Origin of the sequence: Isoptericola sp. NPDC019482 (genome assembly GCF_040632295.1) — a bacterium.
Lineage (GTDB): Bacteria > Actinomycetota > Actinomycetes > Actinomycetales > Cellulomonadaceae > Isoptericola.
Map to the genome: position 1 here is coordinate 56397 of NZ_JBEYBQ010000003.1, position 111385 is coordinate 167781.

111 protein-coding genes, 2 tRNA genes, 1 other RNA gene, 1 pseudogene and 1 riboswitch (2 of these 116 only partly in view) are annotated in these 111385 nt (G+C 74.0%); of the genes and pseudogenes, 41 read left to right on the top strand and 74 right to left on the bottom strand.

Features of this window, described 5'->3' with window-relative positions:
* Positions 1–2281, top strand: the 3' portion of a protein-coding gene (locus tag ABZ493_RS03390; protein WP_430580771.1) for an immune inhibitor A domain-containing protein. The gene continues 38 nt to the left of window position 1, outside the view; only the last 2281 of its 2319 coding nucleotides appear in the window; its start codon lies off the left edge, out of view; it ends in the stop codon at positions 2279–2281.
* Positions 2282–2360: 79 nt separating this feature from the next.
* On the opposite strand, the gene ABZ493_RS03395 is transcribed toward ABZ493_RS03390, so the two are convergent.
* From ABZ493_RS03395 to ABZ493_RS03440, 10 genes are all read right to left on the bottom strand, one after another.
* Positions 2361–3101 carry a glutamine amidotransferase gene (locus ABZ493_RS03395; RefSeq protein ID WP_430580772.1) on the bottom strand — a complete coding sequence of 247 codons (741 nt, stop codon included), beginning with the start codon at positions 3099–3101 and terminating at the stop codon, positions 2361–2363.
* 9 nt (positions 3102–3110) lie between these two features.
* On the bottom strand, positions 3111–4067 hold the full coding sequence (locus tag ABZ493_RS03400; RefSeq protein WP_430580773.1) for a bile acid:sodium symporter family protein: 957 nt from the start codon (positions 4065–4067) through the stop codon (positions 3111–3113).
* Positions 4068–4132: 65 nt separating this feature from the next.
* The gene (locus tag ABZ493_RS03405) at positions 4133–4945 is read right to left on the bottom strand and encodes an ABC transporter permease (RefSeq protein WP_430580774.1); all 813 of its coding nucleotides are present in this window, start codon (positions 4943–4945) and stop codon (positions 4133–4135) included.
* Positions 4942–5925 carry an ABC transporter ATP-binding protein gene (locus ABZ493_RS03410; RefSeq protein ID WP_430580775.1) on the bottom strand — a complete coding sequence of 328 codons (984 nt, stop codon included), beginning with the start codon at positions 5923–5925 and terminating at the stop codon, positions 4942–4944. The genes ABZ493_RS03405 and ABZ493_RS03410 overlap by 4 nt, the downstream gene beginning before the upstream one ends.
* A gap of 34 nt (positions 5926–5959) precedes the next feature.
* The gene (locus tag ABZ493_RS03415) at positions 5960–6715 is read right to left on the bottom strand and encodes a hypothetical protein (protein WP_430580776.1); all 756 of its coding nucleotides are present in this window, start codon (positions 6713–6715) and stop codon (positions 5960–5962) included.
* A 5-nt stretch (positions 6716–6720) separates the two neighbouring features.
* Positions 6721–7494, bottom strand: coding sequence for a hypothetical protein (locus ABZ493_RS03420; protein ID WP_430580777.1), 774 nt, complete (start codon positions 7492–7494; stop codon positions 6721–6723).
* Positions 7491–8447, bottom strand: coding sequence for an ABC transporter ATP-binding protein (locus ABZ493_RS03425; RefSeq protein WP_430580778.1), 957 nt, complete (start codon positions 8445–8447; stop codon positions 7491–7493). Before ABZ493_RS03425 ends, ABZ493_RS03420 begins: the two co-directional genes overlap by 4 nt.
* Positions 8444–8839: a GntR family transcriptional regulator gene (locus tag ABZ493_RS03430; protein ID WP_430580779.1), complete on the bottom strand. Its 396-nt coding sequence runs from the start codon at positions 8837–8839 to the stop codon at positions 8444–8446. Before ABZ493_RS03430 ends, ABZ493_RS03425 begins: the two co-directional genes overlap by 4 nt.
* A gap of 144 nt (positions 8840–8983) precedes the next feature.
* Positions 8984–9541 carry a hypothetical protein gene (locus ABZ493_RS03435; protein WP_430580780.1) on the bottom strand — a complete coding sequence of 186 codons (558 nt, stop codon included), beginning with the start codon at positions 9539–9541 and terminating at the stop codon, positions 8984–8986.
* Positions 9542–9599: 58 nt separating this feature from the next.
* A complete protein-coding gene (locus ABZ493_RS03440) occupies positions 9600–10061 on the bottom strand; it encodes a DUF6194 family protein (RefSeq protein ID WP_430580781.1) in 462 nt (153 codons plus the stop codon).
* Positions 10062–10100: 39 nt separating this feature from the next.
* On the opposite strand from ABZ493_RS03440, the gene ABZ493_RS03445 reads away from it, so the two are divergent.
* Positions 10101–10859, top strand: a complete 759-nt coding sequence (locus ABZ493_RS03445; protein WP_430580782.1) for a MerR family transcriptional regulator — start codon at positions 10101–10103, stop codon at positions 10857–10859.
* Here ABZ493_RS03445 and ABZ493_RS03450 read toward each other — a convergent pair.
* The 3 genes from ABZ493_RS03450 to ABZ493_RS03460 all read right to left on the bottom strand — a co-directional run bounded on the left by ABZ493_RS03450 (position 10825) and on the right by ABZ493_RS03460 (position 14484).
* Positions 10825–11898, bottom strand: coding sequence for a Fic/DOC family N-terminal domain-containing protein (locus tag ABZ493_RS03450; RefSeq protein WP_430580783.1), 1074 nt, complete (start codon positions 11896–11898; stop codon positions 10825–10827). The two genes, ABZ493_RS03445 and ABZ493_RS03450, sit on opposite strands and share 35 nt — an antisense overlap.
* A gap of 161 nt (positions 11899–12059) precedes the next feature.
* On the bottom strand, positions 12060–13175 hold the full coding sequence (locus ABZ493_RS03455) for an aspartate-semialdehyde dehydrogenase (RefSeq protein ID WP_430580784.1): 1116 nt from the start codon (positions 13173–13175) through the stop codon (positions 12060–12062).
* 7 nt (positions 13176–13182) lie between these two features.
* Complete coding sequence (locus ABZ493_RS03460; protein ID WP_430580785.1) at positions 13183–14484, bottom strand: aspartate kinase; 1302 nt, start codon at positions 14482–14484, stop codon at positions 13183–13185.
* A 204-nt stretch (positions 14485–14688) separates the two neighbouring features.
* Between ABZ493_RS03460 and ABZ493_RS03465 the strand changes: the two genes are divergently transcribed.
* The gene (locus ABZ493_RS03465) at positions 14689–16425 is read left to right on the top strand and encodes an N-acetylmuramoyl-L-alanine amidase (protein ID WP_430580786.1); all 1737 of its coding nucleotides are present in this window, start codon (positions 14689–14691) and stop codon (positions 16423–16425) included.
* 46 nt (positions 16426–16471) lie between these two features.
* On the opposite strand, the gene ABZ493_RS03470 is transcribed toward ABZ493_RS03465, so the two are convergent.
* Positions 16472–16852: a VOC family protein gene (locus ABZ493_RS03470; protein ID WP_430580787.1), complete on the bottom strand. Its 381-nt coding sequence runs from the start codon at positions 16850–16852 to the stop codon at positions 16472–16474.
* Between the two features lie 72 nt (positions 16853–16924).
* On the opposite strand from ABZ493_RS03470, the gene ABZ493_RS03475 reads away from it, so the two are divergent.
* On the top strand, positions 16925–17383 hold the full coding sequence (locus tag ABZ493_RS03475; RefSeq protein WP_430580788.1) for a MarR family transcriptional regulator: 459 nt from the start codon (positions 16925–16927) through the stop codon (positions 17381–17383).
* A gap of 36 nt (positions 17384–17419) precedes the next feature.
* On the opposite strand, the gene ABZ493_RS03480 is transcribed toward ABZ493_RS03475, so the two are convergent.
* From ABZ493_RS03480 to ABZ493_RS03510, 7 genes are all read right to left on the bottom strand, one after another.
* Entirely contained in the window at positions 17420–18202 is a 783-nt protein-coding gene (locus ABZ493_RS03480) for a TSUP family transporter (RefSeq protein ID WP_430580789.1), read from the bottom strand.
* A 39-nt stretch (positions 18203–18241) separates the two neighbouring features.
* Positions 18242–18811: a DUF5063 domain-containing protein gene (locus ABZ493_RS03485; protein ID WP_430580790.1), complete on the bottom strand. Its 570-nt coding sequence runs from the start codon at positions 18809–18811 to the stop codon at positions 18242–18244.
* A 75-nt stretch (positions 18812–18886) separates the two neighbouring features.
* Positions 18887–19486, bottom strand: coding sequence for a recombination mediator RecR (gene recR, locus ABZ493_RS03490; protein ID WP_430580791.1), 600 nt, complete (start codon positions 19484–19486; stop codon positions 18887–18889).
* A 52-nt stretch (positions 19487–19538) separates the two neighbouring features.
* Positions 19539–20144 carry a response regulator transcription factor gene (locus ABZ493_RS03495; protein WP_430580792.1) on the bottom strand — a complete coding sequence of 202 codons (606 nt, stop codon included), beginning with the start codon at positions 20142–20144 and terminating at the stop codon, positions 19539–19541.
* Positions 20141–21397: a histidine kinase gene (locus tag ABZ493_RS03500; protein ID WP_430580793.1), complete on the bottom strand. Its 1257-nt coding sequence runs from the start codon at positions 21395–21397 to the stop codon at positions 20141–20143. The genes ABZ493_RS03495 and ABZ493_RS03500 overlap by 4 nt, the downstream gene beginning before the upstream one ends.
* Before the next feature lie 37 nt (positions 21398–21434).
* A complete protein-coding gene (locus ABZ493_RS03505; RefSeq protein WP_430580794.1) occupies positions 21435–22298 on the bottom strand; it encodes an ABC transporter permease in 864 nt (287 codons plus the stop codon).
* Complete coding sequence (locus tag ABZ493_RS03510) at positions 22295–23260, bottom strand: ABC transporter ATP-binding protein (RefSeq protein ID WP_430580795.1); 966 nt, start codon at positions 23258–23260, stop codon at positions 22295–22297. Before ABZ493_RS03510 ends, ABZ493_RS03505 begins: the two co-directional genes overlap by 4 nt.
* 124 nt (positions 23261–23384) lie before the next feature.
* On the opposite strand from ABZ493_RS03510, the gene ABZ493_RS03515 reads away from it, so the two are divergent.
* Positions 23385–23906 carry an NUDIX domain-containing protein gene (locus ABZ493_RS03515; RefSeq protein ID WP_430580796.1) on the top strand — a complete coding sequence of 174 codons (522 nt, stop codon included), beginning with the start codon at positions 23385–23387 and terminating at the stop codon, positions 23904–23906.
* A gap of 18 nt (positions 23907–23924) precedes the next feature.
* Here the strand turns inward: ABZ493_RS03515 and ABZ493_RS03520 are convergent, their stop codons facing one another.
* Together ABZ493_RS03520 and ABZ493_RS03525 are read right to left on the bottom strand one after the other, a co-directional pair.
* Positions 23925–24353 carry an NUDIX domain-containing protein gene (locus tag ABZ493_RS03520; protein ID WP_430580797.1) on the bottom strand — a complete coding sequence of 143 codons (429 nt, stop codon included), beginning with the start codon at positions 24351–24353 and terminating at the stop codon, positions 23925–23927.
* Between the two features lies 1 nt (position 24354).
* Positions 24355–27189 carry a DNA polymerase III subunit gamma and tau gene (locus ABZ493_RS03525; RefSeq protein ID WP_430580798.1) on the bottom strand — a complete coding sequence of 945 codons (2835 nt, stop codon included), beginning with the start codon at positions 27187–27189 and terminating at the stop codon, positions 24355–24357.
* Between the two features lie 86 nt (positions 27190–27275).
* On the opposite strand from ABZ493_RS03525, the gene ABZ493_RS03530 reads away from it, so the two are divergent.
* The 4 genes from ABZ493_RS03530 (at position 27276) to ABZ493_RS03545 (ending at position 29761) form a co-directional block, all read left to right on the top strand.
* The gene (locus ABZ493_RS03530; RefSeq protein WP_430580799.1) at positions 27276–27452 is read left to right on the top strand and encodes a hypothetical protein; all 177 of its coding nucleotides are present in this window, start codon (positions 27276–27278) and stop codon (positions 27450–27452) included.
* Positions 27453–27673: 221 nt separating this feature from the next.
* Positions 27674–28225 (top strand): TetR/AcrR family transcriptional regulator, encoded by a 552-nt coding sequence (locus tag ABZ493_RS03535; RefSeq protein WP_430580800.1) that lies wholly within the window; start codon positions 27674–27676, stop codon positions 28223–28225.
* The gene (locus ABZ493_RS03540) at positions 28218–28976 is read left to right on the top strand and encodes an ABC transporter ATP-binding protein (protein WP_430580801.1); all 759 of its coding nucleotides are present in this window, start codon (positions 28218–28220) and stop codon (positions 28974–28976) included. Before ABZ493_RS03535 ends, ABZ493_RS03540 begins: the two co-directional genes overlap by 8 nt.
* Entirely contained in the window at positions 28973–29761 is a 789-nt protein-coding gene (locus ABZ493_RS03545; RefSeq protein WP_430580802.1) for an ABC transporter permease, read from the top strand. The genes ABZ493_RS03540 and ABZ493_RS03545 overlap by 4 nt, the downstream gene beginning before the upstream one ends.
* A 34-nt stretch (positions 29762–29795) precedes the next feature.
* Here the strand turns inward: ABZ493_RS03545 and ABZ493_RS03550 are convergent, their stop codons facing one another.
* The 6 genes from ABZ493_RS03550 to ffs form a co-directional block, all read right to left on the bottom strand.
* Positions 29796–30665 (bottom strand): hypothetical protein, encoded by an 870-nt coding sequence (locus ABZ493_RS03550; RefSeq protein WP_430580803.1) that lies wholly within the window; start codon positions 30663–30665, stop codon positions 29796–29798.
* A gap of 53 nt (positions 30666–30718) precedes the next feature.
* The gene (locus ABZ493_RS03555) at positions 30719–31477 is read right to left on the bottom strand and encodes a hypothetical protein (RefSeq protein ID WP_430580804.1); all 759 of its coding nucleotides are present in this window, start codon (positions 31475–31477) and stop codon (positions 30719–30721) included.
* Positions 31478–31528: 51 nt separating this feature from the next.
* Positions 31529–32191 (bottom strand): methionine ABC transporter permease, encoded by a 663-nt coding sequence (locus ABZ493_RS03560; protein ID WP_430557304.1) that lies wholly within the window; start codon positions 32189–32191, stop codon positions 31529–31531.
* A complete protein-coding gene (locus ABZ493_RS03565; RefSeq protein ID WP_430580805.1) occupies positions 32191–33399 on the bottom strand; it encodes a methionine ABC transporter ATP-binding protein in 1209 nt (402 codons plus the stop codon). The genes ABZ493_RS03560 and ABZ493_RS03565 overlap by 1 nt, the downstream gene beginning before the upstream one ends.
* Before the next feature lie 127 nt (positions 33400–33526).
* A complete protein-coding gene (locus tag ABZ493_RS03570; RefSeq protein WP_430580806.1) occupies positions 33527–34420 on the bottom strand; it encodes a MetQ/NlpA family ABC transporter substrate-binding protein in 894 nt (297 codons plus the stop codon).
* A gap of 411 nt (positions 34421–34831) precedes the next feature.
* Positions 34832–34928: signal recognition particle sRNA small type (ffs, locus tag ABZ493_RS03575), an RNA gene on the bottom strand.
* A 158-nt stretch (positions 34929–35086) separates the two neighbouring features.
* Between ffs and ABZ493_RS03580 the strand changes: the two genes are divergently transcribed.
* Positions 35087–35171, top strand: a tRNA-Ser gene (locus ABZ493_RS03580).
* 147 nt (positions 35172–35318) lie between these two features.
* Positions 35319–36098 (top strand): class I SAM-dependent methyltransferase, encoded by a 780-nt coding sequence (locus tag ABZ493_RS03585; protein ID WP_430580807.1) that lies wholly within the window; start codon positions 35319–35321, stop codon positions 36096–36098.
* Positions 36099–36104: 6 nt separating this feature from the next.
* Here the strand turns inward: ABZ493_RS03585 and ABZ493_RS03590 are convergent, their stop codons facing one another.
* Complete coding sequence (locus ABZ493_RS03590; protein ID WP_430580808.1) at positions 36105–37409, bottom strand: glycoside hydrolase family 6 protein; 1305 nt, start codon at positions 37407–37409, stop codon at positions 36105–36107.
* Between the two features lie 211 nt (positions 37410–37620).
* Between ABZ493_RS03590 and ABZ493_RS03595 the strand changes: the two genes are divergently transcribed.
* Both ABZ493_RS03595 and ABZ493_RS03600 read left to right on the top strand, forming a co-directional pair.
* Positions 37621–37917 carry a type II toxin-antitoxin system VapB family antitoxin gene (locus tag ABZ493_RS03595; RefSeq protein ID WP_380320948.1) on the top strand — a complete coding sequence of 99 codons (297 nt, stop codon included), beginning with the start codon at positions 37621–37623 and terminating at the stop codon, positions 37915–37917.
* Between the two features lie 61 nt (positions 37918–37978).
* Entirely contained in the window at positions 37979–38617 is a 639-nt protein-coding gene (locus tag ABZ493_RS03600; protein WP_430580809.1) for a LytR C-terminal domain-containing protein, read from the top strand.
* Between the two features lie 22 nt (positions 38618–38639).
* Here the strand turns inward: ABZ493_RS03600 and ABZ493_RS03605 are convergent, their stop codons facing one another.
* The 13 genes from ABZ493_RS03605 to ABZ493_RS03665 all read right to left on the bottom strand — a co-directional run bounded on the left by ABZ493_RS03605 (position 38640) and on the right by ABZ493_RS03665 (position 55396).
* On the bottom strand, positions 38640–39998 hold the full coding sequence (locus ABZ493_RS03605) for a solute carrier family 23 protein (protein ID WP_430580810.1): 1359 nt from the start codon (positions 39996–39998) through the stop codon (positions 38640–38642).
* 116 nt (positions 39999–40114) lie between these two features.
* On the bottom strand, positions 40115–42820 hold the full coding sequence (locus ABZ493_RS03610) for a Tat pathway signal sequence domain protein (protein WP_430580811.1): 2706 nt from the start codon (positions 42818–42820) through the stop codon (positions 40115–40117).
* The gene (locus ABZ493_RS03615; protein WP_430580812.1) at positions 42817–43494 is read right to left on the bottom strand and encodes a DUF1961 family protein; all 678 of its coding nucleotides are present in this window, start codon (positions 43492–43494) and stop codon (positions 42817–42819) included. The genes ABZ493_RS03610 and ABZ493_RS03615 overlap by 4 nt, the downstream gene beginning before the upstream one ends.
* Positions 43491–44204, bottom strand: coding sequence for a rhamnogalacturonan acetylesterase (locus ABZ493_RS03620; RefSeq protein WP_430580813.1), 714 nt, complete (start codon positions 44202–44204; stop codon positions 43491–43493). Before ABZ493_RS03620 ends, ABZ493_RS03615 begins: the two co-directional genes overlap by 4 nt.
* A 1-nt stretch (position 44205) precedes the next feature.
* Positions 44206–45162: a carbohydrate ABC transporter permease gene (locus ABZ493_RS03625; protein ID WP_430580814.1), complete on the bottom strand. Its 957-nt coding sequence runs from the start codon at positions 45160–45162 to the stop codon at positions 44206–44208.
* On the bottom strand, positions 45162–46136 hold the full coding sequence (locus tag ABZ493_RS03630; protein ID WP_429766572.1) for an ABC transporter permease: 975 nt from the start codon (positions 46134–46136) through the stop codon (positions 45162–45164). The genes ABZ493_RS03625 and ABZ493_RS03630 overlap by 1 nt, the downstream gene beginning before the upstream one ends.
* A gap of 65 nt (positions 46137–46201) precedes the next feature.
* Entirely contained in the window at positions 46202–47749 is a 1548-nt protein-coding gene (locus ABZ493_RS03635; protein WP_430580815.1) for an extracellular solute-binding protein, read from the bottom strand.
* A gap of 32 nt (positions 47750–47781) precedes the next feature.
* Complete coding sequence (locus ABZ493_RS03640) at positions 47782–48471, bottom strand: DUF624 domain-containing protein (RefSeq protein WP_430580816.1); 690 nt, start codon at positions 48469–48471, stop codon at positions 47782–47784.
* A gap of 436 nt (positions 48472–48907) precedes the next feature.
* On the bottom strand, positions 48908–50977 hold the full coding sequence (locus tag ABZ493_RS03645) for a glycosyl hydrolase (protein WP_430580817.1): 2070 nt from the start codon (positions 50975–50977) through the stop codon (positions 48908–48910).
* An 89-nt stretch (positions 50978–51066) separates the two neighbouring features.
* On the bottom strand, positions 51067–51798 hold the full coding sequence (locus ABZ493_RS03650) for an HlyD family secretion protein (protein ID WP_430580818.1): 732 nt from the start codon (positions 51796–51798) through the stop codon (positions 51067–51069).
* Complete coding sequence (locus ABZ493_RS03655; protein WP_430580819.1) at positions 51795–53492, bottom strand: glycosyltransferase; 1698 nt, start codon at positions 53490–53492, stop codon at positions 51795–51797. The genes ABZ493_RS03650 and ABZ493_RS03655 overlap by 4 nt, the downstream gene beginning before the upstream one ends.
* A gap of 279 nt (positions 53493–53771) precedes the next feature.
* Positions 53772–54695 carry an LLM class F420-dependent oxidoreductase gene (locus ABZ493_RS03660; RefSeq protein ID WP_430580820.1) on the bottom strand — a complete coding sequence of 308 codons (924 nt, stop codon included), beginning with the start codon at positions 54693–54695 and terminating at the stop codon, positions 53772–53774.
* Between the two features lie 44 nt (positions 54696–54739).
* Positions 54740–55396, bottom strand: coding sequence for a disulfide bond formation protein DsbA (locus ABZ493_RS03665; RefSeq protein ID WP_430580821.1), 657 nt, complete (start codon positions 55394–55396; stop codon positions 54740–54742).
* A 65-nt stretch (positions 55397–55461) separates the two neighbouring features.
* Here ABZ493_RS03665 and ABZ493_RS03670 point away from each other — a divergent pair, with 65 nt between their 5' ends.
* The 5 genes from ABZ493_RS03670 to ABZ493_RS03690 all read left to right on the top strand — a co-directional run bounded on the left by ABZ493_RS03670 (position 55462) and on the right by ABZ493_RS03690 (position 59722).
* The gene (locus ABZ493_RS03670; protein WP_430580822.1) at positions 55462–55701 is read left to right on the top strand and encodes a hypothetical protein; all 240 of its coding nucleotides are present in this window, start codon (positions 55462–55464) and stop codon (positions 55699–55701) included.
* 122 nt (positions 55702–55823) lie between these two features.
* Positions 55824–57002, top strand: coding sequence for a class I SAM-dependent methyltransferase (locus ABZ493_RS03675; protein WP_430580823.1), 1179 nt, complete (start codon positions 55824–55826; stop codon positions 57000–57002).
* A 10-nt stretch (positions 57003–57012) separates the two neighbouring features.
* Entirely contained in the window at positions 57013–57840 is an 828-nt protein-coding gene (locus ABZ493_RS03680) for a TetR family transcriptional regulator (RefSeq protein WP_430580824.1), read from the top strand.
* Positions 57841–57917: 77 nt separating this feature from the next.
* Positions 57918–58061: riboswitch (FMN riboswitch) on the top strand.
* 124 nt (positions 58062–58185) lie between these two features.
* Complete coding sequence (pnuC, locus tag ABZ493_RS03685) at positions 58186–58899, top strand: nicotinamide riboside transporter PnuC (protein ID WP_430580825.1); 714 nt, start codon at positions 58186–58188, stop codon at positions 58897–58899.
* A gap of 127 nt (positions 58900–59026) precedes the next feature.
* Positions 59027–59722, top strand: coding sequence for a GPP34 family phosphoprotein (locus ABZ493_RS03690; protein WP_430580826.1), 696 nt, complete (start codon positions 59027–59029; stop codon positions 59720–59722).
* 268 nt (positions 59723–59990) lie between these two features.
* Here ABZ493_RS03690 and ABZ493_RS03695 read toward each other — a convergent pair whose 3' ends face one another.
* Positions 59991–61247, bottom strand: coding sequence for an acyl-CoA dehydrogenase family protein (locus ABZ493_RS03695; RefSeq protein ID WP_430580827.1), 1257 nt, complete (start codon positions 61245–61247; stop codon positions 59991–59993).
* Positions 61248–61491: 244 nt separating this feature from the next.
* On the opposite strand from ABZ493_RS03695, the gene ABZ493_RS03700 reads away from it, so the two are divergent.
* The gene (locus ABZ493_RS03700; protein WP_430580828.1) at positions 61492–61974 is read left to right on the top strand and encodes an NUDIX domain-containing protein; all 483 of its coding nucleotides are present in this window, start codon (positions 61492–61494) and stop codon (positions 61972–61974) included.
* A gap of 137 nt (positions 61975–62111) precedes the next feature.
* Here ABZ493_RS03700 and ABZ493_RS03705 read toward each other — a convergent pair whose 3' ends face one another.
* On the bottom strand, positions 62112–63458 hold the full coding sequence (locus ABZ493_RS03705) for an Nramp family divalent metal transporter (protein ID WP_430580829.1): 1347 nt from the start codon (positions 63456–63458) through the stop codon (positions 62112–62114).
* 128 nt (positions 63459–63586) lie between these two features.
* Here ABZ493_RS03705 and ABZ493_RS03710 point away from each other — a divergent pair, with 128 nt between their 5' ends.
* From ABZ493_RS03710 to ABZ493_RS03725, 4 genes are all read left to right on the top strand, one after another.
* The gene (locus ABZ493_RS03710) at positions 63587–64888 is read left to right on the top strand and encodes a glycosyltransferase 87 family protein (protein ID WP_430580830.1); all 1302 of its coding nucleotides are present in this window, start codon (positions 63587–63589) and stop codon (positions 64886–64888) included.
* A gap of 130 nt (positions 64889–65018) precedes the next feature.
* Positions 65019–66866, top strand: a complete 1848-nt coding sequence (locus tag ABZ493_RS03715; protein WP_430580831.1) for a choice-of-anchor I family protein — start codon at positions 65019–65021, stop codon at positions 66864–66866.
* Positions 66867–66923: 57 nt separating this feature from the next.
* Positions 66924–67595, top strand: a complete 672-nt coding sequence (locus tag ABZ493_RS03720; RefSeq protein WP_430580832.1) for an ANTAR domain-containing protein — start codon at positions 66924–66926, stop codon at positions 67593–67595.
* Positions 67596–67678: 83 nt separating this feature from the next.
* On the top strand, positions 67679–68383 hold the full coding sequence (locus ABZ493_RS03725; protein ID WP_430580833.1) for a GAF and ANTAR domain-containing protein: 705 nt from the start codon (positions 67679–67681) through the stop codon (positions 68381–68383).
* 9 nt (positions 68384–68392) lie between these two features.
* On the opposite strand, the gene ABZ493_RS03730 is transcribed toward ABZ493_RS03725, so the two are convergent.
* Both ABZ493_RS03730 and ABZ493_RS03735 read right to left on the bottom strand, forming a co-directional pair.
* Complete coding sequence (locus ABZ493_RS03730; protein ID WP_430580834.1) at positions 68393–69016, bottom strand: PAS and ANTAR domain-containing protein; 624 nt, start codon at positions 69014–69016, stop codon at positions 68393–68395.
* Positions 69017–69094: 78 nt separating this feature from the next.
* Positions 69095–69634, bottom strand: a complete 540-nt coding sequence (locus ABZ493_RS03735; protein WP_430580835.1) for a PadR family transcriptional regulator — start codon at positions 69632–69634, stop codon at positions 69095–69097.
* 78 nt (positions 69635–69712) lie between these two features.
* On the opposite strand from ABZ493_RS03735, the gene ABZ493_RS03740 reads away from it, so the two are divergent.
* On the top strand, positions 69713–70777 hold the full coding sequence (locus ABZ493_RS03740; protein ID WP_430580836.1) for a serine hydrolase domain-containing protein: 1065 nt from the start codon (positions 69713–69715) through the stop codon (positions 70775–70777).
* A gap of 6 nt (positions 70778–70783) precedes the next feature.
* Here ABZ493_RS03740 and ABZ493_RS03745 read toward each other — a convergent pair whose 3' ends face one another.
* Positions 70784–71329: a hypothetical protein gene (locus tag ABZ493_RS03745; protein WP_430580837.1), complete on the bottom strand. Its 546-nt coding sequence runs from the start codon at positions 71327–71329 to the stop codon at positions 70784–70786.
* 76 nt (positions 71330–71405) lie between these two features.
* On the opposite strand from ABZ493_RS03745, the gene ABZ493_RS03750 reads away from it, so the two are divergent.
* Positions 71406–72005 (top strand): dihydrofolate reductase family protein, encoded by a 600-nt coding sequence (locus tag ABZ493_RS03750; protein WP_430580838.1) that lies wholly within the window; start codon positions 71406–71408, stop codon positions 72003–72005.
* Positions 72006–72026: 21 nt separating this feature from the next.
* Here ABZ493_RS03750 and ABZ493_RS03755 read toward each other — a convergent pair whose 3' ends face one another.
* Together ABZ493_RS03755 and ABZ493_RS03760 are read right to left on the bottom strand one after the other, a co-directional pair.
* A complete protein-coding gene (locus tag ABZ493_RS03755; RefSeq protein WP_430580839.1) occupies positions 72027–72350 on the bottom strand; it encodes a hypothetical protein in 324 nt (107 codons plus the stop codon).
* Between the two features lie 75 nt (positions 72351–72425).
* Entirely contained in the window at positions 72426–73097 is a 672-nt protein-coding gene (locus ABZ493_RS03760; RefSeq protein ID WP_430580840.1) for a Type 1 glutamine amidotransferase-like domain-containing protein, read from the bottom strand.
* Between the two features lie 125 nt (positions 73098–73222).
* Between ABZ493_RS03760 and ABZ493_RS03765 the strand changes: the two genes are divergently transcribed.
* From ABZ493_RS03765 to ABZ493_RS03780, 4 genes are all read left to right on the top strand, one after another.
* Positions 73223–73783 (top strand): GNAT family protein, encoded by a 561-nt coding sequence (locus ABZ493_RS03765; RefSeq protein WP_430580841.1) that lies wholly within the window; start codon positions 73223–73225, stop codon positions 73781–73783.
* An 86-nt stretch (positions 73784–73869) separates the two neighbouring features.
* Entirely contained in the window at positions 73870–74307 is a 438-nt protein-coding gene (locus tag ABZ493_RS03770) for a hypothetical protein (protein ID WP_430580842.1), read from the top strand.
* Between the two features lie 643 nt (positions 74308–74950).
* On the top strand, positions 74951–75415 hold the full coding sequence (locus ABZ493_RS03775; protein ID WP_430580843.1) for a hypothetical protein: 465 nt from the start codon (positions 74951–74953) through the stop codon (positions 75413–75415).
* 314 nt (positions 75416–75729) lie between these two features.
* A complete protein-coding gene (locus ABZ493_RS03780; RefSeq protein ID WP_430580956.1) occupies positions 75730–76215 on the top strand; it encodes an Imm8 family immunity protein in 486 nt (161 codons plus the stop codon).
* Between the two features lie 255 nt (positions 76216–76470).
* Here ABZ493_RS03780 and ABZ493_RS03785 read toward each other — a convergent pair.
* A pseudogene (locus ABZ493_RS03785) lies at positions 76471–76944 on the bottom strand (transposase); the annotation flags it as partial.
* A gap of 262 nt (positions 76945–77206) precedes the next feature.
* On the opposite strand from ABZ493_RS03785, the gene ABZ493_RS03790 reads away from it, so the two are divergent.
* On the top strand, positions 77207–77434 hold the full coding sequence (locus tag ABZ493_RS03790) for a helix-turn-helix domain-containing protein (protein ID WP_430580844.1): 228 nt from the start codon (positions 77207–77209) through the stop codon (positions 77432–77434).
* Positions 77435–77695: 261 nt separating this feature from the next.
* Complete coding sequence (locus tag ABZ493_RS03795) at positions 77696–78664, top strand: site-specific integrase (RefSeq protein ID WP_430580845.1); 969 nt, start codon at positions 77696–77698, stop codon at positions 78662–78664.
* A gap of 4 nt (positions 78665–78668) precedes the next feature.
* On the opposite strand, the gene ABZ493_RS03800 is transcribed toward ABZ493_RS03795, so the two are convergent.
* From ABZ493_RS03800 to ABZ493_RS03830, 7 genes are all read right to left on the bottom strand, one after another.
* A complete protein-coding gene (locus ABZ493_RS03800; RefSeq protein WP_430580846.1) occupies positions 78669–78980 on the bottom strand; it encodes a hypothetical protein in 312 nt (103 codons plus the stop codon).
* 106 nt (positions 78981–79086) lie between these two features.
* A tRNA-Ser gene (locus tag ABZ493_RS03805) sits at positions 79087–79176 on the bottom strand.
* Between the two features lie 103 nt (positions 79177–79279).
* Complete coding sequence (locus ABZ493_RS03810; RefSeq protein WP_430580847.1) at positions 79280–81088, bottom strand: glycosyl hydrolase family 18 protein; 1809 nt, start codon at positions 81086–81088, stop codon at positions 79280–79282.
* Positions 81089–81211: 123 nt separating this feature from the next.
* Positions 81212–81658 carry a DUF6098 family protein gene (locus ABZ493_RS03815; RefSeq protein ID WP_430580848.1) on the bottom strand — a complete coding sequence of 149 codons (447 nt, stop codon included), beginning with the start codon at positions 81656–81658 and terminating at the stop codon, positions 81212–81214.
* A gap of 14 nt (positions 81659–81672) precedes the next feature.
* Positions 81673–82536: an SDR family oxidoreductase gene (locus ABZ493_RS03820; protein WP_430580849.1), complete on the bottom strand. Its 864-nt coding sequence runs from the start codon at positions 82534–82536 to the stop codon at positions 81673–81675.
* 71 nt (positions 82537–82607) lie between these two features.
* Positions 82608–83318: a PAS and ANTAR domain-containing protein gene (locus ABZ493_RS03825; RefSeq protein ID WP_430580850.1), complete on the bottom strand. Its 711-nt coding sequence runs from the start codon at positions 83316–83318 to the stop codon at positions 82608–82610.
* A gap of 84 nt (positions 83319–83402) precedes the next feature.
* The gene (locus ABZ493_RS03830; RefSeq protein WP_430580851.1) at positions 83403–83582 is read right to left on the bottom strand and encodes a hypothetical protein; all 180 of its coding nucleotides are present in this window, start codon (positions 83580–83582) and stop codon (positions 83403–83405) included.
* Positions 83583–83771: 189 nt separating this feature from the next.
* On the opposite strand from ABZ493_RS03830, the gene ABZ493_RS03835 reads away from it, so the two are divergent.
* Positions 83772–84341 (top strand): DUF2231 domain-containing protein, encoded by a 570-nt coding sequence (locus ABZ493_RS03835; RefSeq protein ID WP_430580852.1) that lies wholly within the window; start codon positions 83772–83774, stop codon positions 84339–84341.
* Between the two features lie 22 nt (positions 84342–84363).
* On the opposite strand, the gene ABZ493_RS03840 is transcribed toward ABZ493_RS03835, so the two are convergent.
* Positions 84364–85026 carry a PAS and ANTAR domain-containing protein gene (locus tag ABZ493_RS03840; RefSeq protein ID WP_430580853.1) on the bottom strand — a complete coding sequence of 221 codons (663 nt, stop codon included), beginning with the start codon at positions 85024–85026 and terminating at the stop codon, positions 84364–84366.
* 452 nt (positions 85027–85478) lie between these two features.
* On the opposite strand from ABZ493_RS03840, the gene ABZ493_RS03845 reads away from it, so the two are divergent.
* The 3 genes from ABZ493_RS03845 (at position 85479) to ABZ493_RS03855 (ending at position 88015) form a co-directional block, all read left to right on the top strand.
* Positions 85479–86678, top strand: a complete 1200-nt coding sequence (locus tag ABZ493_RS03845; RefSeq protein ID WP_430580854.1) for an alcohol dehydrogenase catalytic domain-containing protein — start codon at positions 85479–85481, stop codon at positions 86676–86678.
* A gap of 69 nt (positions 86679–86747) precedes the next feature.
* Complete coding sequence (locus ABZ493_RS03850) at positions 86748–87332, top strand: TetR/AcrR family transcriptional regulator (RefSeq protein WP_430580855.1); 585 nt, start codon at positions 86748–86750, stop codon at positions 87330–87332.
* Complete coding sequence (locus ABZ493_RS03855) at positions 87329–88015, top strand: hypothetical protein (RefSeq protein ID WP_430580856.1); 687 nt, start codon at positions 87329–87331, stop codon at positions 88013–88015. Before ABZ493_RS03850 ends, ABZ493_RS03855 begins: the two co-directional genes overlap by 4 nt.
* Here the strand turns inward: ABZ493_RS03855 and ABZ493_RS03860 are convergent.
* The 6 genes from ABZ493_RS03860 to ABZ493_RS03885 form a co-directional block, all read right to left on the bottom strand.
* The gene (locus tag ABZ493_RS03860) at positions 88000–89586 is read right to left on the bottom strand and encodes an NAD-dependent epimerase/dehydratase family protein (RefSeq protein ID WP_430580857.1); all 1587 of its coding nucleotides are present in this window, start codon (positions 89584–89586) and stop codon (positions 88000–88002) included. The genes ABZ493_RS03855 and ABZ493_RS03860 overlap by 16 nt on opposite strands.
* A 63-nt stretch (positions 89587–89649) precedes the next feature.
* Positions 89650–90753, bottom strand: a complete 1104-nt coding sequence (locus ABZ493_RS03865) for an FUSC family protein (protein WP_430580858.1) — start codon at positions 90751–90753, stop codon at positions 89650–89652.
* A complete protein-coding gene (locus ABZ493_RS03870; protein ID WP_430580859.1) occupies positions 90750–91193 on the bottom strand; it encodes a hypothetical protein in 444 nt (147 codons plus the stop codon). The genes ABZ493_RS03865 and ABZ493_RS03870 overlap by 4 nt, the downstream gene beginning before the upstream one ends.
* The gene (locus ABZ493_RS03875; RefSeq protein ID WP_430580860.1) at positions 91190–91579 is read right to left on the bottom strand and encodes a hypothetical protein; all 390 of its coding nucleotides are present in this window, start codon (positions 91577–91579) and stop codon (positions 91190–91192) included. Before ABZ493_RS03875 ends, ABZ493_RS03870 begins: the two co-directional genes overlap by 4 nt.
* Complete coding sequence (locus ABZ493_RS03880; protein WP_430580861.1) at positions 91576–92805, bottom strand: divalent metal cation transporter; 1230 nt, start codon at positions 92803–92805, stop codon at positions 91576–91578. Before ABZ493_RS03880 ends, ABZ493_RS03875 begins: the two co-directional genes overlap by 4 nt.
* Positions 92802–93326, bottom strand: coding sequence for a hypothetical protein (locus ABZ493_RS03885; protein WP_430580862.1), 525 nt, complete (start codon positions 93324–93326; stop codon positions 92802–92804). Before ABZ493_RS03885 ends, ABZ493_RS03880 begins: the two co-directional genes overlap by 4 nt.
* Before the next feature lie 185 nt (positions 93327–93511).
* Here ABZ493_RS03885 and ABZ493_RS03890 point away from each other — a divergent pair, with 185 nt between their 5' ends.
* Genes ABZ493_RS03890 through ABZ493_RS03900 form a run of 3 tightly spaced genes read left to right on the top strand, consistent with a single transcriptional unit; the run spans position 93512 to position 96764 of the window.
* A complete protein-coding gene (locus tag ABZ493_RS03890) occupies positions 93512–94123 on the top strand; it encodes a DUF4956 domain-containing protein (RefSeq protein ID WP_430580863.1) in 612 nt (203 codons plus the stop codon).
* Positions 94120–94959, top strand: coding sequence for a polyphosphate polymerase domain-containing protein (locus ABZ493_RS03895; RefSeq protein WP_430580864.1), 840 nt, complete (start codon positions 94120–94122; stop codon positions 94957–94959). Before ABZ493_RS03890 ends, ABZ493_RS03895 begins: the two co-directional genes overlap by 4 nt.
* A 26-nt stretch (positions 94960–94985) precedes the next feature.
* Positions 94986–96764: a carbohydrate-binding domain-containing protein gene (locus tag ABZ493_RS03900; RefSeq protein ID WP_430580865.1), complete on the top strand. Its 1779-nt coding sequence runs from the start codon at positions 94986–94988 to the stop codon at positions 96762–96764.
* Between the two features lie 86 nt (positions 96765–96850).
* Here ABZ493_RS03900 and ABZ493_RS03905 read toward each other — a convergent pair whose 3' ends face one another.
* Positions 96851–100612: a hypothetical protein gene (locus ABZ493_RS03905; RefSeq protein WP_430580866.1), complete on the bottom strand. Its 3762-nt coding sequence runs from the start codon at positions 100610–100612 to the stop codon at positions 96851–96853.
* A gap of 135 nt (positions 100613–100747) precedes the next feature.
* Here ABZ493_RS03905 and ABZ493_RS03910 point away from each other — a divergent pair, with 135 nt between their 5' ends.
* Complete coding sequence (locus ABZ493_RS03910; RefSeq protein WP_430580867.1) at positions 100748–101656, top strand: NAD-dependent protein deacetylase; 909 nt, start codon at positions 100748–100750, stop codon at positions 101654–101656.
* Positions 101657–101672: 16 nt separating this feature from the next.
* Here the strand turns inward: ABZ493_RS03910 and ABZ493_RS03915 are convergent, their stop codons facing one another.
* From ABZ493_RS03915 to ABZ493_RS03935, 5 genes are all read right to left on the bottom strand, one after another.
* On the bottom strand, positions 101673–102530 hold the full coding sequence (locus tag ABZ493_RS03915) for a hypothetical protein (RefSeq protein WP_430580868.1): 858 nt from the start codon (positions 102528–102530) through the stop codon (positions 101673–101675).
* Entirely contained in the window at positions 102527–103189 is a 663-nt protein-coding gene (locus ABZ493_RS03920; protein WP_430580869.1) for a response regulator transcription factor, read from the bottom strand. Before ABZ493_RS03920 ends, ABZ493_RS03915 begins: the two co-directional genes overlap by 4 nt.
* Complete coding sequence (locus tag ABZ493_RS03925) at positions 103177–104547, bottom strand: histidine kinase (protein WP_430580870.1); 1371 nt, start codon at positions 104545–104547, stop codon at positions 103177–103179. Before ABZ493_RS03925 ends, ABZ493_RS03920 begins: the two co-directional genes overlap by 13 nt.
* Positions 104548–104637: 90 nt before the next feature.
* On the bottom strand, positions 104638–105612 hold the full coding sequence (locus tag ABZ493_RS03930; protein WP_430580871.1) for a hypothetical protein: 975 nt from the start codon (positions 105610–105612) through the stop codon (positions 104638–104640).
* Positions 105609–106064, bottom strand: coding sequence for a hypothetical protein (locus tag ABZ493_RS03935; protein WP_430580872.1), 456 nt, complete (start codon positions 106062–106064; stop codon positions 105609–105611). Before ABZ493_RS03935 ends, ABZ493_RS03930 begins: the two co-directional genes overlap by 4 nt.
* Before the next feature lie 153 nt (positions 106065–106217).
* Here ABZ493_RS03935 and ABZ493_RS03940 point away from each other — a divergent pair, with 153 nt between their 5' ends.
* The gene (locus ABZ493_RS03940; RefSeq protein ID WP_430580873.1) at positions 106218–107744 is read left to right on the top strand and encodes an NAD(P)/FAD-dependent oxidoreductase; all 1527 of its coding nucleotides are present in this window, start codon (positions 106218–106220) and stop codon (positions 107742–107744) included.
* A 28-nt stretch (positions 107745–107772) separates the two neighbouring features.
* Here the strand turns inward: ABZ493_RS03940 and ABZ493_RS03945 are convergent, their stop codons facing one another.
* The gene (locus ABZ493_RS03945) at positions 107773–108789 is read right to left on the bottom strand and encodes a transglutaminase domain-containing protein (RefSeq protein WP_430580874.1); all 1017 of its coding nucleotides are present in this window, start codon (positions 108787–108789) and stop codon (positions 107773–107775) included.
* Positions 108790–108842: 53 nt separating this feature from the next.
* Positions 108843–109274: a nucleoside deaminase gene (locus ABZ493_RS03950; protein WP_430580957.1), complete on the bottom strand. Its 432-nt coding sequence runs from the start codon at positions 109272–109274 to the stop codon at positions 108843–108845.
* A 261-nt stretch (positions 109275–109535) separates the two neighbouring features.
* Here ABZ493_RS03950 and upp point away from each other — a divergent pair, with 261 nt between their 5' ends.
* Complete coding sequence (gene upp / locus ABZ493_RS03955; protein WP_430580875.1) at positions 109536–110171, top strand: uracil phosphoribosyltransferase; 636 nt, start codon at positions 109536–109538, stop codon at positions 110169–110171.
* A 26-nt stretch (positions 110172–110197) separates the two neighbouring features.
* On the opposite strand, the gene ABZ493_RS03960 is transcribed toward upp, so the two are convergent.
* Positions 110198–111385, bottom strand: partial view of a sigma-70 family RNA polymerase sigma factor gene (locus ABZ493_RS03960; RefSeq protein ID WP_430580876.1) — the 3' end only. Its footprint extends 2784 nt past the window's final position; the window shows 1188 of its 3972 coding nt (coding positions 2785–3972); the start codon falls outside the window, past its right edge — the gene reads right to left on this strand; the stop codon is at positions 110198–110200.

The window sequence follows — 111385 nt, forward strand, 5'->3', positions numbered from 1 at the left end:
AGCTCTGCTGACCGCCGCCGTCCTCGCCCCGGGCCTCGCCGCGTCGGCGTCGTCGACGCCCGCGGCGGACGCCCCACCGTCCGACCCCGCCGCGCACGTCAAGGAGGACCTGCGCCCGGACCCGCTGGCCGAGAAGCGCACCGCGCTCAAGCAGGAGGCCGTCGACCGCGTCGCCACCGGCGACGCCACCGTCCGGACGATGGGGTCCGGCGACAACACGTCGCGGTCGGTGAAGGTCGGCAAGAACCAGTGGGTCGAGTACGAGACGGAGCAGACGGCGCAGCTGCTGACGTTCCTGGTCGACTTCGGCGATCAGGCCGACCCGCGCTTCCCCGAGGCCCCGAAGAGCGGGCCGAAGCACAACGAGATCCCCGAGCCCACCCGCAGCGACAACTCCACCTACTGGGAGCCCGACTTCTCCCAGGAGCACTACGAGGAGATGTTCTTCACCGGCCTGGAGGACCAGGGCGGCGAGTCCTTCGCCGGCGTCTACGACGAGATGTCGTCGGGTCGCTTCGACCTGCAGGGCGACGTGTCCGACTGGGTGACGGTGCCGTTCAACTCGGCGTCCTACGGGCAGACCGAGTCGAACGAGGACATGACGCGCTTCGTGCAGGACTCGGCCGACGCCTGGTACGCCGACCAGCTCGAGCAGGGCAAGACGGCCGATGAGATCGACGAGTACCTGAAGTCGTTCGACGTCTGGGACCGCTACGACGCCGACGGCGACGGGGTCTTCGACGAGCCGGACGGCTACATCGACCACTTCCAGGCCATCCACGCGGGCGAGGGCGAGGAGGCCGGTGCCCCGGAGTCGGCCATCTGGTCGCACCGGTGGGCGGTCAACCCGCTCGGTACGAACGGCCCCGCGGAGTTCCCGAAGGTCGGCGGCATCAAGATCGGCGACTCGGACGTCTGGATCCGTGACTACACGACGGAGCCGGAGAACGGCGGCCTCGGCGTCTTCGCGCACGAGTTCGGGCACGACCTGGGCCTGCCGGACTACTACGACACCGAGGGCGGCGAGAACGGCACCGGCTTCTGGAACCTCATGAGCTCCGGCTCGTGGCTGGGCCACGGCGACGGCACCATCGGCACGACGCCGAACCACATGGGCGCCACGGAGAAGATGTTCCTCGGCTGGCTGGACTACGCCACCGTGGACCAGGGCGAGCGGGCCACGGTCAAGCTCGGCCCGTCGTACCACGCCACGACGAACCCGCAGGCCGTCGTCGTGAACCTGCCGGACGGCGTCAAGGACGTCGACCTCGGCGTCGACCCGATCGACGGGCAGTTCGCCTACTCCGGCACCGGCAGCAACGCGAACTACCGGCTCACGTCGCCGTCGTTCACCGTGCCCGACGGCGCATCGCTCGCCGCGAAGGTGCAGTACGACATCGAGCCGGGTTACGACCACGCCTTCGCCGAGGTCTCGACGGACGGCGGCGCCAGCTGGGAGCCGCTGGCGACGAACCTCTCCGACGAGGACGCCAACGGCGGCATCTCGGGCGACTCGGGCAAGGCGTGGGTGGACCTCAGCGCCGACCTGGCGGACTACGCCGGCCAGGACGCCCAGGTCCGCTTCCGGTACCAGAGCGACGGCGGCCTCAACCGCCCGGGCCTGATGGTCGACGACGTGACCGTGGGTGACGCCCTGTCCGAGGACTTCACCGACGGGTTCGAGGGCTGGACGAACGACGGCTTCCACGTCATCGGCGCGGACGGCACGTACGAGGTCGAGTACTCGCACTACTACGTGGCGGAGAACCGGCAGTACGCCGGCTACGACACGACCCTGAAGACCGGGCCGTACAACTTCGGCTGGGCGCAGTCCAAGCCGAACACCGTGGAGCACTACCCGTACCAGGACGGCCTGCTGGTCTGGTACTCGAACACCTTCTACGGCGACAACAACACGTCGCAGCACCCGGGCGGCGGGCAGGCCCTGCCGGTCGACGCGAACGCGCAGGCGCTGCGGTGGTCGGACGGCACGGTCGCCCGCAACCGCATCCAGTCGTTCGACGCGACGTTCGGCCTCGGCAAGTCCGACGCGTTCACCCTGCACCGGGAGACCGAGGCGGGTCTGACGACGCTGCGCACGTGGTCGAACAAGGCGGACAGCGTCTTCGACGACACGGACCCGAACGCCTACTACGACGAGTCCAACCCGGGCGGCTCGGTCGTCGTCGGCGGCACGGGCACGAAGATCAAGGTGAAGGCCGTCAACGGCAAGAACGGCGTGATGACGGTGGACGTCACCACGCCGCGCAAGAAGGGCTGACCGCGAGATAGAGAAGGCAGGTCCGCGAGATGGAGAGGCCCGGACGGGACCGCAGGCGTGCGGTCCCGTCCGGGCCTCTCTATCTCGCGGGTCGGGCGTAGCGGGACACGAAGTTCGGCAGGATCTTCATCGGCTCGGTGACGCGGTGCTCGCGGGAGCGCGCGACGATGCGCATCCCCTCTTCGGGCGGGAAGTACCCGTAGGTCCGGTACACCTCGACCCGCTGCTCGATGCCCGCCAGGTCCAGCTCGGGGTGGAACTGCGTGGCGTACAGGTTCTGGCGCACGCGGAACATCTGCACGGGTGCGTCGGCGGACCGGGCGAGCAGGGTGGCCGACGGCGGCAGCTCGCTCACCGCCTCCTTGTGGCCCAGGTAGGCGGTGAAGCGGGCGGGCATCCCCGCGAGCAGCGGGTCCGCCAGGCCCTCGGGGGTCAGCTCGATCTCGGCCGGGCCGACCGGCTCGGGGTAGGTGCGATCGACGACGCCGCCCTGATGCGTACCGAGCGTCCCGACGCCGTAGCAGGCGCCGAGGAACGGGAAGTCGCGGTCGACCAGCTCGTCGAGCAGGGCCGCCATCTCCCGCTCCACGCGGTGCTGGACGGCGGACTTCTCGTCCTCCGGGTCGGAGGAGTTGAACGGCCCTCCCCCGACGATCACCCCCGACAGCCCGTCCAGGTCGACGGGCGGCATGGGCTCCCGCTCCAGGCGCACGCGCCGCAGGGACGCGGCGGTCAGCCCGGAGTAGCGCAGGACGGCGTCGTACTCGCCGTCGGCGGCGACGTCCTCGGCCCGCGTGCCGAGGAAGAGGAACGGTCTCACCGGTGCAGGCTAGACCTCGGTCGACGCCGTCGCCCGCGCGCTCTCCCCCACCGGACGCCGCGCCCAGTAGGACGCGAGCAGCGAGCCCGAGACGTTGTGCCACACAGAGAACAGCGCAGCCGGCAGCGCCGCGGCGGGGCTGAAGTAGGTGGTCGCGAGACTCGCCGCCAGGCCGGAGTTCTGCATGCCGACCTCCACGCTCACCGCGCGGCGGGCCGGCTCGTCGAACCGGACGGCGGCGGCCGCGCCGTACCCGAGCAGCAGCCCCGCGCAGTTGTGCACGATGACGGCGAGGGCGACGAGCAGGCCCGTGCTCAGGACGGCGTCGGCGTTGGCACCGACGATCGCGGCCACGACCACGACGATCCCGAGCACGGAGACCAGGGGCAGGTACGGCAGCAGGTAGCGCTCGACGATCCGACCCGCGAAGGTGCGGACCAGGAGCCCGGCGATCACGGGGAACAGCACCACCTGGGCGATCGACGTCACGAGCGAGCCGTAGGTGACGTCGAGGTCGGTGCCGGCCAGCCACAGCACGAGCGCCGGGGTGAGCAGCGGGGCGAGGAGCGTCGAGACGGTCGTGAGCGCCACCGACAGCGCGGTGTCACCCTTGGCCAGGTAGACGATGACGTTGGACGCCGTGCCGCCCGGCGCGGCGCCCACGAGGATCATGCCGATCATCGCCTCGCCCTCGAGCCCGAACAGGTGCCCGATCGCCCACGCCAGCAGGGGCATGATCGTGAACTGGGCGACGACGCCGATGGCGACGGCCGCGGGGCGCTTCGCGACGAGGGCGAAGTCCCGACCCGTCAGGGTCAGCCCCATGCCGAACATGATGATCCCCAGCAGGAGCGGGACGTGTGCCGCCAGCGGCGCGAACGTGCCCGGAGCCGCCAGACCGGCGACCGCACCGAGCAGGACGAGCACGGCGAACCACTGACCCACGAGCTCTGCAACTCTGCGCATGGGGTGGGACCCTACTCCCCGCCCGGTACGGCCGACGGGACGTCACGTCCAGGCCGGGCCGGGCGTCACGTCCAGCGGAAGATGCGGATCGCGAGCGGCAGCACGATGACGGTCCACGCCGCCATCACCACGTACTGCAGCAGCGGGAACCCGTCGCCGAACCAGCCGGTGTCCATCGCCTGCGCGGCGGCACCCATGGGGGTGTACACGCCGATCTCGCGGACGAAGTCCGGCATGATCGGGCCGGGCGTCCACAGCCCTGCGAGGAACAGCAGCGGGAAGTAGACCAGCGACCCGATCGCGTTCGCCGTCGCCGGCTTGGTGACGACCGCGGCGATGAGCATGCCCAGGGAGAACATCGACAGCAGGCCCAGCGCGAAGGCGCCGACGACGACGCCGAGCTGCTCGGGCACCACGATGCCGAACGCCAGCTGGGCGACCACGATGGCGAGGGCCGCACCGACCAGGCTCGTGCCGACGTTGATGACGAGGTGCGCGACGACCATGCCCTGCGGGCGCAGCGGCGTGGTGGACAGGCGGCGCAGCACCCCCTTGTCGCGGAACGTCGCGAACGTGACCGGCAGGGACAGGACCGCGAGCGTGCCGACCGCCATCGCGAGCACGGTGGGCAGGAACGCCGCGATCGCGGGGACGCCGTACCAGGCGGAGTCCGGTGGCGCGTCCGTGATCGGCTCGCGCATCCCGGGGATCGCGAAACCGACGCCGATCATCAGGATCGACGGGAAGAGGACCCCGAAGAACACGGACGTGAAGTCGCGCAGCCAGACGACGGTCTCGGTGCGCAGCAGACGGGAGAACCCGCGCCAGCTCCGGCTGGACGCCCGCACGGGTGCGGTGGAGACGGTGGTGGTGGTCATGACCGGGCTCCTTCGGTGACAGGCGCGGCCTGCGCCTCGGGGTCGTAGGTGCGCCCGGTGACCGCGAGGAACACGTCCTCGAGCGACCGCGTGACCGTGCGGACGTCGTCGGGCACGAGGTCCGCGGCGGCGAGCGCCGGGACGAGGGAGAACAGGACACGACGGGTGCCGGTGACGGCGAGCTCGACGTCGGACCCGTCGACCGGGGCCACACCCTCGACCTCCGGGTCCCGGTCGGCCAGGACCGCGAGCTCGCGGCGGCCGCGCTCGACGTCCTGCGGCGCGAAGCGCACGACGACCGTGCGCCCGCCCTCGAGTCCGTCGATCAACGCGGCCGGCGTGCCCTCGGCGACGACCCGTCCACCGTCGATGACGACGAGGCGGTCGCAGAGCCGCTCGGCCTCCTCCATGAAGTGCGTGACGAGGAGGATCGTCACCCCGGTGGCCCGCACCCGCTCCACGAGCTCCCAGGTGGCGCGCCGCGCCTGCGGGTCGAGGCCCGTGGTGAGCTCGTCGAGGATCGCGATGCGCGGGTTGCCCACGAGGGCGAGCGCGATCGACAGGCGCTGTTTCTGCCCTCCCGACAGCGTGGCGAACTGCTTGTCGGCGTGCTCGGTGAGGTCCAGCAGCCGCAGCAGCTCGGCAGGGTCCGCGGGGTCGGCGTAGAACCCCGCGAACAGCGCCAGCGCCTCGGCCACCGTGATCTTGTCGTGCAGCGTGGCCTCCTGGAGCTGCACGCCCAGGATGTCCTTGACGGCCGCGGGGTCGCGCTGCGTGTCGACGCCGCGCACCCGCACGGTTCCGCCGTCGGCCTGTCGCAGGCCGGCGAGCGTCTCGACGGTCGTGGTCTTCCCGGCCCCGTTGGGGCCGAGGATGCCGAAGATCTCGCCGGGCTTGACGGCGAACGACACGTCGTCCACGGCCACCTTCGGTCCGTACGTCTTGCGGAGGTTGCGGACCTCCACGATGGGCTCTGCCATCTCGGGTCTCCTTCGCTTCTTCTCGGATGGTGCGTCAGGGTCGGAACGGGACGGGGTGGAGCACGCGGGTCGCGACGACGGCGGCCAGCGCGGCCGCGACGAGCGCACCGCCGACGGCGCAGACGACGCCGACCGCGACGTCGTCGTACCCTCCGCGCAGCCAGAGGGCGAACAGCCCGGTGCGGGTGGCGACGTCCGCGAGCGCGGCCGGCGCCAGGAGCGGGAGGACGAGCAGGGTGCCGCGCCAGGCGCCGAGGCGCCGGTAGCCGGCGACGACGGCCACCCCGACGAGCAGGTAGGTGACGACGACGAGCGTCTCCCCCACGACCTGGACGACGATCCCGGTCGGGGTGTCGACGTCCAGCGCGGCGGCGGGGCCCTGCCAGTACCGGTCGAGCCGCGCGTACGTCGCGCGCTCGGCGAAGGTGAGGAGCAGGCCGAGCACGGCGAGGACCGGTCCGGCGACGGCCGCGGCGCGCAGCCCGCCGTCGACGAACGACCGGCGTGTGCCGCCGGCCGCGACGTGCACGGTGAGCGTGCCTGCCGTGACCACGACGCCGACGGCGAAGGCGACCCAGCGCACGGGACCGCCCGCGGCGTCGTAGGTGAGGCCGTCCGCCTCGCCGCCCCAGCGCTCGACGATCGCCGGGAGGGTGAGCACCAGCCAGGACCAGAAGAGCCAGAACCAGAGTCCGGCGACGATCATCGCGCGCAGGAAGCGGCGCCGGGCGGCGCGGGTCGCGGCGCGGTGGTGCACGCGGCCGGGCGTCGCGAGGTCGGTGGTGGTCATGGCGGTCACCTCGTCGGCCTCAGTCGCAGGGTGCGCAGCTGCCACCACGCCCAGCCGGCGGCGAGCGCCAGCACGACGAGCGCCTGCAGCAGCCCGAGCGCGGCGGGCGCGCTGCCACCGCTGAGGCCGAGGCCGCCGAGGGCGTCCTCGAACGCGCCGTTGCGGGTCGCGTGGCCCACGAGGACCAGCAGCGCCAGCCCCGGCAGCAGGAGCGCCGTGCCCCGCCACACGCCGTACGTCCGGTAGGCGGCCTGGGCGGCGATGCCGACCAGCGCGTACACGACGACGGTGATCGCCTCGCCCGCGGCGGTGACGACGAGCCAGGCGCCGCCGGCGTCGAGCCCGCTGCCGAGCTGCTCCCACTGCCACCCGAGCGCGCCGAACAGGGCACGCTCGACGACCAGCAGCAGCCCGTAGGCCACGCCGTAGGCGACGCCCGCGACCAGCGAGGCGACGAGCGCGCCGGTGAACAGCGACCGGCGGGTGCCGCCCGCGGCGAGGTGCGGCACGACCAGCGCGGCGACCGCGATGAGGCCCAGAGAGAGCGCGAACCAGGGCGCGGCGTACTCGGCGCCCGTCATCGCTCCCCCGCCCATGACGCCACCCGCCTGGCGCACGACCAGCGGCACGCCCACGGTGACGACGAGGAAGATCGCCCAGAAGACGCCGCCGATGACGAGCATCACCTGGCCGACCGACCAGGTCACGCGGCGGACCGCCCGCGCGTGCGCCCGGGCCGTGAACGCGTCGCGCTCGGCGCGGGTGACGACGGCACTCATCGCCGCACCTCCGTCGCGGGCTCCGGCTGGGTGAGGCGCACGAACAGGTCCTGCAGCGGCAGGGACCCGAGCTCGACGCCGGCCGCGCGGGCCGCGGCCGCCGCGCCGTCGTCGGGCGCGCCCTCGATCGTGACCTGCACGGTGGCGCCCAGGCGCTGCCGGTGCAGCTCGCGCCGGCCGCGGGCGAGCTCTTCGACCGCGGCGACGGGACCCGTGAGGCTGAACCCGCGGGACTGCATCTCCTCCGCGGTCTCCGCGAGGAGGACCTTGCCGCGGTGCAGCACGACGACGTCCTCGAAGAGGCGCTCGACCTCCTCGACCAGGTGGCTCGACAGCAGGATGGTGCGCGGGTGCTCGGCGTAGTCGGCGAGGATCTCGTCGTAGAACGCGTACCGCGTGGGGGCGTCCATGCCGAGGTAGACCTCGTCGAGGATCGTCAGCGGGGCGCGCGACGCGAGCCCGATCGTGGCGCCGACGGCGGACCGCTTGCCGCGCGACAGGGCCGTCGGCTTCTTGCGGGGGTTCACCTCGAACGTGTCGAGCAGCCGCGCGGCCAGGTCGGCGTCCCAGTACGGGCGCAGGTCGGCGTAGTACTTGAGGGTCTCGGAGACCCGCTCGTCGTCCATGAGGTCGCCGCTCTCGCGCACGAGCTGCACGTTGGCGGTGACCCACGGGTTCTCCCACGGGTCCTCGAGCAGGTCTCCCGCGCCGACGCGGACCGTGCCCTCGGTGGGCCGGTTGAACGCGGCCAGCAGGGTCAGCAGCGTGGACTTGCCGGCGCCGTTGCGGCCGAGCACGCCCGTGATGACGCCGGGACGCAGGTCCAGGGTGACGCCGTCGAGCGCGGTCCCGGCCTCGTCCTTGACGGCCGCGCCGTCCATGGTCAGGCGGCGCTGGGCTCCGAACCGGACGACGACGTCGTCGAGACGGGCGCCGAAGGGTGCGGGGGTCATGGCTCCTCCGTGGTGGTCGTGGGGCCGCCGTGCTCCCGGCGGCCGGTGCCGAGGACGTACGCGACGATGTCGTCGGTCGGGATGCCGAGCAGGTCGGCCTGGGCGAGCGCCGGGCCGAGCACGTCGTCGAAGTACGCCTTGCGGTGCTGGTCCAGCAGCCGCTCGCGCGCCCCGGGGGCGACGAACATGCCCAGGCCGCGGCGCTTGTACAGGACGCCCTCGTCCACCAGGCCGGTGAAGGCCTTGGCGGCGGTGGCGGGGTTGATGCGGAACGTCGTGGCGAACTGAGTGGTCGACATGACCTGCTCCTCCTCCGCGAGCTCACCGGCGAGCACCTGCGCGCGGATCATCTGGGCGATCTGCACGTAGATGGGTTCGGGACCGTCGAACACGCGGGCCTCCTCACGGCAGGTTCAGTGGTTCTGGGGTTCATTACTCGACTAATGAACCATAGACCCGCGTCGGCGCGCAACCCCTTCCGGCGAGGTAGTCGGGATCTCGGCGAGGTAGTCCGGGTCTCGGCGAGGTAGTACCCCTCACGGTGGCGCGCGCCGTCCGACCGCGGGCGCGACCACCGCGATCGCGGCCGCCGCGAGCACGTGCCAGGCGGGGTGCGAGAGCTGCCCGGCGAGGGTGCCGACGCCGAGCACGGCCAGCGCCAGGAGCAGCCGAGGCCTCAGGCGCGGCCGGGCCCCGGCGCGCAGCAGCACCGCCACGACGGCGGCGGCCGCGACCGCACCCTGCGCGACGACGGACGCCCCGGGCCAGAGGGCCGCCAGCCCGACGTCCGCCACCGTCGGTGCGAGCCACCACCAGGTGCGCAGGCGTCGCCCGGTGAGGTCGGCGACGGCGTCCGCCGCGACGAGCGCGTACGTGCCCAGCAGGGGCGGGTCGTGCACGACGGGGTTCCACGACGGCGCCGGGCCGTGCTGCACCACCGAGCCGACGCCGACCAGCGCCGCGAGGACGCCGAGCGCGACGCGGTGCGACGCACCCGCGCCGCACCGGTACGCCGTCGCGAGGATCCAGGCACCCGCGACGACGAACGCGAGGCTCGACCAAGCGTCCGCGGGCCACGGCATCTCACCAGCCATCTCCCCAGCCATCTCCCCAGCCAACGAGGCCGGCCACCTCCTCGCCGCCCGGGAGCGGTCAGGACAGGTCCCGCCGGCGCTCGTACCGACGTCGAGCGGCCTCGTGCGCATCACGCAGCAGGTCGAGGACGACCCCGCCGGTCCGCTCGCCCGGGTTCACCACGCACACCCACCCCAGGTCGCCGTACAGCGGGTGCGGGAGCAGGACGTCGGGGGCGACGGCGTCCTGCTCGCGACCGCCCACGAGCCGGCGCGCCCGGTCGCGCCCCACGTGCACGTTGACCCGCCACCGGTCGGGCCGGTCGAGGTCGCAGGTGGTGTCGTCGGGGTAGTTCTTCGTGACGACCGTGCCGTACGGCTGCACGGTGGTCGGCACCTGCCCGTCCGGGGCGTAGTAGAAGAACGCGTCGCCCCACGCGATCTCGGGCGTCCCGTCGCCGGCGCGGGGCTCGAGGACGAGCACCCCGTCGAGCTCCCGCACGGCCGCGACGATCTGGTCCATACTCGTCGGTGTCGTCATGGTTCAAGCGTGGCCTTGAAGTGCTTCTGTGGGGTGGGGATGGATCGTCCGCTGCGCACCGTCGACGTCGCCCGCGCCACCGGCTACTCCGTCCAGCAGGTGCGCGACCTCGAGCGGCTCGGCGTGCTGCCGCCCGCCCGCCGCGAGTCGAACGGGTACCGCGCCTACGGCCCGCGCCACGTCCGCGCTGCGAGCGCCTACCGCAGCCTCGCGCTCGCCGTCGGCCCCGTCGTCGCGCGACGCACCATGGTCGGGCTCCAGGGCGCGTCCCTCGTCGACGCGGCCGCCGCGGTCGACGACCTGCACGCCGGACTCGCCGCCGAGCGGGCGCAGACCCTCCAGGCACTCACCGCGCTCGAAGCGATCCGGAGCGAAGCCGCGGCGCCGTCCCCCGGGAGCCGCCTGACGATCACCGAGCTGGCCGACGCGCTCGGCGTGCGCACGTCCACGCTGCGGCACTGGGAGGCCGCGGGCCTGCTGGAGCCCGAGCGCGTGGGCTCCCTCCGGGCGCGCGTCTACGGCGAGCCCGCGGTCGCCACCGCCCGCGTGGTCGCCGCCCTCCGCGCCGCCGGGTACGGCATCCCCGCGCTGCGCGACGTCGTGGCTGAGCTGCACGGGCTCGGGGACGCCGCCGACGCCCAGGCCGCCCTCCGGGACCGGCTGGACCGGATCGCCGACCGGTCCGTCGCCCTCCTCAGGGCCGGGGCTGACCTCGCCGCCGTGGTGGACAACCCGGGCCGGGCGCAGCTCACGGAAGCCTCCGTCAGCCGCGCAGCACCTCCATCAGTCGCACGTTGATGTAGAGCACCTCTCGCCCGACCCGCAGGTCGGCGAGCGCCCCGGCGTCGACAAGCCCGTGCAGCCACTTGGACGCCGTCGGCCGAGAGACCCCGCACCGTTCGACGACGTCCCGGTTCCGCGCATACGGCTGCTCCATGAGGACGGACAGCAGGTCGCCGTTCGCGGACCCGACGATGCGGCGCACGACGTCGAGCAGCCCCTGCTGCACGTCGTCGATCCGGTCGACCGTCTCCGTGGTCCGGAGTGCTGTCGAACGGACGCCCTCGACGACGTACCCCACCCATTCCTCCCAGGCGCCGTCCGACGTGACCTCGCGCAGCAACCGGTAGTACTCGTCCTTCGTCTCGATGATGTACCGGGACAAGTAGAGCAGCGGGAGATGGAGAAGACCCGCGTCGCACAGCATGAGGACGTTCATGATGCGGCCCGTTCGGCCGTTGCCGTCGGTGAACGGATGGATCGCTTCGAACTGGTAGTGCGCTACTGCCATGCGAACCAGCGGGTCGAGGTCCGTCGGCGCGTTGAGGAACTCCGACCAGTTGTCGAGCAGCTCAGTCATCGCTCCGCGCGCCGCCGGCGGCGAGTAGACACGGCTCCTGGTGACAGGGTCTCCGATGTAGACCTCACCGCGAGGGAAGCCCTCGTCATGCCCACGGATCATGGCGCAGACCTGGGCGGCAGTCTGCGCGGTCAATGGACGCCGACGCCCGACCTCCTGGAACCCGGCGTACAAGGCGGAGCGATACCGCAGCGCCTCACGTGCCGCGGGCGTCGCCCCGGCCTCCGTCACCGACGCAGTGAAGAGCTCGTCCGTGGTCGTGACGATGTTCTCGATCTCGGAGCTGGCCTGCGCCTCGAGCAGCGGGATCGCATTGATGAGCACAGTGGGGTTCGGCAGGGCTCGCGCCCTGGCGTCGAAGCGCGCCAGGGCGTCGCGCGCCTCGATCGTCGCCTTGAGCACGGCGCGCGACTCCAGCTCGGCACGAGGAGGCAGTCGCGGCAGATCGTCGTACGGCTCAGCGGGGTTCCAGGACATGCGAACCAGGCGAAAGCCACATGTAAAAGAACGCGCGAATATTTTACACGTTCGTCAGATGTGTCAACGGGCTTGCCACGTCCGCCCCGAACGCCGAACAGGCACTTGCGCACCCTCTCAAGGCTGAGAAGGTGCGCAAGTGCCTGTTCGGCGGTGTGGTGTCAGGCCGGAGCGGCCTCCGCGGCGTCGACGTCGTCGAGGGCGTCGAGCTCGGCCAGGTCCGCGGCAACGATCTCCGCGATCTGCACGGCGTTGAGCGCCGCGCCCTTGCGCAGGTTGTCGTTCGACACGAACAGCACGAGGCCGCGGCCGCCGGGCACGGACTGGTCGGTGCGGATGCGCCCGACGAACGACGGGTCGGCGCCCGCCGCCTGCAGCGGTGTCGGCACGTCCGCCAGCTCGACGCCCGGCGCGGCGGCCAGCAGCTCGCGCGCCCGCTCCGGGGTGATCGCGGCGCCGAACTCGGCGTGGATCGCCAGCGAGTGCCCGGAGAACACCGGCACGCGGACGCAGGTCCCCGCGACGGCCAGGTCGGGCAGGCCGAGGATCTTGCGGGACTCGTTGCGGAGCTTCTGCTCCTCGTCCGTCTCGCCCGAGCCGTCGTCCACGAGGTTGCCCGCCAGCGGCAGCACGTCGAACGCGATGGGCGCGACGTACTTTTCCGGCTCCGGGAACGACACGGCCCCGCCCGAGTGCGCCAGGCCCTCGAGGTCGCCGGCCACGGCGGCGCGCGCCTGGTCGGCGAGCTCCTTGACCCCGCCCAGCCCCGAGCCGGACACGGCCTGGTAGGTCGCGACGCGCAGCCGCTCCAGACCGGCCTCGTCGGCCAGCGGCTTGAGCACGGGCATCGCGGCCATCGTCGTGCAGTTGGGGTTCGCGACGATGCCCTTGGCGGCGTCGGCGATCGCCTCCGGGTTCACCTCGGAGACGACCAGCGGCACCTCCGGGTCGAGGCGCCACGCGGACGAGTTGTCGATGACGACGGCGCCCGCCTCGGCGAACCGGGGCGCGTGCTCGCGCGACGTGCCGCCGCCCGCCGAGAAGATCGCGACGTCGACGTCCGCGAGGTCGTCGGTGGCCGTGGCCGCGACGTCCTCCACGACGACGTCCACGCCCTCGAACGGCAGCGTGCTGCCCGCCGAGCGCGCGGACGCGAAGAACCGCAGCTCCTTGACGGGGAACGCGCGCTCCGCGAGCAGGCGGCGCAGCACGCCGCCGACCTGGCCGGTGGCGCCGACGACGGCGACGTTGATGCCGGACTCGTTGATCTGGGCCATCAGCGCGTCACCGCCCCGAACCGGCGTAGACGACGGCCTCGCCGTCGGCGGAGTCCAGGTCGAACGCGGTGTGGATGGCGCGCACGGCGTCGTCCAGGGCGTCCTCCCGGGTGACCACCGAGATGCGGATCTCCGAGGTGGAGATCATCTCGATGTTGATGCCCGCGTCGCGCAGGGCGCCGAACAGGCGCGCCGAGACGCCGGGGTGCGACTTCATGCCCGCGCCGACCAGCGACAGCTTGCCGATCTGGTCGTCGTACTGCAGCGACGCGAACCCGAGCTCGTCCTGCAGCGCGTTGAGCGCGGCCAGGGTGCTGGGGCTGTCCGCGTGCGGCAGCGTGAAGGAGATGTCCGTGAGCCCGGTGTGGGCCGCCGACACGTTCTGGACGATCATGTCGATGTTCGCGCCCGCGCCGGCCACGACCTCGAAGATACGGGCCGCGGTGCCGGGCTTGTCCGGCACGCCGACGACGGTGATCTTGGCCTCGCTGCGGTCGTGCGCGACGCCGGAGATGATTGGGGCTTCCATCTGGGTTTCCTCCTCGGCCGCCGGGGCGTTCGGGTCGATCGCGTCGCCGTGCGTGCCGGTGACGAGGGTGCCGGTGGTGCTGCTGAACGAGCTGCGCACGTGCACGGGCACGTCGTAGCGGCGCGCGTACTCCACGGCGCGCAGGGCCAGGACCTTCGCGCCGGACGCCGCGAGCTCGAGCATCTCCTCGTAGGTGACGCGGTCGATCTTGCGGGCGCTCGGGACGATGCGCGGGTCGGCGGTGAACACGCCGTCGACGTCGGTGTAGATCTCGCAGACGTCGGCGTCGAGGCCGGCCGCGAGCGCGACCGCCGTCGTGTCCGAGCCGCCGCGGCCGAGCGTGGTGACGTCGTTGGTGGAGCTGACGCCCTGGAAGCCCGCGACGATCGCGACCTGCCCCTTCTCCACCGTCTCGCGGACGCGGTGCGGCACCACGTCCACGAGCCGCGCGCGGCCGTGCACCGCGTCGGTCATGAGGCCGGCCTGCTGGCCGGTGAAGGACTTCGCCTTGACCCCGAGGTTCGTGATCGCCATCGCGAGCAGGGACATCGAGATGCGCTCACCGGAGGTGAGGAGGATGTCGAGCTCGCGCTGCGGGGGGAGGGGGGTGATCTGCCCGGCGAGGTCGAGGAGCTCGTCGGTGGTGTCGCCCATGGCGCTCACCACGACGACGACGTCGTTCCCCGCTCGCTTGGTCGCGGCGATCCGCTTCGCCACGCGCTTGATGCTGTGGGCGTCGGAGACGGATGATCCGCCGTATTTCTGCACGACAAGTGCCATGTCACAACCTTCTGCTGGCCGGCCTCCGTCTCTCTCAACGGTCCGCCGGGGCTTGTGCTTGCCCGTCGATGGTACGTGCCGTCCCGGCGGGGCGACCGCCGCCGTCTCGCATCGTGGCCGCCCGCACGCGCTCCGGGACGCGCGACGGCACGCGCCGTTCTATGTTGGCGTCGTCCACCTGCCACCGTGCCAGGAGACCGACCGATGACAGCACGCCGCTGGACATCCGCTGCCGCCACCGCCGTGGTGCTCACCCTCGTCGCCACCGGAGCTCCCGCCGCCGTGGCGTCCGCCGGGGGCACAGCGCGCGACGACCCGACGGCCGTCGAGGCGGCCGTCGAGGTGACGCCCGCGGCGCCGCCCGACGCCGGCACCGCCCGCACCTTCGGCTCGGACGAGGCGCAGGGCACGAGCGACGACGTCGTCACCGCGACCTCCGACGTCAGCGGGTTCGCGACCGTCGGCGTCACCTGGTCCGGCCCCGCCGACGCCGCCCTGGTCATCCGGGCGCGCACCTCGACCGACGACGGCGCCACCTGGTCGGCGTGGAGCCCGCTGGAGGTCGAGGCGCCCGACCCCGACGCGGCCGAGGGCGGGTCGGCGCCCCTCGTCGTCGGGGACGTGGACCGGGTCGAGGTGACCGTCGAGAACGCGACGGCCGAGGACGTGCGCGACGTCGAGGTCGTCACCATCGACCCCGGCGAGGGTGCGGTGGACCGTGCGGCCTCGGAGCCGTCGCTCGACGTCGACGGCGGCTTCTCGCCGTTCGGGATGGGTGCCGGCGGCGCCGTGTCGCTCGCGGGCGCAGTGGCGACCGGGGACCAGCACGACGGCCCCGCCATCCGCTCCCGCGCCGACTGGGGCGCCGACGAGTCCCTCATGACCTGGACCCCGCGGCAGGGACAGGTCAAGGGCGCGGTCATCCACCACACCGCCGGCACCAACAGCTACACGTCCGCGCAGGTGCCGTCGATCATCCGCGGCATCTACACGTACCACGCGAAGACCCGCGGCTGGGGCGACATCGGGTACAACTTCCTCGTCGACAAGTGGGGCCGCGCCTGGGAGGGTCGCTCGGGCGGCGTCGAGCTGGAGATCGTCGGCGGGCACGCCGTGGGGGTGAACGACGAGACCGTCGGGGTGTCGGTCCTCGGCAACTACCAGCAGGCCACCGTCAGCGACGCGGCCGTGCGCGGCGTCATCGACCTGCTGGCCTGGAAGCTCGCCCTGCACGGCGTCCCCGCCCGCGGGTACACCACCCTCGACGGCGCGCGCGAGGCCAGGATCTCGGGGCACCGCGACGTGGCCGGCACCGCCTGCCCGGGGGCCTCGATCTACCGGCGCCTGACCGAGATCCGCAGCAAGGTCGCGAGCGGCCAGTCCCGGTGGGGACACCTGTGGAACAAGAGCACCGGGTACCTCGTCGAGTACCGGCCGCACCTCTCGCGCGACGAGGTGTGGTTCGTCTCCGGCGGCACCCGGCACCTCCTCACGAGCACCAGGGCGCGGGCCGCCCTGGCCGAGCGGCTCGGCCGCGCCTCGTACGCGAGCCGGTCCTTCCTGACGAGCCTGGAGCGGGGCACCGACTTCGACTCCCGCTGGGCCCGGGTGCCGTCCGGCCGCTACCTCATGCTCGACCGCAACGGCGACCTCATGTGGGCGACGTCCTGCGGCACCGTGCGCCACTGGGGCGGCGACTGCACCGACCCGCGGATCCCCGACCGGGCCAAGAACGCGTTCGACGTCGAGTACATCTCGTACTTCGCCAGGTCGGAGCGCACCGGCTACCTCTACCGGCTCCACGACGGCCGGAGGGAGCGGGTCTACACCCGGGACGCCTGGTGGCGGCTCACCCGCGCGGTCGGCTGGAGCGAGCTGCGGGACGTGAAGGTCACGTCAGCGCTGCTGAACGAGTTCCCCGCCGGCCCCTCGCACCGCTAGGCGCGATGCTCGCGCCCCTGGACCACCGGGGATCGCGCCGTGCGCCTCACGCCCCGTGGACGGTGAGCACGTACCCCTCGGGGCCGACGAACGAGAACATCGGGCCGAACGGCGAGTCCGTGACCGGCGTGAGCACCTCGACGCCGGCAGCGGTCAGCCCGTCGTGGAGCCCGACCGCGTCGGACGTGGCGAACCAGAGCGCGACGCCGAGACCGGGTCGGCCGGCGTCGAGGTCGGTGTCGGGCAGCGGCCCGCGGACGGCGAACGGGACGGGCTCGGTCGCGAAGACGACGGCACCAGGCGGGGCCGCCGAAGCGCGGCGCAGCCCGAGACGCTCCTCGAAGAAGGCGGCGGCCGCGTCGACGTCGCGGACCTGCAGCGCCAGGAAGTCGAGACCGGAAACGGTGGCGGTCGAATGCGTAGCCATGATGCTCTCCTATGTCAGCGTGTTGACATGTCCGACGCTACGACTCCGCTCGCCTTGTGTCAACATGTTGACATGGCTTCCTCGCAACCTGTCTCGCCGCACCCCGCCGCCGACGTCACGGAGCACGTCGGCTACCGCCTGAAGCGCGCGCACTCCGCCCTGCGGGGCGCCCTCGACACCGCGCTGCGCGAGCACGACCTGACCGTGCCCCAGTACTCGTGTCTCGAGGTCCTCGCGCTGCACCCGGGGCTGTCGAACGCCGAGCTCGCCCGCGCCACCTTCGTCACCCGGCAGTCGATGAACCTCGTGCTCCGAGGGCTCCAGGAGGCGGGCCTGACGACCCGGCCCGACGTGGTCGACCACGGCCGGGCCCGCCCGGTGCGCCTCACCGCCGCCGGCGAGCGCCGCCTGAGGTCCGCCCAGGACGCCGTCTACGCCGTCGAGGCCCGCATGGTCGCCGGCATCCCCGGGACGCGCCTGGCCGCGCTGCTGGACGACCTCGACCGGCTCGTCCGCGCCCTCGACACGTGACGCCGACCGGGCGCCGGCGTGCCGCGGCGCGGGGCCTCAGGACCGCCAGTCCTGCCAGACGTCGTAGCCGAGCTTGAGGATGAGGGCGCCCACGACCACGACGAAGATGACGCGCACGAACGCGCTGCCCTTCGCCACCGCCATCCGCGCCCCGACGTACGCGCCCACGAGGTTGGCCGCACCGATCATCAGGCCCAGGCCCCACAGGACGGCGCCGTGCGGGACGAAGAACAGCAGGGCGCCGAGGTTGGTGGCGAAGTTGACGATCTTCGCCAGCGCCGAGGCCGGCAGGAAGGCGTACCCCAGCACGCTGACCAGCGCGATGACGAGGAAGGTGCCGGTACCCGGGCCGAGCAGCCCGTCGTACGCGCCGATGACGAGGCCGATCCCGGCCGCCGTCCAGCGGTGTCGGTTGCCCTCCCAGCGCAGGTTGTCGTGCGCGCCGAGCTTCGGCTTCAGCACCGTGTACGTCGCGACGCCGATCAGGACCACGAGGATGATCGGCTTGAACAGCTCGGCCGGGATACGGCTCGCCAGCGCGGCGCCGCCGAACGCCCCCACCAGCGCCGCGAGCGCCATCGGGCCCGCCGTGGTGAGGTCCGGGCCCACGCGCCGGTAGTACGTCACGGCGCTGGTGGACGTGCCCATGATCGAGCCCAGCTTGTTGGTGGCCAGCGCCTGCACCGGCGAGATGCCGGGCACCAGCAGCAGCGCGGGGAGCTGGATCAGGCCGCCGCCGCCCACGACGGCGTCGACCCAGCCGGCCGTGAGCCCGGCCAGCACGAGCAGCACGATGGTGAGGGTGTCGAGGTCGGGCACGCGGGGAATCCTCGCACGGCACCCCGGTGGGGCACCGCGTCAGGAGTGCAGGGCGTCGTACTCCGCCTCGGCGGCGACGTCGTCGTCGACGTCGAGCCGCAGGTGCGCCAGCACGCCCTGCAGCACGCGCAGCGCCGACGACGCCCGCTCACCCCACACCGACAGGTAGCTGAACTGCCACCACCACAGACCCTCGAGCTCGTGCCCGTCGTCGAAGTGCTGCAGGCCCTTGGCGATCTCCTCGGCGACGCACGCCAGGTCGCCCGACAGGGTGGCGGGGGCGACGTCGGCGCTCAGCGCCGGGTCGGACACCTCGACGTAGTCGTCGAAGCCGTCGAACATCTTCGCGAGCGCGTCGCGCAGCGGGTCGACGTCGGTCTCGGGCCCGGCGTCGGGCTCCCACCGCTCGGCGGGGACGACGTCGACGATGGCGGCGAGGCGCGCGCCCGCGGACAGCAGGTCGGACGTCGCGAGGATGAGCAGCGCGATCTCCGCGCCCGGGGCTGCGCCGGACGCCACCTGCGTGGTCGTCGAGAGGAAGACCCGCGCCTGCGCGGACATCTGCTCGGCGACGTCCCGGAACTCCGATCCCGGCTCGATCTCCCCCACGGTCCTGCCCCCCCTCCCGCCGCGGTGGCGGCGTCGGTGCTGCTGGTCGTGCCCGTCCCGGGGCGTCGGGGCTGGTCAGCCGCCGACGACCCGCCGGCCCTCGAACGCGCGACCGAGGGTCACCTCGTCCGCGTACTCCAAGTCTCCCCCGACGGGCAGGCCGCTGGCCAGACGGGAGACGGTGACGCCCATGGGGGCGATGAGCCGCGACAGGTACGTGGCCGTGGCCTCGCCCTCGATGTTCGGGTCGGTGGCGAGGATGACCTCGGTGACCGTGCCGTCGGCGAGGCGCGTCATGAGCTGGCTGATGCGCAGGTCGTCGGGGCCGACGTTCTCGATCGGGTTGATGGCGCCGCCGAGCACGTGGTACCTGCCGCGGAACTCGCGGGTGCGCTCGATCGCGACGACGTCCTTGGGCTCCTCGACCACGCAGATCACGTCGTCGCTGCGGCGCGGGTCGGCGCAGATGCGGCACTTCTCGGACTCCGCGACGTTGCCGCACGTCTCGCAGAACTGCACGCGCGCCTTGACCTCGGTGAGCGCGTCGGCGAGCCGGCGCACGTCGGCCGCGTCCGCCGCGAGCAGGTGGAACGCGATCCGCTGCGCGCTCTTGGGCCCGACGCCGGGGAGGCGGCCGAGCTCGTCGATCAGGTCCTGGACTGCGCCCTCGTACACAAGGGTCCAGCCTACGGGCTGGCAGGGACGCTCGGGCCGCTCCGGTCGCCGCTCAGACCCAGCCCTGGGCGCGTGCCAGCCGCGCCGCCTCGTGCCGGTTCGCGACGCCGAGCTTCGCCACCGCCGACGACAGGTAGTTGCGCACCGTGCCGGGGGCCAGCGCCGCGCGCTCCGCGATCTCCTCGACCGGGGCGCCGTCGGCCGCGAGCTCGAGCACGTCCGCCTCGCGGGCGGTCAGGGGCGAGTCGCCGGCGGAGATGGCGTCGGCGGCCAGCTCCGGGTCCACGTACCGGCCGCCGTCGGCGACCTGCCGGACGGCCGCCGCCAGCACGGCCGCGGACGCCGTCTTCGGGAGGAACCCTCGCACGCCTGCCGCGAGCGCCTTCTTGAGGTGCCCCGGCCGGCCGTGGCTCGTCACCACGACGACGCCGCACCCCGGCACCTCGGACCGCGCCCGCACCGCGACCTCGATGCCGTCGATGCCCGGCATCTGCAGGTCGAGCACGGCGACGTCGGGCCGGTGCCGCTCGATCACCGCGACGGCCTCCGTCCCGCTGCCCGCCACGGCCACGACCTCCAGGTCGGCCTCCAGGTCGAGGAGCTGGGCGACGGCGTCGCGGATGAGGGTCTCGTCGTCGGCGAGCACGACGCGGATCATGCGGCGGCCTCCCTGGGCTCGGGGTTCTCGGGGGACGGAGCGGGCACGCGGGCGGTGAGCACGAACCGGTCGCCACGGCTCCCGGCGTCGAGCGCCCCACCGACGGCGGCCAGGCGCTCGCGCAGCCCGACGAGGCCGGATCCCCTGCCGTCGGTCGGCCCGGCCGCGGGGACGCCGTCGTTGGTGACGGTGAGCGCCAGCTCGCGCCCGCCGCCGGTGTCGGTGTCGGTGAGGTCGATGCGGGCCTCCCGCGCGTCGGAGTGCCGCACGATGTTCGTGACGCCCTCGCGCAGCACCCAGGCCAGCGCCTCGACCTGCGGGGCGGCGAGGTCGGGAAGGTCGCCCACGACGCGGACCGTCACGCCCGCGGCCCGCAGCACCGACCGGGCGCCGTCGAGCTCCGTGGCGAGGTTCGCGGCGCGGTAGCCGGCGACGACGCCGCGCACCTCGCGCAGCGACTCCTGCGCGAGGGTGCGCACCTCGTCCATCTGATCGGCGCCGCGCGGGTCCCCACGCCGGGCGAGGGCCGCGGCGAGCTCCGACTTCACGGCGACCGCGGACAGGGCCCGCCCGACGACGTCGTGCATGTCGCGGGCGATGCGCAGCCGCTCCTCCGCGACGGCGAGGCGCGCCGCGACGCTGCGGGCGTCGGCGAGCCGGCGCACCACCTCGACGATCCACATCGACAGCCGCACCGACCCGGCCCAGAACATCGTGAGGACGAAGCTGAACAGGGCTGCCGCGACCAGCCCGCCGTCGCCCGCCGTCGCCTGGACGGCCACGGCCACCGCGGCGACGACGACGCCCACGGCAACCAGCCGGCGGCGACCGACCACCACCGCGAGCGCGCCGGTCGTCGCCGCCAGGCAGACGATCGCCGTCGCCGCCCGCGGCGCGACCACCGTCGCGTCCCCTCCGGTCGGGGGCAGGGCCACGAACGCCAGGACCACGACCGCGAGGGTCGTGCCGGCCAGGACCCCGACGACGGACCGTGCCGGCCGCTCCGACGGGCGGGTGAAGCCGACGTGCACGAAGGCCAGGCAGGCCAGGGTGTGGAGCAGAGCCGCGATCGCGAGGGCGAGCGCGGAACCGGTGCTCGGGAGCCCGGTCTCGACGGAGGTCAGCGTCGCGGTGGCGGACAGGTAGAGGAACGGCTCCACCAGCGCGACGAGGTACAGGCTGATGCGGGTGTACACCTCGACGCCCCGCGCGCCGCCGGTCAGAGTCGGTGCGGCGGCTCCGGCGGTCTTCACCGGGCCAGCCTGCCACGACCCCGACCGGTCGTGGGTGTCACCTGCGCGGCTCCCAGCGCATGAAGCGGCGCGCGGCCAGCACGCCGATCGCCGTCCAGGCCAGGAGCACCAGCACCGACAGCCGCCCGGCGGCGACCGTCTCGCCGAACGTCGTCAGGAGCCGGCCGTCGCGGTCGATCCCGGTCATGCCCAGCGTCATGAGGTCGGTGATCGGCCGCAGCGGCGTGAACGTGCCGATGGTGCCGAGGACGCCGGCCACGCCGTCCCCCGTGCCGCTGCCGAGCAGCCCCGCGAACGGCAGGGCGACGATCAGCAGCGGGAAGGTCGTGAGCTGCGCGGACTCGACCGTCCGGGACAGGCCGGACGTCGCGGCCGCAAGCGCCGTCAGCATGACGGTCCCGCCGACCACCGCGATCACCATCAGGAGCGGGTTCGTGAAAGGGGGCGCCTCGAACAGCACCGAGACCGCCACGATGCCCAGCGCGGTCTGCGCGAGCGCCACGACGAACGCCGGCACGGCCGCCCCCGCGAGGATCTCCGACCGCGAGCTCTCGCCGACGAGGTAGCGCTTGAGCACGAGCTCCTCGCGCCGGGCCACGTACGCGACGGTGAGGTTGTAGTAGACGACCATCGCGAGCGCCATGATCGTCAGGACGTTCACCAGCAGGGGGCCCGCCGCGGCGGAGGCGTCGTCGCCGCCCCCGTTGATCGCGCTGAACAGGCCCACCGTCGCCGGCGGCAGCAGGAGCGCGTTGACCAGCGCGGTGCGGTTGCGCACGAGCAGCAGGAGCTCGGACCTCGCGAGCGCCGCGATGCGACGCAGTCCGGGAGCCGCGGACCCGCCGCGGCCCGCGGCGCGGCCGGAGGCGGACGGGTTCCGGGTCGGTGTCGTGGTGGTCATGCCGCTACCTCCGCGGTCTCGTCGTGGGTGTCGTCGGTGTCGTCCATGGCGAGGAACGCCTGCTCGAGGGAGGCGGACCGGGCGTCCAGGTCGTCGAGGCGCAGCTGCCGGGCCTCGGCCCACTGCAGGAGCGTGTGGAGGTCGCCCTGCAGGCTGGTGGTGCGCAGCCGCAGGCGCCCCGTGCGGTCGACCTGGGGGACGTCGACGATGCCCTCGAGCGACGGCAGGTCGGCCGCCCCCGGCACGACGGGGCTGCCTGCCGCGTTGCGGACCACGAACTCCACGCGGGCCGGCTCGGCGCCGACGATGTCGGCCACGGACCCGCTCCGCACGACGCGCCCCGCCTGCATGATCGCGATGCGGTCGGCGAGCTCCTCCGCCTCCTCGAGGTAGTGCGTGGTGAGGAGCACGGTGGTCCCGGCCTCGAGCATGCCCTGGACCAGGCGCCACGTGGCGCGGCGGCTCTCCGGGTCGAGGCCGGTCGTGGGCTCGTCGAGGAAGAGCAGCTCGGGGTCGCCCATGGTGGCGAGCGCCAGGTCCAGGCGACGCTTCTCCCCGCCCGAGAGGCTGGCGACGCGCACGTCGGCGCGGTGCGTCAGCCCGACGGCGCCGAGGACGTCGTCGACCGGGCGCGGGCGGGACAGCGTGCCGGCCCAGGTGCGCGCCGTCTCCGCGACGGTGAGGTCGCCGGAGAACCCGGCGCTCTGCAGCATGATGCCGAGGGAGCCGACGACCTGCCGGCGCTCGCGGTAGGGGTCGTGGCCGAGCACGCGGACCGTGCCGCCGGAGGCGGGCGCGAGGCCCTCGACCAGCTCGACGAACGACGTCTTGCCCGCCCCGTTGGTGCCGAGCAGGGCGACGAGCTCCCCGCGGTGGACGTCGAGGTCGACCCCGCGCACGGCCTCGAACGTGCCGTACCGGCGGCGTGCCCCGCGGACGTGGACGATGGGTTCCGAAGTCATGCCTCCACCCTCCCGGCGGGGCGTCGTCGCAGGTAGTGCCCCCTGTCACCGGCTTCCGTGAGGCCTGCACGGCGGCGCCGTGACATCTGTCATGCCCGCCCGCCGGGTGCGGCAGGATGCTCGCATGGACGGTTCCGCTGACGAGGTCGTGGCGCTGTACGACGAGGCGGGGCGCCCGTGCGGGACCGCGCCGCGGTCGCGGGTGCGCTCGGAGAACCTGCGTCATGCGGCCACCGCGGTCGTGGTGCGCAACGGCGCCGGCGACGTCTACGTGCACCGCCGCACCGCGACGAAGGACCTGTACCCGGGCCGGTACGACTTCTGCGCGGGCGGCGTGCTGCGCTCCGGCGAGGACCCCCTCGACTCCGCCCGCCGCGAGCTGGCCGAGGAGCTCGGCGTCACGGGCGTGGAGCTGGTGCCGCTCGGGTTCGCCGACTACGCCGACGACCGCACCCGGATGCGCGAGTTCCTCTACGAGTGCACCTACGACGGGCCCGTCACGTGGCAGCCGGAGGAGGTCGCCTGGGGCGCGTGGGTGGCGCCCGCCCGCTTCCTGCGCATGCTCGACGAGGTGCCGTTCATGCCCGACTCCGTGGCCAACCTTGCCGGCTGGCTGGACGACCTGCGGCGCGCGGCTCAGCCGTAGGGCGGGTTCAGCCGTCCGTCATCGGGTGGCGGCGACGTCGGCCATGAGGCCCACCGACAACGGCGCGAGCGGGTGCGGGGCCACCGGGGCGGCGGGGTCGACCCAGACGTGCTCCTCGAGCTCGGCGCGCGTCTCGACATCGAAGCCGGCGGGCAGCGCGACCTCGAACACGTGCGCGTCGACCACGTGGTCCGGCTCGTTGGCGGCGACGGCGGTCCGTCGCGCGAGGGGGCGGACGGCGGCCGGGTCGACGACCAGGCCGATCTCCTCGGCGCACTCGCGCACGAGCGCGGCGACCGGCTCCTCGCCGGGCTCGATCTTGCCGCCCACCTGCATGAACGCGGTGGTGCCGCGCTTGCGCACGAGCAGCGCGCGGCCGTCGTCGCGCACGATGACGGCCGCGACGATGTGCAGCGTTGTGACCTCGGTGGGGCTGTGACCGGTCATGTCAGGGCTGCTCCGCGATCTCCTCGATGACCTTGCCGTCCAGCACCTGCACCACGAGCTGCACGCCGACCAGCCCGGTGGACGTGATGTCGGGGTCGTCCGCGGACCAGTCGCCGTACGGGTCGGGACCCGGCGCACCGCCGGGCGACGACGGCCGCCCCTGGCCGCCGGCCTGTCGCGCGTGTCGCTGGACGGCCTCGGCCGGCGACTCCCCGCGGGAGGGGGCCGCGGTCGCCGGGGTGGGCGGGGTCGGCGTGGCAGGAGCCGGGGTGGTCGCCACCGTCGGCGCCGGCTCGGGCCGCGGCGGCCCGCCCGGCCGGCCCACCGACGCCTCGGCCGGCTCGTCGAGCGGCGGCTCGGGTTCGTCGTCGGGCGGCGGCTCGTGCAGGGAGACGCCGGCGAGCCAGGCGGCGTCGGCCTCGTCGGCCGCGAGCGACCCGGGGCCGCCGGAGGGCGAGCCCGTCGCGGCCGGCGCAGCCGCGCCGCCGGAGCGGGGAGCGACGGCGTCCGGGGCGGTCCGGCTCACCTGCCGCGTGGTCCGCTGCGGCGTGCGCGCTGCGGGCGGCTCGACGACCGCGACGGCGGAGTGCGGGCGCGGCTCGCTCGCCGCGACCGTGCTGCCCGAAGGGCGCGTACCGGCCCCCGGGCCCGCGCCGCCGCCCCCGGACCGGGCCTCGCCGGGCGGGGCGACGTCGGGGCGCGGCGAGTCGTCGAACGGCACCGAGTTGTCGGGCCGCGCCGAGTCGTCGGGCCGCGCCGAGTCGTCGGGGTCCTCGGGGGCGTCACCGCCCGGGTCGGACGCGGCCGCGGGGCTGCCCGCCTCCCGCGGGCGCGGGCCGGAATCCTCCTCGACGATCTCGATCCGCACCGCGACGCCGAGCGCCTGGTAGACGGCGTCCGAGATGGTCTCCGGCCGCCCCTGGCGCGCCAGCGCGACGACCGCCGGCGCGAACCCGAGGGTCAGCACGTCGCCCTCGAGGCTCCGCACCTGGGCGTTCTCGCCGAGGAACGCTGCGGCCCGCGGGCTCGGGATGGCGGCCAGGACCTCGCGCCACCGCCGCCGCACCACTTCCGAGGTGACGGCGCTCTCGGGAGCGGACGGCGCGGGCTCCGGCTCGACGGACGTCACCGGCTCGGCCGGCTCCTCCACCACGGACTCCGGCTCGGCCGACGGGCCGGAATCGTCCCGCTCGGCGGGAGTCTCCGGTGCGGCGGACGCCTGAGGCTCGGCCTCCGCAGGCTCCGGCTCAGCGGACGGCGCCGGCTCGACGCTCTCCTCCCCCACGGGCTCTCGCTCGTCGGACGGCACGGCCTCGACCGACTCGTCCGCCACGGACTCCGGCCCGACGGACGAACCGGACTCGACCTGCTCGACGGACGGCGCGGCCTCGGCCGGCTCGGCCGCTGCGCGCTCCGGCGCGGGATCGGGCTCGCCGACGTGCTCGGACTCGGCAGCCGGGCGTCGGCTCGCCTGCAGGGCGGCCCGCGCGGCGGCGGCGCCGCTCAGCCCACCGGCTCCACCCGTCGTCACGGGCCCGGACGGGGACGGCGTCGCAGGCGCGGCCGTGGGCGCCGCCGGGGCACGACCGTCAGCGGGGGCGGCCGTGGGCGCCGCCGGGGCACGACCGTCAGCGGGGGCGGGGGGCACGGGTGCGCCGCCCGCGGCGATGACACCGCGCTCCAGGCGGTCGATGCGTGCGGCGAGCCCCTCCGCGCCGTCGTCCGCGCCGGGCAGCAGCAGCCGCGCGCAGAGCAGCTCGAGGTGCAGGCGCGGCGAGGTGGCGCCGGTCATCTCGGTGAGCGCGGCGTTGACGAGGTCCGCCGCGCGCGACAGCTCGGACACCCCGAGGCGCCCCGCCTGGACGCGCATCCGCTCGAGCTGGTCGGCGGGCAGGCCGCGCAGCACGGCCTCCGCGGCGTCGCCGGAGACGGCGATGACGATGAGGTCGCGCAGCCGCTCCAGCACGTCCTCGACGAAGCGGCGCGGCTCGTGCCCGGTGGCGATCACCTGGTCGACGACGCGGAAGATCGAGGCGCCGTCGCGCGCGGCGAGGGCGTCGACGACGTCATCGAGCAGGGTCGCGTGCGTGAAGCCGAGCAGGCCGACCGCGGTGTCGTACTCGACGACGCCGCCGGTGGCGCCCGCGATGAGCTGGTCGAGCACGGACAGGCTGTCGCGCACGGACCCGCCGCCCGCGCGGGTCACGAGCGGCGCCACTCCCCCGCCGAGCTCGACGCCCTCGGCGGCGGTGAGCTGCTCCAGGTAGGGGCCCAGCACGTCCGGCGGCACGAGCCGGAACGGGTAGTGGTGCGTGCGCGAGCGGATGGTGCCGATGACCTTGTCGGGCTCCGTCGTCGCGAAGACGAACTTCACGTGCTCGGGCGGCTCCTCGACGATCTTGAGGAGCGCGTTGAACCCCGCGGACGAGACCATGTGGGCCTCGTCGATGATGAAGATCTTGTACCGGTCGCGCGCGGGGGCGAACGTGGCGCGCTCGCGCAGGTCGCGCGCGTCGTCGACACCGCCGTGGCTCGCGGCGTCGATCTCGACGACGTCGAGCGAGCCGGGGCCGCCGCGCCCGAGCTCGACGCACGACGGGCACTCCCCGCACGGGGTGTCGAGCGGGGTCTCGGGTGTGTTGCGCGCGCAGTTCAACGTGCGCGCGAGGATGCGGGCGGACGTCGTCTTGCCGCAGCCGCGCGGCCCGGAGAACAGGTAGGCGTGGTTCACGCGCCCGCTGCGCAGGGCCTGCATGAGCGGTGCGGTGACGTGCTCCTGGCCGATCACCTCGGCGAACGTCTCGGGCCGGTAGCGGCGGTACAGAGCGGTGGTCACCGCCCCCACGATAGACGTCGGGACCGACACGAACACACCCCCGCACGCCCCCCGCCGATCTGCGAGAGCACCGATACCCTCCAGCCATGACAGAGCGCATCGAAGGTCTCGACGTCTACGCCGCGTCCTCGTACCGGGTCGCCGTCTCCTCCGGCAAACGGGTGACCCGGAAGGTCCCGCTGGTCGCCAGCGTCGACGTCGAGACCGGCGAGGTGACCTTCGCGGTCGCCAAGGAGGACATCGAGCTCCTGCGACGCGACTGACCCCGCGCCGAGGCGCCACCAGGCCGCAGACCCGCTCAGCGGTGCAGCGCCTTGCGCGCCGGCCGGTTCCCGACCCACGGCACGACCTGCACGATGACGATGATCACCGCGACGGCGACCAGCACGACCATCCAGGTGCAGCAGGGGGACACCGGCCTGGCCCTGACCACGGCCTCCGGACGCCAAATGTGAGTGACTCACATTCGAGCTACGGTGGCCGGGTGCCCCCTACCTCGCCCCGCGCGCAGCGCACGCGGGGCCGCATCGTCGACGCCGCGCTCGACCTCTTCGAGCGGCAGGGCTACGACGCGACCACGACGACGCAGGTCGCCGCCGCCGCGGGCGTCACGCAGATGACGTTCTTCCGCCACTTCCCGACCAAGGACGCCGTCGTGGTCAGCGACCCCTACGACCCGCTGATCGCGGACGCCGTGGGCGCGCAGCCCCGCGACCTCCCTCCGTTCGAGCGCGTCCGCAGGGGCATGCTGGCCGCGCTCGGCGACGTCGCGCCGGCCGACGACACCACGGCGCTCCGACGGGTCGCCGTGGTCGCCGCGAACCCGCGCCTCCGCGCCGCCGTCGTCCTCGCGACCGCCACGACCGAGCGCGCGATCGCGGACCGCCTCGTCGCCGACGGCGTCCCGCGCCTCGACGCGACCGTCGCCGCCGCCGCCTGCCTCGGCGCCTGCACCGCCGCGCTGCTCGCGCGCACCGACGCGAGAGTCCCGCTCGCCGGCACCGTCGCCCGCGCTCTGGAGGTGCTCGATGCCTGACCCCCTGCTGCTGGACGACGTCCGGCACACGTTCACCGGCCGCCACGGCGCCCGCGAGGCACTGTCCGGGGTGTCCCTGGCCGTGGCCCCGGGCGAGGTCGTCGCGATGATCGGCCTCAACGGCGCCGGGAAGACCACGGCGCTCCGGGTGGTCACGGGCCGGCTGCGCCCGACGGCGGGCGCAGCCCGGGTGCTCGGTCACGACCCGGCACGCCTCCCGGTCGGGGCCGCACGGCGGTTCGGCCACGTCGTGGGCGCGCCCCTCGTGGACCCCGCCCTCACCGTCACCGAGAACCTCCGCGTCGCGGCCCAGCTGCACGGCCTGCCGCGCGGCGCCGTCGAGAGCGCGGCGGCCGCGGTCGCCGACCGGCTCGACCTCACCACCTGGGCGCACGCGCGCGCCCGCACGCTCTCCCTCGGCAACGCCCAGCGGCTCGGGGTGGCCTGCGCCGTCGTGCACTCCCCCGAGGTGCTCGTCCTCGACGAGCCCACGTCGGCGCTCGACCCGCGCGGCGTCGTGCTCGTGCGCGAGCTGGTGCAGCAGCGGGCGTCGGCCGGCGCCGCCGTCCTCGTCTCCAGCCACCACCTCGACGAGGTGGCGCGCGTCGCCGACCGCGTGCTCGTCGTGCACGCCGGCCGCGTCGTCGGGGCCCTCGACCCGGGCGGGAGCGAGCTCGAGCGACGGTTCTTCGACCTGGTCCTCGCCGCGGACACAGCGGGAGCCGGGAGCGCGACGGGGGGTGCAGCATGAGCGCGCTGGGCACCGCGCTGCGCGTCGAGGCCCTCGGCTGGCGCCGCTCGACGGTGCAACGCCTCGCGACGCCGCTGCTGATCGCCCTGGTGCCGCTCGCGTCGGTCGGGATGACGGCGCTCGCCCGGTCCGGCGCCGTCGCCGGGGCGGGCGCGGCCAAGCTGGCCGACTACGCCGCCGGCGACCTCGCGACGACGCACCTCGTGGTGGCCGGCCAGATCCTCTCGGTCGCCGTCCTCATGGCCGGCGGGTTCGCGGTCGCGGCGACGTTCGGCCAGCCCCTCGCGGACGGCCGCGCGGGCGCCTGGTTCGGCCTCGCGACGCCGCGCGGCACGCTGGCGCTCGCGCGGGTGCTCGTGGTGCTCGGCTGGGTCGCCGCGTGCGTGGTCGCCGCGGTCGCGCTGACCGTCGGGGCGTCGGCCGCCGCCGCGGCGTCGGTGTCCGCGCCGTTCGGCCCGGAGGCGTGGGAGGCGGCCGCACGGGCCCTCGCGGCCGGCCTGCTGGGCGCCGGCCTCGTGCTGCCGTTCGCCGCCGTCGCCACCGCGACCCGCAGCGCGCTCGCCACCGTCGGGGCGCTGATCGGCGTCGTCGCGCTGACGCAGGTCGTCGTGCTGGTCGGGGCGGGCGCGTGGTTCCCCTACGCCGTCCCGTCCCTGTGGACGGGCACCGGCGGCCCGGGCGCGGCGGCCGAGGTGGGCGTCGGCGCGCTCGCGCTGACCGCGGCCGTCGCCCCCGCCGCCGCGGTGCTCGTCGTCGCGCAGTGGCGGCGCCTGACCGGCGTGTGACCGACCTTTCAGCAGATGGGCGGCCGGGCGGGCGTCAGTGCGTCATGACCGGCCGCAGGTAGAGGCCCGGGGTGCAGCCGCCCTCCCCCGGCTCGAGCTGGATCCGGCGGAAGTCGGAGAACTGCCACGCCGGTTCGCCGTCCGGGCGCACGGCGACGACGCAGTCCCGCGACCGCACGACACCCGCGGTGGCCACGAGCTGGTCCCCCTCGCGCTCGGTGCGCACGTCGACGAACGCCGGGAACGCCCCGCGCACGGCCCGCTCGGCGTCGTCGGCGGAGGCGCCCTCGGACAGGCCGTCGACGACGGCGAGCAGCTCCTGCCCCGCGTCCGGGCCGAGGGACGGCAGGGGCGTGGGGTCAGGGGTCGCCGCCACCATGTCGTCCGGGCACCGGAACTCCTCGAGGTCCGCGGTGTCGTCGTACTCGTGGGCCCGCACCAGGAGGTGCCAGCACGACGTCGCCTGCCCGGCCGAGCGGCTGTCGCCGAAGATCGCGTCGCTCGACGATCCGTCCACGTCGACGGCGATCGACAGGTCGACCCGCGCGCCGTCCGGGTCTCCCGACGCCCCCTGCCAACCGAGGACCTGGACGTCGTACCGGGCGGCCGGTCCCCCGGCCAGCCGCGGGTCCTGCACCGCGCGCTGTGCGAGCGTCTCCGCGTCCAGCGGCTCGGCGAAGTGCCCCTCCACGTCGTCGGCGATCCCGATCGCGGTCCGTTCGACGAGCTCCTGGGCGTACCCGTCCCCGTCGTCCGGCGTGGTGAGGTCGTGGGCCCACCACGCGCCCAGCACGACCAGCAGCACGAGGACGGCCACCACCGTCAGGACGATCCCCAGCACGACGCGCGCCAGGATGCTCGGCGGCGGGTGTCGGCGGTCCTCGGCCTCCTCGTCGAAGAGCATGCCCGGATCATGCCGGTCGGACCGCTCGCGCACCAGGGGTCGCGCGGATCTGGTCAGTCCCGGGCGGTGTACAGCTCGGGCACGCAGCCGGGCCCACCCGGCTCGACCGCGGCCGGGTCGATGCCGGACAGCTCCCACACCGGGGCACCGTCGGGGCGCACCGCGACGACGCAGTCCGCGGTCCCGGGCGTGCCGACCGCGACGACCAGGTCGCGGCCGGAGCGATGGAGCGCCTGGGCGACGGCGTCGTCGTCGTACACGCCGAAGGACGACGCCGGCGGCGGGTCGCCGAGCGTGACGATGATCTGGCCCTCCCCCTCGACCGCACAGTCCCGCTCGTCCCGGTCGGCGCGCTCCCGCCCGGGGCGCACCACGAAGTGCCAGCACGACGTGGCAGACCCGGCCGCGCGCGCCCTGCCGAGCATCCCGGTCGACGGGTCGGCGGCCACGTCGACGCGGACGCTCACGTCGACGGTCGTCCCGCCGTCGTCGCTCCAGCCGTCCGGCCAGACGGCGTACGTGACGCCGTCCGCGGCGGGGCCCGACGGCGCGACGTCGACGACGTGCGCGGCGAGGCGGGTGGCGTCGAGGGGCGCGCCGGACGGGTCGCGGACGTCGTTGAGGTCGGCGGCGAGCCGGTCCGCGACCTCGTCCGCCAGGTCGTCGGCCATCCGCGCGCCGTCGACCGGGACGGCCTGGAGGGTCAGCGCCGCGGCGGGCAGGACGAGCGCCGCCACCACCAGCGCCGCCACGACCCGCCGGACCCCGCGGCGGCGGACCGGCGCGTCGTCGGTCCCGCCGTCGATGTCCACGCCCGGATCATGCCGTGCGCACCGGCGTCGCGCCAGGGCCGGGAGGCCAGGTCAGCGGTGCAGGACCTTGCGCGCCAGGCGGTTCCCCACCCACTGCACGACCTGCACGATGACGATGATCACCGCGACGGTGACCAGCACGACCATCCAGTTGTAGCGCTGGTAGCCGTACCGCAGGGCGAAGTCACCGAGCCCGCCGCCGCCGATGAGGCCCGCGATCGCGGACATGTCGAGCACGGCGATGAACAGGAAGGTGTAGCCGAGGATCAGCGGGGCGAGCGCCTCGGGCACGAGCACGGTCGTGATGATGCGCCACGACGACGCCCCCATCGCGCGGGCCGCCTCCACGACGCCGGGGTCGATCCCCACGAGGTTCTGCTCGACGATGCGCGACGTGCCGAACGCCGTCATGACCGACAGCGGGAAGATGAACGCCTCGGTGCCGAGCGTCGTGCCGACCACCTGCAGCGTCACCGGCCCGAGCAGCGTCACGAAGATGATGAACGGGATCGGGCGCACGATGTTGACGACGACGTTGAGGACGCCGAACACGGCCTTGTTGGCCAGCAGGTTGCCCGGCCGGGTCACGTAGAGCGCGAGCCCCAGCGCCAGGCCGGCGATGCCGCCGGTGAGCAGCGCGATCGTGACCATCTGCAAGGTCTGGCCGAACGCCTCCCACAGCAGCGGCCACAGGGTGGACCAGTCGCGGTTCATCAGGCGCCTCCGAAGTTGCGCAGGTTGTCGCCCCGCAGGACGGCGTCACGGGCGGCCCCGTACGGGTCGCCCAGGTCGTCGCCGGGATCGGGTCGCTCGCCCTGCGGGTCATGCTCGGCCCGCACGGCGCGCGGGTCGTCGGCGGGCCGTGCGGCCGTGCCGAGGTCGACGACGTCGGCGTGCTCGCGCAGGGCCGCGAGGAAGGTCGCGATGCGGTCGTCGGGGGCGACGAGCTCGACGGTGAGCGAGCCGAACGGCCGCTGGCCGACCTCGCTGATGCCGCCGAAGACGACGGAGCCGTCCACCTCGTGCTCGCGCAGCAGGCGGAAGAGCTCGGTGCCGGAGCTCGCGCCCTCCCGCACGCCCACGGTGACGAGGCGGCCGGGGTGCCGCTCGCGCAGCCGGGCGAGCGCGTCGGGCGAGGGCCGGTCGTGCATGGACGTGCCGACGAACCGCTGGGCGGCGTCGGCGCTCGGGGCGGAGAAGACGTCGTACACGTCGCCGACCTCGACGACCTTGCCGTGCTCCATGACGGCGACGCGGTCGCAGAGCGAGCGCACGACGTCCATCTCGTGCGTGATGACGACGATGGTGAGGCCGAGCTCAGCGTTGACGCGGCGCAGCAGGGCGAGCACGTCGCGCGTGGTCTCGGGGTCGAGGGCGGACGTCGCCTCGTCGGCGAGCAGGATGGTGGGCGACGTCGCGAGGGCGCGGGCGATGCCCACGCGCTGCTTCTGCCCGCCGGAGAGCTGGCGCGGGTAGGCGCGCGCCTTGTCGGACAGGCCGACGAACTCGAGCAGCTCGGCCACGCGGGCCGCACGCTTCTCCTTGGGCCAGCGCGCCACCTTGAGCGGGTAGGCGACGTTGCCCGCGACGGTGCGCGAGCTCAGCAGGTTGAACTGCTGGAAGATCATGCCGATGCGCGCGCGGATCCCGCGGATCTTGCGCTCAGGCAGCCCGGTGAGGTCGGTGCCCTCGACGAGCACGGAGCCCGCGGTGACGGTCTCCAGCGCGTTGACGAGGCGCACCAGCGTGGACTTGCCCGCGCCGGAGTAGCCAATGACCCCGAAGATCTCGCCCGCGCGGACGGTGAGGGACACGTCGTCGACGGCGCGCACCGCGCGGTCGCCCTCGCCGAACGTCTTCGACACCCCGCGCAGCTCGATCGCCGGCGTCCCGGGGGCCGGTCCGTCCGTGTTGTCGCTCACCTGTTCGTCCTCACTGGTCTGCGCTCACTGGTCTGCCCGTCGTCCGCGCGACCGGTCTGCGGTCCATCGTGCCCAGCACGACGGCCGGGGCGCGCGGGCTGGCCCGCGCGCCCCGGCCGTCGTCGGGTCAGGACGCGTTGCGGATGTCGTCCTCGAGGCCGGACAGGATCTCCTGCAGCTCCTCGGGCGAGTTGTCCTTGATGACGGCGGTGTCGCCCGAGGCCTCCTGCTCGGCGGCGACGACCTCGTCGGAGTGCGAGATCTCCGCGAGCTTCTTCAGGTCGGGGTCGTCCTTGTCCTCCGCGCGCGCCACCCACACGTTGATGTACGGGGCGGCGGCGTCGGAGTCGGGGTCGTCCTGGAACAGCGCGGTCTCGGGGTCGAGCCCGGCGTCCTTGAGGAAGTCGTTGTTGACGATGGACGCGTCCACCGACTTGAGCTGGATCGGCGTCTGCTCGGCGGCGACCGGGGTGACGGTGACCTTGGAGCTGGGCAGCACGTCGGCCTCGGTGGAGACGGCGCTGCCGCCGTCCTTGAGCTCGATGAGGCCGGCCTCCTGCAGCACGAGGAGCGCGCGGGCCAGGTTGGTCGGGTCGTTCGGCACGGCCACCTCGCCGCCGGCGGGGATCTCCTCGAGGGAGGTGTGCTTCTCCGAGTACAGGCCCAGCGGGTAGACGGCGGTGGCGCCGATCGGCGTCAGGTCGTCGTCGGCGTCGACGTTGTAGCCGGCGAGGAACTGCAGGTGCTGGAACTGGTTCGCGTCCAGCTCGCCCTGCGAGAGGGAGGGGTTGGCCTGCGTGTAGTCCTGCAGGTCGACCAGCTCGATCGTGAGGCCCTCGGCCTCGGCCTGCTCCTGGAAGACGGCCCACTTGTCGTCGGACGCTCCGACGACGCCGATGCGGAGCGTGCCGTCGCCCTCGGCGTTTCCGGAGCCGCCGCCGCAGGCGGACAGGGTGACGGTGGTCGCGGCCGCGATCGCGGTGACGGCGAGGAGACGGGTACGGGCGGGGTTCCGGGACATGGTGGTCCTTCCGGGCAGGCGCCGGGTACGGCGCCGGTGTGCGGGGTGGGGTGCGGCGGCCACGGCCATCAGCTCGAGGCGGCGGGAAGCGGGGTTCCCCGGCGGGCCGGGGAGGGGCGACGACGACGTCGTCGGGTGCGATGCCGGTGAGGCGTCAGCCGAGCTCGCACATTCGGCGCGTGCCCGTGCGGCCCGGGGTCGTCGCGGCACGGCACATCTCGCCGCGACGGCAGGAGCGCGCGGTCGAGATGGCTGCGGGAGCGATGCGGGACATGCCCTCAGAGTGACCACCCGCGGCCCGGTTCACCAAGCCGGCGACCGGGAAATCTCATTCAGCGGACGCTTCCGCGTCCGCATCGTGGATTCTGTGACCCGCGGCACTCTCGCGACGCTGCGAGGGCCGGGCCGGACGTGAAGGACCCCCCGCACACCCACCAGAGCTCACTTACCCTTGCTGCCTTCCGGCCCTGGGGGAGTTCGGCGAGATGGTGCCGCACGAGGGGTCTGCCCGACAGCCTAACCGAGACCCCGCCCCGTCCCGAAACCGGCGGCAGCGACACGGCGGAGACAGGTAGAGACCGCCGTCACCCCCGCAGGATTCGGAGCCACGGCAGGGTGTCGGCTATTCTTCTGGGGCTGCCCGCGCAGGATGCGGGTCGCGCTCCAGGAGGATTCGCCTAGCGGCCTATGGCGCACGCTTGGAAAGCGTGTTGGGTTCACGCCCTCGGGGGTTCGAATCCCCCATCCTCCGCCGGACCGAAGGGCCCGCACCGCACGGTGCGGGCCCTTCGTCGTCTCGGGCCCCGTCTCGCGCCGACCAGGCGGTTGCCATCGGTTTCGGCTCCCGTCGCGGCCTATTTCGGTAGCAACCGCCTGGTCGGCGTCCCAGGATGGCCGGATGGACCGCACGTTCGACGAGCTCGTCGCCGAGGCCGACGCCGCACCGATGGCCGGCTGGGACTTCACCTGGCTGGAGGGTCGCGCCACCGAGGAGCGGCCCAGCTGGCGCTACTCCCGGCTGCTGCACGAGCGGCTCGGCACGGTCGACGCCGCGCTCGACCTGCAGACCGGCGGCGGCGAGGTGCTCGCCGCGGCGCCGTCGCTCCCCCGCCTGCTCGTCGCCACCGAGGGCTGGCCGCCCAACGTCGCCGCCGCGTCGAGGCTGCTGCACCCGCTCGGGGTCGCCGTCGTCGCGCACGACGACGCCGTCACGACCGAGCATCCGGACGGCACCCCGCTTCCTTTCGCCGACGGCGCGTTCGACCTCGTCACCAGCCGGCACCCGGTCGTCCCACGCTGGGCGGAGATCGCGCGCGTGCTGCGTCCCGGCGGGACGTACCTGGCGCAGCACGTCGGGCCGGCGAGCGTCTTCGAGCTGGTCGAGTTCTTCCTCGGCCCCCAGCCCGACGACGTCCGGCGCGGCCGCGACCCGGAGGACGAGGTGACCGCCGCCCGCGCCGCCGGGCTCGAGCTCGTCGACCTGCGGGCCGAGCACCTGCGGATCGAGTTCCACGACGTCGGCGCCGTCGTCTGGTTCCTGCGCAAGGTGGTGTGGATGGTGCCGGGCTTCACGGTCGACGCGTACCGGACCGAGCTGCGCGACCTGCACGAACGGATCGTCGCCGACGGCCCGTTCGTCGCGCACTCGGCCCGGCACCTGGTGGAGCTGCGCCGGTAGCGCCGGTCAGGACAGGGCCGGCACCGCGAGCTCGACCAGCTCGTCCGCCTGCTCCACGAACCACTGCCCGGCGGGCGGGTCGACCATGCCGCGCTCCGGGTCGAGCGGGCCGCCGGTGCCGCGGAAGCACTGGCCGTCGGACTCGCCGGGCACCTTGATCCACAGGTAGGCGTCGACCAGCGGCTCGCCCGTGTCCAGCGTGGGCCGCGCCCCCAGGCCGCGCCCGGGCGGGTTGCACCAGTCCTCGGCGTCGGAGTAGGTGTTCTCGGACGTCGTCGGGTCCCACGGCCCCTGTCCGTTGCGCGAGGTGTCGACGACGAACGACGTCGTGGGCCGCACGTCACCGAGCTGCTCGGCGTACCGCGAGTCCACGCCCGCCGTGCTCAGCGCCGGGTCGACGGCGTCCGCGGACCACCGCCCGTACGGGGACATCTCCACGCCCGACCACCCGTTCGCCGGGCCGCCGTTCCAGTACTGGTTCCCGCAGTCGCCGAACGCCCCGCCCACCTCGGTGACGAGCGCGAGGCACGACGAGATCCAGCGCCCGTACGCCTCGGAGTTCTCGGTGTACTGGTAGTTCGAGGCGTTGAGGAAGAACCCGTCCGCCCGCTCGACGCCCGCCTTGAGGAGGCGGTCGGTGTTGTCGCCCACGTTGAGCCACTTGCTGTTGCCCGCGTCGAGGTAGACCTTCGTGCCCGGCAGCGCGCCCAGGGTGTCCACCGCGTGGTTGAGCATGGCGAACCGCTCCGCCGCGGCCGTCTCCGGGTCCGCCTCCGCCGGCTGGCACCACTCCTGGTTGCCCTCGACGGTGGTGTACCAGGGGATGATGCCGAGCCCGTCCGGCTCGAGGATCACGACCGCCTGCTTGTTGCCGATCCCGCGCGCGAACCCGTCGATCCACGCCGTGTACTCGGCGAGCGACGTGGCGCCGCCCGCGGAGTACTGCGCGCAGTCGCGGAACGGGAGGTTGTAGGCGACCAGCACGGGGATCGCCTTGTCGGCGTGGGCGTGCACGACGACGTCCTTGACGTCCTGCTTCACCTCGCGCGGCGTGCCGCCGGTGAACCACGTCGCCGAGGGGATGCCCGCGAGCGCGAGCGCGTCGTCGCGCGCGTCCCCCGTCAGGCCGAGCTCCTCGACGTGGCCGATCGTCGAGCTGTCCGGGTCGACCCACAGCTGCGGGTCCGACGGCGGGGGTGGCGACGCGGACGCCGAGAGGCCGCTCAGGGCCAGGCCGGCAGCCGCGGCGAGGACGAGCGCCGCCCTGGCCGCCGTCGGGACGGAGGGGCGACGAGAGGAACCGAGGACCATGGCGATCTCCTTCGATCGGTGCCGGCCGGCGCTCCGGATGAGAGCGCTCCCACGCTGGTGCGGGTCCCAGCCTGCCACGCGGCGGCGTCCACGAAAAGGGCGGGCCTTCCCCACCGGCAGCCGCCGTCCGTGACGGGATCGTGACGGGATCGTGTCCGTATCGCGAGGCAACATCGCGGCCGGTCACAGGCCCGCCCCTACGATGGCAGCCATGATCTTCAAGGCCGTGGGGGACGGCCGTCCCTACCCCGACCACGGGCACGTCACCGCCAAGGACTGGGTGGACGTGCCGCCACGCCAGGTGCGCCTCGACGAGCTCGTCACCACCAAGCGCACGCTGGACCTCGACCACCTGCTCGCGGAGGACTCGACGTTCTTCGGCGACCTCTTCGCCCACGTGGTGGAGTACCAGGGCGTGCTGTACCTGGAGGACGGGCTGCACCGCGCCGTGCGGGCCGCCCTCCAGCAGCGTCCCGTGCTGCACGCCCGGGTGCTCGTGCTCCGGTGAGTCCCGCCACGACCGGTGGCGCTCCCGCGAACGATCCCCCGAACTCGGGTAGTTTCTTCGCGTGACATCACCTGCCCCTGACCCGGTCCGCGAGACGCGCCGCAAGCGCGAGCACGAGCGGCAGGCCGTGGTCTTCGGGCTCCTCGTGGCGTTCCTGCTGCTCGCCGGCCTGGCGGCCGCCGCGATGTACTCGGGCGCGTTCAGCTCACCCTTCTCCCGGCCCATCTACACGCCCGCGGCAGAGGCGACGCAGCCCGAGCCCTGCCTGCCCCAGGTCAAGGGCCAGCCGGACGGCGCCCTGCCCGTGCCCTACTCCGACGTCAAGGTGCGGGTCTACAACGCCGCCGACGGCGCCTCGCCCTTGGCCGGCGCGAACGAGGACGCGCTCAGCGAGCGCGGTTTCGACGTCGTCGACACCGGCAACTGGCAGGGGATCAAGATCCAGCAGTCCGAGGTGCGGTTCGGCACCAAGGGCATCACCCGCGGCTACACCCTCGCGGCCCAGTACCCCGACGTCCGCCTCGTGCTCGACGACCGCAAGGGCGCCACGGTCGACCTGCTCGTGGGCGAGGAGTACAGCCCGCCCCTCAACCCGGACGACGTGCTGCTGGACGCCGAGACCCCGATGAAGGACGTCGAGGGCTGCGTGCCCGCCAGCGAGATCACGCCGATCGCCCAGGTGGTCCAGTCCAAGGAGTAGTCCGGACCACCCGGGGCGCGCGTCAGTCCGTCGCCTCGGCGGCGGCGGGCGCCGACGCCGGCGAGGCCGGCTCCTGGCCGGTGCCGCGCCACCGCGCGATGGCCCGCATGCCGTGGTAGATCACCAGCGCGGAGGCGGTGCCGATCGCGATGCCCTCGAAGGTGAGGTCCCCGGCCGAGAACGTGAAGTTCGCGATGCCGATGATCAGCGGGACGGCGGCCGTGGTGAGGTTCACCGGGTTGCCGAAGTCGACCCTGCCCTGCACCCAGATCCGCGCGCCGAGGATGCCGATCATGCCGTAGAGCATCGTCGTCGCCCCGCCGAGCACGCCCGCCGGGATGGTGGCGATGAGCGCCCCGAACTTGGGCGACATCGACAGCAGCAGCGCGGTGACCGCGGCCACCCAGTAGGCCGCCGTCGAGTACACGCGCGTCGCGGCCATGACGCCGATGTTCTCGGCGTACGTCGTGGTTCCGGAGCCGCCGCCGACGCCCGCGAGGGTAGTGGCCAGGCCGTCGCTGAACAGCGCCTTGCCGGCGACGTCGTCGAGGTTCTTGCCCGTCATCGCAGCGACCGACTTCACGTGTCCCACGTTCTCGGCGACGAGCACCAGCACCACGGGGACGAAGAGGCCCAGCACCGCCGGCTCGAACGTCGGCGTGACGAAGTGCGGGAAGCCGAACCAGTCGGCCGAGAGGACCGCGTCGAAGCTCACCTGGCCCTGGAGCAGCGCGGCGACGTAGCCGATCACCACGCCGACCAGGATCGACAGGCGGCCGACGATGCCCTTGAACAGGACGGTGACGAGGATGATCGCCGCGAGCGTGATCGTCGCCGTGAGCGGCGCGGCGCGGAACCCGCTGTCGCACGCCTGGACGATCTCGCCGTCGACGACGGACTCCGTGCAGGTGCCCCACGCCGCCGGGGCCAGGTTGAGGCCGATGAGCGCGACGATCGTGCCCGTCACGACCGGCGGCATGACGACGTCGATCCACCGCGCGCCCGCGAAGTGCACCAGGGCGCCGATCGCCGCGAGCACGAGGCCCGTGACGAGGATGCCGCCCACGGCCACCGACTCGCCGTGCGACGCCGTCGCGGCCGTGATCGGCGCGATGAAGGCGAAGCTCGACCCCAGGTAGCTGGGCAGCCGGTTGCGCGTGATCAGCAGGAACAGCGCCGTGCCGATCGCCGAGAAGAACAGCGTCGTCGCGGGCGAGAACCCCGTGATCAGCGGCACGATGAACGTGGAGCCGAACATGGCCACCACGTGCTGCATGCCGATGCCGATGGTGCGCGGCCAGCTCAGCCGCTCGTCGGGGGCGACGACGTCGCCGGGGGCGACGTGCCTGCCGTCACCGTGCTTGGTCCAGCCGAGGCTCATGGTGCTCCGTCCGTCGGGCCCGGGTGCGGGCCGCCGTGCTCACCGCTGTCGCTCGCCCGTGAACGTCCGGTGAAGATTGCCGCCGCACAGCGTACTGGCCCCGCACCGCCCCCGGTTCACCCCCGCGGCAGCCGGTGCCCCACCAGCGCGAGGTTCTGGATCGTGGCGAGGCTGCACTGGGCGGCGTCGTTCGTGGACAGCGTCCGCGCCTCGTCGATCCGCACCAGGGTCTCGGGCGGCAGCACCGGCACGGGGTGGAAGGCCTCCTCCCCCATGAACTCCCCGCCCCGGAAGTAGGCGCGCCACGCGAGTTCGGCCAGGCCGTCCTCACCGAGGTGCGCCGCCGCGTACGCGGCGAGGCGGGAGTGCGCCTGCTCGAGGTTCGTGCCCGAGGGCGCGACGCCGAGCTCGGCCTCCTGCTCCTCCGGCGTCGCGAGGTACAGCCGGCAGTACTGCAGCCATGCCTCCTTGAAGCCGGGCGCGTCGACGAGGCCCGCGTCGACCAGCGACACGAGCTCCGAGCAGATCTCCACCAGCCCGAAGACGGCGGACAGGTGCGAGACGGTGACGCGGTCGCGGTCGGTGGCGAACCGGCCGGTGGCCAGGTCGTACAGCGCCTCGCCCGTGAAGAAGCCGTGCTTCAGCGCGCCGATGTCGGTCATCGTGCCGACCAGCCGGTCGCGCGACCGCTCGTTGCCCGTCGCCTCCCAGTCCGCGAGCCACGTGGCGGCCAGGGCGCTCCAGTCGGTGCCGAGCCCGACGGCGAGGGCCTCGGGCCGCGGGCGGTAGGTGGCGGCGTCGGGCCGCACCTTGCGCGTCGGGTCGAGCCCGAGGAAGTTCCGGTCGGAGTCGCGCAGCTCGAGCATGAGGTCGCGGGTGTGCTCGTCACCGGTGAGGAAGTAGTGCGGCCTCCGGTACGCCGGCGTCGAGATGCGCACCTGCTTGGCGCTGCACCCCCAGTGCTGCACGTTGTGCCGGCTGCCCAGGCCCTGCCAGGGGCCCGCGTGGTAGACGTCCACGTCCCCCGTGTGCCGGGTCATGCGCTCGGCGAGCCGGAACACGTCGGCCCGGCCGGTGCGCAGGAACGACGTCCACAGCCACAGGTCCGGGGACAGCTCGGAGTTGTCCCACGCGTAGCCGCCCACGTCGTAGCGCCACACGTGCCGGTCGGGGTCGTAGGCGTGCATGACGTCGCCGTAGTTCCAGAACCCGTACCAGGACCGCTGGTCCACCTGGCCGACGTAGAAGTCGAGCATGGTGGCGAGCCGGTCCTCGAGCACCGCCCGCTCGGGCGTGCCCCGGTCCACGAGGTCCCAGTCGCCGAGCACGTGGGCGGCATGCAGCGCCTCGGGCGTCGGCACGAGCTGGGGCCGGACGGCGGTGCCCGCGGCGAGGCGGGCGAGCGCGTCGGCGTCGGGGGTCGCGCCGAACGCGGTGACGGTGAGCTCGTGGGTGCGGCCGATGCCGTGCGCGTTCCCGAACCCGGGCTCGTAGTCCTCGTACGTGATCTCGAGGGCGTCGAGCTGGTCGTCGTACGTGTCCTGGCCGAGGCCGTCGTGGTAGAAGCGCAGGTCCATCGGCGGGGCGTCGGGCGACCAGAGCCAGGTCGTGAGGGAGCCGACGTCGGACGTCGCGCGCTCGACGTCGATCCCCGTCGGGTGCGACTGCCAGAACCCGGTGAGCCCGACGGCGAGGCCGCCGCCCGTGTCCCCCAGGTAGCCCAGACCCTCGGACCGCGTGCCCTGCGCGACGTCGATCCACGGCCGGTCCGGCGCCGTGCGCTTGTGCACGGTGAAACCGTTCGCGGACAGCTGCCGCAGCGACCAGGACTCCCAGGTCGGCACCCAGCGCAGCCGGCCGGAGACGCGCTCGTCCCACTCGGCGAGCGGCGGGGTGGCGCGGCCCGCCACCTGGGCCGCGCGCACCTCCTCGCCCGGGTCCCGGCGCAGCCCGGTCACGCCCTGCACCGCCTCGCGCACCAGGCCGCCATCGGCCCCCGCGAGGCGCACGTGCCGGTCGTACGCCGCGGCGCGCAGCGGGACGTCGAAGCGCAGGCCGAGCGACGAGAGGAAGTCGCGCTCGGGGTCGCCGTCCCACACGAACGAGTGCACGAGCCGGAACGTCGGCGCCCCGGCCGCGAGCACCAGCCGCAGCGCGAACGGCAGCCAGGCGGGCGCGCCGTCCTCGTGGGCCCGGTCGACGTCCCGGTGCACGCCGCTCACCCGCACGACGGCGCGCACCGGGCCGGCCTGCTCCACGACGACGTCGCGCACCACGCCCACGGACTCGCGCCGCGCCCGGTGGTCGGGCTCGGGCCGGTCCTGGCGGCTGGACACCAGCCGGCCGGCGCGCGCCACCTCGACGCCCCCGACCCGCACCGACCGCAGGACGTCCGGCCCGGAGCGCCCCACCACGACCGTGCACGCGCCCGTGTCCACGACGACCTCGTCGGCGTGCTCCGTCACCGTGACCGCGGGCCCTGCTCCGTCCTGCGCGCCGTCCTGCGCGTCCTCCGGGTCGGCGACCACGCGGTACGCCGCGCTGGGCGGCGTCGCCGCCCCCAGCGCGACGCCGGACCACTTCACGCTGCCGTCGGGCCAGGTCGCGAGGGGCCACGTCTGCGCGGGGACGGCGCGGCCCCAGGCGTCCACGACGGCGAGCGCCGCGGCGTCGCGCACCACGCCCGGGCGGAACGGGACGCCGCAGGTGACACCGCCGACCGTGAGGTCCGGCGCGACGTCGTCGAGCCAGCGCAGCGGGACGTCGACCGCCCGCGGGGCGTCGGCGGGATCGGCAGGGTGGACGGCGGTGGCGGTGGTCATGACAGCGGGGTCACCTCGAGGTTGCGGTAGTGGGCGACGAGCGGGGCCATCTGCCGGAAGCCGATCCGGCCGGCGCCCAGCGGCGCGTCGTCGTGGAACGTGAAGAGGGTGAGGTCGTCGATCGCGAAGGCGACGTCCGCGCCGCGCTTGGTGACGCGCACGCGGTAGTGCCCGTCGGCGTCCTCGGGGCCGGGCAGCGGGTCGGCGCCCTGCGCGACGAGCCGGAAGCCGGGGCTCTTGCGCAGGTTGCAGGTGCGGAACCGCTTCTCGGACGCCCACTTGCGGCGCAGGTAGGACACGTGGAGCGTCGACACGTCGCCCGAGTGGTACTGCGGGTAGTACCCGGTGCGCTCGGCGAGCGACGGGTCGAAGAGGTCGCGCCCCTCGGTGCCGGTCGCGGCGAAGAACAGCATCGCGAGCCCGTCGCCGGCGAGCGGCCGGAAGTCCCACGCGACCTCGACGTCCGCCGGGAACACCTCCGGGCACCAGTAGGTGAAGTGCGCGTGGTCCCCGCGGCCGTCGGCCACGAGCGCGGCCTCGTCCGCCGTGCTGCGCAGCACCAGGCCGTCGTCGCGGTGCTCGACGCCCACCGGGCCCTCCGCGACCCACCCGGCGAGGTCGCCGGGTGCGGCCAGGGCGTTGCGGTAGGTCCCCTCCACCAGGGACGTCGTCACGGCTGCATCACCCACGCCCCGAGCGGCTCATCGGCGTCGTGCGCGCCGTCGAGGGACGCCAGGGCTTCGCCGACGTAGCGCGCGACCGCGCGCGCCCCCGCCGTCGTGAAGTGGGTGTTGTCCTTGGCCAGCGAATCGTCGACGGGCAGGCCCGCCGCCGCGGCGGCGCCGTGCGGGAAGAGCGCCGCCGACGCGTCGCGGCCCAGCCACCCGTACAGCCAGCGGGTGAACGCGGTGAGGTCGAGCACCGGCACGTCGAGATCGTGCCCGAGGGCCCGGACCGCGGCGGGGTACGGCCCGTGCGACCAGCGCAGGGCGGCGTCGTCGCCGGCGCCGTCGTAGAGGCGGCGCTCGACGCTGGTGGCCAGCACCGGCCGGGCCCCGTTCGCGCGCGCCTCCGCGACGAACTGCGCGAGCCGGTCCGTGTACCCGCCCTCGGCGGCGAGCTCGTCCGGCTCCTTCTGGTCGTTGTGGCCGAACTGGATCACCACCGTGTCGCCGGGCCGCAGCTCGGCGAGCAGCTTCTCCCAGCGCCCCTCGGCCCGGAACGACGCCGTGGTGGCCCCGCCGATCGCGTGGTTGCGCACGACGTCGTCCGTGAACGGGGCCAGCTCGTCGCCCCAGCCCAGCAGGGGGACCTGCGGGTACCCCGAGGTGCGGCCGTCGTCGGTGGGGGCGACGGTCGAGTCGCCCGCGAGGTGGATCGTCATGTCAGCCCTTCACGCTCCCGATCAGCATGCCCTTGGCGAAGTGCTTCTGGAGGAACGGGTAGGCCAGCAGCACGGGGATGGTGGCCACGATGACCACCGCGAACTTGATGCCCTGCGCGGGCGGGGGCAGCTCGGCGCCCATGTCCTGCGCGGACAGCGACGCCGACGCGGTGACCTGCCGCAGGAACATCTGCAGGGTCCACATGTCCTGGTCGTTCAGGTACAGCAGCGGGGACATGTAGTCGTTCCAGATGCCGACGGCGTAGAACAGCGCGAACGTCGCGAGCACCGGCTTGGACAGCGGGATCACGACGTGGCGCAGGATCTGCAGCTCGTGCGCGCCGTCGATCTTGGCGGACTCCTCCAGCTCCTGCGGCAGCTGCTGGAAGAAGTTCTTGATGATGATCAGGCTGAACGGGTTGATCGCCATCGGCAGGATCAGCGCCCAGTACGTGTCGAGCAGGCCGAGCTGCTTGACCACCAGGAACGTGGGGATCATGCCCGCGGAGAACACCATCGTGAACACGACGACGGTCATGATGGTGCGCCGCCCGGGCAGGTCGACCTTCGACAGCGGGTAGGCCATCAGCGCCGTGAGGGCGAGCTGGACGAGCGTGCCGACCAGGGTCACGACGACGGTCGTGACGAACGCCCGCACGAACGCGTCCGAGGACAGGATCGAGGCGTAGGAGTCGGTCGTGAACTCACGGGGCCACAGGAAGAACGGCCGCGTGGTGATCTCCAGCTCGGTCGCGAACGACCCGGCCAGCACGTACAGGAACGGCAGCAGCGCGAGCAGTCCGACAGCGACGAGCATGACGACGTTGACGACGTCGAACGCCCGACCCGCGCGGGTGTTGAACCGCTGGTGCTGGGTGGACGGCTTCGAGGCCCGCCGGGCGCGGGGCGACGACGTGGGCGTGGGTACGACGGTCCCGGTGGTCTGGGTCGTGGCCATCAGAAGATCCCCTGCTGGTTGAAGCGCTTGGCGAGCCAGTTGGTGCCGAAGATCAGCACCAGCCCGACGATCGCCTTCGACAGGCCCACCGCGGTGGAGTAGGAGTACGCGCCCTGCTGGATGCCGGTGAAGTACACGTACGTGTCGAACACGTCCGCGACCGTGCGGTTCAGGGCGTTCGACATCAGGTAGATCTGCTCGAACCCGGTGTTGAGGATCTCGCCGGTCTGCAGGATGAGCATCACGATGATCGTCGGCCGGATGGCGGGCAGCGTGATGTGCCAGGTGCGCTGCCAACGACCCGCGCCGTCGATCACGGCGGCCTCGTACTGCTCCTGGTCCACGCTGGCCAGCGCGGCGAGGAAGATGATCGTGCCCCACCCGGTGGACTTCCAGATCGTCTGCAGCAGGATCAGCGGGCGGAACCAGTCCGGGTCGGCCAGGTAGTTCGTCTCCGTGCCCGTGAGCCCGTCCAGGAAGGACGACAGCGGGCCCGTGCCGATCGCGAACAGCAGCGCGGTCAGCGACACCACCACGGTCCAGGACAGGAAGTGCGGGATGTAGACCAGCGTCTGCACGGTGCGCTTGAGCACCGACAGGCGGACCTCGTTGAGCAGCAGCGCCAGCACGATCGTCAACGGGAACGCGACGAACAGGCTCAGGGCCGCCAGGATCAGCGTGTTGCCCAGCAGCCGCGGGAAGTCGGGGTTGGAGAAGAACTCCTGGAAGTGGTGCCAGCCCACCCACTCCGAGCCCTGGATCCCCAGGAACGGCACGTAGTTCTTGAACGCGATCTGCGCGCCCCACATCGGCCAGATGCGGAACAGCAGGAAGTACAGGATGCCCGGCAGCATCATCACCAGCAGCCACCGGTAGCGCACCACCCGGGCCCAGCCGCGGTGCGGCCGGCGGGGCGCGGGAGGGGCGGCGGGCGCGGGCGTGCCGGCCTGCTCGACGTCGACGACGGCGGTCATCGCAGCCTCCTTCTCGGACGGGGTGCGGGGCCGGGCACCGAGGCCCGGCCCCGCACCGGAGGGGATCAGCCGAGCTGGCCGTAGAGCTCGTTCATCTCGGCCGTGACCGCGTCACCGCCGCTGGACTTCCACTGCGCGATCGCCGCGTCGAGCCCCGCCTCGTCGATCTGCCCGCTGATGTACTGGATGCGGGCGTCGGCGATGACCTGGTCCAGCTGCACGCCGTTGGTCATGTACGTCTCGGAGACGAGCGCCGCCCCGGGGTTGAAGACCGCCTTCTCGAGGTCCTTGGCCTGCAGGTCCGCGCGCTCCTTCTCGAGCTCGGCGTCGTACTCCGTCTCCGGCTTCGGCTTGTAGGCCTCGTAGCCGGCCACGTTGGTGCCGATCTGGGCCCACGAGCCGCTGACCAGGTCCGTGTAGTCCTGCTTCGACTCGTCGTTGACCACGAAGCCGTCCTCGACCGTGAAGTTGTCGCCCTCGATGCCGTTGTTCTCGAGGATCTGGCCCTCGGTGCTGCTCAGCTCGTTCAGCGCGGTGAGCACCTGCTTGAGCTGCTCCTCCGTCTGCACCGACGCCTTCGGCACGGCGAGGAAGCCGCTGTAGCCCGGCGTCGGGAGCGCGAAGTCGCCGTTCGGCCCGGCGATGTTGCCCTGGAGCGCGACGAACTGGTCGTACGTCTTCGGGTCCTTGTCCTTGAACAGGCCCGCCAGCTGCGACGCGCGCGACTGGACGTCGATGATGATGCCGCCCTTGCCGTTGAGGAACGGCTCGTTCCACTGCGTGGAGCCGTCCATCGTGGCGTAGTCCTTGTTGACGTAGCCGTTGTCGATGAGCTGCTTCTCGTAGTCCAGCGCCTGCTTCCACTCCGGGGTGGTGAACGACGGGATCAGCTTGCCGCCCTCGTCCTTCCACACGTTGCCCGCGCCGAACCAGGTCTCGATGGCGTCGTAGGGGCTGCCCGTGCCGATCGACGCACCCCAGGCGGGGATGATCATCCCGTAGGTGTCGTCCTTGCCGTTGCCGTCGGGGTCGTCCTCGGTGAACGCCTTGGCGAGCGCCATGAGCTCGTCGGTGTTCGTGGGCTCCTCGAGGCCGAGGTTCTTCAGCCAGTCCTTGCGGATGGTGATGGACGTGCGCACGACGTCGCGGGCCCGGTACACGCCGTAGACCTTGCCGTTGACGCTCGAGGCCTGCTGGACGTCGGGGTTCTCCGTGACGAGGTTCGGGTAGTCACCGGACGCCAGGTACTCGGTGAGGTCCCAGAACCCGCCGGCCTCCGCCGTCTGCACGAAGCCCTGGCTCTTCTGCTGGATCACCATGACATCGGGGATCTCGTCGCCGGCGAGCACCACGTTGGTGCGGTCGCCGTACTCGGCGTTCGGCACCCACTGCATGTCGAGGTCCAGGCCCGCCAGCTCGGAGAGCTTCGCGCCCACCGGGTCGTCGTCCGCCGGCGGCGTCGTCGAGAAGTACGGCGCCATGATCGAGAGCGAGTCGAGCGCCTCGCCGCCACCGCCGTCGCCGCCGTCGCCGGAGCCGCCGCTGCCGCAGGCCGTGAGCGCGAGGCTCCCGACCGCGAGGAGGGCCAGGGGAGCCAGCCGTCGTGTGCGCATGGTGTTCCTTTCGTGGGAGTGCACGTCGTCGTTCACTCGTCGAGGGGGTCGGTGGCCGCCGGATCGCCGAGGTGGCGGTCGTTGGCGGCGTAGAAGGACAGGCAGAGGGCCGTGCACAGGTACGCCCACGCGCCGATCGAGACGACGGGCAGGAGGCCGGGCACGAACGCGGTGACGACGCCGACCAGCGCCGTCGTCGCCGCGAGCAGGAGGGGCGCGCCGGGGAAGCGCAGCAGGAACGACCAGGCCAGGCGCGGCACGTCGCCGCGGCGCAGGTCGTAGTGGGCGTCCATGGTCAGCGCGAGCAGCAGGTGCACCACGCCGAGGCCGGCGACGACGGCGAGGGCGACCCGCAGCACCGTCGGGGCGTCGTCGAGCACCAGGAGGCTCGTGCCGGTGAGGGCGACGGCCAGCAGGCCGGGCGCCGCGAGGAGGTTGGCGCGGCCGAAGCCGGAGGCCCAGGCGCTGACGAAGACACGCGCGGCGCGCTGGGTGTCGCCCCGCAGCCGCGTGCGGCTGACGACGGTCGCCGCCGCCAGCGCGGGCGCGACGCCGAGCACCACGCCCCCGGCGAGAGTGCCCACGAGGATCAGGAGGTTGACCAGGCCCAGGAACGCGAGGGTGTCGACCCAGCCGAACCACCGGTCGAGCCGGGCGCCGCCGTCGCGGGGGCCCACCGGCGCGGTCGCGACGCCGGCGCGTGCGGTGCCCTCGTGTGCCATGGCCCGGTCCCATCTCCGTCGATGTCCGGGCACGTGTGGGCCCGGTCAGCCTCCGGGAGGGCGGCGTCGCCGACCCGGTGCGGGAAAGCGATTCCCCGCGTTGAATGGATTCACCGTAGGGCTCGGGACTTCACCCGTCAACATGCGTCTGCAACGTTGAGGTCACGATCGCGCCGAGGTAGTCCAGAACCCGCCGAGGTAGTCACGATCACGCCGAGGTAGTTAAGAACTCGCCGAGGTAGTTCGAGACCTCCGCGAGGACGCCGTGGCCAGAACTACCTCGGGAAGGATCCGACTACCTCGCGGGCCCCAGGACTACCTCGGGAAGGATCCGACTACCTCGCGGGCCCCAGGACTACCTCGGAAGGATCCGACTACCTCGCCGGCCCCAGGGACTATCTCGCCATGGATCCGACTACCTCGCGGAGGTTCGGGACTACCTCGGCGGTCGGGAGGCGTGCGCCAGGAGCCAGGCCAGGAGGTAGGCACGGGTGTTCCCGTCGTCGATGCGCTCGTCGGGCAGGTCGCGGGCCACGTCGAGCGCCGCGGCGGCGTCCTCCGGCCCGGCCAGCGCGGCGTACACGAGCAGCTGGTCGCCGAACATCACGTCCCACGACGCGGGGTCCTCGCGCGGACCCGCGAGCGCCTCGTCGAGGTTGGCGCGGATGCGGTCCGGGTCCCCGCCGAGGTAGGTCGCGACCGGCTGGGCCGGCAGCACGAGGATCCCGAGCATCGCGCTCGGCTCGGCGCTGAACCACGTGGCCCAGTCCCGCTTGCCGCCCCACACGAGCGACGTCACCTGGTGGCCGAAGCCTTCCACGGCGGGGTCGTCCCGGTCGAAGTCGGTCCAGTAGGCGCGCGCCGAGGCGGCCTCCGCGCCGAGCATCCACCGCGCCTGCTCCTCGAGCCCGGCGTCCCCTGTCGCCTGCGCCCACAGGGCCAGCCCGTTCCAGGCCGAGACGGCCTCGGACGCCGACTCCTGGTTGTTGCCGTCGGCGAACGGCGCGTACCCGGACGCCCACGAGTGGCCGGCGTAGACGTCGAACACGCGCAGCGCGGGCATCCCGCCCACCCCGGTGCCCGAGGCGATGTCCGCGGCGAGCAGGTCCAGCACGGGCGCGAGGTCGGCGGCGAGCGCCGGGTCGTCGGCCGCCACCACCCCCGCCGCGTACAGGAAGTACCCGTAGTGGAAGTGGTGGTCGTTGGCCTCCTCCGAGCCGAATCCCGGCACCTTCCCGACCACGGTCGCCAGCACCGGGTCGTGCACGAAGCAGCGCTCGGCGCGGCGCGCGCAGCCGTCGGGCTCGGCCCACTCCCGGAGCCGTTCCTCGAGCCCCGACCGCAGCGGCCCGGCCACGTCCTCCAGCCCGAGACCGTCGGCGAGGGTGAGCAGGGTGGCGTCCCGGGCCAGGGCCTTGCCGCCGAAGTACGTGTCGGACGGCGCCTCCAGCGTCCCCGCCTCGACGGCGGCAGCGTCGGCGCGCACCTGGTCGGCGAGCTCGGCGCGCGCGTCGTCGTCCAGGACCGACAGGTCGAGCCGGCCGGCCGGCTCGACGGCCGGGCTCGACCAGCCGAGGGTCGACGCCGTGCACACGTCGACCGTGCCGTGCACGGTCGCGTACGTGCCGAGGTCGCAGGCGGCCCCCGTGGAGTCCGCCTGGTGCGGCATGCGGACGACGGCGGTCGGCCCGCCGTCCGCGGTCGCGTAGGTCAGCGCGGTGCTCACGCCGTCCTCCCCCGCGCCGTACGCGGCGGTCACCTCGGTCACGGGCCGCGAGGCCGCCTCGACCAGGGTGCCCACCGCGGCACCCGACGCCCCGTCCGGCACCGGGAACCACGCGACGGACTCGCCCGCGGCGAGCGTGAGGACGCGCCCGTCGCCGGAGAGCCCCGCGCCGGGGTCGTCGGCGCCGCCCGGACCGACGAGGACGTGCTCGCGGTCGAGCACCTCGGTCGACGCGCGACCGTCCGCGACGGTGAACGCCTCGGTCATCGCGACGTCGTGGTCCGTCGCCGCCGTGTACCGCAGCACGGGAGATCCCTCCACGATCCGCAGGTGCCCGAGCGCCGCGCCGGCGCCGTCGCGCAGCTCGACCGTCACGGACGCGACGTCGTACGCCGACACCACCGCCGACGCGGCGCCGACGTCCGCGCCCACCTGCGGGTCGAACGGGCCCAGGATCGAGGTCCCGGTCACCTGCACCTGCGGCAGCCCGTAGGCGAACCCGCCCCCGGTCAGCGCGACCGCGAGCGGCATCGGGAACACGGGTTGCGGCGAGTCGCCGAGCGCCAGGCTGGAGAACCACCGGTTGGTGGGCGGGGCCAGGCCGTCGACGAGTCGCGTCGTCGGCGTGGCCGCGACCTGCTCCCGGGGCAGCAGCGACAGGTCGACGTCGGGCGCCGCGAGGCTCTCCTCCGGCGCGGGGGCGTCGGCGGGGGCCGCGGCGTCCTCCCCGGCGGGTGCCGTCCCGCCGAGGACGCCGCAGCCCGACAGCGCCAGAGTCACGGCCAGGACCGCCGCCGGCGCACCGCGGACCGGCGCCGGCACGCGCCTCGTCCACGCCCCCGGCCCGGAGCGGGCCCGCCCGGGCGGCCTCACAGGCCCACCCGGCGCAGGAACTGGCTGAACGAGGCGTCCACGCCGGCGAGCGGGCCGTCGTCGTGCAGCTCGATCACGGCGGTGACCGGGGTGCCGGCCATGACGAGCCCGTGCTCGGCGCCGCGCACCAGGCCGGCGCTGGAGACCGTCACGGTCGCCTCCGCCTGGTTCTTCGTGTTCTGCACGGCCACCGCCTCGACGACCCCGCCGACCTCGGTCTGGTTGGGCAGCACCACCGTGACCGTGGCGCCGTCGCGGATGCGGGCGAAGTCGGCCGGGTCGAGCACCAGCCTCGCGTCGACGAACAGCGAGCCCTGGCGCTCGACGGTGGCGAGCACCTCCCCCGACTGCGCGAACGCCCCCTGGGCCACGGCCACGTCGGTGACGACGCCGTCGGCGGGGGCGACCACGGTCATCGTGCCGTCGTCGGCCACCTCGTAGGCGCCGCCCTCCCGGCTGACGAGGCCGACGGCCAGGTCGTGCTGGAGCGTGAGGCTGCGCAGCACCAGCAGGGGGTCGCCGGCGCGCACCTCGTCCCCCTCCTCGACGAGCGCCTCGGCCACCGTGCCGGCGTAGTCGGTGCCGACGTCGAGCGTCTCGGCGGCGATGGTCGCGGCCGACGACGTGGCCTGCGCCTCGCGACGGTTCATGACCAGGGTGAGCACGGCGCACAGCAGCACCACGCCGAGCAGGCCTCCCACGAGGCGCAGGCGGTTGGTCCAGGTCATACGGCACCTCCGAGGGACGGGACGGCGGCGCGTGCGCGGCGCGACTCGCGCAGCGCGGTGACGACGAACGCACCGAGGATGACCGTGTTGGTGAGGTTCCAGGCCAGCGCCAGGCTGGGCAGCGGGTCGTCGCCCCACTCCTTCCAGACGCCGACGGCTGACGTCAGCAGGAGGAACGCGAAGCACAGCACCTGCGGCAGCATGAAGTTGAACGGTGACTCGGCCCGGCCGGCGCGGCCGGTGACGTGCCAGGCCTGCTCCTTGCCGGTGAGGGCGTTCCACAGGGCCCTGGTGTAGATCGGGAACGACACCGACGCGAGCATCAGCACCTCCCACCGGAACGACCCGAGGGTGAAGAACGCGATCGCGATCTGCATCCCGTAGAAGCCCAGGTAGTACAGCAACCAGGTGCTCGGCGAGATCGTGAGGTCCATCGGCGTGAGGTCCAGGTAGATCTGCAGCGGCGGCACCAGCAGCAGCACCAGGGGCGCGATGCCCGACAGGTAGTGCGTGGCCGTGACCGTGTACTGCAGGCGCTGGTCGAGCGTGAGGCGCCGCCGCGGGCTCAGCGGGTTGCGCTGGAGCATGATCTCGAAGCCACCGGTGGCCCAGCGCAGCTGCTGCTTGGTGTACGCCTCGACGGTCTCGGGGGTGTCGCCGACGGCGAGGACGGTCGGGATGTAGACGGTGCGCCAGCCCCGCTCGTGCAGCAGGAGCGACGTCCACACGTCCTCCGACTTGGAGTCCGTGTACATGCCGCCGATGTCGTCGACCGCCGCCCGGCGGAAGATCACGTTGGTGCCCACGCAGAAGGCCGCGTTGAAGCGGTTCCGGCCGGGCTGCACGAAGCGGTAGAACACGGCCTGCATGTAGCCGGCGCCGCGCGAGATGAGGTTGTCGAGGTTCCCGTACGCCTGCGGCGTCTGCACGAAGGCGACGTCGTCGGACACGAAGAACGGGACCGTCTCGACCAGCAGCTCCGGCCTGGCGACGAAGTCGGCGTCGAGGATGACGAAGAAGTCACCCTTGGCGATCGTCAGCGCGTGGTTGACGTTGCCGGCCTTGGCGCCGTGGCTCGACAGCCGGCGCACGTAGCGCGCGCCGAGGGTGGCGGCCAGGTCGCGCACGTCGTCGGAGCGGCCGTCGTCGAGCACCCAGGTGCGGTGCCGGCCGCGCAGGGCGACGGCGGCGCGCACCGTGCGCGCGATCGTGTCGAGGCTCTCGCCGTACGTCGTGATGAAGACGTCGACGGTCACCGGTCTGTCGTGCAGGTACAGGGTCCAGCGCGTGGGGTCGTCCTCGGCCTCGTCCCGCACGATCTCGGGCAGGTCGAACAGGCGGTCCTGCGCGTGGTGGAAGGAGAAGCCGCGCGGGTCGTAGCCGCTGGAGAGCACGGTCCACATCGCGAGGAGCGCCTGCACGACGAGGATGGTCTCGGCCGTGATCACCATGACGTACGGCAGCGCGTCCCCGCGGTTGGCGGGGTTGAGCAGGAAGACGGCGTAGGCCACGACGCCGAGCGTCGCGAGCAGCATGATCAGGGCGAGCGACGGCGACCGCGAGGCGGCGTTCTCGCCCCTCGGCGGGGCGGTGGGGCGCGACGGCTCTGAGCGGAGCTGGCCGTGGGGGCGCGACCGGACGTGCTCGGTGCGGCGCGGGGTGACGACGAGACGGTCGAACTCGGAGACGGACATGGCGTGTCCTCCGGGCGGGGCGCGGTCGTGCGGCGGGGAGCGTGGACGGCGGCGTCCGTGCGACGGCGTCGTCGTGGCAGTCCTGCAGGCCTGCAGCGGGCGCGTCGTGAGCCCTGGAACGAGTCGAGGTGACCCGCTCCGGAGAGCGGGCCACCTCGTCGTCTGTCGCGAACCTAACCCCGGAGCGCCCCGATGTCACGGGTTCGGCGAGGTGAGTCCGCCTGGCGAGACCGTCGCCCTGGCCGACTGTCGCCGCAGGTCACCGGCTCGCTCGTCCGCTCAGAGCTGCGTCGCCACCTCGCGCGCCACCAGGTCCAGGTGGTCGAGGTCGTGCAGGTCGAGCACCTGCAGGTACACGCGCTGGATGCCCTGGTCGCGCAGGGAGCCGAGCAGGTCGACGGCCTCGGAGACCGTGCCGGCGACGCCGTGCTCGCGCAGCTCGGCCGGCTCGCGGCCGATCGCCGCCGCACGTCGCGCGAACTCCGCCTCGTCCTTGCCCACCGCGAGCACCAGGGCGACGGACTGCACGATCGAGTCCGGGGTGCGGCCCGCCTGGGCCAGCGCCTCGTTGATGACGCCGATGCGCGGCGCGACCGTGTCCAGCTCGGGGAACGCCTGGTTGTACTCGTCGCCGAACCGGGCGGCCAGCGCGGGCGTGCGCCTCGGGCCGCCGCCGCCCACGATGACGGGGATCTTCGCCTGCGCCGGCTTGGGCAGCGCCGGGGAGTCGACGAGCGTGTAGTGCTCGCCCTCGAACGAGTACGACCCGCCGACGGGGGTGCCCCACAGCCCGGTGAGGATCTCCAGCTGCTCCTCCAGGAGCCCGAACCGCTTGGCCGGGAACGGGATGCCGTACGCCTCGTGCTCGCGCGCGAACCAGCCGGCGCCCAGGCCGATCTCGACACGTCCGCCGGACATCTGGTCCACCTGCGCCACCTGGATCGCGAGCACGCCCGGGTGCCGGAACGTGGCCGACGTGACGAGCGTGCCCAGGCGCACGGTCGACGTGTCGCGGGCCAGGCCGGCCAGCGTCGTCCACGCGTCGGTGGGGCCCGGCAGGCCGTCGCCGCCCATCGTCAGGTAGTGGTCGGAGCGGAAGAACGCGCTGAAGCCGAGGTCCTCGGTCGCCTTCGCGACGGCGAGCAGGTCGTCGTAGGACGCGCCCTGCTGGGGCTCGGTGAAGACACGCAGGTCGAGGGTCATGGGTGCCTCTCGGATGGTGCGGGAGCGCTGTCGGGGAGCGCGGGTCAGTCGAACGACGGCGAGCTGGTGCGCGACCGCTTGAGCTCGAAGAAGTCCGGGAACGACGCGAGCGCGACGGCGCCGTCGAAGATCCGCACGGCGTCCTCGCCGCGCGGGATGCGCGTGAGGACCGGGCCGAAGAACGCCACGCCGTCGACGTGGATCGTCGGGGTGCCGACGTCCTCCCCCACCGGCTTCATGCCCTCCTCGTGCGAGACGGCGAGGGCGGCGTCGTAGGCGTCGGACGTCGCGGCGTCGGCCAGCGACGCGGGCAGGCCCGCCTCGGCCAGCGCCTCCACGGCGACGGCGTCGAGGTCGTCCCGGCGGCCGCCGGGGTGGATGCGCGTGCCGGCCGCGGTGTAGAAGGCGCTGAACGCCTCGGGGCCGTGCTCGGTCTGCACCGCCGCGGCGACGCGGCCGATGCCGCGCGACGCCTCGATCTTCGCCCGGTAGTCCGCCGGGATGTCCCGGTCCTTGTTCAGCAGGTACAGGCTCATCAGCCGGAACGTGAGCTCCACGTCCCGGTGCTCCGCCACCTCGAGCGCCCAGCGCGACGTGATCCACGCGAAGGGACACAGCGGGTCGACGTAGACGTCCACGACGGGGACGGTCGTGGTGGCGGCGGTGGTGGTCTCAGGCACGATGGCGGTCCCGGAAGTCACGACCGCCACCCTACCCATGCCGGGAGCACGTGTTCCGCAGGAAGCGGCAGCGGTAGCCTCGGCCCGTGCGCAAGGTGCGGTGGGCGAGCGTGTGGACCGTGGTCGGGGCGTGCGTCGTCGCGCTCGCCATGCTGTGGGTGGTGCTGCGCGGCAGGGTCTGGGCGTGGATCCCGTTCTTCCTCGCCGCCGGGGTCGCGATCCGTGAGATCCGGTACCTGCAGCGCGCCCGGCGCCCCGCCGAGGCGGGCTTCGACGAGCGCCGCCGCGGAGAGCCGGACGACCGCCGTGGACGACGTCGCGGCTGACGCGGATCACCCGCCCGGGGCGTCGACGCGCCGGACTCCCACGGGCTAGCGTCGAGACGGGCGCCGCCTCCCGACGACGCCGCGGGGCTCGCACGTCCGGGCCACGGCACGGAGGTGCCGCCATGACCGACCCGACCGGCACCACCGACAGCGCCCACTCGGCCGACGCGTTCGCCGACCGGCTGTTCGCCGCCACGCTCGGCGCCATCGACGTCCTGGCCGTGCACGTGGGCGACCGGCTCGGCTGGTACCAGGCGCTCGCGTCGTCCGGCCCCTTGACGTCCACGGCGCTCGCGGAGGCCACCGGCACGGCCGAGCGGTACGCGCGCGAGTGGCTGGAGCAGCAGGCTGCCTCCGGCGTCCTCGTCGCGGAGGACGCCGGCGCAGCACCCGCGCTCGACGCGGACCCGCAGGGGGTCGCCCGGACCCGCCTCTACGCGCTGCCCGCGGCTCACGCGGAGGTGCTGACCGACACGTCCTCGCTGTCGTACCTGGCGCCCCTGGCCCGGTTCGTCGGCGCGATCGGGCCGCAGCTGCCCCGCCTGCTCGAGTCGTACCGGGACGGCGGCGGGGTGTCGTGGGACCAGCTCGGCGACGACGCCCGCCAGGCGCAGTCCGACGTCAACCGCCCATGGTTCGAGCGCCGCCTGGCACCGACGCTCGCGGCGCTGCCCGCCGTCCACGAGGCGCTCTCCCGGCCCGGGGCCCGCGTGGTCGACGTCGGCTGCGGCTTCGGCTGGTCGACGCTCGCCCTCGCCGAGGCGTACCCGCTCGCCGAGGTCCACGGCGTCGACGTCGACCGTCCGTCCGTGGCCGCCGCACGGGCGGCCGCCGCGGAGGCCGGGCTCGAACGGCGGGCCTTCTTCCACCTCGCGGACGCCGCGGAGCTCGCCGTCGCCCAGCCCTACGACGCGGCGTTCGCCTTCGAGTGCGTGCACGACATGCCGCGCCCGGTCGCCGTGCTCGAGGGGGTGCGCCGCGCGATGCGGCCGGACGGCGTGGTGGTGGTCATGGACGAGGCCGTCGCCGACGAGTTCCGTGCCCCGGCCGACGACGTCGACCGGATCATGTACGGCTACAGCCTGTTCGTGTGCCTGCCGGACGGCCTGTCCACGAGCCCGTCGGCCGGCACGGGCACGGTGATGCGGCCGGCCACGCTGCGGCGCTACGCGCGGGCCGCGGGCTACGCCGGCGTCGAGGTGCTGCCGGTGGACGACTTCGGCTTCTTCCGGTTCTACCGGTTGCTGCTGGGGTCCACGGACGAGCGGACGCAGCGGGGACGACCGGCGGTGCCGGAGTAATCTCCCTGGCATGACCGCCGTCCGGACGCACACCCACGCCCAGGCCGTCGACGCAGCGATCGACCTCTTCTCGCGGCAGGGCTACGAGCAGACCACCGTCGAGGAGATCGCCGACGCAGCCCGCGTCAGCCGTGCGACGTTCTTCCGCCGCTTCCGCTCCAAGGAGGACGTGGTCTTCGCCGACCACGAGCTGCTGCTGGAGGAGGTCGTGGTCATGCTCGCGGAGACCCGCCCCGAGGCGCGGGCGAGCGAGGAGTCGGGCCGCGCGCCCGAGCGGGCGTGGGACCCCACCACCGACCCGTACCTCGAGGTCTGCCGGGCGGCCCGGCTCGTCTTCGACCACCACGTCGGGCAGCGCGAGACGTCCATCGCCCGCCACCAGCTGCTGCAGCAGGTGCCCGCGCTGCGCGACCGCGAGCTGGTCACGACGCACCGCTACGAGCGCGCCTTCACCGCCTACCTGCGCGACACCCTGCCGCCGGACCGGTCCACCACGACGATGTCGATCGCGTTCGCCGCGTCCGTCGTCGCGGTGCACAACGCGATCCTGCGCCGCTGGCTGCGCAACCCCCACCTCGACCTGCGGCCCGAGCTGGAGGAGGCGTTCGCCGACCTCCGGCGCGCCGCCGTGGCCCCCTTCCCGCACCCCGACGACGAGCCCACGACGCCGTCGTCCTCCTCCGACGACGTCGCCGACGCCCCGTCCGACATCGCGGCCGGCGACGAGGCCCGGACGGTCACGACGGGAGGTGACGGGCGGCGCGTGGTGGTCACGGTGCTGGAGCCCGGCGCGGGGCCGGACGACGTCGCGCGGGCGGTCCGCGACGCGCTGGCCTGAACGAGCGGGAATGCCGCTGTGGCATCCTGAGTTGTGCAGGACGCCGCCGGGACCTCCGGCGGCGGCAAGACACGCACGTACGTGCTCCGGGGTCGGTGAAATTCCGAGCCGGCGGTGACAGCCCGCGACCCGGTCTCGTCCTCTGTCCGCAGAGCGAGGCCGGTTGACCTGGTGAGATTCCAGGGCCGACGGTCAAAGTCCGGATGGGAGGAAGCACGTGCGGCACGCGCCCGACAGGGCGGGTGCCGCCGGGCGTCGTGTCGCCGGCGACGGCCCTCGTGGTCGTGCCCGGCGAGCGCCGACCCCTCACCCCGGACGCCGCACCTCGGACCGGGAGAGTGAACGATGGACGCGATCGACGCGTTCTTCCACGCCACGCTGACCATCGGCGACCAGTCGATGCTCTGGCGCGAGATCGTCGGCAACGGCTTCGGCCTCGCCTCCGCGCTCGGCGGCATGCGCCGCAAGGTCTGGGCGTGGCCCGTCGGCATCGTCGGCAACCTGGTGCTGTTCACCGTGTTCATGGGCTCCTGGTTCGGCGACACCGGACGCGCGGACATGCTCGGCCAGGCCGGCCGCCAGGTCATGTTCCTCATCGTGTCGATCTACGGCTGGGTGCAGTGGCGCCGCACGCAGCGCGCCGACCTCGAGGTGCGCGCCGACGGGAAGATCCCGGCCGAAGGCGGCGCCGCGGTACACCCGCACTGGGCGTCCTGGCGGGCCCGCGTGGGGATCGTCGTCGTCATGGTGGGCGGCACCCTGCTGCTCACGCCGCTGTTCCGCGCCCTCGGCTCGTACGAGCCCGTGTGGTCGGACGCCTGGATCTTCATGGGCTCCCTCGTCGCCACCTACGGCATGGCGAAGGGGTGGGTCGAGTTCTGGCTGGTCTGGGTCGCCGTCGACGTCGTGGGCGTGCCCCTGCTCTGGTCGGCGGAGTACTACGCCACAGCCCTGATGTACGTGTTCTACGGCGCGTTCACCCTGATCGGCTTCTTCGTGTGGTGGCGTGTGCACCGGCGGGAGCAGGCCGGCGCGACGACGGCCGCCGTCGCCCCCTGACCCCGCTCGGCGCGGCAGTTCAGGTTCGGCGCGGCAGTTCGAACTGCCGCGCCGAACGCGAACTGCCGCCGTGAGTCGTCGGCGGTCCGCCCTGGCCCCAGGGCCGTGGGTCCGCGAGGATCGACGGGTGATCATCGCCGAGGACCTGCTGCTGCTCGCGTACGACGACGCGTCGGGGCGCCCGCGCCTCGAGCGGACCCAGCTCGACTACCGGCTGGCGGGGGCGCTGCTCGTCGAGCTCGCCCTGTCCGGCCGGGTGGACGTCACGTCGTCGGCGGGCACAGACCTGGACGGCCGCCCGGTGGGGGCCGGCAGGGTCGTCGTGCGTGACGCGTCCCCGACGGGGCACCCCGCGCTCGACCACGCGCTGGCGCTCGTGCGGACCCGGGCGCGCGCGCCGAAGGGCCTGGTCGCGCCGCTGGCCAAGGGCCTGCGGGACAACCTGCTGGCCGGGCTCGCGGCGCGCGGGATCCTGCGGCGCGAGGACGGGACGGTGCTCTGGATCTTCCCGACGACGTCGTGGCCCGCCGCCGACGCCACCCACGAGACACAGCTGCGCGCGACCTGCCGTGAGGTGCTGCTGGGCGTCCGCGCCCCCGACGCGCGTACCGCTGCCCTCCTCGCGACGGCGAGCGGCACGCCGCTGGTGCGCGGCCTCGTCGCCCCCGAGCACCGGCGGCAGGCGGAGGCCCGCGCCAAGGACCTCGCCGCGGGGAGCTGGGCGAGCGCCGCCGTGAAGAAGGCGGTGGACGAGATGCAGGCTGCGGTCATGGCAGCCGTCATGGTCGCCGTGACGGCCTCCGCGACAGCGACGTCCGGCTGACGCGGCGGGCGGAGCACCCTGGTGCGACACGCGGCGCCCGTGGTCCGGGACGACGCTCCCGCGAGCGCGTCGTCACCGTCGACCTGGGACCGTGACCGCTCAGAGCGTGTCGTTCGTGGCGTCGACGAAGCGCTCGGGGTTCCGGCGACGCCGAGGCGGACACGGCCAGAAGCTCGCGGATGTGCCGACCACGTCGCACCGGCCCGAGAAAGCGTCAGGCCCCCGTCTCTCCTGGTGAGAGACGGGGGCCTGCGGGACGAGGCGCCGGTCAGGCGAACGCGGAGACCCCCGTGATGTCACGACCGACGATGAGCGCCTGCATCGACTCGGTGCCCTCGTAGGTGTGCAGCGCCTCGACGTCGGCGAAGTGCCGGGCGACGCGGTTGCCGAGCAGGATGCCGTTGCCGCCGAGCATGTCCCGGGCGATCGACGCCACCTCGCGGGCCTGGCGCGTCGTCGTGTACTTCGCGAGCGACGCCTGCTCGCCGGAGAGCTGCCCGGCGTCGGCGAGTCGCGTCGTCTGGGCGACGAGCAGCTGCATCTGCGTGACCAGCGACAGCATGTGCGTCAGGCGCTCCTGGACCATCTGCTTCGCGGCGAGCGGCTTGCCGAACTGGATCCGCTGCTTCGCGTACGCCACGGCCGCCTCGTAGCAGGCGACGGCGTGCCCGACGGCGGACCAGGCGACGGCGAGGCGGGTGGCGAAGAGGACGGCGGCGGTCGCCTTGAACGACGTGGCGCCGGGCAGCGCGGCGCTCGCGGGGACGAAGACGTCGTCGAGCACGATGTGCGCCTGCCAGATCGCGCGCAGCGAGAGCTTGCCCTCGATCGTCGTGCCGGTGTAGCCGGGAGCGTCCTGCGGGACGATGAACCCGTGCACCTGGTTGTCGCCGTCGTCGCCGACCAGACGGGCCCAGACGACGGTGATGTCGCCGCAGGAGCCGAAGCCGATCCACTTCTTCTCGCCGCTGATGACGTAGCCCTCGACGCCGTCACGCGTCTCCTTGCGGGCCGTCGTCTCGAGCGAAACGGAGTCCGAGCCGTGGGTGGGCTCGGTGAGCGCGAACGCGCCGAGGATCTCCCCGCGCGCCATGGGCTCGGCGTAGGTGGCGACCTGCTCGGGCGAGCCGTGCATGACGATCGAGCGCAGCGCGAGCCCGCCCTGGACACCGCAGATGGTGGCGACGGAGCCGTCGCCCCGCGACATCTCCATGCTGGCCAGGCCCTCGGCCATGAACGAGATCTTCGGGCGGCCGTCGACGTCGACGCCGTCGCGCAGGAAGTCGCGCTCGGCCAGCTTCTTCACGAGGTCGAACGGCACCTCGGCGCGCTCCCAGTAGCCGTCGATGACGGGCAGCACGTCCTCCTGCACGAACTCGCGCACGGCGAGCTGGTGGGCGCGCTCCTCGGGCGTCACGTCGGCGAAGGCGCCGACGTAGTCGAGGTCCAGCGGCTGCGACACGTCGTAGTCGGGGGCGGTCACGCCGGGCATGACGGGGACATCACGGGAGGAGCTGCGGGTCATCGACGACCTCTCTCTGCGCGGGGGTCCGGCGTTCCGGGCCCGGTGAGGAGTGAGGACCGGCGCCGTCCGAGGCTGGTGGTGGTCGGCGCCGGTCTGTCCTCATCGTCACCCGCGACCGGGTCTCACGTCAAGCGATACTCCGTCTCAGCGTCTATGCCGAGGTAGTACAACTCGCGGTGAGGTAGTACAGCTCGCGGCGAGGTAGTGCCGCACCGGCGAGGCGGCCCCGGGTCACACTGTGACCATGGCGACGACCAGCGCGGGCCTCCTGCTCTACCGCACCACGGACGACGGCGGCCTCGAGGTGCTGCTCGGGCACATGGGCGGCCCGTTCTGGGCGCGCAAGGACGAGGGCGCGTGGACGGTGCTCAAGGGCGAGCTCGAGCCGGACGAGGAGCCGCACGCCGCGGCGCTGCGCGAGGCGGCGGAGGAGCTCGGGCTGCCGCTCCCCGCGCCGTCGTCCCCCGACGTCGACCTCGGCGAGGTGCGGCAGCGGTCCGGGAAGCGCGTCCTCGCCTGGGCGCGCGAGTGGCCCCCGCCGGGGCCGGACCTGGACCAGGTCCGCAGCAACACCGTCGAGATCGAGTGGCCGCCTCGATCGGGGAAGCGGATCGAGGTGCCCGAGATCGACCGGGTCGCCTGGATCTCCCCCGACGACGCCCGCCGCCTCGTCGTCAGCGCCCAGGCCGCGCTCGTCGACCGGCTGGAGTCCGCGCTCGGCCGCTGACCCGTACTACCTCGCCGGGCCCGGTACTACCTCGCGCAGTCCCGCACTACCTCGCGGGACCCAGTACTACCTCGCGCAGTCCCGCACTACCTCGCGGGATCCCTTACTACCTCGCCGGTGCGGTTCTGCCGCGACGGTCAGCCGGTAAAGGTCAGCCAGAGCAGGGCGACGTTGAGCACGACGATGACGGCGGCCACGGCCCACGCCGCGACCTGGGTGCCGAGGCCGTTGCGGAAGCCGCCGAGCAGGCCGGCGTCGCGCGTGATCCGCACCAGCGGGATCATCGCGAACGGGATGCCGAAGCTGAGCACCACCTGGCTCACGACCAGCAGCCACGTGGGCGAGACCCCCGTCGCGAGCAGCACGATCGCGGGCACCAGGGTGACCAGCCGCCGGGCGAGCAGCGAGACGCGCACGTGCAGCAGGCCGGACATGATCTCCGCGCCGGCGTAGGCGCCCACCGACGTCGACGCCAGCCCCGACGCGAGCAGCCCCACGCCGAACAGCACCGCCACCGCGGGCCCGAGCGACGACTCGATCGCCGCGTGCGCGCCCTCGATCGAGTCGGTGCCGGTACGACCAGGCAGGTTGGCCGCGGCGAGCAGCAGCATCGCGATGTTCACGCTGCCCGCGAGCACCAGCGCGGCGACGACGTCCCAGCGGGTGGCGGTGAGCAGGCGGCGGACCACCGGCGGCGACGGCGGCCCCGGCACGGCGACGTCGTCTTCCCTCGCGTCGTCACCTCCCACGAGATCGCGCCCCTCGGCCCCGGCGGCGAGGGCGTGCCGCCGCTGCACCCGGGCGTCGTGCCGCACGCGGTCCCGGGCGAGCGAGGAGTGCAGGTAGATCGCGTGCGGCATCACCGTGGCGCCGAGCATCGACGCGGCGAGCAGCACCGACTCCGGGCCGTCGAGGCGCGGCACCAGGCCGCCGAGCACGGCGCCCAGGTCGGGCGGGGAGAAGAAGAGCCCCGCGCAGAACCCGACGGTGAGGACCGCGAGCATCGACGTCACGACCGTCTCGAAGACGCGCTGGCCGCGGCGCTGCTGCACGGTGAGCACCAGCATGGACACGACCCCGGTGATGATCCCGCCCAGCACCAGCGGGACGCCGAACAGCAGGTGCAGCGCGATGGCGCCGCCGATCACCTCGGCGACGTCGGTGGCCATCGCGACCACCTCCGCCTGCGCCCAGTAGGCGATCCGGCCCCGCCGGGAGAGTCGCTCGCCCAGCACCTCGGGCAGCGAGCGCCCGGTGACGACGCCCAGCTTGGCGGACAGGTACTGCACCAGCACGGCCATGACGTTCGCGACGACCAGCACCCACACCAGCAGGTACCCGAACCGCGCCCCCGCGGTGAGGTTGGCCGCGACGTTCCCCGGGTCGACGTAGGCGATGGCCGCGACGAACGCCGGCCCGAGCAGGGTCACCAGGCGCGCGGGGCGCATCCCCTGGGCGGGTCGGTCGAGGGTCGGTCGGGTCATGCGGGTCCTCCGGCGGGCCAGGTCGTCCATTTTTCGGGTGTCCGAAATCTTAGACGTCCGAACCCGCATCACGCATCCTCGCCGTCGCTCCGGGGCGGCTCCGAGCCCGGTCTGTCACCATGTCGGTCGTGCCATCCACGCAGACCGCTGCCGCGCGGAACGCCCCCGGTCCGCTGCGCGCCGTGCTGCGGTCCCGGTGGCTGCTGGCGCTCGGCTTCGTCGCCGTGCACGCCTGGGTGATCGGGCAGGCCATCACCTGGGGCTACACGATCTACGGCGACGTCACCCTCTACGAGTGGTGGGCCCGCCACGGGCTCGACACCGGGCAGTGGCCCGTCCTCGACTACGACTGGGTGTACCCCGCCGGGGCGCTCGTGCCCGTGACGCTGCCCGCGCTCGTCACCGGCAACCTGCTCGGGTACGAGATCGTCTGGACGGCGATGGTCGTCGCCCTGAACGCCGTCGCGACGGTCGTCCTGGTGCGCTCCGCACCCCGCGGGGTGCTCGGCGCCTGGTGGTGGCTCGCGTTCCTGCTCGCCCTCGGCCCGATCTTCCTCGGCCGCCTGGACGGCGTCGTCGCGCCGCTCATCCTGATCTCCCTGGCGGTCGCGGCACGACGCCCCACGCTCGCGACGGCGGTCGCCACCGCGGGCGCGTGGATCAAGATCGCCCCGGGAGCCGTGGTCGTGGCGCTGGCCGCGACCCGCGCCCGCTGGCGCGACCTGCTGCGGCAGGTGGTGGTGCCGGGCGCCGCGGTGAGCCTCGTCGTCGTCGGCCTCGCCCTCGCGGGCGGCGCCGGGGAGCGGGCGTTCAGCGTGTTCGGGCAGCAGGAGGCGCGCACGCTCCAGGCGGAGTCGGTGTTCGCCACCTGGTTCAGCGTGGCGCGGCTGTGGGACCCGTCGGTGCGGATCGACTACAACGACGTGATCTTCACCTACGAGGTGCAGGGCGACGCCGCCCGCCAGGTCGCGTCCCTGCTCGACTGGCTGCTGCCGGCCGCGGTGCTGCTCATCGCGGCCCTCACCTGGTGGACGGCGCGGCGCCGGCCCGACCACGCGGGCGACGTCCTGCTGCTCAGCACCGCCGCCCTGCTGCTCTCGCTCATCGTGTTCAACAAGGTGGGCTCACCGCAGTTCGTCGCGTGGATCGGGCCGCCCCTGGCCGCCGCGATCGCCCTGGCCGGGCCCGGCACGCGCCGCCTGTGGGGGCCGCCCGCCGTCGGGGTGCTCCTGGCGGCGCTGGGCACGCAGATCGTCTACCCGGTCGCGTACGGCGAGTTCCTCGGCGGGCAGCCCGCGATGGTCGTCGTCGAGGCGCTGCGGAACCTCGCGCTCGTCGTGCTGCTCGCCGGTGCGGTGTGGCGGATCGTGCAGCTCGGCCGCGCCGGGGTGCGAGACGACGGTGTCGCGGACGCCGGCTCGCCCGCCTGAGCGGCGGCCGAGGCAGGCGTTCACCGACGGGTCGTCGCGCGTTCATCGCGGCCACCCCGGGCGGCCATCCGTCCTCCCTACGGTCACGTCGACGGCGCGCCTCCGCGCGCCCCGGCCCCCGGAGGACCCCTTGCGCGCAGCTCGCACCCCGCACCCCCACGCTTCCCGGACCCCCGCCCCGTCGACGCGTCGCCGCGCCGTCGTCGGCGCCTGCGCCACCGTCGTCGCGGTCGCGCTCGCGGTGCCGGTCGCGCTGACCGCGTCGGCTCACCGCGACACAGGGAGCGGCGGCACGACGCCGGGCGACGGCGTCGTCGCCGACCCCGTGGAGCTCTCGGCCGACGACGCCCGTGTCACCCTCTCGCCCCTCGGCTCGTACGCCACGGGCGTGTTCGACGAGTCGGCGGCGGAGATCGTCGCGTACCACGCGCGCTCGAAGCGCCTCTTCTCCGTGAACGCGCAGGCGGGCGAGGTCACCGTGCTCGACGTCGCGCGGCCGTCGTCGCCGCGCAAGCTCTTCGCGCTCGAGACGACGGGCGTGCGCGCCGCGGACGGCTCGACCGTGCCCGACGGCGCGGTCGCGAACTCGGTCGCGATCCGCCCGGACGGGCTGGGCGTCGTCGCGGTCGAGGCGCCCGACAAGGTCTCCGACGGCTGGCTGGTGCTGTTCGACGCCGCCGGCGACGGCGATGCCCTCGGAGCCTGGCGCGTGGGCGCGCTGCCCGACATGGTGACGGTCACGCCCGACGGCCGTCGCGCCGTCGTCGCGAACGAGGGCGAGCCCGCGGACGACTTCTCCGTCGACCCCGAGGGCACGGTGTCCGTGGTCGACCTGCCCCGCCGGTTCACCGGCAAGCACGCGGACGACGTCGCGCAGGACGCCGTGCGCACCGCCACGTTCCACGCGTACGAGGGCGACGCGCTGCCCGACGGCGTCCGCGTCTTCGGGCCCGACGTCGCCGGCCCGGACGGGTCGCTCGACCACCGTGTGTCGCGCAACCTCGAGCCCGAGTACGTGACGGTCTCGAAGGACTCCCGCACCGCGTACGTGGCGCTGCAGGAGGCGAACGCCGTCGCCGAGGTCGACCTGCGCGGCGCCCGCACCACCGACCTGTGGTCGCTCGGCAGCAAGGACCACTCGGTGCCCGGCCAGGGCATCGACCCGTCCGACAAGGACGGCGTCGCCGCGGTGCGCGAGGTCCCCGTCCGGGGGCTGTACATGCCCGACGGGATCGCGTCGTACACCTCCCGTGGCCGGACCTACCTCGTCACCGCGAACGAGGGCGACGCCCGCGAGTGGGGCGACTACGCCGAGCCCGCGCGGGTCAAGGACCTGGGCGACGACGGCCTGGCCCCCGTGTGCGAGGACTCCCCCGCCGCGGCGCTGCTCGGCGACGCCGACCTCGGCCGCCTCAACGTCACCACGGCGTCGGGGCTGAGCGCCGACGGCTCCTGCTACGAGGAGCTGTTCGCCTTCGGCGGGCGGTCGTTCTCGGTCTGGAGCACCGACGGCGAGCTGGTCTTCGACTCGGGAGACGAGTTCGAGCGCGTGACCGCCGAGGCGCTGGGCGACGCGTTCAACACCAACCACACCGAGACCAAGGGCGACGGCCGCAGCGACGACAAGGGCCCCGAGCCGGAGAACCTCACGATCGGCGAGGTGGCGGGCCGCACGTACGCGTTCGTCGGCCTGGAGCGCGCGGGCGGCGTCATGGTCTACGACATCACGCGCCCCGAGCGCGCCGCGTTCGTCACCTACGTCTCGAACCGCGACTACGGGGTCTCCGTCGAGGACGCCGTCGACGACGGCGCCGACCCGGCCACCGCGCTCGCCGGGGCCGGTGACCTGGGCCCCGAGGGGCTCACGTTCGTCCCGGCGTCCGACTCCCCCACGCACCGGCCGCTGCTCGCCGTCGCAAACGAGGTGTCCGGCACGACGACGCTGTTCCAGGTGGACCGGCTCGACGGCCACCGCTGAGGGCGCCGCCGGGAGGACCGGTGGGACGGGGTCGTGGCGCGCGAGTACCGTGACGCCATGACCCTGTCCCGCTATCTCGACGAGTGCGCGGTCCGCGCCGCGGCCGTGCTCGGCCACGGCGTCGAGGCGAGCATCAGCCTGCGCGAGCACGGCATCTCGCTGCGTGCCGGCAGCAGCACTCCTGGCGCCGGCCGCTGCGACCAGGCCGAGGCGCGCGCCGACACCGGGCCCTGCATCGACGCGATGCGGCGAGGGACGGTGCTGACCACGCGGCTCGCCGACATGGTGCCCGGCTGGGAGGCCTGGCAGGCGGCAGCGGAGGCCGAGGGCTTCGTCCAGGCGCTCGCCGTCCCGGCCGAGGTGGGTCCCGGCGTCCGGGTGGCGATCAACGTGTACAGCCGCGCGGCCGGGGACTGGCCCGCCGGTCTGGTCGACGCCGCTGTGGGGCACGCCGCGCTCGCCGCCGACGCCGTGCGCCTCCAGCTCCAGTTCGCCGACCTCGGCGACGCCGTCGCGGGCCTGTACCGGACGATGTCGGACCGGGCGACGGTGGAGCAGGCGGTCGGCGCGATCATGGCGTCGAACGACTGCCCCGAGGACGAGGCGCGCGCCACCCTGCGGACGGCGGCGGACCGGCGGGGGCTCAGCGAGCGGGAGGTCGCGGAGGCGATCGTGCGGACCCTCGTCCTGGGCAGCGAGGGCGACACCATCGGCGACCTCGACCGCTGAGCACGGCACCCGTCCCCCCACGCCGTGTCGAGCATCGGGCATCAGTGCCACACTGGCCCGCAGGCGACAGGACGGAGCGAGCGGTGAACACCTCGGAGCTGCTGGGCCTGCTCGCGCGGACCCTGGCCGTGCTCGACCCCGAGGAGACCGTCGCGGCGCGGATGTGCCAGGCCTGCACCACCATCCTCGGCGCGCGCGCCGGCAGCCTCGCCCTCGCCACGGTGCCGGGCGAGCAGGTCACCGTGACCAGCACGAACGCGGCCGCGGCGGCGGTCGCGAGCATCCAGGACGTGCTCGGCGAGGGCCCCGGCCGGCGGGCTCTCGAGGACGACGCGATCGTCTCGGCACCGCTCGGCGCCGCGCTCGGGGACGACCCGTTCCCCGTGTTCTCGCAGCTCGCCGGCGAGGCGACCGGCGACGGCACCTGGTTCGGCGTCCCCATGCGCGTGGGCGGTCAGCCGGTCGGGGTGCTGGGGCTCGTCGTCGGGCCGGGGCGCCAGCTGGCCCGTGACACCGAGGACGCGCAGTTCCTCGCGGACGCCATCGGCACGGCCGTGCTCGGGGAGATCGACCAGCTGGGCTGGACCGCGCGGGCACGGGTGGACCAGGCCACGGGCATGGTCTCCGCGCAGCTGCGGGTGCAGCCGCACGACGCCCTCGCCGTCCTGCGTGCGCACGCGTTCGGGCGGGGCAGCACGCTCGAGGACGTCGCGGAGGACGTGGTGGCGCGGCGGCTCAGCTTCGCGGACGAGGCCGGACCGGTCGAGACGCGCCGGACCGAGGACTGACCCGAGCGGTCAGCCGCGGCGCAGCACGCGGTCGAGCGCGGCGCGACGGTCGATGTCGCGGCGGTGCGCGACGTCGACGACGGCCCGCGCCAGGTCGCGCACGGCCACGTTGTGGTCGTTGGAGGCCGTGCGCATGAGGTCGAAGGCGCCGTCGATCCCGACGTCGTAGACGACGGCGAGCACGCCCTTCGCCTGCTCGATGATGCCGCGGGTCGTCGCCGCCGCCCGGATGTCCGCGGAGGCGCGCTCGGCGGCCCGCTTCGCGACGTCGGGCGTGAGGTCGAGGAAGTAACCCGCGACCTCGTCGCGCGCGGGGTCGGCCTCGGTGCTGCCCACGACGGCGACCGTGAGCTCGCGGCGCCGGGCGGTCAGGATGCGGTGGACGCTCGAGAGCTCCCCCGCTGTCGGTGCGGTGACCAGTGCCGCGCGGACGTCGTCGCGGTCCGCCGGGTGGGTGTGGGCGATGACGAGGCCGGTGGTGGGGACCACCTCGTGGGGCTCGAAGCCGTGCAGGCGGTAGACGGCCTCCGACCAGGTCCAGCGGTCGGAGGACAGGTCGAGGCGGAAGGAGCCCACCAGGCGTGGGGCACGGAGGCCCGAGGGCTCACCGGTCACGGTGGTGTCTGTGGGCACGGTTGCCTCCGACACTGCTCAGAGCGGACCGGCCACTGCTTGACCGGCGCCATGACTCTAGCAAGCGGACCGGCCCGCTCACGGCGTGGTGGCGTCGTGCTCCCGCGCGTAGCGGCGGAACCAGTCGCGGGCGAAGCGGCCCGAGGCGAGGCCGTAGTCGAGGGTCGCGCGCTGGTACGCGAACACGTCGGCGAGCTCGTCGGGGACCCCCTGCCCGGAGAGCTGCTCCTCGAGCGCCTCCAGCCGTGCGACGTCCTGCTCGACCCGCGCCGTCAGCCGCGGCAGGACGGCGGCGCGCTCGTCCGGCTCGAGCAGGCCGAGGAAGAACAGCCGCGGCAGGACGGCGGCCTCCGCGTCCGGTCCGGTCACGGGACCGGTGAGCCAGGCACGGAAGTCCGCGCTGCCGGCGTCCGTGACGCGGTACGTCTTGCGGCCGCGCGCGCCCGGGGCGACCTCGGCCACCTCGATGAGGCCGCCGGTCAGCAGCGTCTCCAGCGCCCGCCGGATGCTGCCCGAGCTGGCGCTGTAGAACAGCGAGACCGACGCCTCGAAGTGCTTGACGAGGTCGTAGAGGCTGGCCGGCCGCAGCAGGAGCAGCCCGAGGATCACGTGCGCCATGGTCCGACCCTAGACCGTTGACCCTCATAGACCTATCTAGTAGACATGTCTATGAGAGTTGTCGGGAGAGGAGGGGCCATGAGCGCGACACATGAGGTCGACCGCCTGAGGTCGTCGCTGGACAGGAAGGCCCGGCGCCGTTCGTCGATGCCGCCACCGCAGGTACTCGTCGTCGCGCCGGGGCTGGAGCTCGAGTCGGGCGGGTCGCAGCCGTTCCACGCCGCCAGCGTCGGCAAGGTCATGACGGCGACGCTCGTCGCGATGCTCGTCGAGCAGGGGCGGCTCGGCGTCGACAGCCCGCTGGGCAAGCTGCTGCCCGCGGCCGACGTCGATGGTCTGCCGGCCGCCCCGGGGGTCGACGTGCGCACCGACGTCACCGTCGAGCACCTGCTCACGCACACCAGCGGACTGCCCGACCTCTTCGAGCCGTCGGGCATCCGGGAGACGGCGTACTCCATCGACGTCACGGCCGGGCAGCCGGACCGGCGGTGGACGCCCGCGACGCTGCTCGACGAGGTGCGCGGTCACGCCGCCGTCGGGCGTCCGGGCGAACGGTTCTGCTACGGCGACCCGGGCTTCGTCCTGCTCGGCCGGATCGCGGAGGAGGTCACCGGGGGCCGGTTCAACGACGTCCTGCGCGAGCGGGTCCTCGCCCCCGCGGGGATGGAGCGCAGCTCCACCCCGTACACCGACGCCCGCACGCCGGCCGACCTTGCCGGCCTCGACGTCGCGCCGTTCTGGATCGGCGACCACGAGCTCAGCCGCGCCCTCAGCATGAGCCTCGACTGGGCCGGCGGCGGCATCGTCGCACCGCCGTCGGACCTCGTGGCCTTCCAACGCGCCCTGCACGGCGGCCGCCTCGTCTCGCCCGCGACGCTCGCCTGGATGAGCAGGCCCCGTCACCGCCTCCGCCGCGGCATCCACTACGGCGCGGGCACCGTCACCGTCCGGTTCGGCGAGTTCACGCCGCCGTTCCTGCGCGGGCTGCCCGAGCCCGTGGGCGGCCTGGGCCACTTCGCCACCCACCTGTTCTTCTACCCGCGCCAGGACGCCCACGTGGTGCTGAACTTCCACGCCTACCGGCGGATGAACCAGTCGTTCATGACGCACGCGCGCATCGCGCGGGTCCTCGCCGCGCTCTGACCGCGCTCAGGCGCGCCGGGCCCTCGCCCACCGCACGACGCGGGGTATCTGCAGCGCGACCAGCGCCACGAGCGCCCAGCCGCTCACGGCATACAGCACCGGCGGGATGGCGGAGTGGTCGCCCCCGGTGATCATGAAGGTGTCGGCCAGGTCCATGCCCATGTCGAAGGCCGCCCAGAAGTACGCCGGCGCGCCCAGCGCGAGCACGGCGAGCTGCCACGCCAGCGCGGTGTCGGGGGCCACCCGCCCGCGGAGCGCGACGGCGCACCCCGCGACCGACAGCCCGACGCCGAGCGCGGCCCACCCGACGAGGAACGGGACCTTGCCCGCCACCGACACCCCCGCCGCCGCCAGCGCCGCGAAGATCTCCGCCCGGGTCATGCCCGGCATCGCCGCGAGCGGCTCCAGCACCAGGATCGTCAGCACCATGACCGTCGCGTAGCACGCCACCAGCACCGGGCCGAGCGGGAGCCACCACGTGCCCCACCGCGTCCACGCGGCGTCGGGAGTTCGCGGTGCGGGGACGAGGACCGGCGACGGTCGTGGGTGCATCTGGACTCCGGTGTCTCGGACGGGCTCACCGGATCGTACGGCGATGACTCCGCGCCGTCGTGACGGTCCACCACCTATGAGCAGAGTGGTGGGCGACATCTCGATCTCGTTGGACGGGTTCGTCACCGGGCCGAACCCGGGACCCGAGAACGGCCTGGGCGACGGCGGCGAGGCCCTGCACACGTGGGCGTTCAGCGACGACCCGGTGGACCGGGAGCAGCTGCGCTCCGCCACGGCGCGCAGCGGCGCCGTCGTGCTGGGGCGGAACCTGTTCGACGTCGTCGACGGGCCGCAGGGCTGGGACGACGAGGTGGGCTACGGCGCCCGCGAGGTCGGCCGGCCCCCGTTCTTCGTCGTCACGAGCGACCCACCCGTACGCACGCGGCTCGCCTTCTGGACGTTCGTCACCACCGGCCTGCGCGACGCCGTCGCGCAGGCCCGTGAAGCGGTGGAGGCCGGCGACGGGGACCGGGACGTCGTCGTCATGGGCGGCGGCGCGACCGTCGGTTCCGCGCTGGACGCGGGACTGCTCGACGTCCTGAGCCTGCACCTCTCCCCCGTCGTCCTCGGCGACGGGACGTCGCTCTTCGTGGGCGGCCGCGGCCACACCCTGGTGCAGCGCAGCGCGACGCCGTCGTCGACGGCGGTGCACGTCGTCTACGACGTCGTCCGCTGAGCGTCGCTCAGCACGAGACCGTCAGCGGGGCGCGAGCACCTCGAGCAGCAGGACGCCGACGGTCGCGGCCCCCGCGAGCGACACCACCGGCAGCGGCGAGCGCCGTCCGCGCACCAGCCCGCGGACCTCCGCCGCGACGACCCACACGAACAGCACCGCCGACAGCACGCGGAACAGCGCGGGCAGGAGCTCCGGCGTCTCGATGAGGTTCTGGACGTGCCGCCACCACGTCGTGACGTACAGCCCCGCCAGGCCCGCCTGGATGAGCGCGACGCCGACCACCGCGGCCGCGCGGAGCGGGCTCGGTCCCTGCTCGTCCGGGTATCCGTCGTGGTGCGTCGCCATGCGGTGGGGCTCTCCTGGGGGTTCCGGTGAGGCCGGCCGGGGCCCGGCCGCCGCTGGCCAAGGTACAGCCCGCCGTCAGGCCAGCTTGCGCCACGTCCCCTCGGACACGACCTCGAAGGCGCCGTCGTCGACCACGAACGCCGTCTCGTCGTCGACGGCGTAGGACGGACCTGCGAGCTTCGCCGCCCAGCGTTCGGCCGCGTCCTCCGTGTTGTCGGGCAGGTCGGGGTGGCCGAGGTGCGGGAACATCGAGAAGTCGACGACGCCGAGCGTGGCGGCGTCCTCGCCGTCCGGCGGCAGCCACCCGACGAACTCCTCCCCGAGGGCCGGCGTCATCACCATGCTGCCGCCGCTCATCCCGACCCACACGATGTCGTCCAGCGTGGGCAGCAGGTCCGCGAGGCCGGAGCGGCGCATCCAGTAGGCGAGGTAGCCGCCGTCGCCGCCCGCGGCCAGCAGGACGTCGGTCTCCCGCACCAGCGGCACCCAGCGCTCCTCGGGGATGCTCGGCAGCGCGGTCAGCTCGAGCACGCCGACCGACTTCCAGCCAAGGCCGGTCATGTGGTGGTCCGTGGTGCCGGTGATGAAGTTCCACGCGTTCCGTCCCGGGCCCACCCACGGGTGCCCGTACAGCGCGGTGGGGATGGCGAGGGCCGTGCAGTCCGCGACCGGTCGAGGGAGCAGATCCTCCAGCGCGGCGCGGATCGTCGCGTTCCGGACGCCTGCGGACGTCAGCAGCAGCTTCATCGTGTGCCCCTCGGGTCGGTGCTCTCCCCTGCAGACGGCGCGACCGCGGCGGACTCATCGGCTCGGCGTCGCGCGGTAGCGGGTATTGCCGTGACGGTCGCACGGCGAACGCCCACGATGGGCGCATGCCGCTGCCCACCCCGACGCTGACCACCGACCGTCTGCGGCTGCGGCCGGTCGCCGACGACGACGCCGACGCCCTGTTCGCGATGCACAGCGACGCCCACGTGCTGCGCTACTGGGACTCCCCGCCGTGGACCGACCGGGCGCGCGCCGACCGCTTCGTCGCCGTGTCCCGGAGGCTCGAGGAGGACGGGAGCGGTGCGCGCGTCGCCGTCGACCGCGCCTCCGACGGCGCCTTCGTCGGCTGGTGCGGCCTGTTCGAGTGGAATCCCGACTTCCGCAGCGCGACGCTGGGCTACTGCCTCGGCGAGCAGATGTGGGGCCACGGCTACGCCACCGAGGCGGCGCGAGCCCTGCTGGGGTGGGCCTTCGACACCCTGCCCCTCAACCGCGTCCAGTCCGAGACCGACACCCGCAACGCGGCGTCCGCCCGCGTCCTGGAGAAGCTGGGGTTCGTGCACGAAGGAACGCTCCGCGAGGACTGCGTCGTCAACGGCGACGTCTCCGACTCGTGGGTGTTCGGGCTGCTCCGGCGTGACTGGGAAGCGCTCGACCAGGCGTAGTCCCGGAAAGGGCCGGATGCTCGGCCGTCGGCGCCGGGCCGGAGGCGATGACCCAGGGCCTCGACTACCTAGCTACGGTGTCCCTCGTGACAGACACCAGCCGCGGTCCTCGGTGGCTGCGGACACGCGTCGGCCTTGCGTTCGTCGTCGCCCTGTTCACGGGCTTGTTCGCGTACCTGTTCGCCTATGCCTGGACGGACGAGGCCGTCGACGGCAGCCCGTACGCCATCGCGGACCCGGTGGGCACCGGGGTCGAGGGTGCGTTGGCCGGACTGCTCCCCATGCTGATCGGCCTGGGGCTCTGCGTGCCCCTGCTCTGGAACACCGGAGTGGCGTGGCGGTGGCCCGCGCTTCTCGTCGTCGCCGGCGGCTCCGTCGGTGCCGTCCTCGGCGTGGCTACCCGCTTCAATGAAGGCATGCCGGCGTGGGCGCCGGCGGTACTCGCGACGGTCACGCTCGCGGCAGCGGTCGGCCTGGTAGCCGATGCCCGGTCGCGCATCCGCGCGGTGAGTACCCCCGTGTAGCGCTCGTGGACCAGCCAGGGAAGGCGGCTCTGGACGGACCCGGGGGCTCCTCAGCCACGCCATCGGGAAGCAGACCCGCGCGGCGTCGACCGACGTGCACGAGGCGCGAGGCACGCAGGAACAACGAAGGGCCCCACGTCCGCATGATTCTGCGGGTGGGGCCCTTCGGGGGGCGGTAGCGGTGGGCTTGAAAACGGTGCGTTGGCCCGCCCTGCTCGCCCGGGTCGTTCTGGCGCCTGACCTGGTCTTTTACGGCGCCGCCCGTAGGATCGGATTGCACTCGCCGGCACCGATCCGCCGTCCAAGACGGAGGCAATCCGGCGACCTGTCGGCCCCTCGGCCGGTGGGGACACTCGGAGGCGCCGTACCGATAGCGGAGCACAAGAGGTCGGCGGAGGTCCGGGTCAAGGGTGGCCGCAGGCCATCGCGCAGCGACGCCGCAGGCGCCCTTGACGCGGTCCGGAGTCGGCCGGATGCTCGGCTTTCGGTGCGGGGCCGGGGCCTCAGGGCGAAGGAGACCCCAGCCGACGCCGGCCCCAGGCACGAACGGCCCCGGGGTGACCTGCGTAGACTCCGCGCCGTGCCTCCGTCACCACGTCGTCGTCGACTCGTGTCGTTCTGGTTAGTCACTCTTCCGGTCTGGGTGGTCTCGATCGCCCTCGGCGGTGCATGGGTCGCGATCGGGGTCTTCTGGTCCGTCGACAGCTGGCAGGCGACGCACCGAGGCATCGAGGGACGATTCATCCCTCTGGTCGAGGACTGCGGCCCTAAGGACTGCCACTGGTACGGGACCTTCGAGTCGGCCGACGGCGCGCACGACGTTGACGGCGTCCAGTTCTCCAGCGGCTTCGGGGAACCCCAACCCAAGGCGACCGAAGCGGCGATCGACCCGGTCGTGATCGCGCCGGGCGGGTCTGACGTCTACAACCCGCACGACAAGACTTGGACCTTCGCCTGGATCATGGCGGCGCTCGGCCCATTCGCCACGTGGGCGCTGATCGCGGGGATGAGCCAGGCTCGGGAGGATTGGTTGCGCAAGCGTCTGGAGCCAGATGAGGAGAGCGATCAGGTCGTCGAAACCCGACGACGGCCGAACACAACGGCGTGACGTTGGGGCTTGCCCAGCGGGCCGGGTGAAGTCGAGCGCCGGGGAGCACAGTGGGGTGCGCGAGCGAGCTTGCGAGCGAAGCGCGGGGCCCCGCGGTGCTCCCCGGCGCTCGCACGCGCGGCGGAGCCGCGCCTTGAGTCAGTAGAGAAAGTCCTCACGAGGGCCGAGCAGAGCGTGGTGTCCTGTGCCAGGTGATGTGCGACCGAGTCGTGCCAAATGATCCGCGACACAGCTAGACCAAGCAGAGGTGATGCCTCTCCCGCACGGGCCCGCCGCGCCAAACCTTGTCCGGCGCGTGCTGACAGACTGCAGCCATGTCTGCGATCGAGTCTGGCCGCGGAGAAACTGCCGAGGTCAAGCAGTTCCTCTACCACTGGTGGAACCAGAGCGAGCCGGCCCTCGGGGCAACACACTTCGGGGTCTCGGCGCAGGTTCTGATTGGCACCACCACCAGCGATCCGGCCGACTCCTTCGACTGCATCCTGTGTTCACCCTCCATGTTCGCCGAGCAGTTCAGCGTTGAGAAGTGGGGCGATGACGGGTTCGCTGTGGATGTGCTGCCCGGCGGTGAAGTACTCCCCGTGGCCGGCGTCTGGCTCATGCGGAGTTGGTCCCCGGCCGCATTCGAGTCGGCCGTCGATCGACTCATCAAGGCTTGCAGCCCCGCGCCCGATTGGGGAGAGCTTGCGGCTCGCATCGGGCGTGTCCTGCCCTGGGAGTACGACTACAGGCACGACCGCACCACTAACCAGCATGCCGGGCTTCAGAACCCTGGCCGATCCTTCTGGGCCGAGGGCTGAGTGTGGGTCTGCTGCACGGATAGGTGACGTTGATGATGTAGGGGTCCGCGTCGTCCGGGCGTGTGACTCTATCGGTGACTGACGGCCTGCTGGCCTGTCCTGGAACTGATCCGTCCGCGCTCGGGCGGCGTGGGCCGCGGTCACCGATTCCGTCGCCGATCCGGGTCGGGTTGCTGCAAGGGTCTCGATCAGTACGGGCTCTCGGTAGCGTGACCAGCGCACTCGCAGCGCTTCGGGGGCCGTGACCAGTAATGATCTGATCTGGCGGATCACCGCGACGCGCGCCTTGACGGCGCTGCGCCGCACGATCAGCAGCATGCGGATCTGTTCGACGACGCCTTCGCCGGTCTTGGCCTGCGGAAGTGACTCGGGCTCGCCCAACGCCTGGGCGGCGGCAGCGTAGGCATCGATCGGATCAGACTTGCCCCTGCGGCGTTGGGCGCGGCGGGGACGGATGACCTCTCGGAACGGCACACCTTCACCACTCAGGTAGCGGGCGAGCCCGGCCCCGTAGGACCCGGTGCCCTCGACGCCGATGAGGCCGACCCGGCCGAAGGAACGCACGAATCTCAGCAGTGCCTCATAGCCGGCCGACGTCGCCGGAACGGCCCTGTCACCGAGCTTCGCTCCAGTGGCCGACAAGACGGCCACGTGATGCATCTCGGAATGGGTATCGACGCCCGCGACGATGGCAGGCGCCCCGACGACGTCAGTGCTGAAAGTTGTCATGATGACCTTGTGCCCTTCGCTGATGGGCACGTCGGCCAGGGGTCGGGCAGACAAGACGTTGACGGGGCTGACCAGGCTCGTATGAAGTCATGCTCGCCTCTGGCCGACATGCGTCGGACCGCGGCCCACGCCGCCCGAGCGCGGACGGATCAGTTCCAGGACAGGCCAGCAGGCCGTCAGTCACCGATAGAGTCACACGCCCGGACGACGCGGACCCCTACATCATCAACGTCACCTATCCGTGCAGCAGACCCGAACGATCATGAGCACCACGAGCGTGAGCCAGATCGACCGGACGACCAACCGTCGACGTCTGATGACGCCGGACGAGCTGGCCGAGTATCTGGGTGTGACCCTGCACTGCGTCTACGCGTGGTCGAGCCGCGGCGGTGGGCCGAACGTGGTCCGTGTCGGCGCCCGGCTGCGTTACCGGCCGGACGACGTCGAGGCGTGGCTGGATCGCGTCACCGATAGCGGCGCGGCGGGCTGACCGATGCCTCGGAAGCCGATTGAGCCGGGACGCTGGGGGCACATCGCTCGTACGGAGATCGCCCCCGGCTCCTGGCGAGCGCGTGCCCGGTACCGCGATGTGTCCGGGGTGCTGCGCACTGTCGAGGCCCGGGGCCGTTCGGGCGCTGCCGCTCAGCGCGCGCTCGAGGACAAGCTGCACCAGGCCAGCACCCACGGCACGAGTGCTGGCGGTGCTGGCCTCACGCCCGACACTCGCATGACGGTGGCTTTCGATCAGTGGGTGTCCGAGAAGCGGGTCGAGGGGCAGATCACCCCGCAGTCGCTGACGACGTACCTCGGCGTGCTGGAGCGGGACCTGCGTCCGGCGTTCGGGGCGTTGCGGGTACGGGAGGTGACACCTGTCTCGGTGAACCGGGTCCTCATGGCGCTGAGCGCGGCGCAGAAGTTCGACACCGCCCGGCAGGCTCGCAACGTGCTGTCGCAGGTCATGATGATGTGCGTGCGGTACGGGGCCGCGCCGTTCAACCCGGTGCGGGACGCGGTCACCGTGCGCAAGCCTCGGCGTGATGAGGTCCGCACGCTCGGGCTGGAGGACATCGCCCTGCTGCGGAAGGCCGTGCGGGAGTGGGAGGACCGTCCCGCGCTCCCCCGAGGTAAGCGGAACATCACCCTGCTGCCGCAGATCGTCGACACGATGCTCGGCACCGGTCTGCGGATCGGTGAGTGCCTGGCACTGCGGGAGGCGGACCTTGAACTCGAGGCCCTGATCCCGACGCTCACCGTGACAGGCACCATCGTCCGAGTGGAGGGCCGGCTGCTGCGGCAGTCCAAGCCCAAGTCGGATACATCGCGCCGCACGATCACGCTGCCGGACTTCGTGGTCGCGGCCATCACCGAGGCGCTGGACCTCGGGCTCGACGGTGGGCCGGATGCTCTGGTGTTCCCGTCGACCAACGCCACGCCGCGCGCACCGAGCCGGATCCGCGACCAGCTCCGCGACGCCCAGGCCGCTATCGGCACCAAGGTCACGCCGCACGACTTCCGCCGCACCGTCGCTACCCAGGTCGCGAACTCGACGACCATCGCCAACGCGACCGCGCTGCTCGGCCACGCCGACGAGGGCACCACCGTGCGGCACTACGTGAAGCGGACCCATGTCGCGCCAGACCTGCGCGTCGTCATCGATCAGCTCATCGAGCAGTCCACGGCGACCCCCACCGACGAGCGTGTGCGCCATGACCGGCGCTAGAGGGTCACGTCTGGGAGGGCGTCGACTTCACGAGCTCGTTGAGTCGTGCCACGAACTCCTCGGTCGCGGATCGTCCGTAGCACCCCGAGCCCGAAAGCGACTCGCTGAACCAGTGGCGCCAGATCGCGTCGACCTGCTCGACGGTGATCGATCCGCCGTCGAAGAGGTGCTTGGCGATGGGCTCGGCTTCGAGCTCGTATTCGTCAATCGGGGCGCCACCCGGCTTGCCTGGCTCCAGACCGTACGGATCAGCGTCGTTCAGCAGGGCGACGACGCCCGACACCGTGCTCGTCCACTGCCTGTCTCGCCCGTTCACTCAGCAATGATGGCTCAGCGCGGGAGGCAATCCGGTGAGTTTCCGGTGACCTGGAAACGACGAAGGGCCCCACGTCCGCATGATGCTGCGGGTGGGGCCCTTCGGGTGGCGGTAGCGGTGGGATTTGAACCCACGGTGGACTTGCACCCACACACGCTTTCGAGGCGTGCTCCTTAGGCCGCTCGGACACGCTACCTCGCCGGACGAACCGGCCCACCGAGGATACCCAATGGATCGGCAGACTCGAAATCCGGGCGACGGCGGGCGTCTCGGCGCCCGCCGTCGCCCGGATGATCGGGTCAGACGCAGGGCGCCCCGGCGTCCCAGGAGCCCTTGACGTCGCTGCCGGGCAGCTCGCCGCGGGTCCACCACTGGGCGGTGTGGTTCACGCCGGCCCGGGAGACGACGTCACCGGTGGAGTACGTCTTGCCCGCGTCGAACGCGGGCGCGCACTGCTCGGCGTCCACCGGGTGGTCGCCGTGCTCGCCGACGACCTTCCACGGGTCCTTCTTGGCCTCCACCGACGCGGGGGCGACGCCGCGCGTCCACCACTTGGCGGCGTACTCGACGCCGTCGTGCGAGACGACGTCACCCGTCGTGTAGACGCCCGTCGGGTACCAGGGCGCGGCGCCCTCGCCGTCGACGAGGGGGCCGGGCGTCGCGGCCTGGAAGGTGCGGACCAGCGCGGAGCTGAGGTCGCGGTCGGAGTCGCCGGCGATGTCCCACAGGTAGGCGCCGCCGAAGCCGTTCTCGGCGAGCCACTCGGCCTTGGCCGTCACGGAGCGCGGGGTGTCGAGCGTCCACCACTCGTCACCGTTGAAGTAGTAGCTCTGCCCGGCCTGCTCGTCGTAGTGCTCGGTGAAGCCGCCCTCGGCGAACCGGTCCTGCAGCTGCGCGTAGTACGTGAACGGCAGGGAGCCTTCGCTGGCGGGCGCGCCGGGCGTCGGGTCGTCGACGCCCTTCCACCCGTACCCGTACGCGGCCAGGCCGAGCACGAGCTGGTCGCCGCGGTACCCGGCGTTCTTGTAGGCGTTCATGAGGCCGTCGGCGGCGAGGCCCCAGTTGGCCGACTGGCTCGGGTCGGCGTACGAGGGGTACTCGTGCAGGTTGCCCTGGTGGCCCGTGCTGCCCGCCTGCCACGGCCCCACGTAGTCGTAGCCCTGGATGTTGAGGAAGTCCACGACGGCGGCGAGCCGCGGGTCCACCCACCCGCCCTCGGTGCGGCCCGCCCACGACGCCGGGGCGAAGCCGGTGATGAGGTAGCCCTCCCCGGTGGTGGCGGTGCGCGCGTCGAGCTCGGCGCGCAGCAGCTCCGCGAAGGCCAGGAAGTTCTCCTTGTCCGCCTCCGGGTGGTCGCTCGGGTGCTCCCCGCCCACGACCGGCCACTCCCAGTCGATGTCGAACCCGTCGAAGATGCCCGCCGCGGCGCCGTCGCCGCCCTTGACACCGTGCTTCGGGTCGTCGACGACAGGCAGGTTCCCGTCGAGGTACAGGTCGATACAGGAGTCGACCAGCCGCTGCCGGTTCTCCGGCGAGCTGACCGCGTCGGAGAAGTTGTCCGACCAGGTCCAGCCGCCCAGGGAGATCAGCACCTTCAGCCCGGGGTTCGCCGCCTTGAGCTTCTTGAGCTGGTTGAAGTTGCCCGCCAGCGCCTGGTCGGCGCCGTCGGCCACGCCGTCCACGGCCTGTCCGGCGCCCTTGAGCTGCACGTAGTCGTTCAGCGGGTCGCCCTCCATGTGCCCCTCGGGCAGCCCGGTCTCGGGGTCGATCGCCCCCTCGTCCGGGTCGACGCGGTCGGTGATGTCGCAGACGAGGTCGGTCGTGACGTTGCCGAAGGCGTAGTTGAGGTGGGTGAGGTCCTCGACCGCCCCGGAGCGCTGCAGGTCGGCGACCTCGAACCCGACGTCCTGCGGGCCCCAGCCCGGGAAGTAGGCGGGGGTCTTGAAGCCGTTGACGCCGTCGGCGTCGTGCACCGACGCGGCGGTGGGCAGGGGCGGGGTCGACGGCGCGGGGGCGGCGGAGGCCCCGCCGGCGGTCAGCCCGACGACGGCGGCGGCCGCGGCGAGCGTGAGGGCGCCGTGGCAGCGCGGGGACGGTCGGTGTCTCATCGGGAGCCTCGTTGCTTCCTCCGGGCGCACCCGGATCAGGATTTGTTCGGGCTCCTGCACAATACCGTGGGCGTGCCTGGCTGACCAGCCCTTGCCCAGGTCAGCGCGCGCTTCCGCGCCCCGTCACGTCCCGTCGTCGCCGGAGTCGAAGACCCGCGAGTACAGCGCGGCCGCCTCGTCGACGACGGAGCGCGCCACCGACGCCACGGGGGTGGTCGCGTCGAGCAGCGGCTCGCAGTCTGGACCGCGACCGACCACGTCCCCGGTGAGCACCCACGGGAACCGCTCCGGCGTCATGAGGTGCGCGTACTGGCACAGCTGGCGCGCCACCCAGTGCTCCACGGGACGGTCCCACCACGGCTCCGGGTCCAGCGGGTTCACGCTCAGGCCGGGGAGCAGGCACCCGCTCTCGTGGTCGCGGCTCTCGGTGCCGGCGTCGGCCACCGGCCCCGCGCTGAACCGCACGTACAAGCGCTCCGCGACGGCGAGCAGCGCGACGACGTCCCCCAGCGAACGCAGCCGGGGGACGTCGTCGAGCGTGACCGGACCGTCCGCAAGGTGCAGTCCCATGTCGTGCTCCCGGGTCAGAACACCGGCTTGCCGCCCGTCACGCCGACGACGGTCGCGGAGACGTAGCTCGCGTCGCGCGGCGAGGCGAGGAACACGAACGCCGGCGCCACCTCCGCGGGCTGGCCGGCCCGCCCGAGCGGCGTGTCCTGCCCGAACTTCTTCAGCTTCTCCTCCGGCTGCGTGGCCGGCTGGAGCGGCGTCCAGATGGGGCCGGGGGCGACGGCGTTCACGCGGATGCCGCGCTCCCCGAGCTCGCTCGCCAGGTTCACCGTGAGGTTGTTGATGGCGGCCTTGGTGGACGCGTAGTCGAGCAACGACGACGACGGCTGGTAGGCCTGGATCGAGGAGTTGTTGATGATGCTGGAGCCCTCGCCCAGGTGCTTGAGCGCCGCCTGCGTGACCCACAGCAGCGCGTACAGGTTGGTCTTCAGCACGCGGTCGATCTCGTCGGTCGTGATGTCCTCGACGGAGTCACGACGCGCCATCTGGAACCCCGCGTTGTTCACGAGGACGTCGAGCCCGCCGAGCTCCTCGACCGCGCGGCCGGGCAGGCCGCGCGCCGTCGTCTCGTCGGTGAGGTCGCCGGGCAGCAGCGCGGCCTTCCGGCCCGCCTCGCGGACCCACCGCGCCGTCTCCTGCGCGTCCTCCTCTTCCTCCGGCAGGTAACCGATCGCGACCTCGGCGCCCTCGCGCGCGAACGCGATCGCCACCGCCCGCCCGATCCCGGAGTCGCCGCCGGTGACCAGGGCGCGCAGCCCGTCGAGCCGGCCGGAGCCGCGGTAGCTCTCCTCGCCGTGGTCGGGGGTCGGGGTCATCGCGCCGGTCAGTCCCGGCGGCTCCTGCTGCTGGGCGGGGAACGACTGCTGGTCGTCGGCCATGCTGTCCTCCTCGGGTCGTGGCTCGGCCGCGGGGTCCGTGCTCGCGGGGTCCGTGCTCGCGCGGTGCGTCGTCACGCGGCACGACGGCGCGCGAGCTGCGCCTCGTGCACGTGCGGCCGCTTGGCGGGCTGCACGGCGGCGAGGGCGTCGCGGATGCCCTGCTTGGCGAGCCGGCCGAAGCCCTCGCCCGCGGCGAGCTGCGCCATCATCTGGGTGGCGGCCTCGCGCAGCGTGGCGCCGGTCGCGCCCGCCGCCTCGGTGAGCATGTTCTCTGCCGTGTCCTCGTCCACGCCGTGCGCGGCCATCAGCACGCCCTTGGCGCGCTCGATCGACGCGGCGGAGACGAAGGCGCTGTCGAGGGCGCGCCGCACGTCGCGCTGCACGGCCTCGCGCTGCACCGGCGTGACGTCGACGACGTAGCCCGCCACCTCGGGCGGACCGTCGCCGCGGGAACGCCGGGCCTGCGCCGTCACCAGCAGGGTGCGCGTGCGGCCGTGCGCGTCCACCACGCGCCGGGCCGTCACGACCGGACCGCCGGTGCCGAGCGCGCGGGCGGCGCCGTGCACCACACGGTCGCGGTCGTCGGGGTGCAGCTTGGCCTCGAGAGTCTCCGGCCCGGGCTCGAGCGCGCCGGGCTCGTGGCCGAGCATCGCGTCGACCTCGTCGGACCACCACCACCGCCCCGTCCCTGCCTCGGCACGGTAGGAGCCGGTGAGCAGGTGGGTCCCGACCGCGAGCGCGGAGACGAGGTGGTCGGTGTCGGCGGGAGTTGTCGTCGTCATCGTGACCTCCGAAAAGCAGAGAGTCGGTGCCGCTTCCTGACGCCGGAACCTTCACGCTAGCGCCGCCGCGCGCGGACGGCCACCTCACCCGGCGTCGAAGCGGTCCTCGCCCTCCTCGTCGGGGTCGTCCTTCGGCTTCTCGCCCGGGACGGCGCCGACGTCGGCGGCCTTGCCGTCGCTGTCGTGCGCCGCCCGCTCGCGCTCCGCCTGGCGGCGCGGGTCGTCCTCTTCCGCGCGGTTCGGCTCCGTGGGGTGCTCGCTCATCCTCGTCCTCCTCGGGCTCGGCATCGGGTCGGTCTCGACACGTCGTCCCACCCTCGGGCGGGTCGGCGCTCCCCGCATCCGGGGCCACGGCGGCGAGCAGCCGGTGCCCGCCCTAGGGTCGAGTGGTGGCGTCGAGGAGGGGCGCTTCGCCCGACGCACGCGACGGACGCACGCGATCCAGGAGGCACGATGACCGCGCACCGGCACGCAGACCCGCCCGCCGACCGGCCCCTGGCGAGGTTCGCCGCCGAGCTCGAGCGCGCGGAGCGCCTCGACCCGTTGGCGAGCCTGTACGACCGGATCTCACGCACCGCGGTGCCCTCGCCGGGCCGCGTGCGCGACGAGTTGCGCGGCCGCTCCGTCGGGCATCCCGTGCACAGCGTGCTCACCGACCTGCCGATCGGGCTGTGGGCGAGCGCCGTCGCTCTCGACCTCACCCGGCCGCGCGGCCACGCCGACGCCGCGCGTCGCCTGGTCGGCCTCGGGCTGCTCGCCGCCCCTCCGACCGCGCTGACGGGCCTGGCGGACTACCGCGCGCTGGGCGTCCCCGCCCGCCGCGTCGCCGCGCTGCACGCGACGTGCAACGGCGTCGGCACCCTGCTGGCGCTCGCCTCGTGGCGCGCCCGACGTCGCGGCCGCACCGGGCTCGGCGGGCTGCTCAGCCTGGCCGGCCTGGGCGCGGTCGGCGCGGGCGGGTACCTCGGAGGCCACGTCGCGCAGGCGATGCGGGAGCCCCGGCACGTCCCCGGGGCCGGGTGAGCGCGGCTACCGCGTGCGGCGCTTACCGCGTGCGGCGCTCCGAGCGGTTCTGGAGCAGGTCTGCCATCGTCTCGGCGACCTGGCGCATGTCGCCGTTGCCGCCGGCCGCGAGCGCCACGATGCGCGCCGAGATGTCACGCAGCGGCAGGTTGGAGTGGTTGGAGGCCTCCCGGAGCCAGTCGAAGGCGCCGTCGAGGTCCGTGCGGAGCGCGCACATGACGACGCCCTTGGCCTGCTCGATCGTCGCGCGGTGGGCGGCCGACGCGCGGATGCTCGCCGTCGCCCGCACGTCGGCGATGCGCGCGACCGCGGGCGTGACGTCGGTGAAGTAGCCGACCAGCTCGCAGACCGCGCCCGCGGCGTCCTTGCGCCCCTCCCCCACGACCGCGAGCGTCCGCTCCTCGCCGTGGGCGTCCATGATGCGGTGCACGCTGCTGAAGGGGGCGCCGGTGGTGCAGGCGCGCTGCAGCACCTGGCTCACCCGGGCCCGGTCGTCGGGGTGCTTGTGCGCCAGGATGAGCGCGGTGGTGGGGACGACGTCGCCCGGCTCGAAGCCGTGGATGCGGTACGTCTCGTCCGACCACCACCAGCGCCCCGTGGCGAGGTCGTGCCGGTACCGGCCCACCGGATGGCTGGTGCCGAGGGCCAGGGTGCCCTCGATGTCCCATGAAGTGATGTCCGTCATGTGGATCCTCCCGTCGTGGCGGATCGCGCCGCTGGAGATGAGCCGCCTCATGACTCCCCACGACCGTAGCCCGCTTCCGCGCGGGTGAACAGCGCGGGTGCCCCGGACGACGCACCGCCGGGTGGCGACCATGTCCGCGGAGCGCGCACCATCGACGGTGCGGGGACCGTCCGCGGTCGCCGCGGACCGGATGTCCAGCAGCGCGGCACCCGGTTCCCCTGACAGGTGATCCGCGTCATCGGGTCGGTGGCGCGTCCGTGACGTCCGCGAGCGCGCCCACGCGCCGTCGACGTCTCGGACACCGTCCGGGCCGCCGCGCAGGCCATGGCCCAGCACGACGTGCTCGCACCTGGCCGACGGGTGAGCACCCCGCACCGGTGGTTCACTGGCGGCGTCGGTGCAGCAGCTCGCCGGCCGAGGGGCACCAGCCCCGACGGCGGAAGGACGCAGCGGTGCGCGCACTGACCTGGCAGGGCAAGGAGCACGTGAGCGTCGAGGACGTGCCGGACCCCCGCGTCCAGGAACCGACCGACGCCGTCGTCCGCGTGACGTCCACCGCCATCTGCGGCTCCGACCTGCACCTGTACGGCGTGCTCGGGATGTTCCTCGACGCCGGCGACGTGCTGGGGCACGAGGCGATGGGCGTGGTCGAGGAGGTCGGGGGCGACGTCGAGCACCTCGCCGTCGGCGACCGCGTCGTCGTCCCGTTCGGCATCGCCTGCGGGCACTGCTGGATGTGCTCGCGCGGCCTGCAGAGCCAGTGCGAGACGACGCAGGTGCGCGACGAGGGCAAGGGCGCCGCGCTCTTCGGGTACACGCGGCTGTACGGGCAGGTGCCGGGCGGGCAGGCGCAGTACCTGCGCGTGCCGCAGGCCCAGTACGGCCCGGTCGTGGTGCCCGACGACGGCACGCCCGACGAGCGCTGGCTCTACCTGTCCGACGTGCTGCCCACGGCGTGGCAGGCGGTGGAGTACGCGCACGTGCCCGACGGCGGCAGCGTCGTCGTGCTCGGGCTCGGACCCGTCGGCCAGATGGCCGCCCGCGTCGCCCTGCACCGCGGGGCGAGCACGGTGGTCGGGATCGACCCGGTGCCCGAGCGGCGGATCATGGCGCAGCGGCACGGCGTGATCACCTTCGACCCGGCCGAGCGCGGGGTGCGCACGGCGGTGCGCGACCTCACCGACGGCCGCGGGCCGGACTCGGTGATCGACGCCGTCGGGATGGAGGCGCACGGCTCGCCCCTGGCCGAGACGGCGCAGAAGCTCGTGGGCCTGCTGCCCGACCTGCTCGCCGCCCCGCTCACCGAGAAGGGCGGCGCCGACCGGCTCGCCGCGCTCCTCGCCGCCTGCGCCCTGGTGCGGCGCGGCGGCACGGTGTCGCTGTCGGGCGTCTACGGCGGCGCGAAGGACCCGCTGCCGCTGATGCAGATCTTCGACAAGCAGCTCACCCTCCGCACCGGCCAGGCGAACGTGCGGCGCTGGACCGACGACCTGCTGCCGCTCGCCTCCGACCCGACCGACCCGCTCGGCGTGCTCGACCTGCGCACCCATCGCCTGCCGCTCGAGGACGCGCCGGAGGCGTACCGCACGTTCCAGCGCAAGGAGGACGGCTGCATCAAGGTCGTGCTGGACCCCTGGGCCGCCGCGACCTGAGCCCCTCGGCAGGGCCCCGGAGCCCGATGTTACGATCAGTAACATCAGTCCGCACCTCCGGAGGCCGCCGTGCACCAGACCCCTCGTGTCCCCGCCGCCGAGCGGCGCGCGATGCTGGTCGCGGCGGGCGTCGAGATCGCCCGGGCCGAGGGCGGGCGCGCCGTCACCCTGGCGCGCGTGGCCGAGGCGGGCGGGGTGACCAAACCGATCGCGTACCGCCTCTTCGACTCCCTGGCCGACCTGCTCCTCCAGATGGAGCGGCACGTCGTGGCCGGGTACGAGACGGTCGTGACCGAGGCGCTGGAGCGGGCCGCGGCCCGCGGCGTCTCCCGCCCGGAGGTCCTCGAGGTCCTGGCGCGGACCTACGTGGACCACAGCCTGGGCGCGGGCGAGGTGTACGACACGGTGTCGGCCGCGCGCACGGCCGCGCAGGACGTCGAGCAGCACGTCTTCGAGCTGCCGGCCTCCGCGCCGCGGCTCGCCGAGGCGCTCGGCGTCCCGGCGGGTCGGGAGACCGGGATGCTCGTCATGTTCCTGGGCGCGGCGGACAACCTCGTGGCCGCCGTCCAGGCCGGCGTCCTCGACCGGGACGCGGCCGTCGACCACCTGGTCGCGCTCTTCGCGCCCCAGCTGCCGGCGGGTGACGCGCCGTGAGCACGCTCGCGGTGGTCGGCAGCGTGTTCGGGCTCGGCGTGGCGGGGCTGGATCCGTTCGGCGCGCTGCTCGTCGTCCCGGCGCTGGCAGCCGGCGCCCGGCGACGCGTCGTCCTGCTCTTCTTCGCGACGGCCTGGCTGACCACCGTGCTGACCGGGCTCGTGCTCGGCGAGTCCGTGCAGCACGTCGTGGCGTGGCTGCGCGACGCCCTGTCCGTCCCCGACCCGGTGCGCCTCGTGGCCCAGCTCGTCGCGGCCGCGGGCCTGGGCGTCTGGGCCGCGCGCCGCTGGGTGCGCCGGCACGACCCCGCCCCCGAGCGGAAGCGGTCCGTGCTGGCCGGCCCGGTGGCGATGTCGCTCGCCGGCATCTTCTGGGGCGTGTCCGCCCTGAGCGACCCCACGTTCTACGCGCTGGCCACGGTGGGCGCGAGCGCGCCCTCCCTGCTCGCCGGCGCCGCCGTCTTCACGGGCTGGTTCCTGGTCAGCCAGGCGCCCCTGTGCCTGGTCGTGCTCGCCCTGGCGGCGGGGAAGGACTCGCCTCCCGTCCGGCGCGCCGTCGCGCTCGCACGGCGGACGGCGCGGCCCGCCGCGGACGTCCTCACCGCGCTGCTGGCCGCGACGGCCGTGCTGCTCGCGGCCAACGCCGCCACCTTCGTGTCCGGCGGGGCCTACTGGCCCGTGTAGTCCTCCCGGAACGCCCGCCGGCGCGCGTACTCGTGCAGGCGGTCGAGGGTGGCGAGCTGCCGCTGTGCGCGCTCGCCGAGCTCGCGGAACTGGGCGGGGTCGAGCCCGAGCTCGGCGGCGTGCTCCTCCAGCGTCTGCCAACCGCCCAGCTTGCCCGCGACGGCGGACCGCATGAGCTCCGCCTCCAGCACCACCGACATCGGCGACCGCTCCACCACCCGCCCGTTGAGCTTGAGCCGCCCGAGCCGCTCCGCCACGCCCGCCAGGAGCTGGCGGTGACGCCGGCGCGGCAGGCCGAGCTCCCGCAGCAGCTGCTGGTACAGCTCGCGCTCCCCGCGGATCTGCTCCGCCACCTCCGTCAGCTCGGCGTGCAGCGGCAGGTCGGCGTAGTCGCCCACCATCCGCTCGATGCGCCCGAGGCCCGCCGTGGCACCCGTGAGATGGTCCGACAGGTACAGGGCGAGCAGCTCCCGGTCCACCTGCGGGGGCACCTCCGGGTGCGCTCCGCGCAGCGGCAGCGTGGACGCGCCGGCGGGCCGCGTGGCCGACGGCCGCAGCGGCGCGGAGCCCAGCCCGCGCCCCTCGGCCATGCCCGCCACGACCTCCTGGAGCGCGTCGCCCGCCGACGTCCGCGCCCGCCAGCCGAGCTCCGTGACCGCCCGCGTCGTGTCCATCACGGGCGCGCCCATGGCCATGTCCACCCAGCCCGGGTCCGCCGCGACGGCGTGCGCGGCGTACGCGAGCGACACCGCCGCGCGCACCGCCGCGGGCGGCACCTCGACGAGACGGCCGTGGTCCACCAGCCGGGCGACGTCGTCGCCGCGCAGCAGGTCGGCGGCGGCCACGTTGAACGCGCCGCCCGCCCGGCGCAGCAGCACGCGCCGGTAGGCGTCCGCGGCGTCGTCGGCGTGCACGGCCTGGAGCCGCAGCCCGGCGGGCAGCGGCAGCAGCGGCGGGCGGCCGAGGCGCAGCAGGCCCACCGGCAGGACCCTCCCGACGAACAGCCTCGTCACCTCCGCGCCCGCGTCTCCCTGGAAGACGAGCGCGGTGCGCAGCCGCGCGACCGTGACGCCGGGGTGCGCCCGCTCCAGGTCGTCCAGCACGTCCTCCTGGGCGGCCTTGTCGACGCTGTAGTGGGAGGTCGCGATGCCGTCGGCGGGCCAGTCCTCGGCGCGCGGCACGTCGTCGTCGACCGGCGCGTACACGCCGACGGACGACGCCGCGACGAGGTGCGGCACGCCGGCCGCGACCACCGCCCGGGCCACCCGGCGGGTGCCCTCCACGTTGACGGCGCGCAGCAGGTCCCGGTCCCGGTTCGGCTGGATCAGCCACGCGAGGTGGACGACGGCGTCCGCGCCGCGGAACAGCCCCGTGAGCCGCGCGACGACGGCGTCCTCGTCGTGGTCCGCCAGGTCCACGGCCGCCCACTCCGCGCGCCGGTACGGCTCGGCCGTCCGGTCGGGCAGCCGACGCGCGACGCCCAGGACCGAGGTCACCTCCGGCTCGTCCGCCAGCACGCGCAGCACTGCCGTCCCGACGTTCCCCGTCTGACCCACCACGACGACCCGCATGCCGCACACCGTGTCACCGGCGGCCCGTGCCCGCAGACGAGCCGCGTCGGGCCAGGTGACGGCTCAGCCGGTCAGCACGTCCGCGGCGCGGCGCAGCGCGACGACGAGCGCGCCGGCGACCAGGTGGTCGTCGTCGGAGCCCTGTCGCGACTCCCGCACCGCGGCCTGCAGGCGGTCCACCGCCCGGACGAACCTCGCGCCGGGGTCGTCCGCCGCCGACGCAGCGGCGGCGTCGGACGCCGCGTCGTCCGCCGGCGGGCGCAGGGCGTCGGCGAGGGCGCGCACCGCCGCCGCGAGCTCCGGGCGCAGCCGGGGCCCGAACGCGACGTCGTCCCGCCCGGCCGCCTCCCAGCCGACCAGGAGCCGCACCACCTCGTCGACCACCTCCGCGGTGGTCCCGAGCAGGTGCGCCTCCCGGGACTGCGACCGGGCGCGCTCGCCGTGCCGCCTGGCGCGCGGGTTGCCGCGCGACGCCTCCTGCGAGTGCGCGACCGCCGCCCGCGCGGCCTCGATCGTGGGAGACAGGGCGTGACGACGCCGCTCCCACTCCTCCGGGTCGAGCGGCCCCTGGTCGTCGAGCCAGCCCGCCAGGTCGTCGAGCTGCTCCACGAGGGCGTCGCGCAGGCCGCCCAGCGCGAGCCCCGACGGGGTGAGCAGCAACGAGGGCAGCAGGAGGTTGACCGCCGTCCCGATGGCCGCCCCCACCAGGACCAGTCCCGCGAAGGCCCCCACGTACTCCGCGTCCTCCCCGCGCCCCAGGACGAGCACGAAGATGGCCGAGTTCGCGACCCACGCGCCCTGTCCCCCGAACACCCGCCAGCCGGAGCACAGCAGCGCCACCCCCACGACGAGGGCCACCGACAGCACCCCCGGCGCCAGCACCGTGTCGACCACGATCGCGATCGCGGCCCCCAGCAGCAGCGCCCCCACGCTCTGCGCCGACTCCCGGACCGACCGGGCGAGCGTGCTCGTCGTGGCGATGACGGCGCCCAACGGGGCGTAGTACGGGTACTCGGAGAAGGGCGCGGGCGCGACCACCCCGACCAGCCAGGCGAGCGCCGCGGCGACCGCGCCCCGGGTCGCGAGCGACCAGCGGGGGTGCCGCACCCAGGTGCGGTGCGCGGCGGCGGGCGCGCGCCTCCACCACGGCACCGCGCCTTCCGTCATCGGCCCTCCGACGGGAGCTCCGCCGGCAGCTCGGCGTAACCCGGCGCCAGGCGCACGCGACGCGCGTCGCCACCCGGGGCCCCGGCGTCCACCGCCGCGACGTCCTCCCAGCGCACGAGGAACGTGCCGCGGTGGCGGCGGCGCACGAGCTGCGGGATCGGCCACGGCGACCGCACGTCGGTGCGCTCGTACCCGTGGAACGACCCGGCCCCGCGCGGACCGACCAGCAGCCCGACCAGGCGCGCCCCGCCGACGGCGTCCCGCCGCGCCTGCGCGCTCAGCGGCGGGTCGTGCTCCGCCTCCTCGCGGTCCTCCCCCGCGCCGGGCCGGTCGTCCGGCTCGTCGACCACCTCGACCGCCAGGCGGACGTCGACGACCACGCCGAGGGCCGCTCCGTCGGGCCCGACGACGCGCGCGTCGAGCAGGTCGCCGACGTTCATGCCCCCGCCTCCGGGTCGTGCCGGCCGCCCGGGATGCGCGCGATCAGGCGCTCGCGGACCCAGCGCTCCACCCACACCGCGTCGAGGGCGTCCGAGGGCACGGTGAGCTCGAGCGCCGTGCCGACGTGGCCGACGTCGTCCCACGCGATGCGGGGCATCTGGCTGTCGGGCACGCGACCGCCGAACAACCGGGTGGCCAGCACCGGGCCGACGAGGATCGCGTCGACGTGCACGTCCCGGCCGGCCTCGACCTCGCCGCCGTCGGGCCCGGCGAGCGCCAGGTCGTCCACCACCCCGGCGGGCTCGCCGTCGACGTCGAGCACCTGCCGGCTCAACAGGTGCAGGCAGGCGTCGACGAGGCGCACCTCTCCCCTCGGCTCCGTCATGACCCCGCTCCCGTCGCGATCATCAGCGGGATCGCCGCGACGGCCGCGACGACCACGATCACCAGGTACACCGTGCCCAGCGCGTTCACCACCCGCCCGTTGACGTGCTCGCCCATGTACTCCGGGTCGTTGGCGACCACGAGGATCGGCACGTACGTCAGCGGCAGCGCGACGGCCGAGAAGACCACCGACATCTCCGTCACCGCCACCGGGTCCACGCTCGTCATGAGGATCCCGACGGCGAGCAGCAGCGCCACGATCATCGTGAGGTGGAAGCGCGCCGCCCGCGCCGGCCGGCGGAACTTGCCCCACGACCAGCCGAGGTACTGCGCCAGCGTGTACCCGCTGGACAGGGCCGTCTCCAGGGCGGCGCCGAACGTCGCGGCCACGATCCCGAGGATGACGACGGCGAGCAGCAGCACGCCGCCCGCCTGCGCGACCGGCAGCACGATCTGGGACAGCGACGACACCTCGATGCCCGCCGGCATCAGCACGACGGCGGCGCACCCGGCGATCGCGAGCGAGAGCAGGCCGCCCAGGGGGAAGCCGAGCAGCACGTTGAGCCGGTTGGTGCCGAGGTCCTTGGCGGTCCACCTCTCCTCGACGGCGCCGGAGGAGAAGAAGAACACCTCGTACGGCGTCATCGCCGCGCCGAACAGCGCGATCGCGTAGTACCAGTACGACGCCGGGTGCTCGGTGCCGGGCGGCGACGGCGGCACGGCCTGGCGCAGCAGCTCGCCCCAGTCCGGACCGAGCTGGAACAGCGCGATCGCGAACCCCACGAGCAGCAGCCCCATGAGCCCGGCGACGTTCTCCATGACCTGGAACTTCACGCGCCACAGCACGAGCCACACCGCGAGCGCCGCGACCGGGATCCACAGGCGCGGCTCCACGCTGCTCGCGAGGTGCAGGGCGAGCGCGATGCCCCCGACCTCTGCGGTGAGCGTGAGCAGGTTGATGGCGAACGACGCGAGGAGGTTCGCCCCCGCGGCCCGCGGGCCGAGGCGCTCGCGGATGATCTCGAAGGTGGCGCGGCCGCTCACCGCCGCGACCCGCCCGGACATGCTCGCGAACAGCACGATGCCGACGACGCCCAGCACCACCACCCAGGCGAGCGACATGCCGAACCGGGACCCGACGACGGCGTTGGTCACCAGGTCCCCGATGTCGACGAACCCGCCGATGGCGGTGAGGATGCCGAGCGCGGCGGCGAGCAGCTTCTTCACGGCCCGCCCGCCTCGGCGAGGGCGGCGTCGGTCGCGTCGAGGGCGGTCGCGAGCTCGGAGAGCGCATCGTCGGCGGACGCCGGCACCTCGGGATCGGCGCCGGCGGCGCCGGCGAGGTCTCCCCCGGACCGGACGGCCACCCAGGAGCGCGCCGCGACGACGGCGTCCGAGACGTCGCCCACCGCGGCCAGACCGGTGGTCCGGCGGGCGGCCGACGCGGCGTCGGGCGGGACGAGCGTCGTGAGCGCCGACTCCGCGTCGTCGAGCACGCGCAGCTGGTCCAGCAGCGCGGCGTCGGCGACCGGGCCCGTGATGCGCCCGTCGTCGAGCAGGCCGACGGCGATCCGCGCGGTCTCGCCCGCCGAGCCTGCCTCGGCGAGCGCGCCAGCCACCGCCGCGGTCGCCTGGCCGGGCTCCTGCCGGCTGGCGACGCACCCCGTCCCCGCCAGCAGGGTCGCGAGGGTGACGACGAGCGCGAGGCCGGCGGCCGCGAGCCGGCGTCGTCGTGTCTCCTGCGTCACGCCCTGATGATCAGCACGGCCGGCGAATGCCCGCATGCCGGGCCTGCTCGGCGTCGTTCCCAGCGACCGCCCACCCCTCGCAGCCGTTTCCCAGGATGCCCCCAGTGCCCACCTGAACGGGAGGTGTCCACTGGGTGTCATCCCCACCCACGGACCACGACCGGTCCCCGTCCCCCGGAGCCCGCATGCCTCCCGCAGCCTTCTACGCCGTCGACCTCGTCGCCGTCTCGATCCTGACATTCGCCCTCTACTTCCCCCGGCACCGCCGCCGCGACCTGGTGGTCGCGTACCTCGGCGTCAACGTCGGCGTCCTGGCGGTGTCGGCCGTGCTGGCGTCGAGCTCGATCGCCGCCGGGCTCGGGCTGGGGCTGTTCGGCGTGCTGTCGATCATCCGGCTGCGGTCCAACGAGCTGTCGCAGCGCGAGGTGGCGTACTACTTCGCGGCCCTGGCGATGGGCCTGCTGGGCGGTCTCGGCACGTCGGGCGGCTGGATGAGCATCGCGGGGACGGCCCTGATCCTGCTCGTCATGGCCGTGGCCGACCACCCCCGCCTGCTCGCGCGGCACGCCAGCCAGACGATCGTGCTCGACCAGGCGATCGCCGACGAGCACGAGCTGGTCGCCCGCCTCGAGCTGCTGCTCGGCGGCGCCCGGGTCCGCTCCGTCTCCGTGCAGGAGCTCGACCTCGCCGACGACACGACCCGCGTCGAGGTGCGCTACGAGCTGCCCCGCGAGGAAGCCCGCCCTGTACCCCCGGCGGCCGAGCCGCAGGACCGCCCGCTGGCGGTGGCGCGGTGAGCGGCGCGGCGACGATCGCGCGGGCCGACGGCGCGGTGGCCGAGGTCGTGGCGCGCGGCCTGGCGGGCGGCGACGGCGTCAGCCTCGAGGAGCTCGACGCCACCGCCGCCCTGCAGACCAGGGTCGACCGCAAGTACGTGCTCACCCCCGCCGAAGTCGGCGCCATGCTCGCGACCCTCGCCGCACAGGCTCGCCCCCGGGTGCTGGAGATCGGCGGCGAACGCGCCTTCACCTACGCCTCCACGTACTACGACACGCCCGACCTGCTGACCTTCCGGATGGCCGCGCGCCGCCGGCGGCGGCGGTTCAAGGTCCGCACGCGCACCTACGTCGACACCGGGAACACCACGTTCCTCGAGGTCAAGACGCGCGCCGCCCGCGGCGTCACCGTCAAGGAGCGCTGCGCGTGGGAGCTCGCCGCCCCGCTGGACGGGGCGGGCCTGGAGTTCGTCGACGACCGGCTCGCGGCCGCCCACCTCGACGCACCGCCGTCGTCCGCCCTCGCGCCCGTGCTGCGCTCGTCCTACCGCCGCACGACCGTGCTGCTGGACGACGCCCGCCTGACCCTCGACACGGGCCTGCGGTGGCGGCTCGCCGGGCCCGGCGCCTCCTCCCCCGACACACCCGGCGCACCCGGCACCGCCGACGTCGGCGACCTCGTCGTCGTCGAGACGAAGGCCGGTACCGCGCCGTCGTCCGCCGACCGCGCCCTGTGGCGCGCCGGCCACCGCCCCGACCGCATCTCCAAGTACGCGACCGGGCTCGCCACCCTGCGGCCCGACCTGCCCGACCACCCCTGGCGCCGCCTCCGGCGCGAGCGGCTCGGCTCCGCCTGACCTCACCACCCGAGAGGACCCGAACCATGCGCATCCCCCGCCCGAAGAAGATCTGGACCCGCACCGTGGCGCTCGCCGCCGCGGGCACCCTCACCGTCGGCGCGCTCGCCGCGTGCAGCGACGGCTCCGCGACCGCGACGTCGGACGGCTCCGGCACCACCACCGCCGAGATCTCCGCGACGGACAACTCCGGCCGCTCGGCCCAGGACGTCCTCGCGGACAACCTCTCGTCCGACGAGACCGCCGCGCTGGCCGACCAGACCTGGGACACGGCCGACGAGGTCGCCGTGACGCTCGACGGCGACTCTGCGTCGGCCTCCGGCGACGGCGTCACCGTCGACGGGTCGACCGTGACCATCACGCAGCCGGGCACGTACCGGATCTCCGGCACGCTCGACGACGGCCAGGTCGTCGTCGACTCGTCGGTCGACGGCGTCGTGCGCCTCGTGCTCGACGGCGCGGACGTCACCAGCTCCACCGGCGCCGCGATCGACGTGCAGGACGCCGACCAGGTGTCCGTCGTGCTCGCCGACGGCTCCACCAACCGGCTCGAGGACGCCGCGGAGTACGCGGACACGACGTCCGACAACGCCGCCAACGCCGCGCTGTACTCGACCGCCGACCTCGCGATCTCCGGCGGCGGCGCGCTCGACGTGGTCGGGAACGCGAACGACGGCATCACCGGCAAGGACGGGCTCGTGATCACGAGCGGCACGATCACCGTCGACGCCGCCGACGACGCGATCCGCGGCAAGGACTACCTCGTCGTCTCCGGCGGCACGATCGACGTCACCGCCGGTGGCGACGGGCTGAAGTCCGACGCCGACGACGACGCCACCGCCGGGTACGTCGCGCTCACCGGCGGCGACGTCACCGTCGACGCCGGCTCCGACGGCGTGCAGGGCTTCACCGACGTCGCGATCACCGGCGGCACCCTCACGGTGACCGGCTCCGAGGAGGGCGTCGAGGCCGCGACCATCGCCGTCTCCGGCGGCGACACCGACATCATCTCCACCGATGACGGGCTCAACGCGACCGTCAAGGAGGCCGAGGACGACACGGCCACCGACGACACCACCACCGACGACACCACCGACAGCACGACCGACGGCACGACGGACGGCACGACGGACGGCGACCAGCAGGCGCAGCAGGAGCCGCCCGCGGACGGCGAGATGCCGACCGGCGAGCCGCCCGCGGACGGCGAGATGCCGGAGCCGCCCGCCGACGGGGAGATGCCGCAGGGCGGTGGCGACGGGGAGATGCCGCAGGGCGGTGGCGGCGGCGCCCCGATGGACCAGGTCATGGCGGGCGCGTCGATCACCGTCACCGACGGCACGCTGCACGTGGACGCCGAGGGCGACGGGCTGGACTCCAACGGCGTCGCGGAGATCAGCGGCGGCACGATCGTCGTCGAGGGTCCGACGAACGGCGGGAACGGCGCGCTCGACGTCGCCGGCGCCCTGGACGTCACGGGCGGCACGCTGCTCGCGGTGGGCTCCTCGGGCATGGCGGAGGCCCCCTCGGAGGGCTCGTCACAGGGCTGGGTGGCACTCACCGCCGACTCCACGCTCGACGCCGGGACCGAGGTCGCGGTCGTGGACGCCGACGGCACGCAGGTCGCGACGATCACGCTCTCGAAGACCGCGCAGTCCGTCGTCTACACCGGCCCGGAGATCACCGACGGCGACACGTACACGCTCACCGCCGACGGCGACGAGGTCGGCACCGCCACCGCGGGCGAGGCGCCCGCGGGCGGCATGATGCCCGGCGGCGGTCAGGGCGGCGACCAGACCGCGAGCTGACCCCGGCACGCTGTGAGCGGGCGTCTGGCCCCGTTCCGTTCGGAAACAGGGCCAGACGCCCGCTCACAGCACCCGAGCACGCAGGGTCAGGACGCGAAGATCCCGCGCAGCCAGTCGAGCAGGTCGCGCACCGCGTCCACCAGTCCGCCGTGCCCGCCACCGTGCCCGCCGCCGTGCCCGCCGCCGTGCCCGCCGCCGTCGCGACCGTCGACGGTCACGGGGTCGGACGTCGCGACGACCGGGTCCTGCCCGGCGACCGTGGCGGTGACCTCGACCGACAGCTCGTGCCCGACGTCGGGCTGCTTCACCTGGTACGTCGCCCGGTCGCCGCGGCCGCGGACGGGCTCGCCGTCGCGCAGCCAGCGGTAGGTGAGCCGGGCGTCGTCCCGCGTCCACTCGCCCGGCACGGCGGTGAGCACCGCGCCCTTGGCCGCGTCGCCCTCGATCGACGGCGCCACCGTGTTCTCCAGCGGCACCGTCACCTCCGGCAGCACCTCGATGGCGGTCGGGTCCTCGACGGGGGCGAACCGCGCGCCGGCGTCCGCGGGCGCGGCGTCGGTGAGCTCGAGCAGGCCGTGCAGGTCGATCGACCCGTCGGCGGCGATCTCGGGGCGCACGCCGTCGAGGTCGGTCGAGACGAACCAGCCCTCGTCGACCGCGGACGCGCCGCCGAGGCTCCAGTGGTTCGACGGGTCGGTCAGCAACGACGTGTCGTCCTGCCGCAGCACGACGGTGTCGAGGCCCGTGTTGCGCCACGAGATCACCCCGCGGGCCTCGAACGCCGTGGCGGCCGCGTTGGTCTCCAGCCGCACGCCGCGGTCGTTCCCGACCGACGTCACGCCGTCGACGCGCACGTCCGGGCCGGAGTTCGACGTGACGCCCGTGCCGAGGTTCCCGTAGCTGACCGCGTTGCGGAGCAGGTGGTCGCCCGGCATGGACTCGCCGCCCAGCTTGAACCCGTTGCCCTCGCCGGTGCGCGACGGGTCGTCCGAGAGCCAGCCGTTGTCGTACGCGACCGAGTCCTCGATGACGACCGTGCCGATGGGGCCGCTGATCGACTTCGCGAACAGGTCCCAGCCGTCGTCGATGTTGTTGTACGCGATGTCGTGGCGGAACACGTTCCCCTCGCCGACGGTGAGCTTGGCCGCGAAGCCGTCCGCGTCGTTGCCGCCCGCGTCGGCGTTGTGATGCGCCACGGACGAGACCACGAGGTTGTGCGACGGCCACATCGACGGCGGCTCGGCGCTGCGGCCCGAGATCTGCAGCCCCGTGTCGGCGTTGTGGTGCGTCTCGACACGCTCGACGACGTTGTGGTGCCCCTCGATCAGCATCGGCTTCGCCTTGTCGAGCGAGCCGGTGATCTCCAGGTCGTACACGTGCCACCAGTCGCCGCGCAGCACGAGCCCGCCGTCGGGCGACTGCGACAGGTCGAGCACCGCGCGCGAGCCGGGCTCGGACATGAGCGTGATGGGCGCGTCCTGCGTGCCGTCCCGCCCGCGCTCGACGACGACCTTGCGCGGGGGCGTGTAGGTGCCGGGCGCCAGCACGATCTGCTGCCCGGCCTGCGCGTACGCGACCGCGGTGTGCAGGTCGAGCGGGGACGCCGCGGTCCCGTCGCCGTCGGGTGTGCCGTCGGGGGCCACCCGGATCGACTGGCCCGGGAGCCCGTACGAGTCGACCGTGACGGTCAGCGGCACGTCGACCGGGTCGGTGGACTCCAGCTCCTCCCGCTCGCCGAGCTGCGGCTGCTCCGCGTCCGGCAGCAGGCGGGCGGTCAGCGCGTTCTCCCCCGGCTGCAGGTCGACCGTCGCCAGGGTCCGTTCCCCGGGCGCGAGGTCCAGGCCGTCGACCACGACGTCGCCGTCCGCGTCGAGCACCTGGCCGGTGCCGTGCATGTTCGCGACGAACGGCAGGTCGATGCTGCGCTCCGGGGTGGTGCGCGTGACGTCCACGGCCAGGGTGGCCGGCACGTACTCGGTGGGCGGTTCCTGCGCGGCCTCGTCGTCCTCGGGTCGGATCGTGGTGAAGTCCCAGTCGGTGACGGTCACCAGGATCTTGCGGGCCACGGCCATGCCGACGTACAGGCGGTCGGGGTCCTGCCGCTGCAGCAGCCCGGGGTCGTAGTCGATGACCTCGAGCTCCTCGCCGTCGCGGTGCCAGACGGCGTGGTACCCGGTGTTGGAGCGGCGCAGGGAGAGCGTGAGGACGTCGCCGGTGGCGAACTTCGGGCCGGAGACGTCGGGCCGCCAGCCCGGGTCGAACTCGGCGGAGTCGCTCTGGTCGCGCGCACCGCCGCCGTTGTCCGTAGCCGGCCCGGTGTACCCGGTGACGAACCGGCCGCCCGGCATGCCGTCGTGCGTCGTCCCCGAGCCCTCGCCGAACCGCGTCGCCAGCGCGCCCGCGGAGTTGAAGTAGCGCGCGGCCGAGTCGTCGGGCACGAGCGTGTCGACGGCGATCACCCCGAACCCGGACTGGTTGTCCTTCGCGGACGCGTCGTCCACCCGGAACGTCGCGGTGAGCGTGAAGTTCTCCGTCTCCGGGTCGACCTCCGTGTAGAAGTACTGGAACCCGTCCTCGGACGTCGCGAGCTTCGTGCTGGACTCCCGCGCGTCGAACGTGATCGTGCCGTCGGCGTTCTCGGTGACGGACCCGCCGGACCCGGCGTTCGAGCCGACGTCGGCGGTCTTCCAGCGCTCGACGGCGGTGGCGACGGTGACCTCGGTCTCGGGCCCGGCCGCGGCCTCGTCCCCGCGCTGCGCGACGACGCGCAGCCGGTACGTGGCGCCCGGGACGAGCCCGGTGACCTGGGCGCTGGTGCCGGTCACGCCGTCGACGGCGGCGGTCCAGCCGTCGCCCTCGGCGACCTGGACGGCGTACGACGCCGCCTCCGGCACCGCGCCCCACTCCACCGTGACCGTCGCGGCGCCGCCGGCGACCGCCGTCGTGAGCGCCGAGGTGATCTCCGGCACCGCGAGGGGCAGCACGAAGCCGTCGTGCGCGGCACGCGCGGACACGTGCGCGTCCGCCTCGCCGTAGCGGGTGACGGCCACCTCGACCTCGTGGTCGCCCGAGGCCGCCGGGGTGAGCGCGACCGTGCCGCCCGGGCCGTCCTCGACGGTCAGCGCCTGGTCGACGACCGCGCCCGCGGCGTCGTACAGGGTGGCCCGTGCGACGTCGCCGCCGTCGGCCCCGAGCAGGCCCGTGAAGTCCACGAGCAGGGTGCCGGGGCGCTCCGGGTCGACGCGGACGGCGTCGACGGTCGGCGCCGCGGCCTCGGACCACGCGGCCCGCACGCCGAGGTCCACCGGGCCGAGCTGGGCCGCGTACACGCTCACGCCCGAGCTGGGCGAGGCGAGGTAGTAGTCCCCGGGAGCGGTGACGTCCATCGCGGCGGTGGCCACGGGCGTCGCGGCGTCGTCGGCGGGCGCGACCACCCGGGCGACCTCGCCCGCGGCGTCGTAGAGGGCCAGTGCCCGGTCGGCGCTGCCGCTGCCGCTGCGCGTGCTCACGACGACCTGCGTGGGCACCTCGTCGGCCGCGACCGTGAAGTGCAGCGACCGTGCCTGGGCGGTGCCCGTGCCGTTGAGCTTGATGCGCTGGGTGAAGCGGTCGCCCCGGTCCGAGACGCGGTCGGTGCCGTCGACGTCGACGCCCTTGGACTCGGTGGCGTGGATGGTGAAGTCGGTGCCGGTGTCGACCACCGTGGTGTACGCGCCGGGCTCCAGGGCGTTCGCGTCGAGCGCGCCGCCCGTCCCCGCGGCGACCGCCGTCAGGGTGCCGGTGAGGGTGAGTGCCGCGGCGGCCAGTACCGCCAGCGACGTGCGGGTGCCCCGCCCGATCGGTGCCATGGATCTCCTCGTCGAGACGCCCTCGTTCGCCGTCGACCGAGGGACCGGAAACCGGTTTCCCGCACGCTATTCCCCGCCGGCGTGCGGCGTCAAGGGCGCGGGCACGCCCGCGCCGTCCGACGTACGCTCGAAGGCGTGCAACCCGTGCCCCGACCGCTCGCCCCGACGTACCAGGACCGGCGGTGGGAGCTCCCGCCCGACGCCGTCGTGCACCACGGCACGGTGGACGACGCCGTGCGCGTCCTGACGGGCGGCACGGTCACCGCGCTGACCGGCGCGGGGGTGTCGACCGACTCCGGCATCCCGGACTACCGCAGCCCCGACTCGCCGAAGCGCGCGCCGATGACCTACCAGCAGTTCGTGGCGGACGAGGCGTTCCGCCGGCACTACTGGGCGCGCAACCACGTGGGCTGGCAGGTGGTGCACCGCACCGAGCCGAACGCGGGGCACCGCGCGCTCGCCCGGCTGGAGGACCGCGGCGTCCTGCGCGGCGTCATCACGCAGAACGTGGACCTGCTGCACGAGGACGCGGGCTCCCGGCACGTCATCGACCTGCACGGCCGCTACGACCGGGTGATCTGCCTGCAGTGCGGGCGCGTCGTCAGCCGCGCGCACCTCGCGGAACGGCTGGACGCGCTCAACCCGGGGTTCGTCGAGTCGCTGCTCGACGACGGCGCGACCGTCGCGGACATCGAGACCGCCCCGGACGCCGACGCCGTCATCGAGCAGACCAGCCACTTCGTGCCCGCCCCGTGCGAGTTCTGCGGCGGGGTGCTCAAGCCGGAGATCGTGTACTTCGGCGAGAACGTGCCGCGCGAGCGCGTGCAGCGCGCCTACGCCCTCGTGGACGGCGCCGACGCGCTGCTCGTGGCGGGCACGTCGCTCACGGTGATGAGCGGGCTGCGGTTCGTGCGGCACGCGGCGAAGGCGGGCAAGCCGGTCGTCATCGTCAACCGCGGCGAGACCCGCGGCGACCCGCTCGCCACCGTCAAGGTGGACGACGGCGTCACCGAGACGCTCGTCGCGCTCGCCGACCGGCTCTGACCGGGCCTCGGCGCCGTCAGGGCACCAGGTACGCGACGTCCCCGTTGGACGACCGGACCTCCACGGTGCGGTCGGCCTGCGGGTCCGTGGACCCCTCCGTGGTCTGCTCCCCGTTGGACGTCTCGATCGCGAGCCGCACGGGCTCGCCGTCGCCCACGACGGTCACGTCGCCGTTGCTGGACACGGCCCGGACGTCGCCGGTCACGCCGGAGACGTCGACGCGGCCGTTGCTGGTGTCGGCGTCGACGGAGCCCTGGACCCCCGTCACCTCGAGGTCACCGTTCGAGGACCGCGCGAGCACGTCCCCGGCGGCGTCGTCGACGACGACGTCCCCGTTGCTGCTGCTCGCGTCGAGGCGGCCCGAGCCGGAGGACTCGACGTCGCCGTTGCTCGACCGCAGCTCGGCGTCGCCCGCCACGCCCGCGGCCACCACGTCCCCGTTGGACGTGCGCACCACCAGCGTCGTGTCCGCCGGGAGGGTGACGGCGAGCTCGCCGCCGCACTCGCCGGCGACCCACGGCCAGTCCGGGCACTCGTGCGCCACGACCAGCCGGTCCGTGCCCTCGTCGGCCCGATAGGTCGGGCTCGTGAGGCCGCTGTGCGCGATCCGGTCGACCTCGACCTGCCCGCCCTCGACGGCACGCACCGTCACGTCGTCGTCGGCGACCAGCTCGACGGTGCCGACGGCGGCGTACGTCTCGTGCTGCGTGTCCGTGCTCGCGACCGCCCGGTCGACGAGGAACAACGCGCCCCAGGCCACGGCGAGCAGCCCGACGACGATGCCGACGACGAGCAGCGCGCGACCGACGGGGCTGCGGTGCGGCCCGGGCGCCTGCGCGGGCGTGGGCACGGGGGCGGGTCCGGTCGCGGTCATGGTCGTGCTCCGTTCTCGTCGAGCCACCGCAGCACGGCGAGCACGCGGCGGTTGTCGTCGGCGTCGGGCGGCAGCCCGAGCTTGGTGAGGATGCTGGTGACGTGCTTCTCGACGGCGGGCATCCCGACGACGAGGCGGTCCGCGATGGCGGTGTTGGAGCGGCCCTCGGCCATGAGCGTGAGCACCTCGCGCTCGCGGCGCGTGAGCTGGTCGAGGTCGGTGCGGCGGCTGCGGGCGATGACCTGCGTGACCACCTCGGGGTCGATGACGGTGCCGCCGCCGGCCACGCGGGCGACGGCGTCGAGGAACGCGTCGACGTCGGCCACCCGGTCCTTGAGCACGTACCCGAGGGCGTGCGCGCCGCGGGCCAGGAGCTCGGACGCGTAGCGCTGCTCGACGTACTGCGACAGCACGAGGATCGGCAGGTCCGGGTGCAGGCTGCGCAGGTGCAGCGCGGCCCGCAGGCCCTCGTCGGTGTGCGACGGCGGCATCCGGACGTCGGTGACGAGCAGGTCGGGCAGCGCGGCGCCGGGCCGCGACAGGGCGGCGACCAGCTCGTCGGCGGTGCGGTGGCCGGTCACCGTGTGGCCCTCGGCGGCCAGCAGCCGGGTCAGGCCGTCCAGGAGGAGCACGGAGTCCTCGGCGATCACGATGCGCACGGCACCTCCACGGTCAGTCGGGTGCCCGCGCCGGGCGGGCTGTCGAGCTCGAAGGCGCCGTCGAGCGCGGCGACCCGCCCGCGCAGGCCCGCGAGGCCGCTGCCGGGCGACGGCTCGGCGCCGCCCCGGCCGTCGTCCTCGACGACGACGCGCAGGCGGGCCGCGTCGTGCCCACCGCCGTCGTGGTCCACGACGTCCGCACGCACCCGGACCGAGCGTGCGTCGGCGTGCTTGGCCACGTTGGTCAGCGCCTCGGCGACGACGAAGTAGGCCGCGGCCTGCGCCGCGGAGCCCGCCCGCTCGACGTCGGGCGAGGCCTCGACCCGCACCGGCACGGGGCTGCGGGCGGCCAGCGCGGACAGCGCCGCGTCGAGCCCGCGGTCGGACAGGACCGCGGGGTGGATGCCGCGTACGAGGTCGCGCAGCTCGGCGAGGGTCGCCTTCACCTCGCCGTGCGCGTGCTCGAGGGCCGCGGCGGACGCGGCCGGGTCGTGGTCGGCGAGCCGGCGGGCGACGCCGAGCTCCACGCCGAGCGCGACCAGCCGCTGCTGGGCGCCGTCGTGCAGGTCGCGCTCGATGCGGCGCCGCTCGGCGTCCGCGGCCGCGACCGCCTGGGACCGCGTCTCGGTGAGGACGGCGGCGCGCTCGGCCGCCGCCGACGCCGCGTGCTCGGCGTCGCGCGCGCGGGCCCGGGCGAGGTCCGCCGCGGACGGGCCGAGGCAGACGCGCGCCAGGGCCAGGACGAGAAGCGCGCTCGCCTGGGCGAGCACCGCGGCGAGCCAGAACAGCAGCACCGCGCCGACGACGCCGACGACGAGCGCGAGCGGCCCGGCCGCCCCCGGCGCGTCGCCACCCACCGCGATCCCGCCGCGTGCCGCCACGACCACCAGCGCGACCGCGCCGCCCACGAGGGCCACCACCGCGGCGAAGCAGGCCGTGGACACGAGCATCCCGACGAACGCGTACCCCGCGGCCGCCCAGGCCCGCCCGTCGCGCAGCGCGGCCCGGAAGCCGGCCCACGACCGCGGCAGCCCGGTCGCGGCGGGCGCCGGGCCCGGCACCACGACGCCCGTCTGGGCGGCGAGCCGTTCCCGCTCGAGGGCGGCGAACCAGCGCGCGGCGGGCAGCGCCACGCCGAGCGCGAGCAGCCCGACGCCGAGGGCGGGCACGAGGATCGCCGAGACCAGGACCAGCACCCACACGACGACGCCCGCGCTCGCCAGCCACACCGTCCCGACGGCGAGCAGGGCGACGGCACGGCCCGTCGCCGCGTCGACGGGCGCACGCAGCAGCCCGGCCCGCGAACCCAGGGCCGGGGCGGCGTCCACGCCGCGCTCGGCGGCGTCCGTGCTGGTCATGACGTCGAGACTAGGTCGGCCGCGCCGCCCGTGGGCAGCCAGGTCACCCACGAGGTCACGGTAGGGATCCCCCGACCCCGGGCCCGGCGCTCAGGACGCCGGGACGCCGGGACGCTGCCGGGACCGGTGCTGCCAGGTCCGGTGCTGCCGCGACCACGGCGGGCGCCACGGCAGTCCCGCCGGCACGGCGACCGCCGCGACGGTGAGCACCCAGGCCGAGTAGTCGAGCCCGAGGCACGCCCAGATGCTCGTGTGCATCACCGCGACGGCGACCGCGAAGGGGATCCTGGTCCACGCGACGAGCAGGAGGAGCGGGGCCAGCAGCTCGAGACACAGGGCGCCGGTGGCGAGGAGCTGGGGCAGCGCGGGCAGGTTCGCCACGGCGAGGGTGAACCCCTCCCCGAGCGGGGACGTCCCCTGCCGCAGCACCCAGGCCATGTTGTCGCCCAGCGCCCACCCGGGCCCGCTGTGCCGCAGCTTCTGCACGCCGGTGAGCAGGTAGACGACGCCGACGACGGCGAGCGCCGCCCGCGGCGGCCAGCCCCACCGCAGGCTCCGGTCGTCCGCCGGGACGTCGCGGGTCGGCGGGGACGAGAACAGCAGGACGGTCGCCACGGTGACCGTGAGGACGTCGTTGTGCATGAACTTCCCCGAGCTGCCCCACAGGCCGGCGAGCACGACGTACGCCGCCCACGCGACCGCGAAGGCGAGCCGGGGACGCACGCGCCCGATCGCCAGCACCGCGGCCACGAACCCGACCGCCTGCAGCCCGACGAGCACGGCGACGGGCAGGTCAGGCACCCAGCCCACCAGGTTGAGGTGGCTGCGCAGCTCGGGCGGGCGGTCGGCGAGCTGCGCCCAGTCGCGGGTGAGCAGCCGGAGCCCGACGACGGCCGCGACCCCCGCGTGCACCCAGCGCGCCCGCCACGCCGGGCCCGGCGCGACCAGGCGGGCGTCGAGCGCGCGCGGCAGGGACGCGGCGCGACGCCGCGCGCGGGCGAGCGGGCCCGGAGCCGCGGGCGGCGGCGTGACGGCGGGCATGCTCCCCGTCGTGGGCGCGCTCACGGCCGCACCACGGCGACGACGGCCCGGCCCGTCTCGTGCTTCTCGCGGGTCTCGGCGTCCATCCGCCACGTCGTGCGTTCCAGCACCACCTGCGACACGTCCCCCGGACGTACCCCGGCGAGCTCGAGCCACGCGCCGACCAGCTCGCGCGCGTGGGCGGGGTCGGCGTCCTCGAGCTGCCGGTAGAGGTGGGTGGTCATGCCGAGCACCTCGCCGGCCGGGGGTCGCAGGTCGGTGCGCTCCCCGTCAAGCCCTTCTGCCCAGAGGGTCAAGCTCACTCCGTCGGCCGTGCGGGCGTTGCTGAAGAGCCGGTAGGCCGTGACCGGCCAGGCGTCGACCTGCACGAGTGCCGCGACGAGCAGCACCGACACCGCCGCATAGGTGACGACGCGGGCGCGCCGACGCTCGCGGGGCGGGGCGTCGAGGGCCTGCTCGGGGGCGCCGTTGGCCATGTATTCTCCTTTGCGCGCGCCACACTGTTCGTTGGGGCAGCGCAGGGAGGATAGCGCTCCCACACCCCGCATCGGGCCGTGACAGCGAAACCGAGCGGGTGAAAAACTGGCCGGACAGCGCGGCGCGGTGCGCCGGCGGCGAAGGAGGACGCGGTGGACGACGCGGTCGTGGTCGGTTCAGGCCCCAACGGGCTCGCCGCCGCCGTCACGCTCGCGCGGGCGGGGCTGTCCGTGACGGTCCTGGAGGCCAACGCGACGGTGGGCGGCGGTGCCCGCACGCTCGCGCCCGGCGACGACGGCGACCTGCTCGCGGGGCTGCCCGCCGGCGTCGTGCACGACGTGTGCTCGGCGGTGCACCCGATGGCCTGGGCGTCGCCGTTCTTCCGCGCGTTCGACCTGCGCGCACACGGCGTCGACCTCCTGACGCCCGAGGTGTCCTACGCGCAGCCGCTGCCCGGCGGGCGTGCCGCCGTCGCCTACCGCGACCTGGAGCGGACGGCCGAGGGCCTGGGGCCCGACGGCGCGGCGTGGCGCGCGCTGATGGGCCCGCTGGCCGAGCAGTGGGAGGCCGTGGTCGCCGTCGGCATGGGCGACCGGCGGTCGGTGCCGCCCGGGATCCTCGACGCGCCCGACCCGCTGCGCGCCGGAGCGGGCGCCGTCCGCTTCGCGCTGGCGCTGCTGGAGCAGGGCACGCGGGCGTGGGACGCCCGGTTCTCCGGCGACGGCGGCGCGCTGCTGACCGGCGTCGCCGCGCACACCATCACCCCGCTGCCCTCGCTCTCCGCCGCCGGCACCGCGCTGCTGCTGGGCGCCCTGGCGCACGCCACCCCCGGCCGGGACGCCCGGTTCGACGGCGGCTGGCCCGTGCCCCGCGGCGGGTCCGGGGCGATCGTGGCGGCGCTCGTCGCGGACCTGGAGGCGCACGGGGGGCGGGTCGTGACGGGGCACCGGGTGCGCACGCCGGCGGACCTGCCCGCCGCGCGCGTCGTCCTGTTCGACACGACGCCGCGCACCCTGCTCGACGTGCTGGGCCCCGCCGTCGCGCCGGGCCTGCGCCGTGCCCTGGGGGCGTTCCGGCACGGGAACGCCGCCGCCAAGGTCGACTTCGTGCTGTCCGGCCCGGTGCCCTGGGCGGACCCGGAGGTCGGCCTGGCGGGCACCGTGCACGTCGGCGGCACGCGCGCCGAGATGGCCGCGGCCGAGAACGCCGTCGCCGCCGGCCGGCACGCCGAGCGGCCCGTGTGCCTGGTCAGCGACCCCACCGTCGTCGACCCGTCCCGCCGTGTCGTGGCCGGGGACGTCGAGCTGCGCCCCCTGTGGGCGTACGCGCACGTGCCCGCCGGTTCCGACGTCGACGTCACCGAGGCGGTCACCGCGCAGATCGAGCGGTTCGCGCCGGGGTTCCGGGACGTCGTCGTCGCCTCGCGCGCGATCCCCGCGACCGCCATGGCGGAGCACAACCAGAACTACGTGGGCGGGGACATCTCCGCCGGCGCGGCGACCATGTGGCAGATGTTCTCCCGCCCGACGCTGCGCGCGAACCCCTACCGCGTGGCCGGCGGGGTCTACCTCTGCTCGGCGTCGACGCCGCCCGGCCCGGGCATGCACGGCATGGGCGGCTGGCACGCCGCCCGCCGCGCCTTGCGCGACGTCTTCGGCGTCCGCGTCGCGGCGCTGTGACCCGCCCGCGAGACAGGGGCGACACGCGTCACGCCGGCGCGGCGGCCCAGCGGGTCGTGCGGCCGGCAAGGTCCGTGATCCCGACCCGGCCCGTCGGTGAGAGCGTCGTGACGCGCCCTCGCGCGGCCCACCGGCCGGCGTAGCGTTCCGCGAGCGCCGACTCTGCGGCGGAGTCCCCGGCGTCGGCCGCGACCAGCAGCGCGGCGACCTCGTCGGCGAGCGCGTCCAGCTCGTCGGACGACGGCTCGTCGGCGCCGTCGCGCGCCTCCTGCGCCCACAGCTCCGCGACCCCGGGGACGTCGTCGGGCGTGCCGCCCCACACGTCCCACAGCAGCACCTCGTCGCGCATCCGGTGCGCCAGCTCGAGCAGCACGTACCCGCGCACGAAGTCCTTCCCGCCCAGGTGCGGCATCCCGGGGTCCACGCCGTACGACGCCGGGTCCACCTCGCCCGCGCGGATCGCGCGCCACACCTCCGCCGCCGTGGGGAACGGGGAGTCCGGGCCCGTGGGCATGTCGCGCACGTCGAAGCCCCGGTCGCCCTCGGGCGTCAGCTCGGGGTCCCAGCGGACCCAGCGGCCCGCTCCTGCGCCGTCCTGCGCCCAGTGCTCCACGACGACGTGGTCGTGGAAGAACGGCGGCTCGAAGTAGCCCGCGAACCCGATCCGCGACCGCGCGGGCACGCCGTGCTCGCGCAGCACGCCGAGGGAGAACAGCGTGTGGTCACGGCAGCAGCCGGCCACCTGCCGCGACAGGTCGCGCGGCGCGTCGAGCCCGCCGGTCTGCCGGGCGACGGCGGTGTCGAGGATCGTCGCCAGCCAGCGCTGGTCGATGTCGGCGCGCTGGGCGTCGGTCAGCGCCGGCCGCCCCGCGCGGTAGTGCACGATCGTCCGGCACGCCGCGGCCCCCGTGGCGGCCGGCGTGGGCGCGACGGCGCGGAGCAGGTCGCCGTGCGGCCCGGGGTCGGAGTACGCGCTGTGCCGGGCGTAGTCGTCCAGGGTGGGTGCCGCCGGGGTGGGGGCCGCCGCGCGTGCCGTCGTGTCCATGCCCTGCTGACCTCCGTCGTCGTGGGGACTCATCGGCCCGCACGGCGTCGTCGTCAGCGGCGGGACTCGAAGAAGTCTCGCAGGATTCCGCCGCACTCGGCCTCGCGCACGCCGCCCACCACCTCGACGGCATGGTTCGCGCGCTGGTCGCGCACGAGGTCCCAGACAGACCCGGTGGCGCCGGCCTTGGGATCCCACGCGCCGAGGACGAGCCGCCGCACCCGCGCCGCGACGAGCGCGCCCGCGCACATGACGCACGGCTCGAGCGTGACGACGAGCGTGCAGCCCTCGAGCCGCCACTCGCCGAGCGTCGTGGCCGCCTGCCGCAGCGCGAGCACCTCGGCGTGCGCCGTCGGGTCCCCGGTCTCCTCGCGGCGGTTGCGGCCGAGCCCGACGAGCCGGCCGTCCGCGTCGACGACGAGCGCCCCCACGGGGACGTCGTCGCTGGCCAGCGCGTGCGTCGCCTCGTGCAGCGCCAGCCCCATGAGCGCGTCCCACACCGCGCGCCGCTGGCTGACCGTGTGCGGCGGGAACTCGCCGTCGGCCCAGGGCAGCGCGAGACCACGGGCACCCGTGTCGCCGTCGTTCCCCACGCCACCTCCCGAGCTGTCAGACTCACGTCCCGGTATAGACCAACCTGGCTCTGACAACTCTGGGGCTCTCCGAGGTGTCAGACTCACGTCAGGGTATAGAGAGTCCTGGCTCTGACAACTCACGCGGGTCACTCGCCCGGGTACCGTGGGGCCATGCGCCTGCACGTCGCCGACCACCCGCTGGTGGACCACAAGCTCACCGTCCTCCGCGACGAGAACACCCCGTCGGCGACGTTCCGTCTCCTCGTCGACGAGCTCGTGACCCTGCTCGCCTACGAGGCGACGCGGCACGTGCGCACCGAGCCGAAGGAGATCCGCACCCCGGTCACCACGACCACGGGCGTGCGCCTGAGCGACCCGAGCCCCATCGTGGTGCCCATCCTGCGGGCCGGGCTGGGGATGCTCGAGGGCATGACGCGCATGATCCCGACGGCGGAGGTCGGCTTCCTCGGCCTGCAGCGCGACGAGTCCACCTACGAGGCCGTCACGTACGCGAACCGCCTGCCCGACGACCTCACCGACCGGCAGGTCTTCCTGCTGGACCCGATGCTCGCCACGGGCGGCACGCTCGTCGCGGCCATCGACTACGTGCTGGAGCGCGGCGCCCGCGACGTCACCGCCGTCTGCCTGCTGGCCACGCCCGAGGGCCTCAAGGTGCTCGAGGAGGCGATCGGCTCGCGCGTCGACGTCCAGATCGTCGTGGCCGCCGTCGACGAGCGCCTCAACGACCAGAAGTACATCGTGCCCGGCCTCGGCGACGCCGGGGACCGGCTGTACGGCATCGTCTGATCCGTCGGCCGGCGACGGCCACCGCCTCAGCGGTACTCGCAGTCCCCGATCCGCTCCCACGCCCGGCCCCACCCGTGGCCCGACCAGCGGCCGTCGCCGTTCCCGAGGCCGAGGCCCTGAGCGTCGGGCGCGGCGTCCCCGCGCCCCACGTACCGGTAGTTCCTGCCGTGCCACGACGCCACGTCGCCCACCTCGTACCCGCCGCCCCAGCGGACCCGGTCCGCGCACCAGCCGGTCGTGCCGGTGAAGGGCTCGACGGCGAGGTCGGTCGACCAGTCGCCGGCCCCTACGGTGAACGTGGCGCCGTCGCGGCCCCGCACGGTGCCGCCGTCGGCGGTCATGCTCTGGCGAGCGGGCACGGTGACGTCGACGGACGCGCCGTTCGAGCCGCGCACCGTGAAGTCCTGCGGCACCGACGAGCCGGTGTTGTCGAGCACCACCGACACCGGCCGGGTGGACGTCGAGCGCCACCGGCCCTTCTCCACCTGCACGGCGCCCTGGTCCAGCCGCGCCCGCGGGTCGACGACGACGCACGACACCGCGTCGTGGTCGACGGTCCGTTCCACGGCCCGCCGGGCGCCCTCGATGTCGCGGCCGAGCCGGACGGTCACCTGGCCGGCGTCGGCCGTCAGCCCGCCCGGCGCGGTGCGGAGCGTGGCGGTGGAGCCCGGCTCGACCGACGTCCCGTCCCCGCCGCCGAGGGCCGCCGTCCACGCGACGTCGCCACGGTTGCGCACGTCGACCTCCACCTGCGCCCGGTCGTCGACGCACCGGGTCGCGGTGGACACGTCCACCGAGCCGGGCCAGCTCACGGTCGCGCAGCTCTCGAACCCCGGGACGTCGACGGTCGCGAGGTCGCGCCCGTCGGCGGTCACCGCCACGGTGCGGGTGCCCCACGGCACGGACACCGTCAGGGTCCCCGTCGCACCGGCGTCGACCGTCGCGGCCCGCCCGTCACCGGCCCCGTCGGTCGTCGCGAACCGCACGGCGTGGGTGGAGCCGGTGTTGTCGACGGGGAGCGTCACGGTGCGCCAGGACGTGTCGGCGGCGGCGTCGAACCGGCACTCGGTCGCGGCGAGCGTCGCGGGCCCACCGACGGCGGGGGCGAGCACGGCGGCGTCGTACGGCGCCGTCGGGGCGACGGCGGGCACGACGCCCTGCGCGGGCTCGTCGCCGTCGCGGTCCGCCACCCAGCGGTACAGCTGGAACTCGGC

Excerpts from the sequence above, each read along its gene's own strand:
- ABZ493_RS03400 (WP_430580773.1), bottom strand. The coding sequence starts at position 4,067 with ATGCGCAGAGTTGCAGAGCTCGTGGGTCAGTGGTTCGCCGTGCTCGTC.
- ABZ493_RS03405 (WP_430580774.1), bottom strand. The coding sequence starts at position 4,945 with ATGACCACCACCACCGTCTCCACCGCACCCGTGCGGGCGTCCAGCCGG.
- ABZ493_RS03410 (WP_430580775.1), bottom strand. The coding sequence starts at position 5,925 with ATGGCAGAGCCCATCGTGGAGGTCCGCAACCTCCGCAAGACGTACGGA.
- ABZ493_RS03415 (WP_430580776.1), bottom strand. The coding sequence starts at position 6,715 with ATGACCACCACCGACCTCGCGACGCCCGGCCGCGTGCACCACCGCGCC.
- ABZ493_RS03420 (WP_430580777.1), bottom strand. The coding sequence starts at position 7,494 with ATGAGTGCCGTCGTCACCCGCGCCGAGCGCGACGCGTTCACGGCCCGG.
- ABZ493_RS03425 (WP_430580778.1), bottom strand. The coding sequence starts at position 8,447 with ATGACCCCCGCACCCTTCGGCGCCCGTCTCGACGACGTCGTCGTCCGG.
- ABZ493_RS03435 (WP_430580780.1), bottom strand. The coding sequence starts at position 9,541 with ATGGCTGGTGAGATGCCGTGGCCCGCGGACGCTTGGTCGAGCCTCGCG.
- ABZ493_RS03440 (WP_430580781.1), bottom strand. The coding sequence starts at position 10,061 with ATGACGACACCGACGAGTATGGACCAGATCGTCGCGGCCGTGCGGGAG.
- ABZ493_RS03445 (WP_430580782.1), top strand. The coding sequence starts at position 10,101 with ATGGATCGTCCGCTGCGCACCGTCGACGTCGCCCGCGCCACCGGCTAC.
- ABZ493_RS03450 (WP_430580783.1), bottom strand. The coding sequence starts at position 11,898 with ATGTCCTGGAACCCCGCTGAGCCGTACGACGATCTGCCGCGACTGCCT.
- ABZ493_RS03455 (WP_430580784.1), bottom strand. The coding sequence starts at position 13,175 with ATGGCCCAGATCAACGAGTCCGGCATCAACGTCGCCGTCGTCGGCGCC.
- ABZ493_RS03460 (WP_430580785.1), bottom strand. The coding sequence starts at position 14,484 with ATGGCACTTGTCGTGCAGAAATACGGCGGATCATCCGTCTCCGACGCC.
- ABZ493_RS03465 (WP_430580786.1), top strand. The coding sequence starts at position 14,689 with ATGACAGCACGCCGCTGGACATCCGCTGCCGCCACCGCCGTGGTGCTC.
- ABZ493_RS03470 (WP_430580787.1), bottom strand. The coding sequence starts at position 16,852 with ATGGCTACGCATTCGACCGCCACCGTTTCCGGTCTCGACTTCCTGGCG.
- ABZ493_RS03475 (WP_430580788.1), top strand. The coding sequence starts at position 16,925 with ATGGCTTCCTCGCAACCTGTCTCGCCGCACCCCGCCGCCGACGTCACG.
- ABZ493_RS03495 (WP_430580792.1), bottom strand. The coding sequence starts at position 20,144 with ATGATCCGCGTCGTGCTCGCCGACGACGAGACCCTCATCCGCGACGCC.
- ABZ493_RS03505 (WP_430580794.1), bottom strand. The coding sequence starts at position 22,298 with ATGACCACCACGACACCGACCCGGAACCCGTCCGCCTCCGGCCGCGCC.
- ABZ493_RS03510 (WP_430580795.1), bottom strand. The coding sequence starts at position 23,260 with ATGACTTCGGAACCCATCGTCCACGTCCGCGGGGCACGCCGCCGGTAC.
- ABZ493_RS03515 (WP_430580796.1), top strand. The coding sequence starts at position 23,385 with ATGGACGGTTCCGCTGACGAGGTCGTGGCGCTGTACGACGAGGCGGGG.
- ABZ493_RS03520 (WP_430580797.1), bottom strand. The coding sequence starts at position 24,353 with ATGACCGGTCACAGCCCCACCGAGGTCACAACGCTGCACATCGTCGCG.
- ABZ493_RS03530 (WP_430580799.1), top strand. The coding sequence starts at position 27,276 with ATGACAGAGCGCATCGAAGGTCTCGACGTCTACGCCGCGTCCTCGTAC.
- ABZ493_RS03540 (WP_430580801.1), top strand. The coding sequence starts at position 28,218 with ATGCCTGACCCCCTGCTGCTGGACGACGTCCGGCACACGTTCACCGGC.
- ABZ493_RS03545 (WP_430580802.1), top strand. The coding sequence starts at position 28,973 with ATGAGCGCGCTGGGCACCGCGCTGCGCGTCGAGGCCCTCGGCTGGCGC.
- ABZ493_RS03550 (WP_430580803.1), bottom strand. The coding sequence starts at position 30,665 with ATGCTCTTCGACGAGGAGGCCGAGGACCGCCGACACCCGCCGCCGAGC.
- ABZ493_RS03560 (WP_430557304.1), bottom strand. The coding sequence starts at position 32,191 with ATGAACCGCGACTGGTCCACCCTGTGGCCGCTGCTGTGGGAGGCGTTC.
- ABZ493_RS03570 (WP_430580806.1), bottom strand. The coding sequence starts at position 34,420 with ATGTCCCGGAACCCCGCCCGTACCCGTCTCCTCGCCGTCACCGCGATC.
- ABZ493_RS03585 (WP_430580807.1), top strand. The coding sequence starts at position 35,319 with ATGGACCGCACGTTCGACGAGCTCGTCGCCGAGGCCGACGCCGCACCG.
- ABZ493_RS03590 (WP_430580808.1), bottom strand. The coding sequence starts at position 37,409 with ATGGTCCTCGGTTCCTCTCGTCGCCCCTCCGTCCCGACGGCGGCCAGG.
- ABZ493_RS03595 (WP_380320948.1), top strand. The coding sequence starts at position 37,621 with ATGATCTTCAAGGCCGTGGGGGACGGCCGTCCCTACCCCGACCACGGG.
- ABZ493_RS03605 (WP_430580810.1), bottom strand. The coding sequence starts at position 39,998 with ATGAGCCTCGGCTGGACCAAGCACGGTGACGGCAGGCACGTCGCCCCC.
- ABZ493_RS03610 (WP_430580811.1), bottom strand. The coding sequence starts at position 42,820 with ATGACCACCGCCACCGCCGTCCACCCTGCCGATCCCGCCGACGCCCCG.
- ABZ493_RS03620 (WP_430580813.1), bottom strand. The coding sequence starts at position 44,204 with ATGACGATCCACCTCGCGGGCGACTCGACCGTCGCCCCCACCGACGAC.
- ABZ493_RS03625 (WP_430580814.1), bottom strand. The coding sequence starts at position 45,162 with ATGGCCACGACCCAGACCACCGGGACCGTCGTACCCACGCCCACGTCG.
- ABZ493_RS03630 (WP_429766572.1), bottom strand. The coding sequence starts at position 46,136 with ATGACCGCCGTCGTCGACGTCGAGCAGGCCGGCACGCCCGCGCCCGCC.
- ABZ493_RS03635 (WP_430580815.1), bottom strand. The coding sequence starts at position 47,749 with ATGCGCACACGACGGCTGGCTCCCCTGGCCCTCCTCGCGGTCGGGAGC.
- ABZ493_RS03640 (WP_430580816.1), bottom strand. The coding sequence starts at position 48,471 with ATGGCACACGAGGGCACCGCACGCGCCGGCGTCGCGACCGCGCCGGTG.
- ABZ493_RS03650 (WP_430580818.1), bottom strand. The coding sequence starts at position 51,798 with ATGACCTGGACCAACCGCCTGCGCCTCGTGGGAGGCCTGCTCGGCGTG.
- ABZ493_RS03655 (WP_430580819.1), bottom strand. The coding sequence starts at position 53,492 with ATGTCCGTCTCCGAGTTCGACCGTCTCGTCGTCACCCCGCGCCGCACC.
- ABZ493_RS03660 (WP_430580820.1), bottom strand. The coding sequence starts at position 54,695 with ATGACCCTCGACCTGCGTGTCTTCACCGAGCCCCAGCAGGGCGCGTCC.
- ABZ493_RS03675 (WP_430580823.1), top strand. The coding sequence starts at position 55,824 with ATGACCGACCCGACCGGCACCACCGACAGCGCCCACTCGGCCGACGCG.
- ABZ493_RS03680 (WP_430580824.1), top strand. The coding sequence starts at position 57,013 with ATGACCGCCGTCCGGACGCACACCCACGCCCAGGCCGTCGACGCAGCG.
- pnuC (WP_430580825.1), top strand. The coding sequence starts at position 58,186 with ATGGACGCGATCGACGCGTTCTTCCACGCCACGCTGACCATCGGCGAC.
- ABZ493_RS03695 (WP_430580827.1), bottom strand. The coding sequence starts at position 61,247 with ATGACCCGCAGCTCCTCCCGTGATGTCCCCGTCATGCCCGGCGTGACC.
- ABZ493_RS03700 (WP_430580828.1), top strand. The coding sequence starts at position 61,492 with ATGGCGACGACCAGCGCGGGCCTCCTGCTCTACCGCACCACGGACGAC.
- ABZ493_RS03705 (WP_430580829.1), bottom strand. The coding sequence starts at position 63,458 with ATGACCCGACCGACCCTCGACCGACCCGCCCAGGGGATGCGCCCCGCG.
- ABZ493_RS03720 (WP_430580832.1), top strand. The coding sequence starts at position 66,924 with ATGACCCTGTCCCGCTATCTCGACGAGTGCGCGGTCCGCGCCGCGGCC.
- ABZ493_RS03735 (WP_430580835.1), bottom strand. The coding sequence starts at position 69,634 with ATGGCGCACGTGATCCTCGGGCTGCTCCTGCTGCGGCCGGCCAGCCTC.
- ABZ493_RS03740 (WP_430580836.1), top strand. The coding sequence starts at position 69,713 with ATGAGCGCGACACATGAGGTCGACCGCCTGAGGTCGTCGCTGGACAGG.
- ABZ493_RS03745 (WP_430580837.1), bottom strand. The coding sequence starts at position 71,329 with ATGCACCCACGACCGTCGCCGGTCCTCGTCCCCGCACCGCGAACTCCC.
- ABZ493_RS03750 (WP_430580838.1), top strand. The coding sequence starts at position 71,406 with ATGAGCAGAGTGGTGGGCGACATCTCGATCTCGTTGGACGGGTTCGTC.
- ABZ493_RS03755 (WP_430580839.1), bottom strand. The coding sequence starts at position 72,350 with ATGGCGACGCACCACGACGGATACCCGGACGAGCAGGGACCGAGCCCG.
- ABZ493_RS03760 (WP_430580840.1), bottom strand. The coding sequence starts at position 73,097 with ATGAAGCTGCTGCTGACGTCCGCAGGCGTCCGGAACGCGACGATCCGC.
- ABZ493_RS03765 (WP_430580841.1), top strand. The coding sequence starts at position 73,223 with ATGCCGCTGCCCACCCCGACGCTGACCACCGACCGTCTGCGGCTGCGG.
- ABZ493_RS03780 (WP_430580956.1), top strand. The coding sequence starts at position 75,730 with ATGTCTGCGATCGAGTCTGGCCGCGGAGAAACTGCCGAGGTCAAGCAG.
- ABZ493_RS03790 (WP_430580844.1), top strand. The coding sequence starts at position 77,207 with ATGAGCACCACGAGCGTGAGCCAGATCGACCGGACGACCAACCGTCGA.
- ABZ493_RS03810 (WP_430580847.1), bottom strand. The coding sequence starts at position 81,088 with ATGAGACACCGACCGTCCCCGCGCTGCCACGGCGCCCTCACGCTCGCC.
- ABZ493_RS03815 (WP_430580848.1), bottom strand. The coding sequence starts at position 81,658 with ATGGGACTGCACCTTGCGGACGGTCCGGTCACGCTCGACGACGTCCCC.
- ABZ493_RS03820 (WP_430580849.1), bottom strand. The coding sequence starts at position 82,536 with ATGGCCGACGACCAGCAGTCGTTCCCCGCCCAGCAGCAGGAGCCGCCG.
- ABZ493_RS03825 (WP_430580850.1), bottom strand. The coding sequence starts at position 83,318 with ATGACGACGACAACTCCCGCCGACACCGACCACCTCGTCTCCGCGCTC.
- ABZ493_RS03830 (WP_430580851.1), bottom strand. The coding sequence starts at position 83,582 with ATGAGCGAGCACCCCACGGAGCCGAACCGCGCGGAAGAGGACGACCCG.
- ABZ493_RS03835 (WP_430580852.1), top strand. The coding sequence starts at position 83,772 with ATGACCGCGCACCGGCACGCAGACCCGCCCGCCGACCGGCCCCTGGCG.
- ABZ493_RS03840 (WP_430580853.1), bottom strand. The coding sequence starts at position 85,026 with ATGACGGACATCACTTCATGGGACATCGAGGGCACCCTGGCCCTCGGC.
- ABZ493_RS03860 (WP_430580857.1), bottom strand. The coding sequence starts at position 89,586 with ATGCGGGTCGTCGTGGTGGGTCAGACGGGGAACGTCGGGACGGCAGTG.
- ABZ493_RS03865 (WP_430580858.1), bottom strand. The coding sequence starts at position 90,753 with ATGACGGAAGGCGCGGTGCCGTGGTGGAGGCGCGCGCCCGCCGCCGCG.
- ABZ493_RS03870 (WP_430580859.1), bottom strand. The coding sequence starts at position 91,193 with ATGAACGTCGGCGACCTGCTCGACGCGCGCGTCGTCGGGCCCGACGGA.
- ABZ493_RS03875 (WP_430580860.1), bottom strand. The coding sequence starts at position 91,579 with ATGACGGAGCCGAGGGGAGAGGTGCGCCTCGTCGACGCCTGCCTGCAC.
- ABZ493_RS03890 (WP_430580863.1), top strand. The coding sequence starts at position 93,512 with ATGCCTCCCGCAGCCTTCTACGCCGTCGACCTCGTCGCCGTCTCGATC.
- ABZ493_RS03900 (WP_430580865.1), top strand. The coding sequence starts at position 94,986 with ATGCGCATCCCCCGCCCGAAGAAGATCTGGACCCGCACCGTGGCGCTC.
- ABZ493_RS03905 (WP_430580866.1), bottom strand. The coding sequence starts at position 100,612 with ATGGCACCGATCGGGCGGGGCACCCGCACGTCGCTGGCGGTACTGGCC.
- ABZ493_RS03915 (WP_430580868.1), bottom strand. The coding sequence starts at position 102,530 with ATGACCGCGACCGGACCCGCCCCCGTGCCCACGCCCGCGCAGGCGCCC.
- ABZ493_RS03925 (WP_430580870.1), bottom strand. The coding sequence starts at position 104,547 with ATGACCAGCACGGACGCCGCCGAGCGCGGCGTGGACGCCGCCCCGGCC.
- ABZ493_RS03935 (WP_430580872.1), bottom strand. The coding sequence starts at position 106,064 with ATGGCCAACGGCGCCCCCGAGCAGGCCCTCGACGCCCCGCCCCGCGAG.
- ABZ493_RS03945 (WP_430580874.1), bottom strand. The coding sequence starts at position 108,789 with ATGGACACGACGGCACGCGCGGCGGCCCCCACCCCGGCGGCACCCACC.
- ABZ493_RS03950 (WP_430580957.1), bottom strand. The coding sequence starts at position 109,274 with ATGGGGCTGGCGCTGCACGAGGCGACGCACGCGCTGGCCAGCGACGAC.
- upp (WP_430580875.1), top strand. The coding sequence starts at position 109,536 with ATGCGCCTGCACGTCGCCGACCACCCGCTGGTGGACCACAAGCTCACC.